Here is a 115,343-nt window from a genome sequence, read left to right on the forward strand (position 1 = left end):
TGCGTTGCCCGTCGGCATAGGAATTGACATTGTCGGCATTGCCCAGGTCGACCCGGAAGGCGCAGGCGCGGGTCACCGGTACATTCAGGATTTTGTTGTCACCATTGCGCCAGATGGTCATCGCCAGCGTGGCGCGGCTGGCCACCAGCGGGCCGAACACGGCGGCGGCCTGGGTTTCGGCGTTGGCGCCGGTCGGTAATGGCTTGCCTTCGGCTGCGATCAGACTGTCGCCCTTGCGCAAGCCGGCGCGCGCGGCGCCGCTGCCGGCCAGCACGCCCGACACTTCCAGCGGATCGCCATAACCGAGCACGGCTTGCGCCGCGTCGGCGTATTCGCCCGGGTAGGAATATTTGTTCTTGGCGGTAAAGCCGAGCAGGTTGCGCGCCTGGGTCTTGCACAGGTCGGCGTTGTTGATCAGCAGCGGCGCGGCCACCTTGTACAGGCGGTCTTGCAGCATCACCATTTTGCCCAGCGTCTCTTGCGCCGCCACCATTTGCGGCGTCGGCGAGGCAGGCGCCGCTTCCGGCGCGGCTCGTTCCGGCAGGCCGGCCACGGTGCGCTGGCGCGGCGTCGAGCAGCCGGCCAGCAGCAGGGCCAGCAGCAGCGGCGACAAGAGGGTGCGTGTTGTGGCGTGGGTCAAGACAGTGATGCGGGACATGCGGTTTCCTTAATGTTTGCCGGTGCTGCCAAATCCGCCAGCACCGCGTTCGCTTCCATCGAATTCTTCGACGACGTTAAATCCCACTTGCAAGACCGGCACAATGATCAATTGCGCCAGCCGCTCCATGGGGTTGAGCGTAAAGGCGCTCTGGCCACGGTTCCAGGTCGAGACCATCAGCTGGCCCTGGTAATCCGAGTCGATCAAGCCTACCAGATTCCCCAGGACAATGCCGTTCTTGTGACCCATGCCGCTGCGCGGCAAGATCATCGCGGCGTACGACGGGTCGCCGATATGGATCGCCAGGCCGGTCGGGATCAGCACGGTCTGGCCGGCTTCGATGGTGATGGCCGCATCGATGCAGGCGCGCAGGTCGAGCCCGGCGCTGCCTGGCGTGGCGTAGGCCGGCAATTGGTCCTGCATGCGCGGGTCGAGGATTTTGATGTCGATTGTTTTCATTGATGCTTGCTTCACGTTACATTAAAAATTATTTGAACAGCGAACCCTTGGCCAGGCGTTTCGAGATTTCCGAAATCAGCTGGCGCGCCAGCGTCAGTTTGCTGGCGCGCGGCAGCACGGTGTGGCCGTCTTCGTCGAACAGGATGATGGTATTGTCATCGTGCCCGAAGGTTTGGTGGCCGATATTGCCCACCAGCAAAGGGATGCCTTTTTTCTCGCGCTTGGCGGCGCCGAACTGCACCAGGTTTTCCGATTCGGCGGCAAAGCCGACGCAATACGGATGGCCGCCCAGGCTGGTGCGCGCGGCCACGCTGGCCAGGATGTCGGGATTTTGCGCGAACTGCAATTCAGGCACCGAACCGTCGGCCTGTTTTTTCAGCTTCTGGTCGCTGGTATTGGCGACGCGCCAGTCGGCCACCGCCGCCACCGCGATGAAAATATGCTGGCCGTCGAAATCGGCCATCACCGCGTCATGCATTTGCTGTGCGCTTTGCACGTCGATGCGGCGCACGCCGAACGGCGCGTCGAGCGCGGTCGGGCCGGACACCAGCGTCACTTCGGCGCCCGCCTCACGCGCCGCACGCGCCACCGCGTAACCCATCTTGCCTGACGACAAATTAGTGATGCCGCGCACCGGATCGATCGCTTCGAAGGTCGGGCCGGCCGTGACCAGCACGCGCTTGCCGGTCAACACTTTCGGCTGGAACGCGGCGATCAATTCTTCCAGCAGCTGGGCCGGTTCCAGCATGCGTCCCAGGCCCGTTTCGCCGCACGCCTGTTCGCCGGCGGCCGGACCGAACAGCTTGATGCCGTCGTCGCGGATGTGCTGCACATTGCGCTGGGTGGCCGGATTCAGCCACATTTCGACGTTCATCGCCGGCGCCACCAGCAGCGGCAACTGGCGCGGCCGCGCCAGGCACAGCGTCGACAATAAATCGTCGCAGACGCCGTGCGCCAGCTTGCGGATGAAGTCGGCCGAACAGGGCGCGACCAGGATCGCGTCGGCATTGCGGGTCAGGTCGATATGCGCCATATTGTTGCCGATACGCGCATCCCACTGGCTGCCGTAGACCGGCTGGCCGGACAGCGCCTGCATTGTCACTTCGGTGATGAAGTGGGTGGCGGCGTCGGTCATCACCACTTGCACCGTGGCGCCGGCCTTGGTCAGCGCGCGGCACAGTTCCGCCGCCTTGTAGCAGGCCACGCCGCCGGACAGGCCGAGGACGATTTTTTTACCGGACAGTTCCATCTGCTGCTCCCGAGATGACTTGTTGTTTTACTTGTTTACTCGGCGCAATTCATCGATGATGAACAGCACCGCGCCGATGAAGATGGCGGAATCGGCAATATTAAACGCCGGGAAATGGCCCCAGCCGCTCCAGTGGAAATCGAGGAAATCGACCACGTGGCCATACAGCAGGCGGTCGATCACGTTGCCGATCGCGCCCCCCATGATCAGCGACAGCGCCCAGCAAAACAGGCGTTGTCCGCGGTGCTTGTTGAGCAGGTAGATGATGTAGGCCGCCGCGCCCAGGCCGATGGCGGTAAACAGATAGCGCTGCCAGCCGCCCTGGTTGGACAGGAAACTGAAGGCCGCACCCTTGTTATAGACCAGCGTCAGGTTGAAAAACGACGTCACCACCAATTCTTCGGCATACGAAAACAGCTTGGTGATGGTGATCTTGCTGACCTGGTCGATCAGGATCACGATGGCGGCGATGCCCAGCCATGGCACCAGGGACGATTGTGGTTTCGACGAAAAGCGGTTTTTAGTGGCCATAGTGTTCTAGTGGAATGGAAGAAAAGACCACCGCCGGGCAGGCGGTGGCGCGTTTCATTGTCGCGTTTCAGCGCAACGACGTCGCGATTTTACGCAAAGCGGCGTTTTTCGCCCGCACCGAACAGATTGCTGACGCAGCGGCCGCACAAGGTTGCATGCTCGGCATGGCTGCCGACGTCGCTGCGGTAATGCCAGCAGCGTTCGCACTTGGCGGCGCCCGACGCCGTCACGGTCACGGTTTCAGCGGCCTCATCGGCCACTTCGACGGCGTTCGCCTGCGACGTGATGAAGACGAATTTCAAGTCGTCGGCCAGGCTGGACAGCAACTTGTACTTGGCCGGCGCCGCCTTGATCGTCAATTCCGCCTGCAGCGACGAACCGATCGCGCCCGAGGTGCGCAAGTCTTCCAGCTGCTTGGTGACGTCGGTGCGCACCGCCCGCAAGGCCGTGTATTTTTCCAGCAGCGCGGCGCCGTCCTGTACCGCTGGCAATTCCCAATACGTTTGCGTGAAGATGGTTTCGTCGCTGGCCGCGTACGCTTGCGGACCGGCGAAGATCGCCCACGCCTCTTCGGCGGTGAACGACAGCATCGGCGCCATCAGGCGCAGCAGGCTTTGCGTCAGATGCCACAGCGCGGTCTGCGCCGAACGGCGCGCCGGCGAATTCAGGCCGGAGGTGTACAGACGGTCTTTCAAGATGTCGAGGTAAAAACCGCCCAAGTCTTCGGAGCAATAGTTTTGCAGCTTGGACACCACCGGATGGAATTCATAGGCGTCGAAATGCTTGCCGATGTCGGCTTGCAGCGCGGCCATGTTGACCAGCGCGTAACGGTCGATTTCCAGCAAGTCGGCGACCGGCAGCGCATCCTTGTTCGGATCGAAGTCGGAAGTATTGGCCAGCAAGAAACGCAGCGTGTTGCGGATGCGGCGGTACGATTCGGTCACGCGTTTCAGGATTTCGTCGGAAATCGACAATTCGCCGGTGTAGTCGGTCGAGGCGATCCACAGGCGCAGGATATCGGCGCCGAGGGTGTCGGAAATTTTTTGCGGCGCCAGCGTGTTACCCAGCGACTTGGACATTTTCTTGCCTTCGCCATCGACCGTGAAGCCGTGCGTCAACAGCGCCTTGTACGGCGGACGGCCATTCAGCATGGCCGAGGTCAGCAGCGACGAGTGGAACCAGCCGCGGTGCTGGTCCGAACCTTCCAGGTACAGGTCGGCCGGGAATTGCGACTGGGCCGCATGCGAGCCCTTGCCGGCCGGGCCGCCGAGCACGGTCTGGTGGGTGCTGCCGGAATCGAACCACACATCCAGCGTATCCTTGTTCTTTTGATACATGGCCGCTTCATCGCCCAGCAACTCCTGCAAGTCCAGCGTCAGCCACGCCTCGATGCCGCTTTTCTCGATCAGCGAGGCGACTTGTTCCAGCAATTCCGGGGTGCGCGGATGCAGCTCGCCGGTTTCCTTGTGGACGATGAAGGCCATCGGCACGCCCCACTGGCGCTGGCGCGACAGGGTCCAGTCGGGACGGTTGGCGATCATGCCGTGCAGGCGGGCCTGGCCCCAGTCCGGGAAGAACCGGGTGTCGGCGATGCCTTGCAGCGCCGTTTGACGCAGCGTCGGGCCGCCGTCCTTCGGCGTCACATCCATGCCGGCGAACCATTGCGAGGTGGCGCGGTAGATGATCGGGGTTTTATGGCGCCAGCAATGCATATAGCTGTGCGAGAACATTTTCAGTTCAAACAAGCTGCCGGCGGCTGTCAAGGCGTCGCAAATCGGTTTCGATGCTTCCCAGATCGTCAAACCGCCGAACAATGGCAGCGTCGACACAAATTTGCCGTCGCCCATCACCGGGGTCAGGATGGCGTCATCCTTCATGCCGTGCGCCTTGCACGAAACAAAGTCTTCCTGGCCATACGCTGGCGCCGAGTGGACCACGCCGGTGCCGCTGTCGGTGGTCACATAATCGGCCAGGTAGACCGGCGACACGCGGTCGAACGCCGCATGCTGGCTCGCCAGCGGGTGCTTGAAGGTGATGCCTTCCAGCTGGGCGCCGCTGGTGGTGGCGATGACCTTGCCATCCAGCTTGTAGCGTTCCAGGCAGGCGGCAACCAGGTCGGCCGCCAGGATCAGCAGCAGCGGCGCGCCGTCGCGCACGGTTTCCACCAGCGCATAACTCACTTCCGGATGCACGTTCAGCGCCTGGTTCGACGGGATGGTCCATGGCGTGGTGGTCCAGATGACGATCTGGCCATTCTCGGTTGGTAACGATGGCAAGCCGAACGCGGCCGCCACTTTGGCTGGCTCGGCGAACGGGAAACCGACGTCGATGGCCGGATCGCGCTTGTCGGCGTATTCGACTTCCGCCTCGGCCAGTGCCGAGCCGCAATCGAAGCACCAGTTGACCGGTTTCAGGCCGCGGTACACATAGCCTTTTTCCAGCATCGTGCCGAGTGCGCGCAATTCATCGGCTTCATTGCCGTACGACATGGTCAGGTAGGGGTTTTCCCATTCGGCCAACACACCGAGGCGGATAAAGTCTTTCTTTTGACGCTCGACCTGTTCGGTGGCGTAGGCGCGCGCCTTGGCCAGCACCTCGGCGGTCGGCAAGTTCTTGCCGTACAGTTTTTCGATCTGGATTTCGATCGGCATGCCGTGACAATCCCAGCCCGGCACATACGGCGCGTCGAAACCGGCCATGGTGCGCGACTTGATGACGATGTCCTTCAGAATCTTGTTGACCGCGTGGCCCAGGTGGATGTCGCCATTGGCGTACGGCGGACCGTCATGCAGGATGAATTTCGGACGGCCGGCGGCCGCCTTGCGGACGCGGTGGTAGATTTTCTTGTCTTGCCATTCCTTGACCCATTGCGGCTCGCGCTTGGCCATGTCGCCGCGCATCGGGAATGGGGTTTCGGTCATGTTGACCGGGTATTTGCTGTCGGCCTTGGCGGGTTTTTGCTGCTTGGGCGTGGCTGGTTTGTTGTTATCGGACATATTCTTCTTTAAAAAACTGGATCACTATGGTGTGCTCGCCGATCTGGCGGGCAGGCGAAGCTGAAAGGGGCGCGCTGCGACGGTCGGGCGTCAAATTCGGTCGGTGGCGGTAATCGCGCCGCTGCGCCGCTCGAAAAATTCCCGGGCTTGATTGGAATCGCGGGTAATCGCCGCGGTCAGGGTCGGCAAGTCGTGGTATTTTTCTTCGTCGCGCAGTTTTTGCAAAAACTCCACCCGTACCAGCTTGCCGTAACAGGATTGCGCAAAATCGAACAGATGCACTTCCAATAATACCCGGCCGCTATCGTCGACGGTCGGGCGCACGCCCAGGCTGGCGACTGCCGGCAACGGATGCGCGGCCAGGCCGTGCACTTGCACCACGAAAATACCGGACAGCGCCGGACGGTGCGCGACGCGCAAGTTCAGCGTCGGGAAACCCAGCGTGCGGCCCAGTTTCTGGCCATGGATCACGTGGCCGGACATCGCATATGGGTGGCCCAGCAATTGCCGCGCATGGCTAAAATCGCCGTCGGCCAGCGCACTGCGTACTGCCGACGACGAAATCCGCTGGCTGCCATTCATTACGGTTGGCAAGGTTTCAACATGAAAACCATATTTCTTGCCGGCCTCTTGCAGCAATTCGACATTGCCGGCCCGCTTGGCGCCATAGCAAAAATCGTCGCCGACCATCAGCCATTTGACGTGCAAGCCGTCGACCAGCACCTTTTCCGTGAATTCCTGCGGGCTCAGGGCGGCGAACTGGGCGCTGAAATGCTCGACGATGACACGGTCGATGCCGGCTTCGGACAGCGATTGCAATTTGTCGCGCAAGTTGGCGATGCGCGGTGGCGCCTTGGACAAGTCGCCGGTCCGTTGCGCGAAAAACTCGCGCGGATGCGGTTCGAACGTCATCACTGCCGCTTCCAGGCCGAGCTGGCTGGCGGCGCCGCGCACGCGGGATAACAAGGCTTGATGGCCAAGGTGGACACCGTCAAAGTTGCCGATCGTCAGAGCGCAGGGCGCTCGGGCTTCGGCATTGGGAAGTCCGCGGAATACCTTCATAAGAATCGTAACGAAACACTGTCGCTCAGGTTGAATATAGGGAGGATTATACGGATTGTTTCAGGTATTCACACCCGCAACGGCCACGGCAGGCCAATTGAGGGGCTAAAAATGACAAAAAGCGCTGCTTGCGGGTGGCAAGCAACGCTTTTTGGCGTTCCGGCGCCACCAGCGGCGCCGAACAAGCAAGGATTATTTCAATTGCAAGATCCAGTAGCGGGCCAGGTCGGCTGCGCCATCGCTGCCTTTGACGGCCTTGAGGGCGGTCACGGCATTGGATTTCTTGCCAGCCTGGGCATAAGCGATGCCCAGGTGCAATTGCAATTCCTCTGGATACTTCGATGTGCCCAGCTTGATCGCCTGGTTCATCAAGTCCAGGCCCTTGTCGGCCTGGCCGGCGCTGACCAGCGCAAAACCGAGTGCGCTCAAGCCATCCGCATCCTTGTTTTTCAGGTACTCGGCTTCCGACTTGGCGGCGTCGGCATTGCTGTCGGCCAGGCGCTTGGTGGCCAGGTCTTTCAGGCGCTGGTGACGCGCGGCGTCGGTGCCGGTGCCCAGTGCGCCTTTTTTGTAACCCTGGTCGATCACTTTCAGTGCTTCCGATGGATTGCCTGCTTGCAAGACCAGCTGGCTCAATTCCATGTATTCAGGCGCTTTGGTCAGCAGGCCGTTGGCCAGGCGCAGACGCTGCACGTCCAGGCTCAGGCGGCTGGAAAAGCCCGGTTTGCCCGACACGCGGTTCAGCAAGTCGGCCCAGTAGCTTGGTTTTGGATAGCTGGCGGCCAGTTTTTCCAGCGTGGCCACATAACCGGCCTTGTCGTTTTGCTTCAACTGGATGTTGGCCAGCATTTGCAGGCTGCCTTCCGAGTTGCCGCCGCGCGATTGCAATTCCTTGGCCGCGGCTGCGTAGTTGCCGCTGACGTAGTAGGTCTGGATCAGCAGCTCGCGCATTTGCGGATCTTCCTTGTCTTTCAAGGAACGGTTGATCCAGGTGATGGCGTTCGGCCAATCCTTGGCGCGGTAGTACATGCCGGCCAGGCCCTGGGTGAATTTCGGTGCTTCGGCGGCGCTCAGGCGGCCGGAGTTGATGACGGCTTCGAAAGCCTTGATCGCGGTGGTGTTGTCGCCGGCGCCTGCGGCGGCCGAGGCGCGTACCCGTTCGATCTGGTAAGACTCGAAGGCGGTTTTGTTGCCGACGCTGTCTGCTTCGCGCAGTTTGGCCAGCGCTTCTTTATTCTTGCCCGACGACGCCAGTTTCTGCGCTTCTTGCAGTGGTTTGCCCACTTCCGCACGGACGGTGTCGGCAGCGTGTGCCAGCGAAACCAGGCCTATGATTGGTGTTGCAGCGGTAAAACCGATGGCGGCCATTACCAGGCCGAGATGAGCGAGACGAAACTTGGACATGGGAAAGTCTTTCAGTAAAAAGCGAAATAGGCAGGATCATCCTGCCTATTCGGAAATAAAGAGAACCTGAAACAACAGCTTACTGGAATTGTTCGTTGCCGACCAGACCGATTTTGGTCACGCCCAGACGCTGCGCTGCCGCCATTACGCCAGCCACGACTTTGTACTCGACCAGTTTGTTCGGACGCAGATGAACTTCTGGCTGCTCCGCTTGCGCGGCAACGTTATTCAGTTTGGTTTCCAGTGCTGCGCGATCTGGTACCACCTGGTTGTCCCACAAGATCGTGCCGTCGAAGTCGACGTCGATCGTCACCACCACTGGTTCGGTTGTCGGTGGCGGCGGGGTGCCGACCGGCATGTTCAAGTTCACCGAGTGGTTTTGCTTAGGAATCGTAATGATCAACATGATAATGAGCACCAACATCACATCGATGAGGGGGGTCATGTTCAGTTCCATCATTGGTTCTGGATCCGCGTTAGGAGCGCTACCCGAACCGACATTCATACTCATAGTGTTTCCTTTTAAGAAGTCCCATGCAGCGCCGGACCGATGTTGCCAGTCCGGCGTCCGCTTGCGTCATCAGGATTTTTCAGGCGGTTCGGTGATGAAGCCGACCTTCTGGATCCCGGCGCGCTGGGTCGTGTAAATGACCTTGCCGATGAATTCGTAGCGTGTTTCCTGGTCGCCGCGAACATGTACTTCCGGCTGCGGTAATTTCACAGCTTCAACTTTCAGATAGTCAAACAAAGCATTCGTGTCCTTCAAGTGGGTTTGACCCAGATAGATTTCTCCATCCTTGTTGACCACGATATTGACATTCTCTGGCTTGGTTTGAAGAGCCTGGTTAGCTTCAATCGGCAAGTTGATCTTTTGCAGCTTGAGCACTACCGGGCTGGTAATCAAGAAGATGATCAGCAAAACCAACATGATGTCGACCAGCGGCGTCGTGTTGATTTCGGACATCACTTGATCTTCTCCGCTATCGGAGCCGACGGACATCGACATGATTTTTATCCGATCTTTTTAGCGCCGGCGGCACGGCCAGCTTCGCTGGTGGACATTGCGCCGGAGATCAGGACCGAGTGCACGTCGGCGCTGAAGGAGCGAACATCTTCCATTGCGGTTTTGTTACGACGAACCAGCCAGTTATAACCCAGAACGGCAGGAACAGCGACCAGCAGACCGAAGGCGGTCATGATCAGCGCTTCACCAACTGGACCGGCGACTTTGTCGATCGAGGCGTTACCGGTCATGCCGATTGCGGTCAGCGCGCCGTAAATACCCCAGACGGTACCGAACAGACCGATAAACGGTGCGGTCGAACCGACGGTTGCCAGGAACGACAGGCCATCTTGCAGACGCGATTGAACCTTTTCAACCGAACGTTGAATAGACATGGTAACCCAGGTCGACAGGTCGATTTGTTCCAGCAGGGCGCCATCGTGGTGGGCGGTTGCCTTGGTGCCGGATTCGGCGATGAAGCGGAATGGGCTGCCGTCTTGCAGGGTAGCCGAACCAGCAGCGATCGAAGGCGCTTTCCAGAATTTGGCAGCGGTTTCTTTAGCTTGCTTGAAGATCTTCATTTGATCCAGCAGCTTGGTGATGATGATGTACCAGCTGCCGATCGACATCAGGGCCAGGATGATCAGGGTGGCACGTGGCACGAAGCCGCCTTCCCACACCGCCGACAGGCCGAACGGGTTGTGCACTTCTTCGGTTTTTGCCGGAGCGGCTGCGCCTTCGGCGGCTGGCGCCGGAGCTGCTGCTGCGTCAGCTGCAGGGGCCGGAGCTGCGGCAGCGTCTGTCGCTGGTGCCGAAGCGGCTGCCGATGCTGGAGCGTCAGCGAATGCTGGGGCTGCCACCAGAGCGGTAGCGGCGGTTACGGACAACAAAACCGCGGCAAACGTAGCGGACAAACGGGTATTCTTAAACATGCTTCCTCCAAATTAAAAAATAATCAGATCGCTGAAAGTAATTGACAACGAAATATCGAGTGAGACCGTATTGCGCCTCGGTTAATCCAGCGTCCAAACATATTGTACGGGCGCCCAGCTTGGTTCTGGCTTGCCATCAACTGTGCCTGGCTTGAAGGTACATTTGCTGAGTGCCGCGATTGCTGCTCTGTCCAGATCCCGGAAGCCGCTCGACTTCGTGATTTTGGACTCGGCAACACGACCGTCGACCCCGATCAGGAACGACATGGTCGAGGTACCCGTTTCTTCATTGCGCAGCGAAGACTTCGGATATTCAGGCTTGGCGCAATTGGCGAAACTGACCACTGCTGCAACCTTGACGCCGGTGGCAGCTGGGGCTGGTGGCGCTGGCGGCGCGGCCGGTGCGGTCTTTTGCAACTCGGTGGTGGCCGGTTTGGCAGTCGTTGTATTCGCGATCACGTTTTGCTGTGGCGGCGGCTGCTGTACGTTCACCTCGACCGGCGGAATGAATGGCGGCGGTGGCGCTTTCATTTCAGGCGGTGGCGGTGGCGGTGGAAGATCCTTCGGTGGAGGCGGTTTGACTTCCTCGATAATCTTGGTTTCGACCGGCTCCATCATTTTGGTGACCAGGCGCTTACCCAAGCCCGTCGCGATCCCGTAAGCCGCCAGAACGTGCAACAGGACAACAATGGTAATGCCTGTGTAGTTCTTGGGACTTTTCTCGTTCGAAAAATTCATGCCTGCTTTCTCCAAATACCATCTCTGTCTTGCAACTGAACCCCAAAATGTCGACACAATGCTCCAGCCGCATCCGGGACGTCGCCGAATTATACATACGAATTCTTTATTTTACATAGATTTTTAGCGCCTAAAACCGGTTAAATTTTTGCTGATTTTTTACGCAGCAGCCATGTTTGCTTATGCATTCTTTGCATGCTTTCCGGGCAAAAAAAAGGCGGTTCCATGTCGTTTTTGCATGGTCTGGCCGGTACTGTGCCGAAGTTCTTCGATGTTCCAAAAACACAAAATAATATTCTGTCATTGAGTCAATGGAATTGGCGAAATTTGGCCTGAAATATTGCCGAACAGCAATTTCTTCTGTCGGCACAAGACCACTTATGCCTCTGCTTGCGACTATACCCCCAAGCCGGCTGCGCTGCATGGCTATCGTGCGCGGCGCGCAGGCGATAGCTGGAGCCTATATATATATGAGTGGAGCTTATGGGGAGGGGAAAAACTGCCCCGTGGACGCGGGGCAGCAGGAGCAAAAGACGGGAATGACAGACTCAGGCGGGACGGTTACGCTTTTCTCGGCGGCAAGCCATGCTGGCCAATACCTTGCCATCCGGGTCGACCGTGTCGAGGTGCACGTCGAAGCCCCACAACCTGGCGACATGGCGCAGCACTTCCTCGGCTTGCTGGTTCAGCGGACGCCGCTGGAACTGCGTGTGGCGCAAGGTCAAGGCCCGGTCGTCGCGGGTATTCACGGCCCACACCTGGATATTCGGTTCGCGGTTGCCCAGGTTGTATTGTTCCGCCAATTGCTGGCGCACATAACGGTAGCCCGCTTCATCGTGGATCGCCGACACCGCCAGCTTGTCGTTCTTGTCATCATCGAGCACGGCAAAGAAATGGAATTCGCGGATCAGCCGGGGCGACAGGTATTGGGCGATGAAACTTTCGTCCTTGAAATTGCGCATCGCAAAGTCCAGGCTCTTGCGCCAGTCGCTGCCGGCGATGTTCGGGAACCAGGCCCGGTCTTCATCGGTCGGGTTTTCGCAAATGCGCCGGATATCGCTCATCATCGCAAAGCCCAGTGCATACGGATTGATGCCGCTGTAATATTTGCTGTCGACCGGCGGTTGATATACCACGTTGGTATGGCTCTTCAAAAATTCCATCATGAAGCCGTCGCCGACCACGCCTTCGTCATACAGCTGGTTCAAGATCGTGTAATGCCAGAAGGTGGCCCAGCCCTCGTTCATCACCTGGGTCTGGCGCTGCGGATAAAAGTACTGCGAAATTTTACGCACGATGCGCACCATTTCGCGCTGCCAGGGTTCCAGCAGCGGCGCGTATTTTTCGATGAAGTACAGCAGGTTTTCTTCCGGCTCCGGCGGAAAGCGCTGGACGTTGCGTTTTTCCTGTTCAGCTTCCTCGTCTTCCTCGCGCCGGGGCAGCGTGCGCCACAGCTGGTTGATTTGCGATTGCACGTATTCTTCGCGTTCTTTCTGGCGCGCATATTCTTGCGCCAGCGACAGCTTGGCCGGACGCTTGTAGCGGTCGACGCCGTAATTCTGGATCGCATGGCAAGAATCGAGCAGCAATTCGACCGCGTCGACGCCGTGGCGCTGTTCGCATTCATTGATGTAATTCTTGGCAAACACCATGTAATCGATGATGGCGTCGGCGTCGGTCCAGGTACGGAACAGATAATTGCCTTTGAAGAAAGAATTATGGCCATACGCCGCGTGTGCGATCACCAGCGACTGCATGGTCAGGCTGTTTTCTTCCATTAAATAGGCGATGCAGGGATTGGAATTGATGACGATTTCATACGCCAATCCCATTTGCCCGCGCTTGTAGCTTTTTTCGGTGGACAGGAAATGTTTGCCGAACGACCAATGGTTATATGATACCGGCATGCCGACCGAGGTATAGGCGTCCATCATTTGTTCGGCGGTGATGATTTCCAACTGGTTCGGATAGGTGTCGAGGCCGAATTGTTCGGCCACCCGGCGGATCTCGGCGTGGATTTGCTCGATCAATTCAAAAGTCCATTCCGATTGCTCGGGCAGGGCGTTCGGGTGCACGGGACGCTGGCTCATCATGTTCATCATTTCACCTGCTTCTTGAACAATTCGCGGAACACGGGATAAATATCGGCCGGGGTGACGATCTTTTGCATCGCGAAGTGGCTATGGTGGTCCAGCACGCCGGCGTATTGTTCCCACAAGTTTTGCTGCGGGCCATCGGTAATTTCGACATAGGTGTAATACTGCACCTTCGGCATGATGGTATTGATCAGCAGTTGGCGGCACAGCACCGAATCGTTGTCCCAGTTGTCGCCATCCGAGGCCTGCGCCACGTAGCTGTTCCACTGGCCGCCGCCGTAACGCTCCTCCAATATGGTATTGAGCAGATTGAGCGCCGACGACACCACCGTGCCGCCCGACTCGCGCGAATTGAAAAATTCGTTTTCATCGACCTCGGCCGCCGCCGTATGATGGCGGATGAACACCACGTCGATCTTGTCGTAAACCCGTTTCAGGAACAGGTACAGCAAGATGAAAAAGCGCTTGGCGGTATCCTTGCGCGTTTCATCCATCGAGCCGGATACGTCCATGATGCAAAACATCACCGCCTGCGTCATCGGTTTCGGCACCTTGATGCGGTTGCTGTAACGCAGGTCGAACGGGTCGATGAAGGGAATCGCCAGCAAGCGGGTGTGCAGGTGATGGATCAGCGCGCGCAATTCGATGACGCGGTGGTCGTGTTCCGGCGCGCCGAGCAGCAAGATATCGTCCAGCTCGGACTCGGCTTCGGCCAGCCGCTTGCGCGAACCGCCGCCGACCGCGATGCGCCGTCCCAGCGCGCCGCGCAGCGAGCGCAGCACGTGGATATTCGACGGCGTGCCCGACATATTGTAGCCGGCGCGCTGGTTCTTGAATTCGGTGGTCGCGGTCAGCTGGGTCTTGACCATGTGCGGCAATTCCAAATCCTCGAAGAAATAATTCATGAATTCTTCGCGCGACAATTCGAAGATGAAATCGTCTTCGGTAATTTCATCGCTATTGCCGGCCTTGCCGCGGCCAGCCCCGCCGCCGCCCTTGGGCCGGTTGATCTGGTCGCCTTTCTGGTATTCCCGGTTGCCGGGATTGATGGTTTCCCACACGCCGCCATGGGCGTGGCCGAACGCTGGTTCGCCCACATCCTTGACCGGTATGGTGACCTTTTCGCCATTCTCGACGTCGGTAATCGAGCGGCCCTTGATGGCGCGCCCGACCGCATCCTTGATCTGGCTCTTGTAACGCCGCAAAAACCGTTCGCGGTTGACCGCGGACTTGTTTTTGCTCTGTAAGCGACGGTCTATGAGGTAAGTCAACGTGCCTCCCGTATTGTTGCTGAACCGGGCGGCGCGCATGGGGTCAAACAGCGCGCCGCACCCGGCCAGCTTACTCCATATTTACGACGATTTCCTGACGCGCAAATACCATTCGCACAGCAGCCGCACTTGCTTCGCGGTATAGCCCTTTTCGACCATGCGCGCCACGAAGTCGGCGTGCTTGTTGGCGTCGTCGGCGCTGGCCTTGGCATTGAAGGATATGACCGGCAGCAATTCCTCGGTGTTTGAAAACATTTTCTTTTCAATCACGGTGCGGAATTTCTCGTAGCTGGTCCAGGCCGGATTCTTGCCGCCGTTGGAGGCCCGCGCGCGCAAACCGAAATTGACGATCTCGTTGCGGAAATCCTTGGGATTCGAAATGCCGGCCGGCTTTTCGATTTTTTCCAGCTCGTTATTCAGCGATTCGCGGTCGAAACTCTCGCCGGTATCCGGATCGCGGTATTCCTGGTCCTGTATCCAGAAGTCGGCGAAGGTCACATAGCGGTCGAAGATATTCTGGCCATACTCGGAATAGCTTTCCAGGTAAGCGGTCTGGATTTCCTTGCCGATGAATTCGACGTAGCGCTGCGCCAGGTGTTCCTTGATATACGAGAAATAGCGCTGTTCCAGTTCAGGCGGGAATTGCTCGCGCTCGACTTGCTGCTCCAGTACATATAACAGGTGCACCGGATTGGCCGCCACTTCGGTATTGTCGAAATTGAATACCTTGGACAGGATCTTGAACGCGAAACGGGTCGACAAGCCATTCATGCCTTCATCGACGCCGGCGTAATCGACATATTCATGCATCGACTTGGCCTTCGGATCGGTATCCTTCAGGTTTTCACCGTCGTAGACCAGCATTTTGCTGAAGATGCTGGAGTTTTCAGGATCTTTCAGCCGCGACAGGATCGCGAACTGGGCCATCATGCGCAAGGTGCCGGGCGCGCACGGCGCTTTCAGCAGCGAGGAATTGGCGATCAGCTTGTCGTAGATCTTGATTTCATCCGACACGCGCAGGCAATACGGCACCTTGACGATATAAATACGGTCGAGGAACGCTTCGTTATTGCGGTTGTTCTTGAAGGTTTTCCATTCCGATTCATTCGAGTGGGCCAGGATGATGCCGTCGAACGGAATCGCGCCGAAGCCCTCGGTGCCCTTGTAATTGCCTTCCTGGGTGGCGGTCAGCAACGGGTGCAGGACCTTGATCGGCGCCTTGAACATTTCGACGAATTCCATCAAGCCCTGGTTGGCCAGGCACAGGCCGCCGGAATAGCTGTAGGCGTCCGGATCGTCCTGGGCATAATCTTCAAGCTTGCGGATATCGACCTTGCCGACCAGCGAAGAAATATCCTGGTTGTTTTCATCGCCGGGCTCGGTCTTCGAAATGGCGATCTGTTTCAGCACCGACGGGTAGCGCTTGACGACCCGGAACTGATTGATGTCGCCATTAAATTCATGCAGGCGCTTGACCGCCCATGGGCTGGGAATATTGCGCAGATAACGGCGCGGGATGCCGTAATCCTCTTCCATGATGACGCCGTCCTCTTCTTCATTGAACAGGCCGAGCGGCGATTCATTGACCGGCGAACCTTTCAGGCAATAGAAGGGGATATGCTCCATCAGCGACTTGAGTTTTTCGGCGATCGACGATTTGCCGCCGCCCACCGGTCCCAGCAGATACAGGATTTGCTTGCGCTCTTCCAGTCCCTGCGCCGCGTGGCGGAAGTAGGACACCACTTGCTCGATCACTTCCTCGGTGCCGTAAAATTCGCGGAAGGCCGGATAGATCTTGATGACCTTGTTGGCGAAGATGCGCGACAGCCGGGTGTCGTTGCGGGTGTCGACCAGGCTGGGTTCGCCGATCGCGGCGAGCATGCGTTCCGGTGCGCTGGCATACGTCAGCCGGTCCTTTTTGCACAGCGCCAGATAGTCGGAAAGCGACATTTCCTCTTCCCGGGTGCGTTCATATCGTGCTGCGTAGTTGTCAAAAATGGTCATTTGGATGTCCTTTAATGATGTAAACCTGCTAGTCACTGTGATCGGTTCTGGCGTACGTCCGCTGACCGGCACTTACCTTGAAAACTCCTTTGATTTTTTATTGTTTCTTGTTGTTGTCAACGTCAACCGGCGGTGTTCCGCAAGCCCGGTTTGCCCGGGCCAAAAGCTGACGTTTATCGCCATGCGCTGGATGATCCAGGCGGGCTTTGTATTTGTGATGAAATTCTTCTTACGTCTATGAAATTTATTATTGCTCTATTAGTTCAGGAAGTCAAAAGATATGTCGTAATATCCTTAATACTTGCTTGTAAATCGCTGATTTAATTGGAAAAAATTAATTCATTTGATTAAGTTTTGATGCGTTTTTCAACATTCAATGTCGTAAAAATGTCGTGCTGTCCGGATTGCACCGTCATGACCCGTCGCGGCGCGATGCCGATGGCCAGTCCGATCTTGCGCTAAGATGCCTGGATTGCATGCCGGACCCGGTCCGGCGTTGAATTATTGGCCGCGCTGCCAGCCTTTTTTAAAGCGGTATTGTCAGCTGCATTGCGCGCCTATTACTGAAAGAAAAAAACATGATGAACGATCAATTGCGAGCCGTCGTACAACAGATGCCGAAGGCGGAGTTGCATATCCATATAGAAGGTTCGCTGGAGCCCGAATTGATTTTCGCATTGGCTGAACGCAATGGCGTCAAGCTGGCCTATGAATCGGTGGAAGATTTGCGCCGGGCTTATGCTTTTGAAGATTTGCAATCTTTTCTCGATATTTATTACGCTGGCGCAAGCGTGCTGTTAAAAGAGCAGGATTTCTACGATATGACCAGCGCCTACCTGGCCCGCGCCGCGGCCGATCAGGTGCGCCATGCGGAAATCTTTTTCGATCCGCAAACCCATACCGAGCGCGGCGTCGACATCCAGACCGTTATCGACGGCATTGACCGCGCTTGCCAGGATAGCCCGGTCAGCGCCAGCCTGATCCTGTGTTTCTTGCGCCACCTGCCGGAAGACGACGCATTCAAGACGCTGGAAGCGGCCTTGCCTTATCGCGACAAATTCATCGGTATCGGGCTCGATTCGTCGGAAGTCGGCCATCCGCCGGAAAAATTCGCGCGCGTATTCGCCCGCTGCCGCGAACTGGGTTTTCATGTGGTCGCCCATGCCGGCGAAGAAGGGCCGCCGGCGTATATCTGGTCGGCGCTCGATGTGTTGCAGGTCGAGCGCATCGACCATGGCGTGCGTTGCCTGGAAGATGCCGAACTGACGCAGCGGCTGGCGCGGGAACAGATCGCGTTGACGGTGTGTCCATTGTCGAATACCAAGCTGAAAGTGTTCGATGAAATGCGGCAGCATAATTTGCTGCAATTGCTGGACGCCGGTTTGCTGGCCACCGTCAATTCCGACGATCCGGCCTATTTCGGCGGCTATATGAATGCCAATTTCATCGCCGTGTTCGACGCCTTGCCGCTCGGCCTGGCGCATGCGCAGCGGCTGGCGCGCAATAGTTTTAGCGCCGCGTTCTTGCCGGAAGAAAGTAAACAACGCTATCTGGCCGAAGTCGACGCCTTCTTTGCCGCAGTTTAACTGCCTCTGACCGGAATTCGCCATGCTGAGCCTTGCCCTGAAAATGACCCGGCGCGACTGGCGCGCCGGTCAATTGCGTTTCTTGCTGGTGGCGCTGATCGTCGCCGTGGCCGCCTTGTCGGCGGTCGGTTTCTTTGTCGACCGGCTGCGCTCCGGCCTGAACCGCGACGCCCATCAATTGCTGGGCGCCGACCTGGTGGTCAGCGCCGACCAGCCGGTCAATCCGGCCTGGCGCGCCGAAGCGCGGCGGCGCGGCCTGGCGATGGCGGAAACGGTGACCTTTCCCAGCATGGCGCAGGCGGGAGAGGGCGAGCAATCGGTGTCGCAACTGGCGTCGATCAAGGCGGTGTCGGGCGGCTACCCGCTGCGCGGCAAGCTGAAAATCAGCACCGATGCCGCACAGGCGAACGATAGTGTCGGTACGCCGACCAGCCAGGTGCCGGCGCCGGGCACCGCATGGGTCGATGCCGGCATCTTGCCGGGCTTGAAAACCAGGGTCGGCGATACCATCAGGCTGGGCGACAAGAGTTTTACGGTTACCCAGTTAATTGCCAGCGAACCGGATCGCGGCGCGTCGTTCCTGAATTTTGCGCCCCGGGTGATGTTGCCGCTGTCCGACCTGGCGGCGACGGCGCTGGTGCAAAACGGTTCGCGCGTGACGTATCGCTTGCTGCTGGCGGCGCCGGGCAACGACAATGCCGGCATCGCCGCGTTCCAGACCTGGCTGCAGGCGCAGATCAAGGATGGCGTAGTCAAAGGCGTGCGGCTGGAGTCGCTGGAATCGGGCCGTCCCGAAATGCAGTCGACGCTGGACCGGGCCGACCGCTTCCTGTCGCTGGTCGGCTTGCTGTCGGCGATGCTGGCGGCGGTGGCCGTGGCGATGGCGGCGCGCCGTTTCATGCTGCGCCACCTCGATGCGTGCGCGATGCTGCGCTGCCTCGGCTTGACGCAAAATCAGGTCACGGCCATGTATTTGATCGAATTCCTGCTGGTCGGCCTGGTTGGCAGCCTGCTCGGCGTGATGGTCGGCTTCGGCGGCCACCTGATCTTGCTGGAAGTGCTGGGCAAGCTGGTGCAAAACGACTTGCCGCCGGTGTCGATCTTGCCTGCGCTGCAAGGCGTGGCCACCGGCATGCTGTTGCTGCTGGGCTTTGCGTTGCCGCCGATCTTGCAGTTGCGCAATGTGCCGCATAACCGCGTGATCCGGCGCGAAGCGGCGGGGCCGAAACCGCTGGCCTTGCTGACGTATGGGCTGGGCATCGCCACCTTTATGATCTTGTTGCTGTGGCAAGCCGGCGATGTGCCACTGGCGCTGCTGACCGCGCTCGGCTTCCTCGGCGGGTTTGCGCTGTTCGCGCTGGCCGGCTGGCTGGGCTTGAAGGCGCTCAAGAAGCTGCGCGGTCTCGTCAATCACCAGGGCTGGCGTTTTGCCGTCACGTCCTTGCAGCGGCGTCCCGGCGCGACCATCATCCAGGTGGTGTCGCTGGCGCTCGGCTTGATGGCGCTGCTGTTGCTGACCGTGGTGCGCGGCGACTTGATGAGCGCGTGGCGCAACGCCACGCCGGCCGATGCGCCGAACCGTTTTATTATCAATATCATGCCGGAGCAAAAGGCCGAGATCGCTGCGCGGCTGGCCGCCGCCGAGGTCGTCAATGCGCCGCTGTACCCGATGATACGGGGCCGGCTGACGGCCGTGAACGGTGAGGCCATCACTGAAACAAGCTATACCGAAGACCGCGCCAGGGGCTTGGCCGACCGCGAATTCAATTTGTCGACGATGCCGGACATGCAGACCGAAAACCGCATCGTGGCCGGCCAGTGGTTCAGCGGCAAGCCGGGCGCGGCGCCGGAAGCATCGGTCGAGGAAGGGCTGGCCAAGACCTTGCGCCTGAAACTGGGCGACCAGTTGCGCTTCGATATCGCCGGGCAAACCGTGGAAGCGTCCATCACCAGTTTGCGCAAGCTGGAGTGGGGGTCGATGAAGGTCAATTTCTTTGTCATCATCAATCCGGCGGCGATGGCCGACACGCCGCAAACCTGGATCACCGCGTTTCACTTGCCGCCGCAACACGCCGAGCTGGGCAATGCACTGACGCGCGACTTCCCGAACTTGACGGTGGTCGATGTCGGCGGCGTGCTGAAACAGATACAGGGCGTGCTCGACCAGGTGGTGACGGCGGTCGAATTCCTGTTCGCCTTTACCTTGCTGTCCGGCGTGCTGGTGCTGTATGCGGCGTTGATGGGCTCGCAGGATGAACGCACCCGCGAAGCCGGCTTGCTGCGCGCCTTGGGCGCGACCCGCCAGCAATTGGCACAGGCGCAGCTGATCGAGTTTTCACTGGTCGGCGCGCTGGCCGGCTTGCTGGCCGCGTCCGGCGCGGCGGGCATGGGCTGGGCGCTGGCGACGTACCAGTTCAAGTTCGCGTGGAGTTTTGCGCCCGGCGTATGGCTGGCCGGCCTGGTCGCCGGCGCGGTGTGCGCCATCGCCGGCGGCTGGCTGGGCTTGCGCAATGTGCTGCGCCAGCCGCCGCTGCAAACCCTGCGCGAGGCATAAACGCCTGAGCTGCCGGTATCAGGCGAGTACGGCTTGCTGCTCCTTCAGGTATTGGGCGTAGGAAAACACCGGCATGTCGTCGCGCGGCGGGAAGTCGAACAGCGCCCAGAAGTAAATTTCATTGCCTTGGCAAATGGTCGGCGCCGCGCAATAGCGGTACCAGTTGTCGCCGATCGCCGCCGAATACATGCCGTCGCTGGCCGGATCGGAAAAGTACGGGATCACGCGGCGTTCTTCCAGCGCCGCCAGCAGCGATGGCGGCGCGTCGCTGTCGCGGGCGATCTCATATTGCGAGCGCATGTCTTTTTCGGTTTCGATGATCATCAGGCTCCCTTTGCCATGCTTGTCGAAAAACAGGATGCCGCTCGGATTCGGGAAGATGTAGTGTTCGACAAAGCCATGCTGCCGGCTCAATTGCTGCACCACGGCGGCCAGCGCCGGATCTTCGAGGAAGGGATAGTGGTGCAGGACCAGCAAGTCGCGCAGGGTTTCCGATTGCTCGGAAAAAAACTGTTTTTGCAGCGCGACGATTTCCTGTTCCAGCATGTCCAGCGCATCGTCGTCGCTTTTTTTGATGTAGCGGTCGATCAAGCCGCGGTTGAACGCGGTCACGGCAATCTTTTCATCGGCCGCGCCGGTGAACAGGATTTTTTTGCATGGCAAGTGGCGCACCGCCTGGCAAAATTCCAGGCCATTCATTTGCGGCATCGAATAATCGACCACCAGCACCGATGGCGTCGCAAAGCGCCGCGGCTGGCCGCTGATGCGGTAAATTCTTTCGATATCGACGGCTACGTTGCAATGATCGGGCGGCAAGTTTTGGGTGTCGAAATTGACTTGCAGCGGACTGATCCCGTCGCGCTGCCCATCCTGTTGCAGCCACGACAGCGCGCTATGGGTGTCGTGAAAGGTCTTCTTGGCCAGCATCGGGTCGAGCTGGAACGACATGCTTCTCAAAAAGGAATCGCTGTCGTCGATCAGCACGGTCAGCGTCGGATGGGTATAGATCGGCAATTGCATGCTGCACCTTAGTGAGTAGGGGGCACGGGGAATTCAAGGACAAAGATCGCATACGCCGTCTCGCGCGAAATGCAGCGGATGCGTGCTTGCCATGCTTCGACGATTTCTTTGCATAAAGCCAAGCCTATGCCGGTGCCATTATGCGCTGGATACGAATAAAAACGCTGGAATATCAGCGGCAGCCGTTGTTCGGCGACGCCGCAGCCGGTATCGATGAACAGCAGGCGCGGCATGCGCCGGATGCCGTCGTCGCGCGGGGCGCCGTCGATGACGATGCGCACGCGGCCCTTGCCGGCGCGCTGGATCGCCTTCAGCGCATTGCGCAGCAAGTTCAGCAACACCACCACGCACAGTTCGCTTTGTCCTGCGAAGGTGAAGTCGCCGCGCAATTCCACCACCACCGATTGTTTTTGCGCCGGGCCGATAAACGGATAGCGCCGCATCATCGCGTCGACCACGCTGCTCATGGCGACCGCCTCGCTCGGCTGCAAGTTGCGGTTGACCACGCTGGCGCTGAGCAGGAACAAGTCGATCATGTGATTCATATGGCGTACTTCGAACTGGATGCGCGTCAATGCTTCTTGCGCACTGGTACGGTCCAGTTCGCGTTCCGGCGCGGCTGGCGGCGATTCGCGCACTTGCTGCAGCATGCGCTGCAAGCCGCGCGCATTGGCGTCGACGCTAGACAGCGGCGTGCGCAATTCGTGCGCCACCGTGGCCAGCCCTGCGCTCAGGCCGGCCAGCCGCTCCTGCGCCAGCGCATTGCGGCCGATCTTGAGCGCCGACAATACCGCGATGGCGAACCAATGCACCGGCACTTGCTGCAGCACGGCGTCATTGAGCATGAAGGCGGCGTCGCCGGAGAAGGCAAACAGCGCGCAGGCGAGTGCGGTGCCGCTGACATAGGCGAGGGCGGCGATGCGTACATCGAAATGGAACAGCACGATCAAGGCCAGCAGTAATGAGTGGCACCAGACCAGCGACGCCTGGTTCATCAAGAACAAATAAGTGAAAAAGAACGGCAATTCGTACGTCAGTCCGACGATCAGATAGATGTTGAACCATTTCGTGCCCAGGCGCCGCGCCCACAGCGCAGGCAGGAATAGCAGCGCGCCGATGCTGCGCAATAGCAGCGATTCGTAGTGTTGCGGAAAACAGTAGTGCCACAGCACGTAATACAGCGGCATGCCGATGCAACCGATCAAGCCGAGGATGGCGATACGGCGCATCAGCGAGGGGGTCCGGTCGATGCCATGCTGGAAACGCAACAGCGGCCGGACCAGGTCGCGTTGCCATTGCCAGCCTTGGCGCTGTTGCATTTGCATCATGAGTTTAATTGTTCCCTATCAATACAACATCATCCGCTTGTTTATTCGATGCAAGTAAAGGATATTTTCATTAATTGATGTAGATCAATCTCCTGGCTTTTGCGGGGCCTCATGTTGCACGGGTAGCACTCTCATAACCCCCGCTCAGGAGAACTCCCCATGACTGTTATTTCCCCATCGCAACACTCAACCACGTTTGCCGCCGAACACGCGTTGCCGGACTTTGTTTGCCGGCGCATGGATGAACACTATGTGACGCGCATCGCCAACTTGCTGGGAGGGGAGCATTTGCATGTATGGCAAACGGCCAGCGGTCCCGCCGTATTCCTTGCCGGGAACGATTATCTGGCGATTGCGCGCGAGCCGGCCTTGCTGGCGGCCCAGGTCGCGGCATTGCGGCACAGCGCGGGCGGCTTGTTGATGTCGTCGGTTTTCTTGCAGGAAGGCAGCAGCCAGCAGCGGCTGGAAAAAAAGTTCGCGGACTTCCTGGTCGCCGAGGACAGCTTGCTGGCGCAATCGGGTTGGGCCGCCAATGTCGGCTTGCTGCAAAGCCTGGCTGAACCGGGCATTCCAGTGTATCTGGACATGCAGGCCCACGCTTCCTTGTGGGAAGGCGTATTGTCGGCGCAGGCGCTGCCGGTGCCTTTCCTGCACAATGACAGTGAGCACCTGCGGCGCCAATTGGCCAGGCACGGGCGCGGCATCGTCGTCGTCGATGCGCTGTACAGCACCAATGGCAGCGTTGCGCCATTGCTGGACGTGCTGGAATTGGCCGAACGCAGCGGCAGCATCCTGATCGTCGACGAATCGCATTCGCTGGGTACCCACGGACCGTCGGGCGCAGGGCTGGTTGCCGCGCTGGGGCTGCAAGCCAGGGTGCATTTCCGTACCGCATCGCTGGCCAAGGCTTTTGCCGGGCGCGCCGGACTGATCACTTGCTCCAGCAAATTCAAGGGTTATTTTTTGTCGGCCGCGCGCCAGGCGATTTTCAGCTCTTGCCTGCTGGAGCACGAACTGGCCTGGTTCGACGCCGCGCTCGACTTTATCCGTGGCGCCGACGACAGGCGCGCCACCTTGCGCAATCACACGCGGCGCATCCGTGACGGCTTATCCGGGCTGGGCTACAACGTCAGCGATGGCAGCGAACAAATCATCGCACTGGAAGCGGGACCGGAACCGAAAACCCTGCAATTACGCAAGGCACTGGAACGGCACGGCATTTATGGCGCCGTGTTTTGCGCGCCGGCCACGCCGAAGAACCGCTCGCTGGTGCGCCTGACGCTGAACGCGGGCCTGGATGAGCGGCAAATCGGCCAATTGCTCGACGCCTGCGCGGCGATCCGCGATGAGATCGGGCTGGAAAGCTGGTCGTCGACGCGCCGTTTACGGCGCCTGTCGCTGGTGTAGCATCCGGCATCCGGGAACGTAAATCATGCGGGACGGCAGCTTGGCGGCTGTCCTTCAGTTATCATACCGGGCATGACTGAACCTATCTCCCTTTATGAAACAATCGGCGGCGCAACCACCCTGCGTGCGATGGTGGACCGCTTTTACGACTTGATGGAACTGGAGCCGGAATTCGCCGGCATCCGGACCATGCATCCGCCGTCGACGCAAGGCTCGCGCGACAAGCTGTTCTGGTTCCTGACCGGCTGGATGGGCGGCCCCGACCTGTATATCGAAAAATTCGGCCATCCGCGCTTGCGCGCCCGCCACTTGCCGTACGCGATAGGCACCAGCGAGCGCGACCAGTGGCTGCGGGCGATGGCCTGGGCGATGGAAGACACCGGCATCGAGGAATCACTGCGTGTGCGGCTGATGGAGTCGTTTTACCAGACCGCCGACTGGATGCGCAACAAGGCTGACTGATACCATGGGCCAAAGCGAATTTTTCATCTTGCTGGCCGGCGTCGCCGTGGCCATCGTGCTGCAAATCGTCAGTTTGCTGCGCGGCCGCAGTTCCGGTGCCGGCGGCACGGATGGCGCCGCCAATCTGGCTTTGCTGCAGCAACATCAGCAGCAAAGCCTGGAGCGCATCGACCGGGTCGAACGCGAGGTGCGGCTGCAATTGCAGGCGTCGGCCCAGTCGACCCGCCAGGAATTGAGCGCCGGCCTGGCGCAATTCCACGCCGCCACGGTGCAGCAGCTCGACAGCATGCGCGCGCAAATCCATCGCCAGGGCCAAAGCGGACGCGAAGAACAGGCGCAAAGCCTGGCGCGGTTTGCCGACAGCACCAACCAGAGCCTGGCCAAGCTGACCGAATCGAACGCCCAGCGGTTATTGGAAGTGCGCGCGACGCTGGAAAGCAAGATCCGCGATTTACAGGCCGACAATGGCATGCGGCTGGAAGAAATGCGCAAGACGGTCGATGAAAAATTGCACGCCACGCTGGAAACGCGCTTGAGCGAATCTTTCAAGCAAGTCTCGGAACGCCTGGAACGGGTCCACCAGGGCTTGGGCGAAATGCAGCAGCTGGCGCTGGGCGTCGGCGATCTCAAGCGAGTGCTCACCAACGTCAAGACGCGCGGCACCTGGGGCGAGGTACAGCTGGAGATGCTGCTTGAGCAAGTGCTTACTGTCGATCAATACGCCAAGAACGTCGAAACCATCGCCGGCAGCGGCGCGCGGGTCGAATTCGCGCTGAAGCTGCCGGGCCTGGTCGATGGCGGGCCGCCGGTATGGATGCCGATCGATGCGAAATTCCCGAAAGAACAATATGAACGGCTGGTCGACGCGGCCGAGCGGGCCGATGCCGAAGGCGTGGCCAGCGCCGGGCGCGAGCTGGAGCGGGCGGTGCGCGGCGAAGCAAAAACCATCGCCGAGAAATACCTGGCGCCGCCGCACACCACCGATTTTGCGATCCTGTTCCTGCCGACCGAAGGCTTGTACGCCGAAGTCATGCGCCGTGCCGGCCTGGCCGATGACTTGCAGCGCGTGCACCGCATCAGCATTGCCGGTCCATCGACGTTGTCGGCCTTGCTGAACAGCTTGCAAATGGGCTTCCGCACCTTGGCGCTGGAAAAACGTTCGTCCGAAGTGTGGCAGGTATTGGGCGCGGTCAAGACCGAGTTCGGCAAATTCGGCGAAGTGCTGTCGCAAACCAAGCTGGCGCTGGAACGCGCCGCCAAGAATATCGAAAGCGCCGAAGTACGCAGCCGCCAGATGGCGCGCAAGCTGAAATCGGTGGAAGCATTGCCCGGCGAAGCAGCGCAATTGCTGCTCGGCGCCGACAGCGACGACAGCCAGCTGTAGCGCATTTAAATCAGGCCCTCGAACATCAGGACGTCGACGCTATCGCCGGCGGCGACATCGCCTTGCCGTTCGCCGAGGATCACCATGCAATTGGCTTCCGACATGGAGCGCAGGATGCCCGAGCCTTGTGATCCGGTAATGCGCACGTGGTGACGGCCATCGGCATCCGACGACAGGATGCCGCGCTGGTATTCGGTGCGTCCCGGTTTTTTGCGGATGGCGCACGACGATACCACGCGCAGCAGCGGCAGCGGGGTGTCGTCGGCGCCCATCATGCGCAGCAGCGCGCTGCGCGCAAAGAAGTAAAAGCTCACCATCACCGCGACCGGATTGCCGGGCAAGCCGAACAGCACCGCGCTGTGGCCATGCGAGTTGATCTTGCCGAAAGCCATAGGCCGGCCCGGACGCATGCCGATTTTCCAGAACGCCACCTCGCCCAGCGCCGCCAGGATGTCGCGCGTGTAATCGGCGGCACCGGTGGAGACGCCGCCGGACGTGATGACGGCATCGGCATTTTCGCAGGCGCAGCGCAGCGCTTCTTCCAGCGCCGCCGGTTCATCGCGGACGATGCCCATGTCGACCATGTCGCAACCGAGCCGGTTCAGCATGCCGAACAGGGTGTAGCGATTGCTGTCGTAGACCGAACCGGCGTCGAGCGCTTCGCCGATCGAACGCAATTCGTCGCCGGTCGAGAAAAACGCCACCCGCAAGCGCCGTTTGACGGCCACTTCGGCGATGCCCAGCGATGCCAGCAAGCCGAGGTCGGCCGGCCGCATGACCTTGCCTTGTTTCAAGGCGGCCTGGCCTTGCATCAAGTCTTCGCCCTTGAAGCGGCGGTTGTCGCCCGGCTTGATGGTTCCCGGGCGCAAGGTAATCGCGCTGCCAGTGGCCTCGGCCACGCATTCCTGCGGCACCACGCTATCGCAGCCGTCCGGCATCACGGCGCCGGTCATGATGCGGATGCATTGGCCGGTCTGGACCGGCGATGGGTACGGATGGCCGGCGTAGGCGGTGCCGGTGATCGACAAGATGCTGGTTTGGCCGGCCAGCAAGTCGCTGCCGCGCAGCGCATAACCATCCATCGCCGAATTATCATGCGACGGCACGCTGATCGGCGAAATCACGTCGGCCGCCAATACCCTGCCCAGAGCGCTGCGCAATGCCACTTTTTCGACCGCCCGCAGCGGCGTCACCAGGGTGCGGATGATGTGCTGCGCATAGTCCACCGGCAAGGCGTCGGCACGGTAGCCCGGCAACTGGGCCGCGGCTTGCTCCAGCGTGATGCCGGCCGCATCAATACGCTGCAATTCCTCCAGCGTATTGATGTTGCGGAACGCGCTGGCGTCGTCGAATAACACCTGGGCCACTGTCAAGCCGCCAAACCAGCCATCCATCTTGCGCCCGCCATTGCGCAGATAATCCTGCAATACTGGCGCAACCTCGCTCTTCATCAGGCAAAAAACTGGATGGGCTTGGCGCTGCACTTGCCCGGCCCGGTTCGCTTCCAGTGTCACCGCGATGGCCAGGTCAGCCTGTTGCGCAAGCAGCGCGGCAGACAGCCGCTCGGCCAGGTCGGCTGGCAGGAAGGGCGAATCGCAGGGCACGCACAGCAGGTATTCGGTATCGCAATGAGACAGGCCGGTGTGCAGTCCGGCCAACGGACCGGCATACCCGGATAACTCGTCGGACCAGACCGGCACGCCAAACGACTGGTAGCGTTCCAGGTTCTGGTTGGCGCTGATGGCGATGCCGGCCACCTGCGGTGTCAGTTGTTGCAGGACATGCGACACCATCGGCGTGCCGCGCAACGGCATCAGCCCTTTGTCGACCGTACCCATGCGCGTGCCGCGGCCGCCGGCCAGTACCAGCCCGGTGATGGAATTTTTATGGCTCATGAAAGGAATAGTGGCGGTGAATGCCCGTATCATAAGGCAATCGGCAGGCAAATCAAGCCGGATCGCCACCTGGTGCGTTGATCGGCCTTGCGGGCGCGTGTGGCTTAACCGCCGATGTAGGACATTTCGACCTTTTTGGGTTTCTTTTCAGACTGCTCAAGGCCATCGGTATTTTGTGTGCGCAGTTCGGAGTAGCGGTCGCCGCGCGCGCGCCACAGCTGGGCGATGCTGGTCGAGATTTCCGCGTCGCTGCGGCCGTCGCGCAACAGGCTGCGCAAGTCGTGGCCGCCGCTGGCGAACAGGCAGGTGTACAGCTTGCCTTCGGTCGACAGGCGGGCGCGGCTGCAGTCGCTGCAAAAAGCCTGGGTGACGCTGGAAATCAAGCCGATTTCACCGCCGCCGTCGCGGTAGGACCAGCGTGCGGCTGTTTCTCCAGTGTAATTCGGATCCAGCGCCCGCAATGGCATTTCTTGATCGATCCTGCGTACCACTTCCGATGAGGGAATGACTTCCGACAAATTCCAGCCATTCGATGCGCCCACGTCCATGTATTCGATGAAGCGCAAGATGTACGGCGTATGGCGGAAATGGCGCGCCATCGGCACGATTTCCTGGTCGTTCAAGCCAGCCTTGACGACCATATTGATCTTGATCGGCCCCAGGCCGACCTGGTGCGCGATATCGATGCCGTGCAACACTTCGCTGACCGCAAAGTCGACGTCATTCATGCGCCGGAACACGGTTTCATCGAGCGAATCGAGCGACACCGTCACCCTTTGCAGGCCGGCATCCTTCAGCGATTGCGCCTTTCTGGCCAGCAGCGAGCCGTTGGTGGTCAGCGTCAGGTCGAGTGGCTTGCCGGACGGCGTTTTCAATGCGCTGAGCATGCCGATCAGTTTTTCGATGTTTTTACGCAGCAAGGGTTCGCCACCGGTCAGGCGGATTTTCTCGACGCCGTGGGCGATGAACAATTTGGCGATGCGGGTGATTTCCTCAAACGACAGCAGCGCCGATTGCGACAGGAACAAATGGTTCTTGTCGAACACTTCCTTCGGCATGCAATAGACGCAGCGGAAATTGCAGCGGTCGGTGATCGAAATGCGCAAGTCGTGCAAGGGACGGGCAAGTTTATCCGCGACACGTCCGTTCGGCGTTTCGAGGATGGAGGGTAGCGCCGGCGCCTGCTTACGCGCGTCGGCGAGAAAGATTATCTTTTCAGCCATGAATGATTCGCTGCCAAATTACAAGGGTTGCGTCTAAGACCAATACGATAGCACGCGGCCGCGAAAGCCACAGGCGGCGGTGTATTCCGGGCTGGCCGGAGTGCTCATTCCGGAGGGGAGGATGAAAAAAGGGGAAGCACTCGGCTTCCCCCTTGATATTCCAGTGACATGCCACGCGAGCGGGCCAAAGCCCGGGTGGCTTACTGGCGTTGAGTGTTAACCTGGATTAACGGCTCATCGTTTTGCGGCGGCAAAGGCTTGCGTTCGCGCGGTTTGCGCACTGGCGCCACCGATTTCGCTGCCGCTTCGCGTGCCGCGCGCAGTTTTTCCGGATCGGTTGCCGCCAGCGTCAGGCCGGCCGAACCCAGTACCGCGTTCAAGTCGACCGGCAGCGCTGGCGCTGCAGCGGCTGGCGCAGGGATAACTTCGGGCACTGCAGCCGCTATCGGGGCCGCGGCCGGCGCCGCCGCCACAGCAGCTTCAACCACCGGCTCGGCTACGGCAGCAGGAGCAACGATTGGCGCCGCGGCGACTACTGGAGCAGGAGCGACTTCAAGCGTGACTGGCGCTGCTTCGGCAACCACTGGCGCCGAGGCTGGAGCTGGCGCCGCGAGCGGAGCCGTCACGACGTCGGCTGCCGCTTCAACTGGCGTTGCCGGGGCAACTTCAAGCGCGGCTGGCTCAACCGGAGCAACTGCGGCCGGCTGTTCTTCTTTCGCGGCAAAGCTGTATTCCGCGACAGGCGCCGATTCCGGCGTGGCTGGCACGGCAACAACAGGCTCTGCAACGACAGCAGCAACGGTTTCAGCAAGCGGCGCGACTTCGGCCAACACTGGCGCGGCCACTTCGGCCACCGCAGGACTGACTTCAGTCACGGCAGCGGCGGCAGGCGCGGCAACTTCGGCGATTGCGGCGCTAATAACAGCGTCAACAACTACCGCAGCGGCGACTTGCGCCACTGGCGCAGCAGCAACTTCAGCGACGGCAACGGCGCTGGCTTCCGCCGCCACAACCGCTGCCGCTTCGCTAGCCGGGGCCACCGTGAAGCTGATTGCCGGTGCATGTTCCTGGCCTTCGCCTTCTGCTGCGGAACCTTCGATCAACTCGCCGGTTTCACGGTCGCGGCGATTGCGGTTGCGGCCGCCACGGCGGCGGCGGCGGCGCGGTTCTTCGCCTTCCACTTCCGCTTCTTCACCTTCAGGGCCGGCATTCGGCGCGGCTTTCAGCAAGCTGGTGGCCGGCGCTTCAGCATCGGCGGCTGGGTGGCTGACTGGTGCGGCAACAGCTGCCGTTACCAGGCTGGCCACTGCCAATTCTTCCACTTTGCTTTCCAGCGCAGGGGCTTTGTCGGCACGCGGTTCGCGTGGCGGACGTGGCGGACGCTCGCCGCGTTCCGCGCGTTCTGGACGTTCACCACGCTCGCGTGGCGCCTGGCCTTCGACCGGCTCGCGCACTTCACGCGCTTCGCGTGGCGGACGCGGCGGACGTGGCGGACGGGCTGCCTTGTCGCTGGTCTCGTTTTCCTTGCCTGCTTCTTCAGCCGCGGCCGGCCGGCCCTGGCCAGGTTCGCGTTCTTCGCGGCCCGGTTTGCCGTTGCGGTTGTTGCGGCCGCGTGGGCCACGGCTGTTGCGGTCGCCGCCACGGTCGTTGCCGGCCGGTTTGACTGGCGCCGCCGGCACGACAGGCGCTGCCACCGGTTCAGGTTTGCCGGTGAAGAAGCTGATGATTTTGGCGAGCAAGCCTTGCGGTGCTGGCGCGGCGGCTGGCGCCGGCTTGGCCGCTTCAGCCGGTTTGCGTTCCACCAGAGGCGCAGGCTGGTCAGGGGTGATGGTCTTGACCATGGCTTCCTGGCGCGGCTTGGTTTCTTCTTTTTGACGCTTGCTGTACGCCATGTCGGTTTCGGCGTGCTCGGCCAGGTTGTAGCTGGCCTGGCTTTCTTCGAGGCGCGGATCGTCGTGCTTGATGCGTTCCAGCTTGTAATGCGGGGTTTCCAGATGCTTGTTCGGGATCAGGATCACGGCGATGCGGTGGCGGTTCTCGATCTTCAGCACTTCGCCGCGCTTTTCGTTGAGCAGGAAGGCGCCGACATCGACCGGCACCTGCACATGGATGGTGGCCGAATTTTCCTTCATCGCCTCTTCCTGGATGATGCGCAGCACTTGCAGGGCGGACGATTCGGTATCGCGGATATGGCCGGTGCCGGAGCAGCGCGGGCACGTCACGTGGCTGCCTTCGGACAGCGACGGACGCAGGCGCTGGCGCGACAATTCCATCAGGCCGAAGCGCGAAATCTTGCCCATCTGGACGCGGGCGCGGTCATGGTGCAGCGCGTCTTTCAGGCGCTGTTCGACTTCGCGCTGGTTCTTCGCCACTTCCATGTCGATGAAGTCGATCACGATCAAGCCGCCCAGGTCGCGCAAGCGCAATTGGCGGGCAACTTCTTCGGCGGCTTCGCAGTTGGTGTTGAAGGCGGTGGTTTCGATGTCCGAACCGCGGGTGGCGCGGGCCGAGTTGACGTCGACCGACACCAGCGCTTCGGTGTGGTCGATGACGATCGCGCCGCCGGAAGGCAATGGCACGGTGCGCGAATACGCGGTTTCGATCTGGTGTTCGATCTGGAAGCGCGAAAACAGCGGCACGTCGTCGCTGTAGCGTTTTACGCGGTGCACCATGTCGGGCATCACGTGGCTCATGAACTGGTGCGCCTGTTCGTAGATATCGTCGGTATCGATCAGGATTTCGCCGATGTCAGGCTGGAAGTAATCGCGGATCGCGCGTATCACCAGCGACGATTCCTGATAGATCAGGAAGGCGCCCGATGCCGATTTGCCGGCGCCTTCGATGGCGCGCCACAGTTGCATCAGGTAATTCAAGTCCCACTGCAATTCATCGACGTTGCGGCCGATGCCGGCGGTGCGGGCAATCACGGACATGCCAGCAGGCAAGTCCAGTTTATCCATGGTTTCGCGCAATTCCTGGCGTTCTTCGCCTTCGACGCGGCGCGATACGCCGCCGCCGCGCGGATTGTTCGGCATCAGGACCAGGTAGCGGCCGGCCAGCGAAACAAACGAGGTCAGCGCCGCACCCTTGTTGCCGCGTTCTTCCTTCTCGACCTGGACCATGATTTCCTGGCCTTCGCGCAGCGCTTCCTTGACGGACGCATTGCGCACATCGACGCCTTCGCGGAAGTAAGTACGGGCGACTTCCTTGAACGGCAGGAAACCGTGGCGGTCTTCGCCGTAGCTGACGAAGCAGGCTTCCAGCGACGGTTCGATGCGGGTGATCACGCCTTTGTAGATGTTGGACTTGCGCTGTTCGCGCCCGGCGGTCTCGATATCGATGTCGATCAGTTTCTGACCGTCGACAATGGCTACGCGCAGCTCTTCTTGCTGTGTAGCATTAAACAACATGCGTTTCATTTTTATTAACTCCGCGGCCTAGGGCCATCTCTATGCCGTTCCCGTGGAAACGGCGAAGTACAGGGACATACGCGAGAACTGGAATGGTTGGGGTGGGTATGCCGGGGCGTGCGGAGCAACAACGCGGGGCGCTGCGGCCGCAACAGGGCGCAAATGATGCCGATCGTCATGCCGAGTGCAGACAGCGCCTGCAACTCATCTGATGCAGCCCGACGTTGTCGGGGGCAGAGAATGCAGGCGGCGCGCAAAAATTCAGAGCCAAATCGTAGCCAGGCTCACATACCGGGGTAGCGATGCCGAGACCTTTGACTGTGCCGCGCCTGGTGGAATTATTATTTCCAGGTCTGGAAGAGTCACTGCCTCGGCCTTTCATCGGCAACCCTCAATATATAGGCTTACTACATGGGGTTTGGCGAAAACGGCAAGCGTTATCAACTTCATCAACCCGCAAGCATGCTTTTATAAAACCTGCTGACGGGTACTTATCCTTACAATCCAAAACATTCTAATTCAACATCCTCACGCCTTATCCGATTACAACAACGGTGCAACCTTGATAAGCGCAGGGGTGCTGCGTACACATTTTTCCACCGAATTTGCAATTTGGCGAGGCCGGTGGACACGCCCCTGTGTAAAATGTGCTTTTATTGTTACACCAGCAGCAGCCAGGGCCGCAGCAAAAACAATTATATATTCAAAATGAAGGACTTAGAGAGATTTTCTGGGAAGACAGAGTAAATGAAGATGCAAAATGATGTTGTTCCCCCTTCAACACCCCCGGATAGCCGGCTGGTTCAACCGCAAGCCCAATTCCTTACCATCGCTGAAGAGGAAGCTGGCCAGCGTATCGACAACTACTTGTTGCGTATCTGTAAAGGAGTGCCGAAAAGCCACATTTACCGCATTTTGCGGTCTGGCGAGGTGCGCGTTAACAAGGGCCGCATCGACCAGTTGTACCGGCTGGCCGAAGGCGATGTGGTGCGGATTCCGCCGGTGCGGGTGGCCGAAAAGACCGGCCCTTCGGCGCCGGCCGCCGAGTTCAAGGTGATTTTCGAAGACGCCCACTTGCTGGTCATCGACAAGCCGGCCGGTGTCGCCGTGCATGGCGGGTCCGGCGTATCGTTCGGCGTGATCGAGCAATTGCGCGCGTCGCGGCCGGACGCCAAGTTCCTGGAGCTGGTGCACCGGCTCGACCGCGATACGTCCGGCCTCTTGTTATTGGCCAAGAAGCGCTCCGCGCTGACCAGCCTGCACGAGCAAATGCGCGACGGCGTGACCGACAAGCGCTATCTGGTACTGGTGGCGGGCGACTGGAAAAACGCGCGCCAGCATATCAAGCTGCCGCTGCATAAATATACGACGGCCGATGGCGAACGGCGGGTGGCGGTGCAAGCCGATGGCTTGCCGTCGCACACGGTATTCAGCTTGTTGCGTAAATATAATAATTTTGCCTTGCTGGAAGCCGAGCTGAAAACCGGACGCACCCATCAAATTCGCGTGCATCTGTCTTCGTCCGGCTTCGCGATCGCAGGTGACGATAAATACGGCGATTTTGCGTTAAATCGCGCCTTGTTGAAAGCCGACGAGACGCGTGGCGCGCTCAAACGCATGTTCTTGCATGCCCATCAAATTACGTTCAGCCACCCTGAAACAGGCAAAAATGTGACCTTGAACGCGCCATTGGCCGCCGAATGCGAGCGTTTCTTGGTAAGCTTGGGCAAACCGCTGGCTGTTGCGCCACGCTAAAAACATCACTCAAGGAGCCGGTGCCTGGACGCCGGGATACATGGCAAGAAAGCAATTTGATCTGATCGTTTTCGATTGGGATGGAACGTTGATGGATAGCACCTCAACGATCGTGAAATGTATCCAGGCGTCGGCCAGGGACCTGGGTCTGGCGATTCCAGCCGATCATGCGGCGGCCCATGTGATCGGACTGGGTTTGCAAGAAGCGATGCAACGCGTGCTGCCGGGCGCCGACCAGAAAACCGTGCTGCGCATGGCGGAGCGCTATCGCCATCATTATTTGTCGCGCGACCACGAGTTGACCTTGTTCCCCGGCGTGACGGACATGCTGCAGGAATTGTCGCACAATGGTTATTTCCTGGCGGTGGCGACCGGCAAGAGCCGGGTCGGCTTGAACCGTTCGCTGAATGCGCTCAAACTATTGTCGATGTTCGATGCCACCCGCTGTGCCGATGAAACCTTTTCCAAGCCGCATCCCGCGATGTTGCAGGAATTGACACGCGAGCTGGGGCAAGACATGAAGCGTACCGTGATGATAGGCGATACCAGCCACGATTTGATGATGGCCAATAATGCCGGCGCGTCCGGCATCGCGGTACAGTACGGCGCCCATCCGGTTGAGCAGCTGGACGTTTGCCAGCCGATCTTTTCGGCGGCTTCGGTGGCTGAACTGCACCAATGGCTCAACGATCACGCATGATGCCGGACGAAGTGATGGACAACGAAGAAATCCTGATTTGCGCCGCCGATGCGCTATTGGACGGCGGCAAGGGTGTGCGCTTCCCGGTGTCGGCCGGCGGCGAAAATACCACCGGCTTCGTGGTGCGCTACGATGGCAAGGTGTACGGCTATTTGAACCGATGCGCCCATATTCCGATCGAACTGGATTGGGCCGAGGGCGAGTTTTTCGAGTCGAGCGGCCTGTACCTGATGTGTTCCACCCATGGCGCGGTCTATGTGCCGGACAGCGGTTTGTGTGCCGGCGGTCCTTGCAAGGGCGGCCGCTTGTTGCCGATCGTCCTGGTCGAGCGCGAACAGTCCGTATATTGGCAACCGGATGAATATGTCAGGCCGGCGCACGCCTGATTTGGCTGTCAGTGACTACATCGTGCGGCAAATTGATCTTAACTGAAGCGAAATATGAGCGATAACACGAATAACGACGCTACCGGCGGCTTGAGCACCGAGCAGATTTCCGCCGCCGCAGGGACTGCTGCGGGCGGCAACTGGGAGCGTGAAGTACTGGAAAAGCTGGTATTTGCGACTTTGCAAGAACAGCGCGCGCATCGCCGCTGGGGCATCTTCTTCAAGGTGATCAGCTTGCTGATCGTGTTGTTTGCGCTGTGGGTATATTACGACTATAACAATTCGGACGATAGCGAAACGCTGGGCCGGCACACGGCGCTGATCGATATCGACGGGGCTATCGAATCGGAAGGCAGTGGTTCGGCGGCGGTGGTGATTCCGGCGCTGGACAAGGCGTTTTCCGATAGCGGTTCGGTGGCGGTGGTGTTGCACATCAATAGCCCGGGCGGCAGTCCGGTGCAAGCCGGCATGATCGTCGATGAAATGCTGCGTTTGCGTAAAGGCTATCCCGACAAGCCGCTGTATGTGGTGGTCGATGAAATGTGCGCTTCCGGCGGCTATTACATCGCCGCCGCGGCCGACAAGATTTATGTTAACAAGGCCAGCGTGGTCGGTTCGATCGGCGTGTTGATGGATGGTTTCGGTTTTACCGGCATCATGGAAAAGGTCGGCGTCGAGCGCCGCTTGCTGACGGCCGGCGAAAACAAGGGCTTCATGGACCCGTTCAGCCCGTTGACCGAAAAACACAAGGCGTATGCGCAAGGCATGCTCAACGAAATCCACCAGCAATTTATCGACGTGGTGCGGGCAGGGCGCGGCAAGCGCTTGAAAGAAACCCCGGACACCTTTTCGGGCCTGTTCTGGACCGGCGCCAAGGCGGTCGAAATGGGCCTGGCCGACGATTTCGGCACGGTCGACAGCGTGGCGCGCGATGTCGTCAAGGCGGAAGATATCGTCGATTACACCCAGCATGAAGGTTTGCCGGAGCGGGTGCTGAAGAAATTCGGTGCGGCGATGGGAGCGGGCGCGATGAAGGCGGCGCTGCAAAACGTCAGCAAGCCGAGCTTGCGTTAAGGTCTGTGCTGGCCGCGAGGTGCTGAAAAAGTTCGATTTTTCTTGAAAAACCGGCCTCGTGGTCTATATTGGTCTTGTAGTTCTTTTCAAGGGGGCCGATATAAATCATTATTTAGTTGTCAGCATAAACTTGATGTATCAGCATGGAACTACTCCCCGCATCGCTGATGCGGATTAGAGTGAATTTCGATTCCTCACACGGGCCTCGAACGAGGCTTGAAAACGGCGGCCTCGTGCCGTCGTTTTCATGTGGCGCACCGTTTGCATCCGTAAACGCACCCTTGGGACGCACCCCTGCTAAGAACCTATCCCAGTAGATGAATACGCCCTCTTCTGGCGCTCCTCAGGAACGGGGACTGCGTTGATCGTCGTCGCGTGGCCCGCCACGCTTGCTCCTCACGCGTGCTCCGCGCTCCCGATGCGCTGCCAGCAGACGACGCTCACTACTGGGATAGGCTCTTAGTCAAGCGGTACAGGTATGGCCTTTAACGAGCGCTTTGCCGGCGGCATGACCCGTCTTGCCGTGTTTCTTGACGCCAGGCGGCTGTTGGGCCGCGCTGCCGCGTTCCGGCTGGCCCGCTTGCTGGGCTTGTTTCAGTGGCGCTTGGGAAAAACCACCGTTCGACAGCCATTCGATGAAGCTGTTCTGGACATGTTCATGCCAGCAAGCCTGCGCCGAAGAGGGCGGGCTATCCATCTTGCAAGCTCCGGCACTCCAGCGGGCGACCGCTAAATTAACGCTGTGCATGGCTGCCTGCTCTTTTGCCATCTGCACGCGTATTTCTTGTCTGGTCTTGTCCAACTGGTTTTTTTTGAATTGTTTCATGGGGTATCCTTGTGAAACTCCAACATGACATGCCTGCTGACTACCTTAACTATTCCTAAGCCCGTTAGGCCGATTCCTAACGAAGTTTCAGTGTATCAACACGAAAATTTTGAACGCTTGATTTATCTCAAATTAAATAGCTGCATATGCTTAAAATATTTTGATGTTTTGATGTAGATATAGGCTGCGAATCGCGCGACGGCCAGCGCTGGCCGCCCGGCCTGCCTTCACGCTGCCGGTTGCTTCTGTTAAAGTCTCGCCATGAGTAAATTATCCTTAGACCGCATCCTGCAATCGCAGGGTTTTGGCACCCGCAAGTATTGCCGATCCCTCATCGACGACGGCGAAGTGAGCATCGCCGGCGTGACCCAGACCAATTACCGTACCACTGTCGACACCGATGGCCTGGTGCTGCATATCTTCGACGAAGAGTGGGTGTACCGCGAACATGTGTATATCGCGCTGTACAAACCGGCCAATTTTGAATGCTCGCGCAAGCCCAGCCACCACCCGGGCGTGCTGACTTTGCTGCCTGAGCAATTCACGTGGCGCGAAGTGCAGCCGGTCGGCCGGCTCGACCATGACACCACCGGCATGTTGCTCATTTCCGACGACGGCCCGTTCATCCACGCCCAGTCGTCGCCGAAGCGCCATGTGCCGAAGATTTACCAGGCCACCACGCAAGAACCGGTGAGCGAGGAATTGATCGCGCAATTGCTGGCTGGCGTGCAATTGCATGACGAACCGGCGCCGCTGGCGGCGCTGGTGTGCGAAAAGCGCGGCGAGCATCAACTGGAAATCGTGCTGGAACAAGGCAAATACCACCAGGTCAAGCGCATGCTGGCCGCCGCCGGCAACCATTGCAGCGCCTTGCACCGCTCGGCGATCGGGACTCTGACGCTGGAATCGCTGGGCCTGGCCGAAGGCGAGTGGTGTTACCTGGATGCGGCGCAGCTGGCCTTGCTGGCGCCGGCCTGAGCGGCCGTCATGCACTATTCGTGATTTACTATCAAGAGGAAACCCGGTGGCGCGCGAGGTGCGGCCGGGTTTCCCGTTCTTTCCCGATTTGGCTCTTTCCTGATCCTGCTTCCCGATGAAACTCGCAACACTGAAAGACGGCACCCGCGACGGCCAGTTGGCCGTGGTCGCGCGCGACTTGAAAACCGCCCATCTGGCCGACGGCATCGCGCCGACGCTGCAAGCGGCGTTGAACGATTGGGCGTTTATCGCGCCGCAACTCGATTTGCTGTACCAGGCCTTGAATAGCGGGCGCGGCCACCGCAGCTTCGACTTCGACCCGGCCAATTGCATGGCGCCGTTGCCGCGCACGTATTTGCGCGCCGCCGGCGCCGCGTATCCCAGCCTGGCCGAGCGGCTGCATAAAGCCGACCGGAGCGCGGCGCCGGACAACTGGCGCGACGAGCCGCGCATCTATCAGGGCGCCGGCGATGATTTGCAGGGGCCGCGCGACGATATCCTGCTCGCTTACGAGCAATGGGGCATCGACTTCGACGCCGGCCTGGCCGTCATCACCGACGACGTCGCCATGGGGGCGACGCCGGACCAGGCGCACCAGCAAATCAGGCTGGTGATGCTGGTCAATGACGTGGCGCTGCGCAACCTGGCGCCGGACGAACTGGCCAAGGGCTACGGTTTTATCCAGTCGCGCCCGGCAGCCAGCTATGCGCCGGTGGCCATCACGCCGGACGAGCTGGGTGACGCCTGGAAGGGCGGCAAAGTGCATTTGCCGCTGCGCTCCACCTTGAACGGCAAGCTGGCCGGCCAGCCGCAGGCCGGCGCCGACATGGCCTTCAATTTTCCGCAATTGCTGGCCCACCTGTGCCAGACCCGCAATCTGCGCGCCGGCAGCATCGTCGGCGCCGGGCCGGTGTCGAACAAGGAAATCAAGCGCGGCCATGCGTGCATCCTTGAAAAACGCGCCCTGGAACTGGCCGCCGACGGTATTGCCGGCACCCCCTACATGTTGTTTGGCGACACCATTCGCATCGAGATGCTGGATGAAAACGGCAAATCGCTGTTTGGCGCGATCGAACAAACGGTGAAGCAGAGCGAAGCGCGTAAATCCCGTTGAGATTTCTTGTAGGCAAAATGGAACACATGCGGAATTCCGCGCCTGTTCCGGCGATGGCGATGGCCGGCCATCGTTAATAATGCCCCATCAGTACTGCGCCCATGCCGGCGCGGTGATCAGTCAACCGGAGTAATCGATGGCGCAAGACAGCGACGCAGAAAAGACCGAACCCGCGTCAGCCAAGCGTATTGAGCAGGCGCGCGAGGAAGGCGACGTTCCGCGGTCGCGCGAGGTCGCCACTTTTACCGTGTTGATGGCGGCCGGTTGCGTGCTGTGGTTTGCCGGCGGCAGCGTGGTGCGCCGGCTGACGGCCGTGATGGTGTCCGGCTTGACGCTGGACCATGAACAGGTGTTTAACAGCAGTGTGATGATAGCCCGCATCGCACGCGATATCACGTCGGTGTTGCTGACCTGCTTGCCGTACGCGGTGGTCATCATGGTGGTGGCGCTGGCGTCGCCGCTGCTGGTCGGCGGCTGGCTGTTCAGCTCGAAAGCATTCACGCCGAAGTTCGGCAAGCTCAATCCGATCCGCGGCCTGGGCAATATGGTGTCCAGCAATGCCTTGGTGGAGTTGCTGAAAGCGGTCGCCAAGGCCACCGTGGTCGGCCTGGTGGCGTGGCTGGTGATGCGCCATCAAAAAGACGCGGTGATGGCCTTGTCGGTCGAATCCTTGCGCTCCGGCAGCGGCCATTTGCTGAGCTTGCTGGCCACGACGTTCCTGGTGATCGTCGGCGCGCTGGGCTTGATCGCGGCGATCGACGGCCCGTACCAGATGTGGCATTACGCCAACAAGATGAAGATGACCTTGCAGGAAGTGAAGCAGGAAGCCAAGGAATCGGACGGCAATCCGCAAATCAAGGCCAAGATCCGCCAGTTGCAACATGAAATGTCGCGCCGCCGCATGATGGCCGCGGTGCCGACCGCCGACGTGGTGGTGACCAACCCGACCCACTATGCGGTGGCGCTGAAATATGGCGAGAACAGCCGCGGCGCGCCGCAAGTGGTGGCCAAGGGCTCCGACGAAGTCGCGGCGCGCATCCGCGAACTGGCCAAGGAGCACAAGGTGGCGATCCTGGAAGCGCCGGCACTGGCCCGCGCGCTGCACAAGCATACCGAAATCGGCGATGAAATCCCGGAAGCGCTGTACGCGGCGGTGGCCGAGGTGCTGGCCTATGTGTTCCAGCTGCGCTCGTTCAGCAAGGGCGACGGCGAGCGTCCGGAACGGCCGACCAGGCTCGAAGTGCCGCCGGAACTCGACCCGCATCACCCGGCGTCGCAGATTAATTTGCAAGCTAAACCAGATACGAATAACGGAGCAACACCATGAACAGCCTGAGAATGCCGGCCTGGCTGAGCGGCATGAGCGGCACCGCCAGCAAGGGCGTGGCCGCGCCTATCCTGATCGTCATGCTGCTGTCGATGATGGTGTTGCCGTTGCCGGCGTTTGTGCTGGATATTTTCTTCAGCTTCAATATCGCGCTGTCGATCATCGTGCTGCTGACCAGCCTGTACACCGTCAAGCCGCTCGACTTCATGGCGTTCCCGACGATCTTGCTGGTGTCGACCATGTTGCGCCTGTCGCTGAACGTGGCGTCGACCCGGGTGGTGCTGACCGAGGGCCATACCGGCGCCGACGCGGCCGGTAAAGTGATTGAAGCGTTCGGCCACTTCTTGATCGGCGGTAACTACACGGTCGGTATCGTGGTGTTCATTATTTTGACCATCATTAACTTTACCGTCGTCACCAAGGGCGCCGGCCGTATCGCCGAAGTGGGCGCCCGTTTTGCGCTCGATGCGATGCCGGGCAAGCAGATGGCGATCGACGCCGACTTGAACGCCGGCCTGATCGTCGAAGACGAAGCGCGCCGGCGCCGTACCGAAGTGGCGCAGGAAGCCGAATTCTACGGCGCGATGGACGGCGCCAGCAAATACGTGCGCGGCGACGCGGTGGCCGGCATCATGGTGACCGTCATCAATATCGTCGGCGGCCTCGTCGTCGGCCTGGTGCAGCACGACATGGGGTTTGCCGATGCGCTGAAAAACTACACCTTGCTGGCCATCGGCGATGGCCTGGTGGCGCAAATTCCCTCGCTGATCATTTCGACCGCCGCCGGTATCGTCGTGTCGCGCGTCGCCAGCGAACAAGACATCGGCACCCAGCTGGTGCGCCAGTTGTTTGCCAAGCCGCAAGTGCTGTACATTACCGGCGCCATCATCGGCGGCATGGGCTTGATACCAGGCATGCCGAACCTGGTGTTCCTGTTGCTGGCCGGCTTGCTGATCGGCTCGGCTTACCTGATCACCCAGCGTGCCGCCCAGAAAGCCGAGGTCGCGGCCAGCGAGCCGGAAGTGCCGCAAGCGCTGGCCGCGCCGGAGCAGGAAGAAGCCAGTTGGCAAGATATCTTGCCGGTCGATACCTTGGGCCTGGAAGTCGGCTACCGTTTGATCCCGCTGGTCGACAAGACCCAGGGCGGCGAATTGTTGAAACGTATCAAGGGCATCCGCAAGAAATTCGCCCAGGAAGTCGGCTTCCTGGCGCCGCCGGTGCATATCCGCGACAACCTGGAATTAAAACCGTCGGCCTACCGCATCACGCTCAAGGGCGTCGAAGTGGGTACCGGCGAAGCGTTCAACGGTCAGTTCCTGGCCATCAATCCGGGCATGGCCAGCGGTACCTTGCCGGGCATGGCGACCAGCGATCCGGCGTTCGGCCTGCCGGCGACCTGGATCGAATCGAGCTTGCGCGACCAGGCCCAGTCGATGGGCTACACGGTGGTCGACGCCGGCACCGTGGTGGCGACCCATTTGAACCACTTGATCACTTCGCACGCCTCGGAATTGCTGGGGCGCGCAGAAGTGCAGTCGCTGCTGGATCACCTGGGCAAGGATGCGCCGAAACTGGTGGAAGACCTGGTGCCGAAAATGGTGTCGCTGTCGACGCTGCAAAAAGTATTGCAAAACCTGTTGATCGAAGGCGTGCACATCCGCGATATGCGCACCATCATCGAAACCCTGGCCGAATATACCCCCCACACCCAGGACCCGAACGAATTGACGGGGCTGGTGCGGATTGCACTGGGCCGCGCGATCGTCCAGCAATTGTTCCCGGGTTCGTCCGAATTGTCGGTGATGACGCTGGACAACCGCCTGGAACGTTTGCTGATGCAAGCGCTGGGGTCGACCGGACCGGATGGCGCCGGCATCGAGCCGGGCCTGGCCGACACCATCGCCCAGCAAGCTGGCCAGGCGGCGCAGCAACAGGAAGCGCTGGGCTTGACGCCGGTGCTGCTGGTGCCCGGCCCGCTGCGCGCGCTGCTGTCGCGCTTCCTGCGCCGCGCGTTGCCGCAATTGAAGGTGCTGTCGCATGCCGAAATTCCTGAAACCAAGACCATCCGCGTGACCAGCCTGGTCGGGGCGCAATGATTGTTGCCTGACGCTTGATTGCTGCACCAAGGGCGCCGGCTGTACCGCGGCGCCTTTTGTTATTTTGCGTTGCTCCAGACCGGTTAATCCGTAATAAAACGCCATTCTCCGTGGCAAAACTGAAATACGGGGACTTTCCCGGCCTGTTCCTTCGATCGTTTCCCCTATGCATCGTCAATAATTGAACTGTTGGAGTGATCAGTATCTCATTTGTCAGATGCGACGCTCAAGTAACAGGAGTTGACGATGGCCACACCTATCCATGCCGTAATTACGCAAGCGCGCGCCACCCCAGTAGCGGGAGGCCGGCCATGAATGTGAAAAAATTTACCGCGCCGACTTCGCGCGAAGCGCTGCGCAAGGTGCGCGAGGCATTGGGGCCGGATGCGGTGATCCTGTCCAACCGCCAGGCCGATGGCGTGGTCGAAATCCTGGCGCTGGCCAATGAAGACGCGGCGTCGCTGGCGTCGCCGGCGGCTGCTTCCGAGCTGGCCCAGCCGCGTGCGCAATTACACGCCCAGTACGCCGCGCCGCGCTCCCCCGCGGCGCCGGCCCGTACCGATAGCATCGACATGGCGCGCATGCAGCAAATGATGGCCAGCGCGATCGCCCAGGCCAAGGAAAGCGCGGCCGTTGAAATGAGCGGCATGATGAGCGAAATCCGCGCCATGCGCGGCATGATGGAAACCCAGCTGGCCGAAATTTCGTGGGGGTCGACGCAGCAGCGCGAACCGCAAAAAGCCGTGGTGCTGCGCGAAATGCTGGCGGCCGGTTTTTCGGCCAGCCTGGCGCGCTACCTGATCGATAAATTGCCGGCCGGCTTGGACGCCGCGCACAGCATGCGCTGGGTCAAAACCGTACTCAGCCGTAACCTGGCGACCATGGCCGATGAAGACGCCATGCTGCAGCAGGGCGGTGTGTTTGCGCTGGTCGGTCCGACCGGCGTCGGCAAGACCACCAGCACCGCCAAGCTGGCGGCGCGCTGCGTGATGCGCCACGGTCCGGAAAAGCTGGCCCTGATCACCACCGACGCCTACCGTATCGGCGCGCATGAACAATTGCGCATCTACGGCAAGATCCTCGGCGTGATGGTGCATGCGGTCAAGGACGAGGCCGACTTGCGCATCGCGCTGAAGGAATTAAAGAACAAGCATACCGTGCTGATCGATACGGTCGGCGTCAGCCAGCGCGACCAGATGGTCACCGAACAGGTGGCGATGCTGTCCGGCGCCGGCGCTGACGTCAAGCGCCTGCTGTGCCTGAACGCCACCTCGACCCAGGAAACCCTGAACGAAGTGGTGCGCGCCTACCAGGGCAGCGGGCTGGCCGGCTGCATCATGACCAAGCTCGATGAGGCGGCGTCGATCGGCAATGTACTGGACGTGATCATCCGCCAGAAACTGAATTTGTTTTATGTGTCGAACGGCCAGCGCGTGCCGGAAGACCTGCACCTGGCCGACCGTGGCTACCTGATCGACCGCGCCTTCAAGCTCAAGCGCGACAGCGCCGCCAGCCAATTCTCGGACGCCGAACTGCCGCTGCTGATGGCCGCCGCACAAGCGTCGCGCAACGACTTCGGCCAGCGCGAGGTGCACCTTGGCTAATTTCGATTTCGACCAGGCAGAAGGCTTGCGCCGCATGCTGGCGGGGCCGCAGCCGCGCATCGTCACTTTTTTATCGGCCACGCCGCAAGACGACAAGGGCGCCATGCTGGTCAACCTGAGCGCGTCGCTGGCCCGTTCCGGCAACGACGTGCTGCTGGTCGACGCCGCCACCGGCCAGGATGGCATCGCGACCCGGCTCGGCCTGTGCGACGCGGCCAGCCTGCGCGACGTGGCGCGCCAGGAATGCGCGCTGAACCAGGTGATCCACCAGGTGCCGCAGGGTTTCGGATTGGTGTCGATGGGGGCGCAACAGGGTTTGCCGCTGCGCGCCGGCAGCGATGAAGTGCGGCGCCTGGCCAAGGCGTTCGACGTGCTGGCCAAGCAGACCGGCATCGTCATCGTCGACGGTCAATTCGATGGCGACAGCTTTCCGGTGCCGGTCATGGCCAGCTCCGAAATCGTGGTGCAGGTGTCGAACAGCGCCACCTCGATCAAGGCGGCCTACTGCCTGATCAAGCGATTGAACCAGGAATTGGGACGGCGTCCTTTTGGAATTCTTGTCACCGGGGCTTCCGAAACCGAGGCAAAGGTGGTATACGATAACATGGCGCAAGCGGCAAGCCGTTACCTGGCGGTAAAATTGACGTCGATGGGCTCGGTGCCGGCCGATGAATACCTGCACCGGGCGGCGCGGCTGGGCCGCGCGGTGGTCGATGCGTTTCCGCTGGCAGGGGCATCGGTGGCGTTTCGGGAATTGGCGGGGCGTTTTGCCCGCTCGGCGGCGCCGTCGCTCGGCGCATCTCTGTACAGCACAGGGGGCGGCAACCATTTTAGTGCATAACAAATCATAAGTAGCCTATGTATACGGTTAAAGGGAAAGCGGACAAGGATCATTTGCTGACGGAGCACATCCCGTTGGTCAAGCGTCTCGCGCACCATATGAAGGCGAAATTGCCACCCTCGGTGGAGGTCGACGACCTGGTGCAGGCCGGCATGATCGGTTTGCTCGACGCGATCAACCGCTACGAGGAAACCCACGGCGCGCAGTTTGAAACCTATGCGGTGCTGCGCATCCGCGGCGCGATGCTGGACGAATTGCGCACCAGCGACTGGCTGCCGCGCAGCATGCGCCAGAACATGCGCAAGATCGAAGAAGCGATGAGCACCTTGCAGCAGCGTCTCGGCCATCCGCCGACCGAGTCGGAAGTGGCCAGGCTGCTCAAGATGCCGCTGGCCGATTACCAGGAAATGCTGGGCGAGGGCGGCGGCCACCAACTGGTCTACTACGAGGATTTCCACGACCCGGACGGCAATGACAGTTTCCTGGACCGCCATTGCGTCGACGAGGACAGCGATCCGCTGCGCTCGCTGCTCGACACAGACTTCCGGCAATCCGTGATCGACGCGATCGACGCGCTGCCGCCGCGAGAAAAGATACTCATGGGCTTGTACTACGAAGAAGAATTGAACTTGAAGGAAATCGGGGCGGTGATGGGCGTGTCCGAATCGCGCGTGTCGCAACTCCATACCCAGGCCGTGGCGCGCCTGCGCGCATCGTTAAGGGAGCAGGCGTGGACTGGGCGAGTGTAGTCGGGCTGCTGCTGGCGCTGGCCGGGCTGCTGGTCGGCCAGGCGCTCGAGGGCGGCAAGATGGCGTCGCTGCTGCAGCCGGCCGCGTTCGCCATCGTGGTGATCGGCACCTTCGGCGCGGTACTGCTGCAAACCCGCTTGCCGACCTTCCTGCGCGGCTTCCAGATGCTGCGCTGGGTATTCGCGCCGCCGGCCGACGGCCGCGCCAACCTGGCGCGCCAGATCGGCCTGTGGAGCCTGACCGCGCGGCGCGACGGCCCGCTGGCGCTGGAGCTCCACATGGAGGCGACCAAGGACCGTTTTAACGCCAAGGGCTTGCGCATGATCGTCGACGGCATCGCGCCGGACAAGCTGCGCCAGCTGCTCGACGTCGAAATCACCGCCTATGAACTGGCCGAGCGCCAGGCCGTCAAGATCTGGGAGTCGGCGGCCGGTTATTCGCCGACCATCGGCATTCTCGGCGCCGTGCTGGGCCTGATCCATGTGATGGAGAACCTGACCGACCCGTCCAAGCTGGGCGGCGGCATCGCGGTGGCCTTCGTGTCGACGATTTACGGCGTCGGCCTGGCCAACCTGCTGTTCCTGCCGATCGCCAACAAGCTCAAGGCGATCGTCTCGCGCTCGGTCCACGAGTATGAAATCACCGCCGCCGTGATGTACGACATCGCCAGCGGCGACCACACGCGCATCATCGAAGAGCGCGTTTCCAGCCTGCTGCACGAGCACTGACCATGATGCGGCGCGCGCGCAGGAAGTACGACGAAGACCCGGACAACCATGACCGCTGGCTGATTTCGTATGCCGACTTCATCACGCTGCTGTTCGCCTTCTTTGTCGTCATGTATGCGATTTCATCCGTCAACGAAGGCAAATACCAGGTCTTTTCAAACGCCATCGGCGACGCCTTCGGCCTGGAAAAGGGGGCGCCGCCGGTGATGATGCAGGCGCCGCAGGCGATCCCGCTGCCGAATCCGGCGCTCAAGCGGCGCGCCGAGGCGCTGCGCCGCGAACGCGAACACATGACCCGGCTGGCGCAGGATTTGCTGTCGACGCTGGCTCCGCTGGTGAAGGAGGGCAAGGTGCGGGTGACCCAGAACAGCCGTGGCGTCAGCGTCGAAATCAATGCCAGCGTGCTGTTCGATCCGGGCGATGCGCGCCTGACGGCCGAATCCGACCAGGCCTTGCGCGCCGTGGCGGTGCTGCTGAAGGACGACCCGCACGCGGTGCAGGTGGAAGGGCATACCGACAACCAGCCGATCAGCAATGCGCTGTTCCCGTCGAACTGGGAATTGTCGGCGGTGCGCGCCAGCGCCGTGGTGCGGCTGTTCATCGACAGCGGCGTCGACGCGTCGCGTCTGACGGCGGTCGGCCATGGCGCCAATGTGCCGGTGGCGCCGAACGATAGCCCCGAAGGCCGCGCGCGCAACCGGCGCGTCGCCGTGACCATCCTGTCCGCGTTGCCGGATACCGTGACCGAAGTGCCGACTGCGGCGCCGGCGCCATTGCCGAAGTAAGCGCAACAACGCCAACAGCGCCCCATCACGGGCGCTGACGATGTCAATCGAGATGACGCAGCTGGATCAGCCGATCACGACGCGGCGGCTGGTATTGTTGGTGGTGGTCTGGCCGCTGGGGCCGTAGAAATTGCCGCTCTGCGCGGCCGGGTGCATGGTGTTCAGCGCGCCCTGGGTGTGGACCAGGTGTTTGTTGACCAGCATGCCGTTCAGGCGGTTGGTTTCCTTGGCGCTGCGGGTCAGTTCCAGCAGCGCCGACCAGGCGGCTTGCGCGTCGCTGTCGCCGTGGGCGACCAGCCAGGCATCCATGCTGTCTTCCTGGGCCGGATAACCGGCGCCCGCCAGGGCCGCGTGGCGGCGGCTGGCCAGCACCGATAATTGCCCGACCAGGCTGCTCTTGCGGGCGGTTACTTCCGTCAATTCCTCGATCGCCGCAGCCAGCAAAAATTGCTGTTCCTGCTGCATCAGTTCGAGCAGGGAACTCATCAACTGCTGTTCTTCGTGCAAACTGGTGATCGGGGTGATGGATTGCATGATTGTCCTATCTATCTATTTCGTGAGTGCAGCAAGTCTTTGACTGTATCCAGCAGACCGTCCGCAACTTTTTCGGAATTGACCTGGAATTGACCGTCAGCGATGGCGAGCTTGATGCGCTCCACCTTTTTCGTGTCGAACACGGCGCTGCCGTTCACTCCACTGGCCGCTAATGCCTGTCCTTGCTGGGACAGGCGGACGCTATCGGACGAACTCGGATTAACGCTGGCCTTGTCGGCGCCGCGCGCGCCCGAAGTCGAGGGTTGCGCCACCGGCAAGCCGGGATTGCTCTTAATGGTATCGGTAATTTTCACAGCATCATCCTCGTTTGGTCGGAGTCAGAAACTCCGGGACATGTGTCTTTATCGGCGGGTTTCGGGCAAACTTTAGCCAAATCTCACGCAACACGATATCCTTTTACCATTTTCTAGAATGCCACTTCGACCAGGCCGCCGGCCCGCGCGACGCCGCTGATTTGCTGGCCGGCCTGGGTCCGCACCTGCACCACCTGGCCTTCGCCGGCGTTGCCGATGGCGCGCGCTTCGGCCGATACGCTGAAGCCGTTGCCGCTCGATACCATGCGGATTAATTGTCCCTGCAACACCACCGGCTTGCTGCGCAACGCGTCCAGCCGCATCGGCGTGCCGGGCGGCAGCGAGATGGTGCTGCTGCGGCCGACCACCTGCGAGATATCGGTGGCTATGCCAGCCGGCAATGCCGCCAGGTCGCCCTGCAGGCTGACCAGCTGGCTCGCCTCGATGACCTGGCCCTGGGCCAGCGGCGCGGCGCTGGCGATGTAGTCGCCGACCACCGCCACCGTCGCTTGCAGATAGATAGTCCAGTTCGTTGGCGCGGTGCAACGCACGCCCACCGTGGTCTTGCCCCAGGCCCGGCCGCCCGGCGCCATGAACGCTTGCGGCGCCGGACAGGCGGCCAGGTTCAGGCGCGGGTCGACGGCGCCGACCGTCACCGTCACCTTGCCCGGCAAACCGGCGGTTTGCACCTGCAGGAATTCGCTGACGGTATTGCGCACGGATTCCGGCGTCTGGCGTTGCGGCGTCTGTGCCGATGCCGCTTGGGCAAGCATTCCAAAGAGCAAGATTGTCAGCAGTTTACAGGTGCCGGGTCGCGAATTTGTCATCGAATATCTCATGTTGATGGGCCTTTCGAATGGTGCCATGATAAAGGCGCCGGGCTGGCTTGAAGCGTGGATAAGCGGCATAAAGTACGCTCTTCTCGCTTGATGGTTTGTCATCAGGCAACCGTATCATCGATGCTGTCACCACCATATCGCCCACGCCCGCCGGATGTGGCCGATCTCTTCCGGAGCCTGCAATGATAGGTAAACTTGACGATTACATGCGTTTTAACGAAACGGCGCTGAGCCTGCGTTCGACGCGCCAGCAAGTATTGGCATCCAATATCGCCAATGCCGACACGCCCAACTACAAGGCGCGCGACATCGATTTCGCCAGCGCGCTGAAAGGCGCGCTGGCCAGGAGCGGCGCCGACAACAGCGCCATGGCGGCCGCCGCGCCGGCATTGCGCACCACCTCGCCGCTGCACCTGTCCGCCAGTTTGCCGGGCGGCGCCACGGCGCAAGCGCTGGCCGACGGCACGCCGCTGCTGTACCGCACGCCGGCGCAAGGTTCGGTCGACGCCAATACGGTCGACATGGATGTCGAGCGCAACCAGTTTGCCGACAATGCGCTGCGTTATGAAACCGCGGTCACCTTGCTCAACGGCCAGATCAAGGGCATGTTGACGGCCATCCAGGGAGCGCAATAATCATGTCGCTATTTAATATCTTCAATGTGTCCGGCTCGGCCATGAGCGCCCAGGCGCAGCGCCTGAACGCCACTGCCAGCAACCTGGCCAACGCCGACAGCGCCACCAGCGCCAGCGGTCAGGCTTACCGCGCCAAGCAAGTGGTGTTCGAGGCGGTGCCGATGGCCAATGGCGGCACCGGCGTCAAGGTGCGCGAAGTGATCGAGGATCCGTCGCCGCCCAAAATGATGTACGACCCGAAAAGTCCGCTGGCCGACGACAAGGGGTATGTGGCCATGCCGAATGTCAATACGGTCGATGAAATGGTCAACATGCTGTCCGCTTCGCGCGCTTACCAGACCAATGTTGAAACGATGAATGCAGCCAAGTCGCTGTTGTTGAAAACCCTTACTCTAGGCCAATAAGGCTGGAAAGTTATCATGGCAACCGTCAATACTAATAACGTCATCAGCAATGACTTGATGTCCACGATGAATCCGAAGGCGCCCACCGTCGATCCGGATAGCGTGGAAGGGCAAACCAATAAATTCCTGACCTTGCTGGTGACCCAGCTGAAAAACCAGGATCCGATGAACCCGCTCGACAATGCGCAATTGACCAGCCAGCTGGCGCAATTGTCGACCGTGACCGGGATCAACAAGCTCAACACCACGGTGAATGCGCTGACGGCCAGCTACCAGAAAGCCGAATCGATGCAGGCGGCCAATTTGATCGGCCATGGCGTATTGACTGCAGGTAATGCGATTGCCTTGAGCAAAAATCCCGACACCAAAAAGAGCGCCGCCCTGTTCGGCGTCGACCTGGGGACGGCGGCCGACAACGTCAAGGTGGTGATACGCGACAGCAGCGGCAAGGAAGTGCACAGCATCGACCTGGGCGCGCAGCCGGCCGGCACCTTGCCATTGGGCTGGGACGGCACCATCGACCAGAAGGACGCCGACGGCAAGCCCATCCTCCTGGAGCCAGGCAACTATACCTTCGATGTCGTGGCCACCCGTGGCGGCGCCAAGCTGAAAGACGCCACCGCGCTGACCTTCGGTTCGGTGGCCAGCGTGTCGACCAATGCCGACGGCGTCAAATTGAACGTGCCTGGCGTGGGCAAGATCACGATGGCCGACGTCAAGCAAATTTTGTAACCAGGCTGTCATCGTTCGCTCATCCTTCATTCGTCACCGCACCTTTCATCGCGTTACCAGGAGAATAAAATGTCATTCCAACAAGGACTCAGCGGCCTGAACGGCGCAGCCAAATCGCTCGACGTCATCGGCAACAATATCGCCAACTCCAGCACCGTCGGTTTTAAACAGTCGCAGGCCCAGTTCGCCGATATTTATGCCAATTCGCTCAATGGCCTCGGCGGCAACCAGCCCGGCATCGGCGTATCGGTGTCGCAAATCGCCCAGCAATTTACGCAAGGTAACTTCGAAAATTCGGCCAACCCGCTCGACGTGGCGATCAACGGCGGCGGTTTTTTCCGCACCTCGGTCAATGGCACGATCCAGTATTCGCGCAATGGCCAGTTCCAGGTCGACAAGCAGGGCTTCATCGTCAACGCCCAACTGGCCCAGCTGACCGGCTACAAGGCCGATTCCACCGGCAAGATCTCGACCGGTGCGCCGCAGCCGATCCAGATCGATTCGTCCGACATGAAGCCGCAGGCGACCACCAAGGTCGATACCTTTCATAACCTGAATTCGAATACGGCGATGCCGACGGTCACGCCATTCAATCCCAACGATCCGAATTCCTTCAGCAAGGAATTTCCGGCCGAAGTATTCGATTCGCTCGGCAATTCGCACGTCATGTCGACTTATTACGTCAAGACCGGCACCAACACCTGGGATATCTACACCGGCGTCGACAAGGTTGAAGTCAACAGCATGAAAGCGGCCGCCGCGGCGCAAACCGACCCGGCGGCGATCGCCGCGCGCGCCGCCTACCAGGCCGCCGTCACGGCGGTGCCGGCCAACGCCGGCGCCGTGATCGCCGCCGCGGTCGCGTACGCCCACGCGGCCGGCGCCGCCGTCACTACCGCCGCCACCGCCGCCGGCGCCAATGCCGCGCAATTGGCGGCGATCGCGGCAACCTATACCGGCGCGGTGGCCGATGGCCAGAACGGCGGCCTGACGCCGGACCAGATCGACAAGGCGATCGCCGGCGCGACCAATGTGCCGGCCACCAAATCCGGTTCGCTGATCTTTACCACGCTGGGCACGCTGGACAAGACGGCGATGCTGGCGCTGACGCCGCCGCAAACCTTGCCGCTGACCGTCAACCTGCCGATTTTCCCGGCCACCGGCGCCAATCCGAGCCTGGCGGTGAAAGTCGACTTCAGCAATACCACCCAGCTCGGCACGCCGACCAGCGAGAAGGCAAAACCGACCGTCGACGGTTTTACCGGCGGCCAGCTGACCCGCTTCTCGGTCGGTCCGGACGGCATCATCACTGGCCAGTACAGCAACGGCAAGACGCGCGCGCTGGCGCAAGTGGTGCTGGCTAATTTTGCCAATCCGAATGGACTGCAACCTCTGGGCAATAATGCCTGGGCCGAGACGTCGAGCTCCGGCGGTCCGCTGGTCGGCGAACCGGGTACCAGCAGCCTCGGTAATCTGCGCTCGCAATCGGTGGAAGTGTCGAACGTCGACCTGACCGCCGAACTGGTCAACATGATCACCGCGCAGCGCGCGTATCAAGCCAATGCGCAAACCATCAAGACCCAGGACTCGGTATTGCAAACCCTGGTCAACCTGCGCTGATTACTAAAGCGCATCGTCAAGCGGCGGCAAACGGCATGGTCCGTTTGCCGCCGCCGCAAGGAGAACCCCATGGACCGTCTGATTTATACCGCGCTGAGCGGCGCCAAGCATGTGCTGGAACAGCAAGCCACCACCGCCAACAACCTGGCCAACGCCTCGAGCACCGGTTTCCGCGCCCAGCTCGATTCGTTTCGCGCCGTACCGGTGGTGTACGACGGCTTGCCGACCCGCGCTTTTGTGTCCGATACCACGGTCGGCAGCAATTTCGCCCAGGGGCCGATCCAGCAAACCGGCCGCCCGCTCGACGTGGCGCTGCAAAACCAGGGCTGGATCGTGGTGCAGGCGCCGGACGGCACCGAAGCCTATACCCGCAATGGCAGCTTGAAGATCAATGAAAACGGCGTGCTGCAAACCCAGAACGGCTTGACGGTGCAGGGCGATACCGGGCCGCTGTCGGTGCCGCCCGACGTGACCGTGGCGATCGCCACCGACGGTACCATCGGCACCTTGTCGACCGACCCGCAACCGGGCCCGGCCATCGTGCTGGGACGCATCAAGCTGGTCAATCCGCCGGAACAGTCGCTGGTGCGCGGCGACGACGGTCTGTTCCGCCTGAAGGATGGCAGCGCGGCGCCGGCCGACCCGAACGTCAAGCTCGCTTCCGGCGCGCTGGAAGGCAGCAACGTCAATCCGGTCGATGCGATGGTCAGCATGATCAGCCTCGGCCGCCAGTTCGAGACGCAAATGAGTTTATTGAAGAATGCCGAGAATAACGCGGCGAAAGCGACCCAGATCCTCGCTTTGAATTAATGGCATGGAGCGCATAATCACTGCATAGAATTTCGTCGCGCGCCGCTGGCCGCTGTTATTGGAGAAAGAAATGATACGTTCACTATGGATAGCCAAGACTGGCCTGGAAGCGCAGCAGACGCAGATGGATGTGATTTCCAATAACCTGGCCAACGTCAGTACCACCGGCTTCAAGAAGTCGCGCGCCGTGTTCGAGGATTTGCTGTACCAAAACGTGCGCCAGCCTGGCGCGCAGTCGTCGCAGCAAACCCAGTTGCCATCCGGCTTGCAGATCGGTACCGGCGCGCGCGTGGTGGCCACCGAACGCATCCATACCCAGGGCAATCCCCAGGCGACCGGCAATTCGCGCGACCTGATGATCAACGGATCGGGCTTTTTCCAGGTGTTGCTGCCGGACGGCTCCACCGCCTACACCCGCGACGGCTCGTTCCAGACCGACAGCACTGGCCAGATGGTCACCTCGGAAGGATTCGTGATCCAGCCGGCGATCACCATTCCGACCAATGCGCTGAAGCTGACCGTCGCGCGCGACGGCACCGTGTCGGCCACGTTGCCGCCGAATAATACCGAGACCCAGCTCGGCACGCTGCAAGTGACCACCTTCGTCAATCCGGCCGGGCTGGAATCGAAGGGCGAGAACCTGTACATGGAAACCGGCGCTTCCGGCACGCCCCAGACCAATACCGCGGGCACCAATGGCGCCGGGTACGTGCTGCAGGGGTATATCGAGGCGTCGAACGTCAACGTGGCCGAGGAAATGGTCAACATGATCCAGACCCAGCGCGCCTATGAAATCAACAGCAAGGCGATCAGCACCTCGGATCAGATGCTGCAAAAGCTGACCCAGCTGTAATACGGTTCGCCGCGCTGCTTCATCGGTTTATTTTTTTGAGTAGTAATGCCGTCCGCACCAGGGCGGCCCGGAGGTTCCATGAAATATCCTGTCCCTGTCATGACGATCGTTGGCGTCGCGCTGGTCTTGTCCGGCTGTGCCGTGACGCCGACCTCGATCGTGCAATTGCCGACCACCTCGCGCGCGCCGGTCACCGATCCGGTGCTGCCGGCCAATGGCGCGATTTTCCAGGCCAGCGCCTACCGGCCGGCGTTTGAAGACCGCCGCGCGCGCCTGGTCGGCGATACGCTGACCATCGCCATCACCGAACGCACCAACGCGGTCAAGGCCGGCGCCAGTTCCGGCAACAAGAGCGGCAGCGTTGGCTTCACCACGCCCGGCCTGGCGCAGGGCCGCTTCGGCGGCACGGTCAGCGCCAATGGCAGCAGCAAGTTCGCCGACGGCGACAACCAGTCGGCCAGCAACACCTTTAATGGCACGATCGGCGTCACGGTGGTCGAAGTGCTGCCTAACGGCAACTTGATCGTCGCGGGCGAAAAACAGATCGCGATGAACAAGGGCATCGAATTCATTCGTTTTTCCGGCATGGTCAATCCTGATACCATCGGCAGCGGCAACGTGGTGCCGTCGACCCAGGTGGCCGATGCGCGCGTCGAATACCGCACCAACAGCCAGATCGACCGCGCCGAAATGGCGTCGATGGCGTCGCGTTTCTTCCTCAGCCTGCTGCCGTTCTGATCATGGCCATTTTCACTTCCCCCCTGTTGCGCGGCGCCAAGGCCCTTGGCCTGGCCCTGCTGATGCTGGCCTCGGCCGCCCCTTCGGCCCAGGCCGAGCGCCTGAAAGACCTGGCCAGCATCGGCGGCGTGCGGCAAAACCAATTGATGGGTTACGGCCTGGTGGTCGGCCTCGACGGCAGCGGCGACCAGACCACGCAAACCCCGTTCACCGTGCAAAGCGTGGTGTCGATGCTGCAGCAAATGGGCGTCAACCTGCCGCAAGGCATCAGTTTACAACTGAAAAACGTCGCCGCCGTGATGGTGACCACGTCGCTGCCGGCGTTCGCCCAGCCGGGCCAGTTGCTGGACGTGACCGTATCGTCGATGGGCAACGCCAAGAGCTTGCGCGGCGGTACCCTGGTGATGACCCCGCTGAAAGGCGCCGATGGTCAGATTTACGGCATGGCGCAGGGCAACGTGCTGGTCGGCGGCGTCGGCGCGCAGGCGGCCGGCAGTTCGGTGCAAGTGAATCACCTGAGCGTCGGCCGGATTTCCGGCGGCGCCACGGTGGAGCGCGCGGTATTGTCCGCGCTGGGCGCCGACAATACCATCCGTCTCGAATTGAACGCCACCGACTTTTCGACCGCCAGCCGGGTGGTCGACGCGGTCAACAGCCGTTTCGGCCCCGGCACCGCGGCGGCGCTGGATGGCCGCGTGATCCAGGTGCGCTCGCCCGGCGGCAGCGACCAGCGGGTGGCCTTCCTCGGCGCGCTGGAAAGCATCGACGTCAATCCGGCGCAGCTGGCGGCCAAGGTGATCTTGAACGCCCGCACCGGCTCGGTGGTGATGAACCAGGCGGTGACGCTGGAAACTTGCGCGATTTCGCATGGCAACTTGTCGGTCAGCATTAATGTCGAGCCACAAGTGAGCCAGCCGAATCCGCTGTCGCGCGGCCAGACCGTGGTGACCCAGACGGCCCAGATCGATATCAAGAAAGAGCCCGGCAAAGTCATGCTGGTCAAGGGCGGCGCGTCGCTGGCCGACGTGGTCAAGGCGCTTAATGCGATCGGCGCGTCGCCGCAAGACTTGCTGGCGATCCTGCAAGCGATGAAGGCCGCCGGTTCGCTGCGCGCCGAACTCGAAATCATTTAAGGGAAGGGGCGCGCCATGATCAGTCAACCGCAGAGCGGCAATCTCACCGACCTGAGCAACAAGGCCGCCTACGATATCAAGGGCCTGAACGGACTGCGCCAGTCGGCCAAGGCGAACGACCCGGAAGCGATCAAGGGCGCGGCGACCCAGTTCGAAGCCATGTTCCTCAACATGATGATGAAAAGCATGCGCGACGCCACGCCGCAAGACGGCATCATGGATAACCAGCAAACCAAGATGTACACCTCGATGCTGGACCAGCAAACCAGCCAGAGCATGGCCAAGCGCGGCACCGGCCTGGCCGATATGCTGGTGCGGCAATTGTCGGCCAATCAGCAGACGCTGGCGCTGGACGGCGCCAGCGAATTGCCGTCGCCCCGTTCGTCGAGCATGGCGGCGGCGCTGGAAGCGTTCCGCCAGCAACAAAGCCAGGGCCGGGGACAAGGCGAGGGCCAGGGCGTGGTCGGCGGCAGCGCCGTGCCGGCCGGCGACAAGGGCGCCTCGACCCAGGCGCCCCATGTGCGCGCGTTCCAGGAAAAACTGGGCGCCCACGCCGACGAGGCCAGCCGCGCCACCGGCATCCCGGCCAAGTTCATGCTGGGCCAGGCGGCGCTGGAAACCGGCTGGGGCAAGCGTGAAATCAAGGGCCGCGACGGCAGCAGCAGCCACAATTTGTTCGGCATCAAGGCGAGCGCGGACTGGAAAGGCAAGACCACCGACGCCGTCACCACCGAATATGTGAATGGCAAGCCGCAAACCCGGGTCGAGAAATTCCGCGCCTACGATAGCTACGCCGACAGTTTCAAGGATTACGCACAATTGATTACCGGCAACAAACGCTATGAAAAAGTATTGGCCAGCGCCGGCGACGCCAGCAGTTTTGCGCAAGGCTTGCAGCGCGCCGGTTATGCTACCGACCCGAATTACGCCACCAAGCTGACCCGCATCATCAAGCATTCGCTGGTGGGATAAGCGGCGAATACATGGGCGATTTACTAATTTTGCAAAGCGCCGCCAGCCGTCAATTTCAAGTTTTCGCCGCATCTGCCGTAAATCAACAAGACAGGACATAAAGAGCACATCATGACATCTAGTCTCCTCAATATCGGCAAGAGCGGCTTGCTTGCGGCGCAAGTGGGCCTGGCGACGACCGGCCATAACATCACCAACGCCAATGTGGACGGTTATAACCGCCAGGTGGTGCTGCAGCAAAATTCCCCGGCCAATAACCTGGGATATGGCTTCGTCGGCAACGGTACCGAGGTGTCCCAGGTCAAGCGCATGTACGACAGTTTCATGGCGAGCCAGGTCAATAGCGCCCAGGCGACCACCAGTTCGCTCGATGCGTATTACAAGCAAATCAGCCAGATCGATAATTTCATGGCCGATCCGGACGCCGGCCTGTCGCCGGCGCTGCAGGATTTCTTCAAGGGCGTGCAGGATTTCAGCGCCAATCCGGGCTCGGTGGCGTCGCGCCAGGCGCTGCTGTCGAGCGCCAATTCGCTGGCGTCGCGTTTCCAGGGCATGAGCGCCCGTTTGCAGGATATTTACGATGGCGTCAATTCGCAAATCACGTCGAATGTGGCGGTCATCAATTCCTACGCCAAGCAAATCGCCGAACTGAACAATACTATCGCCGGGTTGGCTGTCAATCAAAGCAATATGCCGAATGACTTGCTGGACCAGCGCGATCAACTGGTGACCGAGCTGAACAAGTACGTCAAGGCCACGGTTACCCCGGGCGAAAACAATACCGTGACCGTGTCGATCGGTTCCGGCCAGCCGATGGTGGTCGGCAACCGCGCTTTCGAACTGGGCACCACCGCCTCGCTGACCGATCCGAACCGGATCGAGGTCGGCTACAAGGTTGGCGACACCACCACTGTCTTGCCGAGCAATGCGCTGACCGGCGGTTCGCTGGGCGGCTTGCTGGACTTCCGCAGCGGCACGCTGGACCGGGTCCAGAATTCGCTGGGCAAGGTGGCGATCGCCCTGGCCAGCACGTTTAACGCCCAGCACAAGCTGGGACAAGACTTGAATGGCGACATGGGCGGCGATTTTTTCAAGATCGCCCCGTCGGTGATCGGCGCCAGCCGCCTGAACAGCCCCAGCAACAGCAATGTGCTGTCGGCGGTGGTCAGCGATCCGAGCAAGCTGACCGGCAGCGATTACGCGTTGAAGTTCGACGGCACCAACTATACCGTCACGCGCCAGTCCGACGGCCAGAAGACCGTCATCAACCCGTATCCGCAAACCAAGCCGCAAACCATCGACGGCGTCGATTTTTCGATTTCCGGCACCGCCGCCGAGGGCGATAATTTTACTATCCGGCCGACCGCCAACGGCGCTTCCGGCCTGAGCGTGCTGATCACCGACCGCAACAAGCTGGCCGCCGCCGCGCCGATCAGCACCGGCAGCCCAACGACCAATACCGGCAATGGCAAGATCAGCGCCGGCAGCGTCGACAAGGCTTACTTGACCCCGGGCAATGCCTTGACCGGTCAAGTCACGCTGACCTATGACAAGGCCAGCAATTCGCTGTCGGGTTTTCCGGCCGGGCAGGCGGTGGTGGTCACCAACAGCGCCGGCGTGTCGACCACCTATCCGGCCGGCACCGCCAGCATTCCGTATCACGAGGGCGACAACCTCAATTTTGGCGGCGTCAACGTGGCCATTAGCGGCACCCCGGGCAACCAGGATAAATTTACCATCGGCCCGAATAGCAACGGTTCGGGCGATAACCGCAACGCCGCCTTGCTGGGCGCCTTGCAAACTAAAAATACCATGGATGGCGGCCATACCACCTTCCAGGGTTCGTATGCGGAAACGGTGAGTTTCGTCGGCAATAAAACCCGCGAAGTGCAAATCAATGGTCTGGCCAGCGCGGCCTTGCTGGACCAGAACACTAAATCGCAGCAATCGGTGTCGGGCGTCAACCTCGATGAAGAAGCGGCCAATTTGCTGCGCTACCAGCAGGCTTACCAGGCTTGCGGCAAAGTCATGCAAATCGCCAGCACCCTGTTCGATGTGGTCATCGGACTGGGGCGTTAATCAGCCGGGCATTTAGCGGCTTAGCATCCAGCTTAGGACAGATCATGCGCATCAGCACCAAATCAATTTATGATACCGGCAGCAACCAGCTGAACAATTTGCAGTCGGCCCTGAATCGCACCCAGATGCAAATGTCGACCAACCGCCGCAACCTGACGCCGGCCGACGATCCGATCGCCAGTGCGCGCGCGCTGGAAGTGTCGCAATCGCAATCGATCAATAACCAGCTGGTGACCAACCGTTCGAACGCCAAGAATTTTCTGTCGCAAGAAGATATCGCGCTGGGCAACACCACCAATTTGTTGTCCGACGTCAAGGATTTGATCGTCAAGGCCGGTAACGGTTCGATGAAAGACGTCGACCGCGGCAGCCTGGCGACCGAACTGGAAGGGCGTTTGAACGATTTGCTGGGCATCGCCAATACCGCCGACGGCGCCGGCGGCTACCTGTTTTCCGGCTACAAGTCGACCACCCAGCCTTACACATTGAGTCCGACCGGCGCCGTCTACCAGGGCGACCAGGGCCAACGCACGCTGCAAGTCGGTTCGACCCGCACGCTGGCCACCAGCGATACCGGCAGCAATATATTCGACAACAATATGACCGGCAACGGCAAGTTCACCACGTCGGCCGCCGCCGCCAACTATACCAACGGCGGCTCGGGCATTATTTCCGGCGGTACGGTGACCAATGCGTCGGCCTTGACCGGCCACAAATATTCGATCGATTTCACGGTGACGCCGACCGGCATCGGCACCGAAACCAAGACCACCTACATCGTCACCGACACCACGCTGGGCGTGACGGTGCCGAATCCGGCCACGCCGACCGATTACGTGGCCGGCCAGGCGATCAGTTTTGATGGACAGCAAGTCGATGTCAAGGGCAAGCCGGCCAACGGCGACAAGTTCAATACCGAACCCAGCGCCAAGGAATCGATCTTTACCACGATCAAGAACCTGATCGGCGTGCTGCGCTCGCCGAGCGAGGGCGAGGCGGGCCAGGCCAAGCTGACCAACGGCTTGAACGCGGCCCACGACATTATCGACACCGCGTACGACAATGTGCTGTCGGTGCGTTCGGAAGTCGGGTCGCGCCTGAAGGAACTCGATTACCTGGACAGTTCCGGCGACGACCTGAACATCCAGTATGAAAGCACGCTGAACGATTTGCAGGGCTTGGACGTGGTCAAAACCATTTCCCTGTTCACCCAGCAGCAAACCACCTTGCAGGCGGCGCAAAAATCATTCACGGCCGTCTCGGGATTGTCGCTGTTCAATTACATCAACTGACGAGCGGGCAGGCGTTTCACGAACGGGCCGGTGCTGGTGCGCCGGCCCGTTTTGTTTGAGCATGCCCAAAAAATAGTGTTAATTTGCAACATTTCCTTTGGTTCCCTTTAGTTTCTTTTTATTATTTGTTTTAGAATAAGAAAATACTGAGGCTTGAACTGGGGGAAATCATGTTGTCAACTATCGGCGTCTCGTCCTTGGGCCGGGCCGGCTTGAGTGTCGATACGCAACAGCGTATCGAAGTGTTGATGCTGCAATTGAAGGACTTGAGCAAGAAGTCCATGCAAACGCGCAAGCAAATGATGGAGACCGCCGACCCGGCCACGCGCGAGGTGTTGATGAAGGCCCTGAGCGAATTGCAGGATGTCGAACGGATGGTGCAAGCGCAGATCGCGCAATTGCAGCAAAGCGACCAGCGCCGCCAGGAGATGCGCGAACAGGCGCAGCAGCAAGAAGCGGCCCAAAGAACAAACAAATAAGCGCTGTGCTGGCGGACGCCGGCGGATTCACTGGCCAGCCAGCAAATCGTGCGCATTCAACAGCGCATAAATGATCTCGGGATGGTTGTCGAGGCAGCGCCGGATCGCCGCCGGCACGGCTTGCCGGGTCTTGCGGCACAAGCCCGCTTGCGCGCCGAGTGCGATCGTCAAGCCGCGCGCGCTGCGCACTTCGTGTGGGCCGGGTTCGATGTGCAGCTCGATGCCGAGTAGTTGCTTCATCCGCATGCCCAGCGCCAGCAAGTCTTGATAACTGCCGATCGCCTCGATGCGGTCGATCAGTTTTTTCTCTTCTTCCCGTGTCAGCCGCAAGATGCGCAGGTCGCCGTCCGGCGTTTGCAGCAAGACGTCGCGCTGGCACACGCACAGCGGCGGCGGGCATTCGGTGCGGATCGGGAAGGGCAAGGTCGCTGGCATCGGCTCGCTATCATAGCGCTGTATCGTCGCCACAGTATCCCGCGCCCGGAGCTGCCTGTCAAACGTGCATCGCCAGCCAAGTCACGGCGGTATCGGCGGCGCCGGCGGCAGCACCTTCGGCACTGGCGGCGGCGCGGTTTTTTGCTGCGCGCTGAAACTGCGCGGCAACAGGCGGGCGTTTTCTATGCCTTGCAAAAATAGCGTCTGGAACGGTCCGGCCAGGTAGGGCAGCGTCATGCCGACCATGGCCAGGCCGATCCCCAGCGTGATCGGGAAGCCGATGCCGAACAAATTCAGTTGCGGCGCGGTGCGCGTCAGGATACCGAGCGCGACGTTGGTGATCAGCAGCGCGGCGACGATCGGCATCGCAATTTGCAGGCCGGTGCCGAAGATGACGCCGCCCAGGTCGGCCAGGTGCTTGAAGCCGCCGGCGCTGATCGGCGTGGCCGAGATCGGCAAGCTGACAAAACTTTCCGCCAGCGCCGCCAGCAATACCAGGTGCGCGTTCACCGCCAGGAACACCATGGTGCCCATCAGCGCCAGGAATTGGCTGATCGCCGACGAACGGCCCTTGGTCATCGGGTCGAAAAAGCTGGCAAAACCGAGGCCCATCGTCAGGCTGGCGATTTCACCGGCCATTTCAACCGCGGCGAACACTACCCGGATCGAAAAACCCATCGCCAGTCCGACCAGCATTTCCTGGGTAATGATCAGCAAGCCGGCCAGCGACAGCGGATTGGCGGCCGGCAGCGCCGGCACGGTCGGCGCGATGATCATCGCCAGCAAGACGCCGAAGCCGATCTTGGTGGTGGTGGGCACTGCCGAATTGCCCAGCAGCGGCGCGGCGGCGATCAGGCCGAGGATGCGGCTGAGCGGCCACAGCAGCGCAGCGATCCAGGTATTCAGTTCGACGCTCGACAGCGTCAGCATGGTACGGCCCGCATCCGTTGACGGTCAGCCGACCAGGCCGGGAATGCCGGTAAATACCTGGCGCATATAGTCGAGCATTACCGACAGCATCCACGGCCCGGCCACCACCAGCGCGACAAAAATGCCGACCAGCTTCGGTATGAAGGACAGTGTCGCCTCATTGATCTGGGTCGCTGCCTGGAAGATGCTGACGATCAAGCCGATGATCAGCGCCACCAGCAGCATCGGCGCGGCCACCATCAGGGTGACTTCCATCGCCGTGCGGCCCAGTGTCATGACGCTTTCAGGAGTCATCGTTGCACCTTAATAAAAACTTTGCGACAGGGAGCCGAGCAGCAATTGCCAGCCGTCGACCAGCACGAACAGCATCAGCTTGAACGGCAGCGAAATCACCGCCGGCGACATCATCATCATCCCCATCGACATCAGCACCGACGCCACCACCATGTCGATGATCAGGAACGGGATGAAAATGGCGAAACCGATCTGGAACGCGGTCTTCAATTCGCTGGTGATGAAGGCCGGCACCAGGATCCGCAGCGGCACGTCTTCCGGCCCCTGCAGCGCCGGCGAGCGCGACATCTTGGCGAACAGCGCCAGGTCGGCCTGGCGGGTTTGCTTGAGCATGAATGCCTTCAGCGGCTCGACGCCCTTGTCCATCGCCTGCGTCATGTTGATCTTGTTTTCCTGCAAGGGCAGGTAAGCGTCGGTATAAATCTTGTCGAACACCGGCCCCATGACGAACAACGTCAAAAACAGCGCCAGCCCGACCATCACCTGGTTCGGCGGCGCCGACTGGGTGCCGAGCGCCTGGCGCAGCAGCGACAGGACGATGATGATGCGGGTAAAACAGGTCATCATCAGCAAGGCCGCCGGCAAGAATGACAACGAGGTCATCAGGATCAGCGTTTGCACCGGCAGCGAATAATTCTGGCCGCCGCCCGGCGCAGGCGTGCTGGTGAAGGCCGGAATGCCCGGCTCGGCCAGGGCCCACACCGGCAAGGCCAGCGCGGCCGCGGCCAGCAGCCACTTCAACGGCGTGCGCAAGTTGGTCGGGATGGTTGACGATAGGGCAGAATACATGCGCCGCTTACTTCCCATTGCGTTTTTCGATGGTCTGTTTCAGCCACTCGGAAAAATTGCTCGCAGCCAAGCCATTTTGCGGCGCAGGCGGCAAGGCCAGTTCCGCTTCCTGGCGCGGCAGCGTGGCCAGCGCATTGACCCGTCCCGGCGACGCGCCGACGACGATCCACTGGTCCGCCACTTCGATCAGCATGATGCGTTCGCGTCCGCCCAGGCTCAGCGAACTGAGCAGGCGCAGCCGGCTATTGCCGCCGGCCGGTTTCGGGCCGTAGCGTTTCATGAACCAGGCCAGGCCGATCAGCAAGGCCAGCACGAATACCAGCGCCAGGATGGTTTGCAGCAGGCTGCCGGCCGACGGCGAATTGCTGGACAGCTGCACCGGCGCCGGCGCCGCGGCGGCTGGCGTAGCCGCCGGCGTGTCCGTTGGCGGGGCCGCAACAGGCGCCGCAGCGGCGGCATCAGTGGCCGCCGATGCCGCGGAGACGGCCGCGGCGGAAACCGTTTCGGGCGCGGCCGCATAGGCCAGGCCGCCCAGCGCCAGCGACAGGGCCAGCAGAGACTTTAATAAAACAGGCTTCATTTATTCAATTTTCTAATGCGTTCGGATGGCGTGATGATATCGGTCAGGCGGATGCCGAACTTGTCGTTGACCACCACCACTTCGCCCTGGGCGATCAGGCAGCCGTTGACCAGCACGTCCATCGGTTCGCCGGCCAGGCCGTCGAGCTCGACCACCGAACCTTGCGCCAGCTGCAGCAAGTTCTTGATGGCGATCTTGGTGCGGCCCAGTTCGACCGTCAATTGCACCGGGATATCGAGAATAAAATCGATATCGTTATGGGTCTCGGTTTTCGACGCCTGCTTCGAAAAATCCTTGAACACGGCCGCACTGGCCGCGCTGGCGGTACTGTTGGCCTGGTTTTGCAGCGCTTCGGCTTCCGCCTTGGCTTGCTCGGCGATGGCGGCGCCCCAATCGTCTTCCGCGCTTTGATCGTCTTGGTTATCGGACATGACACTCTCCTGTGATACGGACTCCGGCCGCGATGCGGCCGCTATTATTTGATGTTATCGGCATTGGCAAGCAGTTTCTCCACCTTTAATGCATATTGTCCATTCAATACCCCGTAAGTGCAATCCATCACCGGCACCCCATCGACGGTGGCGGCAATCAATTCGGGTATATTCAGCGGAATGATGTCGCCGACCTTCATGTTCAGGATTTCATCGAACGACACGCGTGCGGTGCCCAGCGACGCCACCAGCTCGACTTCGGCGATCTGGATTTGCTGCGTCATCAGGCGTATCCAGCGCTTGTCCACTTCCAGCGCCTCGCCTTGCAGGCTGGACGTCAGCGCGTCGCGGATCGGCTCGATCATCGAATACGGCATGCAAAAGTGGATCTGGCCCGATACCGAACCGAGTTCCACCGTGAAGGTCGACGCCACCACCACCTCGTTCGGCGTGGCGATGTTGGCGAACTGGGTATTCATTTCCGAGCGGATATACTCGAATTCGACCGGAAATACCGGTTCCCATGACTTGGTGTACGCCTCGAACACGATATCGAGGATGCGCAAGATGATGCGCTGCTCGGTCTGGGTAAAGTCGCGGCCTTCGACGCGGGTATGGAAACGGCCGTCGCCACCGAACAGATTATCGACCAGCAAGAACACCAGGCCCGGATCGAACACCATCAGCGCGGTGCCGCGCAACGGTTTCATGTGCACCAGGTTCAAATTGGTCGGCACCACCAGGTTGCGGATGAATTCGCTGTATTTCGAGACCCGCACCGAGCCGACCGAGACTTCGGCGCTGCGGCGCAGGAAGTTGAACAAGCCGACCCGCAACAGGCGCGCGAAGCGCTCGTTGATGATTTCCAGCGTCGGCATGCGGCCGCGCACGATCCGTTCCTGGGTGGCCAGGTTGTAGGTGCGCACGCCCGTGACTTCTTCCGGCGCCTGCGCGTCGTCCTGATCTCCGTTGACGCCCTTGAGCAGGGCATCGACTTCTTCCTGGGAAAGGAAATTATCGGCCATGACTGCTTATTGAATAATGAATGCGGTAAATAACACTTCAGACACGTCTTGCGGCGCGCCTTTCTCTTCAAACGGTTGTTTCACTTGCGCGATGATTTCCTGCGCCAATTGATGCTTGCCTTCGACGGTATTCAAGTCGGAGGCTTTTTTGCCGGATAACAGCAGCAGCAAACGGCTGCGCACTTTCGGCATGTTTTCCTTGATCAATTCCACCTGTTCCGCGCCGTTGACTTGCAAAGTGAATGCCACTTGCAAATATTGCTCGCCATTTTCAGGCTGCAAATTGACCGTGAACGGCTCGATCGGCACGAATACCGGCGGACCGGATTTGGCCGCCACTTTCTTGTGCGGCTCGCCTTCCGGTTTGCCATGCAAGAAAAACCAGGCGGCGCCGCCGCCACCGCCGCCGGCCACCAGCACCGCGGCAAGCACGATCATCAAAAGCTTTTTCTTCGACCCGCCGGCTGGCGGCGGAGCCAGGTCTGCTTTGGCATCTGCTTTCATTTTGGGATTTGCTTTCAATGGAACCTTGCTGCATGGAAGTGGATCACGACGCCATTATGTCATTATCGGCAAATCCCGTGATAAAGGATGTGCCGAAAAGACACTCTAACCGCCATCATCTCGACATTTCCACCCGAAAATAACCATTTAGCCGGGCGCCTACCTGGGCTCATCGTACCCGGCAGTGCATCAGGCGAAGGTATCGACCATGCCCTGCGACGCGCTGCGGCTGACCGAACCGGCCGTGCGCGCCGTGCCATCGGCGCCGTCGCCATCGCCGCCAGTGCCGTTACCCCGGCCATTGCCGCCGTTATTGCCGGCAAAGCGGGCCTGGGTATTGGCCTGGTTTTGCTGTTCCTGGGTGCCGGCCGACACGGTGGCGCTGCCGAACTGGATGCCGGCGTCGCTCATGATTTCGCGCAATCGCGGCAATGCCGCTTCCAGCGCCTGGCGCACTTCCGGCTGCGACGACGTAAAGGCGGCGTCGGTTTGCTCGTTAGTCACTTTCAGCACGACTTGCAGCGGGCCCAGATCGGGCGGATTCAGCGTCAGCGTGGCGCTGTGATCGCCGCCGCCAACCATCCAGACGATTTTCTGGCCCAGTTGCTGGTCCCAGGCCGGCGTGCCGACCCGGCCATTCAATTTATCGGCTGGAATCGCGGCGGCCGCTTCGGCGATGTGCAGCGCGGCCTGTTGCACCGGCGCCGCGATTTTGCTGGCGTCGGGCAAGGCGTCCTTGATCAGCGCTGTCGCGTCGGCCTGGCCTTCCTTGGTTTTGAGGGCGCTCAACTGGGCCTGGTCGAGCTGCAATTTACCGGCCTCGGCCTTGCCTTGGGTGGCGTCGGCGGCTGCCTGGGCCGTGCCGGCCTTGGCTTGCGCCGCTTCCAGCCCTGCCGCGAAGTCGCCGCTGTCGGCTGCGCCGTCCGTCTTGCCAGCGTCGCCGCTGACCACCAGGCCTGGCCTGGCCTTGCCGGCCGCCGCCGTATCGACGATGGCCGCTCCGGATTTGGCAAGTTTCAAGCCGGCCGCCGCACTGTCTTGCTTAGTTTGTATTATTTCTTGCGCCGTGGCGGCATCGGCCGCATCGGCCGGCTTGGCCAAAGGAGCGATCGCCTGTTTCATGCTGGCCACCAGGGCCAGCAAGTCGCTTGCCGGATCGGCGACCGCCACTTGCTTGTCGCTGTCATCCTGTTTGTCGCTATCGCCGCTCTTGGCGGCGGTGGTTTGATCGCCGGCGGCAGGCTTGGTTTCGGCGGGCTGCGCCGCTTGCGGCTGGCCAGCCTGCGGCGGCGCTTCGGCCGCTTTGCTGTCGCTGGCCTGGACCGGCTTGCCGTTGGCCGGCGGCGCTGGCGGCGCCGGTGCTTTAGGCGCCTGCGCGGTATTGCTGGCCTGGGTCTGCTTATTCAGCGCCTGGCGCTGCTCCATCTGACGCGCCAGCGTGCGCTGGAAATCAGCGTCGGCGCTGCCCATGGCGCTGCTGTTCTTCGGCTGCGGAGTCGGGGCCGGGCTGCTCGGCTGAACTTGAGAAATCGGGGTTTGCATGGATGCGCCGCTAATAAAGAGTGTTGAACCGATCGGTTTGCTGGCCTGGTGCGCTGTCAGCGTTTGTAATACGCTTGCCGCGCCGCATGTTCGTCCATCGCTTTCTGGTCACGCTTGTTTTCCAGCTTTAACGCATGTTCCTGCGCCCGGGTATCGAGCGTGGTGTACGACATGCGCTTGCGTTCGGCGGCTTGCCAGGCGGTTTTTTCCTGGTCGCTGCGCACGCGCGCAAAATTCACGACTTCCTGTTGCCCGAGAATAGCGCTGTCGAGCTTGCCCATGAAGGCCTGGAAATTACGATAGGCCATAGGCGTCATGCCATCCGCCATCGTCGCCTGGAAACGCTGCGCGTAATCCTCGCGGTAGTTGGCCAGCATGTCGAGCTTTTGCTGGCTGTCATCGACCGCTTTTAATGCCGCGCCAAGGCGCTTCGCAGCGTCGTCCGTTTCGCGCTGTGCCAGATCGATCAGTGTTTCTAGTTGGGAACGTGAAGCCATGATGAATTATAGGCCGCTTAGATTGCCGGTGATCACTCGAATAGAGCGGTAAGTTGCTCCAAGCTCTCGGTCATGCCCACTCTTTCCGTGATTTGCTGTTGCAAAAACGCCTCAATCTTTTCATGCAGCGCAATCGCCTGGTCCAATACCGGATCGGTGCCGGGGCTGTAGGCGCCGACGCTGATCAAGTCGCGGCTGCGCTCATAGCGCGAATACAATTGTTTCAGGCGGCGGGCTTTTTGCTGGTGTTCATGGCTGGTGATCGAGTGGGCCGCCCGCGAAATCGATTGTTCGATATCGATCGCCGGGTAATGGCCGGCTTCGGCCAGGCGCCGGTTCAGCACGATATGGCCATCCAGGATCGCCCGGGCCGAATCGGCGATCGGATCTTGCTGGTCGTCGCCCTCGGTCAGCACGGTATAAAACGCGGTGATCGAACCGCCGCCTTCCTCGCCATTGCCGGCCCGCTCGACCAGCACCGGCAATTTGGCGAACACCGATGGCGGATAGCCCTTGGTGGCCGGCGGTTCGCCGATCGCCAGCGCGATTTCGCGCTGCGCCATCGCGTAGCGGGTCAGCGAATCCATGATCAGCAACACGTTTTGGCCCTGGTCGCGGAAATATTCGGCGATCGCGGTGGCGTAGGCCGCGCCTTGCAGGCGCATCAGCGGCGGCGTGTCGGCCGGCGCCGCCACCACCACCGAGCGGGCCAGGCCGTCGGCGCCGAGGATTTGCTCGATGAATTCCTTCACTTCGCGGCCCCGTTCGCCGATCAGGCCGACCACGATCACGTCGGCTTCGGTGTAGCGCGCCATCATGCCCAGCAGCACGCTCTTGCCGACGCCGGAACCGGCGAACAAGCCCATGCGCTGGCCGCGTCCGACGGTCAGCATGCTGTTGATCGAGCGCACCCCGACATCGAGCGTATCGACAATCGGCGCGCGCCCCAGCGGATTGGCGGGGCGCACATTGATCGGCGCGCTGTCGGCGGTGTGCAGCGGACCGAGCTGGTCCAGCGGGCGGCCGGCGCCATCGAGCACGCGGCCCAGCAATTGCGGGCCGACCGGCAAGTGGCGGGCCCGGTCGCTGGGGCGGCGGCGTGGATGGGCCACGCTGCCGGGACGCGGAATCGCCGGTTCGACCGGAAACACCCGGGTGCCGGGGATAATCCCTTCGACATCGCTTTGCGGCATCAGGAACAAGCGGTCGCCGTCAAACCCGACCACTTCGGCCTCGACCCGGCCGCCATTCGGCAGCGGCACGGTGCACGCGGCGCCGACCGCCAGCCGCAGGCCGACCGCTTCCATCACCAGGCCGGCGACCCGGGTCACCCGGCCGGAAATTTGCATCGGTTCGACGAAACCGGCCACCGCATCGCAATCGTGCAGGAAAGCGGCCCAGCGCGCCACGTGCGGATTGCCGCTCACGGCGCCAGCCAATCGAGATCCTTGCCCAGCGCGTGGGTCAGGCGCTGCCAGCGGGCCGACGTCTGGGCGTCGATCTGGTTGCTGGCGGTATCGATCTTGCAGCCGCCGCGTTCGACGGCTGGATCTTCGATGACGCGCCAGCCGGCCTTGTCGAGTTCTTCGGCGATGCCGTCGCGTACCACTTGCGCATCGTCGGGATGAAGCATCAGCAAGGCCGGCTGTTGCAGCACCGGCAAATATTCGATCGCTTCGCGCACCACCGGCAACACCAGTTCCGGGCGCACCGGCAACGCGGTTTTCAGCATGATCTTGGCCATGTGCAAGGACAAGTCCAGCACTTCATTGGCGATCAACTGGTCGGCCCCGGCCAGCGCGGCGCCGAATTCCCGGGCCAGTGTTTGCAGGTGCAGCAATTCGGCTTGCGCCGCGGCTTTCCCTTCGGCATACGATTGCGCATGGCCGGCGGCATGGCCATCGGCGTGTCCGGCGGCCCGGCCGGCATCGTAACCTTCGGCGCGGGCCTGCTCGCGGATCGCATCGAGTTCTTGCTGGGTCGGATGTTCCAGCGGCGGCGCCGCGTCGGCGTATTGCTCTTGCTGTATGACTTCCTGCAAGGCCGCGCGTTCCTGTTCCTGCGCCTTGCGTGCCTCGACGACGCTGGGACGGTCGTCGCCAAAGGACGTCATCTCCCAGCGCTGGTAAGCGGTTTGCTGCTCTTTTGGTAAATTAGACAAACGAATCCTCGCCTTTGCCGCCTAATACGATCTGCCCCTCGTCCGCCAGGCGGCGCACGATTTGCAGGATTTGCTTTTGCTGCGCCTCGACTTCGGACAGGCGCACCGGTCCTTTCGATTCCAGGTCTTCGCGCATCATTTCGCCGGCGCGCTGCGACATATTCTTGAAGATCTTGTCGCGCAACTCTTGCGACGCGCCCTTCAAGGCGATGATCAGCATTTCCGACTGGACTTCGCGCAACAGCAGCTGGATGCCGCGGTCGTCGATATCGATGACGTTGTCGAACACGAACATTTCGTCCATGATCTTTTGCGCCATATCGTTATCGTAATTCTTGATATTGTCCATCACCGAGCCTTCTTGCTCGCCGCTCATGAAGTTCAGGATCTCGGCCGCGGCGCGCACCCCGCCCAGCGACGATTTCTTGATATTTTCATTGCCGGACAACAGTTTCGTCAACACGTCGTTCAGTTCGCGCAGCGCGGCCGGCTGCACCCCGTCCAGCGTGGCGATGCGCAACACCACGTCGTTGCGCAGCCGGTCGGTGAAGTGGCCGAGGATTTCGCAGGCCTGGTCGCGTTCCAGGTGGACCAGGATGGTGGCGATGATTTGCGGATGTTCGTTGCGGATCAGCTCGGATACCGATTGCGAATCCATCCATTTCAGCGATTCGATGCCGGAGGCGTCCTTGCCGCCCAATATGCGCGACAGCAACACCGACGCCTTGTCGTCGCCCAGCGCCTTGGTCAGCACCTGGCGGATGTATTCGTCGGAATCGAGGCCGACGGTGGAATTGAGTTGGGTTTGCGAGCGGAAGTCGTCCAGCACCTCGACCACCTGGTCGTGCGCGATGCCCTTCATGGTCGCCATCGCGGCGCCCAGTTTCAGCACTTCGCGCGGGCCGAGGAATTTCATCACTTCGGCCGCTTCGCTTTCGCCCATCGCCAGCATCAGGATGGCGGCTTTTTGCAGCCCTGTCGTTTCAGTCATTATTGCCTACCCATGCTTTGATCACGTTGGCCACCACCCGTGGATCTTCCTGCGCCAGCTTCTTGGCCATCGCCAGGTTGTCGCGGTAGCCGCGGGCGGTGTCTTCTTCCATTCTTTCCAGCTCTTTTTCGGTCAGCAAGACTTCGTTTTCTTCGCCATCCTTGCTCAGCACCGGTTCTTCCGGCGGCGGCGCGGCGGCGAAATCGTCGATCTTGCGGAATACCGGGCGCATCATCGGACGCACGATCTTGATGAATAAATACAGCAAAATCAAGGCGGTGATCAGGAATTTCGCCAATTCCTTGGCCAGCGGCAAGTTTGCCGCATCGCGCCACCAGTCCACGGCCGCCTCCGGCGCACGGTCGATGCCGTCGAACGGCGAATTGGCGACGCTGAAACTGTCGCCCCGTTCCTTGTTGTAGCCCATGGCTTCCTTGACCAGGTTATTGATCTGCGCCATTTCCGCATCCGGGATCGGCTTGACCGTGACCTTGCCATTCTGGTCGACGCTGCGGCGGTAATTGACCACCACCGCGACCGACAGCCGGCGCAAGCCGCCCATCGATTTCTGTTCGTAGCGGACGGTTTTATCGACCTCGTAATTGGTGGTCGCATCCTTGTGCGTCGGCAAGGCCGGCGCCGGGGCAGGGGCGCCGGTCGGCGCGGCGGCCGTCAGCGGCGCGGTAGCCACGCCCGGCGGCTGGTTCGACAGCGCGCCCGGCACGCCGGACGGGTTGGCATTGCCGCCGCCGCTGGTTTCACTGGTTTGCTGGCTGCGGATCGCCGACGCTTCCGGCGGCGAATTCGGCTTGTAGGTTTCTGCCGCTTGCTCGGTTTGCGAAAAATCGACATCGGCGGTCGCTTCGGCGCGTACATTGCCTTGCCCCACGATCGGCAGCAGGATCGATTCGATCTGCTTGTTCACGCTTTGCTGCAACTGCTGCACATACTTCAGCTGGTTCGGATCGAGATTCTTGCCGTTCAGCTTATCCTTGTCGCGGTTCTGGTCGGACAGCAAATTGCCGGCCTGGTCGACAATCGTCACATTGGCTGGCAGCAATTCCGGCACGCTGGAGGCGACCAGGTGCACGATGGCGCTCACTTGCAATTGATCGAGCGCGCGGCCGGGACGCAGGTTCAGCAGCACCGACGCGGTCGGTTTTTGCTGGTCGCGCACGAATACCGACGGCTTCGGCAGCGCCAGGTGGACCCGCGCCGTATCGACCGCCGATACGGATTCGATCGATTTGGCCAGTTCGCCTTCCAGCGCGCGCTGGAAATTGACTTGCTCCAGGAATTGCGACACGCCCAGTTTCTGGTTTTCCATCAGCTCGAAACCGACATTGCCGCCCTTCGGCAAGCCTTGCGCCGCCAGTTTCAGGCGCGCATCGTGGACTTGCTCGGCCGGCACCAGGATCGCGCCGCCGCCTTCGGAAAACTTGTGCTTGATGCCGAGCTGGTCGAGCGAGGCGGTGATGGCGCCGCCGTCGCGGTCGGTGAAATTGGAAAACAGCACGCGGTATTCCGGCGGCTGGTTCCACATATACAGCGCCACGCCGACGGCGATCAGTGCCGCGACGCCCAATCCGCGCAAGAAATTCTTGCCCATCGGACTTTGCGCAAAATTCTGCATCGATTGCATAGGCGTCGGTGCGGGCAAGGCCGGCGCCGGCGGGGTGTTCAATTGAAGGTCTTCGGCTACAGCCATGGTCGGTTTCCGAACGCGTCGTTTTAAGTGGTCAGGGAGCCAAGCCACGCTGGAGGCTTGGATGAATAAACACAATTATCCGGTAACGTCACGGCCTTTCATCGTTAAAACAGAGCGGCATTTTGCCCACTGCTCGGCCTAGCAGCTTGCCGCCCGGCTGATATTGTGGAAGCCTGGCAACGTGGGTATGCACCATTGTACCCGGCGTTGCCTGGACGGCCAGGGTTTTGTTCTCTGGCAGCAACAAATACAGGAAGCGGGAGGCGAGTGTGAAAACAGGCGGCATGGGCGGTATCGACAGTAGCCGGATCGAGGCAATGATTGCCCAATTGAAGGCAGCGGCGACGCGCCCTCAGGCGGCAGTGCCGTCTATCCAGACGGAAAGTCCGGCAAGCAAGGTCAATTTTTCAGATGCATTAAAGGGCGCGCTGGAGTCGGTCAGCGCATCGCAGAAGTCGTCAGCCGAACTGGGCAAGCGTTTCACGATGGGCGACGACAGCGTCAGCCTGTCGGACGTGATGATCGCCGGCCAGAAATCGAGCATCGAATTCCAGGCCAGCGTACAGGTGCGCAATAAACTGGTACAGGCTTACCACGAAATCATGAATATGCAAGTGTAGCGCCTCGCGCAAGGCGCCCAGGACTGCATTGCCTTGCCGACCATTCGTACTGTCTGCGGCAATGCGCCTTGTCCTGGGCGCCTTGCGCGACGCTCTTGTAAACCGTGGTGGTTCAGCCTAAACCGGTCAGGCGGGCGTTGCGTTCGCGTTCGAGGCGGGTGATGTAGCGCTGCACTTGCGCCAGCATGGCGCGCGGGATGTCGACGAATTGGCAGCCGAGACGCCGGTTCAGCTTGTTGTTCAGCAGGGTCATGTCCAGCGAGTTGCGGATCTGCAGGGTGGTCGTCACCAGGCCGATGTCCGGCAAGTCGATGCGGCAGCCGGGGTAGTCCTTGCCGATGGTGTCGCCCAGTATCAATTTATTGTCCAGTATCGCAATCCCGCCGCAACTGATGTCGGCCAGCGGGAACGGCGTGGCGGTGCCGCCCAGTTCCGGCGGCAGCGGGATGATGATGCGCACCGGGTTGCTGACCGGCGTGTTCATGCGGTAATACTCGCGCCGCTGCAAACGGATCAGGCTGGCCGGCAGCGCGATTTTCAGCGCCGCCGCATTGTCGTAGGTGCACTCCGATACCAATTGGCTGGAAAACAGGATGCGAATCTTGTCGAGCGTGGTTTCGAACGAGATGTCGCTGGCCGCCGCGATGCGCCGGTTTTGTTCCGGACTGACCGAGCGGTCGAGGATTACGGTATTGTTGTCCGCATCGACTTCCAGGATCGACGTCACGCACACATCGGCTTCGCCATGCACCAGCATGCGGATCAGCTGGTTTTTTTCGCCGATGCCGCGCAGCAGGGCGATAATTTCACGTCGTGATTCGACTTCAAAGTCATGCCAGTTTTCGAGGCCGGAATCCATAAAATGTGCTTGCATTGATGCCTGTCTCAGTACGATTGGAAGATGCGTTTATTATTCGGGGGCGGCAGGAAGCGAGGCGCGCGTGTCCGGCGCTTCCGGCAATACGTCGCCGCTCTTTTGCGCAGATTCAATATGATATAACCACGCCAACAGTTCCGCAATCGCCCGGTACAGCGCCGGTGGAATTTCGCGGTCCAGGTCGACATCCATCAACAAAGACACCAATTCCTTCGATTCATGGACGAACACGCCATGTTCGCGGGCCCGTTCGATGATGTTGTCGGCGATTAAGCCGCTGCCTTTGGCGACCACCTTGGGGGCGCCTTCGCCATTCTGGTAAGCCAGCGCGACGGCATTTTGCAGCAAGCGCTTATTGCCCTGGTTCGACATCGCCGGCCTCCGTCGCGGCGGCCTGGCCGCTGATGGTCAGCGACGACAGCGGCGCACCGGCCGCGTCGAGCGACTTTTCCAGCGCCGCGGCGTGCTGGCGCAGCGTGGCCGCGCTGTCCGGCGTAGCGGTCTGCATCTGGATGTGGACCCGGCCGCCGACCAGCGTCACCGAGGCCGACACTTCGCCCAGCATCGGGAAGCGGAAGCGCACGCCGCTGCGCCAGGCCGCTTGCTCGCCGTCATCGGACGCCTCTTGCTGGCCGCCATGCTGGCCATCCTGGTCGATTTCCCATTCCATGCGCTGGCCCGGCCACGCCTCGCCGTGCCACACCACGCGGCCCTGTTCATGGGTCAGCAATTGCAGGTTGATCAGTTGGGCCGAGGCGAGGTCGGTGCCTTGCATCGCCTTGGCCATTTCGCCCTGCAATGCTTTTTGCATTTGCGGCTCGGCCATCAGGCTTTGCAGGCTGCGTTTGCCTTCGGCCCATTCGGCGACGTGGGATTCGTAAAACAGGCCGCTGCGCTCGACCGTGTCGTGCAGGGTTTGCGCCAGTTGTGTGGTATTGACCGGCGGCACTACCAGCGGCGCCTTGCCGATGATCGCCAGCGGCGCGCCGGGCACGCTTTGGGCCTGGGTCAGCACGCTGGTGATGGCGCGGCCGGCCTTGCTCAATTCCGGCGCCGGCGCGTCGTTGTCGAAGCCGGCCAGTTGGCCGGATGGCGTCAGCGGGGCTTTGCCGAGCAGCGTGGCGGCCAGACTGGTGGCCCGTGCGCCGGTTTGCGCCGTGCCGGCCTGGGCCGTCTGGCCCGACTTGGCATCGGCGGGGGCCGCCTCGTTGTCATTTTGCGCCTCGGCATAGGTCAGCGTGACGCTGCTGCCGGGATCGCGGGTGCCGACTTGAAAGGTGGGGCGCGGATTGACGGCCACCAGCGTCAGCGGCACTTCCGAACCGACTTGCGCGCCGGATGGCAACAGCATGCGCGCCGGCGTGCCCGCCACCCGCACGATAAAACTGCCGTCGCCGAGGCGGGCCATCACCTGGCCCTGCATCAGCTTGCCGGTCAGCCCTTGCAGCGCGCGCTGGAAGTCGACCTGGCGCGTGTCGCCGACCGTGTCGGCCGCACGCGCGCCCTTGAGCGGGGTCAGCGGCTGCATGCCGATCGCGTCCATGGCGCGCGCCTGTTATGCGTCAGGCGGCGCCGTAAGCGTTGACGAGCCGCCTTTCGGTGCCGGTGCTGTTGATCAATTTCGACAAATGGGCCATCCACGGCAGGGTCAGGTCGCGGATTTTGCGGTCATCGTCGAGCAATTTCTTGATGATCTGTACTTTCTTCAGGCGCAACGCCGCTTCCAGCTGCGCCGGCGCTTCGTTTTCGCGCAAGGCGCGGGCGTGTCCGGCGACGCGTTTTTCCAGCGTCTCCAGCAATTCCCAGTCGGACTGGACGGCGGCCTGCACCATTTGTTCGGTGATTTCGACCATCGCTTCGTATTGCGACAGCACTTCTTGACTGGTCATCATGGATAGGCGCTCGTTAAGCTGGTTGGACGGGAGCCGGACTGGGCCGCTGGCGTGGCGCCGATGGCATTCCAGGTGTCGCGCAAGTCGATCAACAGGCGCTGTACTTCTTCGATGATTTCCGGCTGGTTTTTCAAGTTGGCCATCAACAGGCGGTCGCTCATGTATTCATACAGCGAGTCGAGACCTTCGGCGATGTCGCCGCCGACTTTTTTGTCGAGCGAGGCGCGCAAGCCGCTGTCGATGATCAACAGGGCTTTGGAAATCGCCTTGCCTTTTTCTGCGATATTGCCGGCGCGCATGTGCATCAATGCCATATTCAGCGCCGTCAGGGCGCCGTCATACAGCATGACGATCAATTTGTGCGGGCTGGCCGCGACGACGCCGGTTTCCATGCCCACTTTTTCATAGGCGCTGACGCCGTTTTGCCTGGTACCGAACATACTCTGTTCTCCTGTCTGATTAACGGTTTGCAGCGATCGCGGCAAGTTGCTGGGCGAGGAAGGTGCTGGTGGTGTTCATGCTGGCGATCATGGTATCGAGGCCGGTGTATTGCTTGCGGTAGCGCGCTTCGATATCGACCAGCCTTTTGCTGAAGGCATCTTTCTGATCGGCAATTGTTTTGATACTGTTGTTCAAACCGGTGACCCGGCCGGACAAGCTGCCCTTGGCGCCGATGAAGCTGGATGCCAGGTTGTTCATCTGGTAGGCGTAACCTTGCGAAAAGCTGATCGTGCCGCGCGAACCGGTGGTGGTGCCGGTCACTTCCAGTTGCATGCCGTCGATCGGCGCGCCCGGCGAGCCGGTCAGGATCTGTCCGTCGCCGGTGGCGGAATAGCCGCCGATGGTGCCGGCCACGTCGACCCCGTCGACCTTGGTCGGCGCGGTGCCGCCGAAAATGGTGGCAACGGTGGTGCCGCTGTCGTTGGCGATCGAGATATTCGATTTGGAACCATAGCGGTTCGACACGATTTCCAGGCCACCATCCTTGAAGGTGGCGCTGACGGCGGTGCCGGCGTCGGAAAACTTGCTGGTGCCGTTGATCGCCGATTGCACCAGCGTGGCCAGCTGTTCCGGTGTATAGCTGCCGGCTGGAATGATCACGCTGGCGCTGTTGGCCGGCGAGCTGACCTTGCCATCGTTCAATGTGACGACCCACTTGGTGTCGGCGTCGATCACGGTGGTGGCCGGCAGCGGCGGCGTCTTGCTGCCCTTCAGGCTGCCCTGGGTGGCCAGCGTGGTGATCGAGACCGGGTAATCGCCCGCCTTGGTATTCAAGGTGGAACTATTGAACTTGATCAAGCTGTCGCTACTATTGCCGACCACCGCGAACAGGCCGGCGATATCGTTGAAGTTATTGGTGATGGCTTTTTGCAGCTTGGCCGAATCGAGCGACAGCGTACCGTCCTTCTGAAAGGCGATACCGACCTGGCTCAGGTTGTTCAAATTTCCTTTCAAGCCGGGAATCGCCTGCGACAGTTGCGAACGCAACTGGGCCTGGATGCCTTGTGCGGTCGTGTCGCCGAGCAAGATGCCGCCGGTCTTGGTGTCGGCGTCGTAGCCGGTCAGTGTCTTCAACTGGCCGTTCAGATCGTTGAACGCCTTGACAAAGGCGGTGATCGAGGTGGTCACCGCGGTGGTGTCCTTGGCCACGACCAGGCTGGCGCTGCCGGTGCTGCCGACGGTCAGCGAGACTCCTTCGATCGCGCCGGCCACCGTGGTGGTGGTGCTGCTGACCGCGATGCCGTTGACGTCGGCCAGGGTGTTTTGCGCGGCGGTCTTCTGGCTCAGGTTCTGGACACCGGACGGATCGTAGCTGAGCAGGCTGACCAGCGCCGCGTCGGGCGGCTGGCCGTTCTTGCCGCTGAGCGAAATTTTCATGCTCGAACTGGCGCCGGTGGAGGTCGAGGTCAGCACCAGGTGCGATGGATTCTCGCTACCGTCGGAAACAATGCTGGCGGTGACGCCGAAATTGCCCTTGTTGATGGCGTCGGCGATGCCTTGCAGCGAATTGTTGGTGCCGTCGATGGTGACGCTGCCGCTCAACTGCTTGCCGTCCTGCGTAAACGTGGCGCCCTGGTAAGCGCCGCCATTGCCTTTGGTTAAGCCGACGGCGCCCGGATCGGTGCCGCCCACCGAGATTTGGCGGCCGTCGTTGGACACCAGCGAAATCGAGCTCATCGCGGTGGTGGTGGAGCCGGTGTTGGCGGCGCCGACGGCATGGTCGATACCGCCGCTGACGGCGCCGGTGACGCTTTCGCTGACGGCCACGTTGGAGCCGTCCTTGTTAGTAAATTGCAAGGTTCCATTGGCGGCCGAGCCGGTGAAACTCAGGTTGGCCTCGGCCAGCGCGTTTTGCACGCTGTCGCTGGCCAGCGCCGCGTCGATGCCGGCCGCACTCAGGCTGCCGGCGTCCGCCGAGCCGACGCCGGCGGCCTGGCCGGCGATGCGCACGCCGCCGACCATCAGGCTGTAGGTGCCGCCGCCGCTGGTGTCGATCTTGCCGAAGTTGGATGCGCCGCCCGAGCCGAACAGCGTGGCGCTGGTGGTCGTCGGCGCGGCCTTGGCCGACACGCCGGTGGTGGCGCTTTTCGAGTTGATCGCATCGGCCAGCAATTTGGCGCTCTTGATGCTGCTGTCGGTCGGGATCACGGTATTGTTGATCGACAGCGCGCCCGGCGTGACGCCGCCGGTGCGCATGCCGGCGCCCAGCGCGGTGCCGTTCAGGCCGAAGCTGCCGCCGGTGGTGTTACCGAGCTGAAATGATACGGTGGTGGTGGCGCCCAGGCCGATCGCCGAGGTCGAGTTCTTGTGGCCGGTGGACGCCAGCGATTGCGATTGCGCCACCTGGCTGATGTTGACCCGGTAGGTGCCGGCCTTGGCCTTGCCGGTGGCGGAGCCGACCATCACCGAGGTATCGGACGAGGTACTGGTCAGCGACTGGAAACTGGACAGCGAACTGAGGCTGGTCAATGACGACTGGAAGGTGCTGATGGCGCCCGACAGCTTGCCATAGGCCGATATCTTGTTGCTGATATTGGCGCTCTTTTTATCCATTGAAGTCAAAGGAGCCGACTCGACCGCCATCAATTTGGAAATCAAGTCGTTCACAGGAAGATTGGAACCGATACCCGGCGAAGAAATGCCCACGATGAACTCCTAACTAAAACGATAATATAAGTTATTAACGGCAAATTCAATCAAGACTTGAGAAGGGGATTTACCCGTCTTTTTTCAGGCAGCGCGAATGGGGCCGCGCTTTCAGCGGGAGGGCAGGGAGGGAAATACGTCAAACAGCCCGCGCCGGCGGGCGGCGCGGGGTGCGGGTGCTGCCTGGGCCGATCTTCAGGCGGTCTGTTTGATCAGGAAACCGCTTTGCGCACCTTGCGCCGATTCCAGCGATTTAGCGATCTGCAACGCTTCCACGGTTGGAATCTGGCGCAGTACTTCCTTGGTCGACTGGTCGATGACCTTGACCACCGTGCGTTTGCTGTCTTCGTCGATCGAAAAAACCAGGCCTTGCGCGGTCGCCTGGGGCGACTTGTTCAGGTCCGAGACTGCCTGCTTGAGTTCGACCGGCGTCGGTTCGGCAGCGGCGCGTGGATCCCTGCCGACCGGCGCCGCGGTGCGTTGCGTGGCCTCCGCTGCGATGGCGCTCCTGTCAAACGTTCTGGCCGCTGGGGCCGAGACTATCGAATCGATTGTCATGATGCTTCCTTATGAAAAATCCCCGGCTGACGGAATCAGCCGGGGAAACCGGTCAGTATCAATGCTAATCCATTACTTTACATGGAATTAGCCACGCAGCAGCGACAACACGCCGTTTGGCAGCGAGTTGGCTTGCGCCAGCATCGCGGTACCGGCTTGTTGCAAGATCTGGCCGCGGGTCATGTTGGCGGTTTCTGCCGCAAAGTCGGTATCCTGGATACGGCTGCGCGATGCCGACAGGTTTTCCGAGGTGGTTTGCAAGTTGGAAATAGTCGATGCAAAACGGTTCTGGATCGCACCCAGCGACGCGCGGCTGCTGTTGATCTGGTTCAGCGCCGAGTCGATGGTCAACAAAGCGGCGTTGGAACCGGCCACGGTGCTGACGTCCAGTTTGGCGACCGATTTCAAATCGCTGCCGACCGATGGGGCGTTCAGCAAGGTGGTGCCGGCGCTGGTTTTCAACGAAAAACCGCTATCGCTCGAGAAATCCAGTTTGCCGCCGACCACTGCCGTGCTGGTTGCCACGCCGGCCGCGCTGGCGGCTGCGAAGGTCACGCCGGCGCCTGGCGTGGCGGCGGTGTTGCCGACTGCCGGTACGGTATCGGCGCCGCGCATCGAGGCGCCGACCAGGCCGCCGGTGGCGCCCAGGTTGGCGATCTTGATATCGTTACCGGCGCTTTCATTGAGGCTCAGTTCCTTGGTGCCGTCGGCGTTTTTCTTGACGCTGGCGGTGACGTTGGTGTTGCCGGTCTGGGCATTGATCGCTTGCGCCAGCGCGGCCAGGTCGCCGCCGACCACACGCGCCGAAATGGTGACGGCTTGCGAGGTCGAATCGTTTTCCAGCGAGTTTGAGCCGCGCAGCGTGAATTGCACGGCGCCATCGGCGATGCCGCTGATGCTGGCCGTGGTGCTTGCTTGCGCCGTCACGCCGGTGCTGCCGCTCAAGCCATTCAGGTTGCTGGCGACTTTCTTGGCACTATCGCCGGCCGCGACGGTCAGCGCGGTGGTCTTGCCGCCGGCCGAACCGATGGTCAAGGTTTGTGCGGCAACGTTGTTCAGCGGGCTGGTGCCCACGCCGTCGACCGAGGCTTGCAACACGGCTTGCGAAATCGATGCGGCTGCATCCGACGTCTTGGCGGTATTGTTGCCGATGTCGGTGGCGCGCGCGCTGGCGACGCCGACATTGATGACCTGGTTGGAATTGGCGCCGACCTGGAACTGGGCGCTGGTCAGGCTGCCGTCGAGTACGTTCTGGCCGTTGAACTGGGTCGTATTGGCAACCCGGTCCAATTCCTGCGACAGCGACGACACCTCGTTCTGGATCGACTTGCGGTCCGAATCGGAGTTGGTGCCGTTGGCCGATTGCACCGCCAGTTCGCGGATACGTTGCAGCAGGTCGCCGGCGGTGCTCAAGCCGCCCTCGGCGGTTTGTGCCAGCGAGATGCCGTCATTGGCGTTGCGTGCGGCCTGGGTGTTGCCGCGGATTTGGGACGTGAAGCGCTCGGAAATCGCCAACCCCGCCGCATCGTCCTTGGCGCTATTGATGCGCAAGCCGGAAGACAGGCGTTGCAGCGACGTTGCCAGCGATGCTTGGGAAGTGTTCAGGTTACGCTGTGCGTTGAGCGAAGCGACGTTGGTATTGATGACTTGTGCCATGGTATTGCTCCAGACTGGATAGTTCTAAGTTTGCCTTGTGCGTTTACGTTGGCCTGCCACGCTGTTCCGTGACAATCAAGCCGCTGTTGCAATGTGTAACGGCGGCCATCATTAAAAGTTGATGGGAGAAAACACTAATTATTTTCATATCGCAGCCCTCCAGTCTGTTCCGCCGCGCCCGCTTAAACGGCTGCCGTGGCGTAAACTTGAGGGTAAATTATTTTATTTTTTGCCGGCAGCGCTTGATTGAAATAACTATATTATGAATTTAAATGAAATAAAATTCCCGGCCCGCGGTATCCGGGCCGGGAATGCCAGCTTGATATCAACTTGATACTGGCTAACTGATACTGGCTAACGGACGCTTAGCCGCGCAGCAGCGACAGCACGCCGTTCGGCAGCGAATTGGCTTGCGCCAGCATCGCGGTACCGGCTTGTTGCAAGATCTGGCCACGGGTCATGTTGGCGGTTTCCGCCGCGAAGTCGGTATCCTGGATGCGGCTGCGCGATGCCGACAGGTTTTCCGAGGTGGTTTGCAAGTTGGAAATGGTCGACGCAAAACGGTTCTGGATCGCACCCAGCGACGCGCGGCTGCTGTTGATCTGGTTCAGCGCCGAGTCGATGGTCAACAAAGCGGCGTTGGAACCGGCCACGGTGCTGACGTCCAGTTTGGCGACCGATTTCAAATCGCTGCCGACCGATGGTCCGTTCAGCAAGGTGGTGCCGGTATCGGTTTTCATCGAAAAGCCGCTATCGCTCGAAAAATCCACTTTGCCGCCGACCACTGCCGTGCTGGTCGCCACGCCGGCCGCGGTGGCGGCCGCGAAGTCGACCGTTGCGCCTGCTACCGCGGGAGTGTTGCCGACCGCCGGCTTCAAGTCCGCGCCGCGCATCTTGGCGGCGACCAGGCCGCCGGTGGCGCCCAGGTTGGCGATCTTGATATCGTTGCCGGCGCTTTCATTGAGGCTCAACTCCTTGGTGCCGTCGGCGTTTTTCTTGACGCTGGCGGTGACGTTGGTATTGCCGGTCTGGGCATTGATCGCTTGCGCCAGCGCGGCCAGGTCGCCGCCGACCACGCGCGCCGAAATGGTGACGGCTTGCGAGGTCGCGTCATTTTCCAGCGAATTCGAGCCGCGCAGCGTGAATTGCACGGCGCCGTCGCTGATGCCGCTGATGGTGGCCGTGGTGCTTGCTTGCGCCGTCACGCCGGTGCTGCCGCTCAAGCCATTGATATTGCCAGCAATCTTTTTCGCGCTATCGCCGACACCGATGGTGACGTCGGTATTTTTACCGCCTGCCGAACCGATGGTCAGCTTTTGGGCAACGATGTTGTTCAGCGGGCTGGTGCCCACGCCATCGACCGAGGCTTGCAGCACGGCTTGCGAAATCGATGCGGCCGCATCCGACGTCTTGGCGGTATTGTTGCCGATGTCGGTGGCGCGCGCGCTGGCGACGCCGACATTGATGACCTGGTTGGAATTGGCGCCGACCTGGAATTGCGAATTGGTCAGGCTGCCGTCGAGCACGTTCTGGCCGTTGAACTGGGTGGTGGTGGCGACCCGGTCCAATTCCTGCGACAGCGACGACACCTCGTTCTGGATCGACTTGCGGTCCGAATCGGAGTTGGTGCCGTTGGCCGATTGCACCGCCAGTTCGCGGATACGTTGCAGCAGGTCGCCGGCGGTACTCAAGCCGCCCTCGGCGGTTTGCGCCAGCGAGATGCCGTCATTGGCGTTGCGCGCGGCCTGGGTGTTGCCGCGGATTTGCGACGTAAAACGCTCGGAAATCGCCAAACCCGCCGCATCGTCCTTGGCGCTGTTGATGCGCAAGCCTGACGACAGGCGCTGCAAGGAGGTCGCCAGCGATGCTTGCGAAGTGTTCAGGTTGCGCTGCGCATTGAGCGAGGCAACGTTGGTATTAATGACTTGTGCCATGGATATTGCTCCGAAGTGGTTGTTGCATGCTGTGCGCGCGGAGTTGCTTGTTCGCGCCTGCCTTGGACGGGGCTATTCACAGTCCATCAAAAAACAGCCATTCCCGGTCCCGCGGTCAAGCCGGACCGGGTAGTGCCGCATTTGCGTTGATCATTGAGCGTCGACGATTGAACGTTGACTACTCAGGCTAGCCGTGCTTAGCCGCGCAGCAGCGACAGCACGCCGTTCGGCAGCGAATTGGCTTGCGCCAGCATCGCGGTACCGGCTTGTTGCAAGATCTGGCCACGGGTCATGTTGGCGGTTTCCGCCGCGAAGTCGGTATCCTGGATGCGGCTGCGCGATGCCGACAGGTTTTCCGAGGTGGTTTGCAAGTTGGAAATGGTCGACGCAAAACGGTTCTGGATCGCACCCAGCGACGCGCGGCTGCTGTTGATCTGGTTCAGCGCCGAATCGATGGTCAGCAGCGCCGCGTTGGAGCCGGCCACGGTGCTGACGTCCAGTTTGGCGACCGATTTCAGGTCGCTGCCGATACTGTCGGCGCCGAGGATGGACTGGTCGCCGGCGAGGCTGGTCTTGATCGAAAAGCCGTTATCGCTGGAGAAATCCAGCTTGCCGCCGATGACTGCCGTGCTTGGCGCGCCGGTGGCGGGGTCCGCTGTCGCAAAGTTGACCGCGACGCCAGCCTGGGCCGGCGTGTTGCCGACCGCCGCCTTGACGTCGGCGCCGCGGATGCTTGCGCCGCTCAGGCCGGTGGCCGCCGTGGTGCCCAGGTTGGCGATCTTGATATCGTTGCCGGAGCTTTCATTGAGGCTCAGTTCCTTGGTGCCGTCGGCGTTTTTCTTGACGCTGGCGGTGACGTTGGTATTGCCGGTCTGGGCATTGATCGCCTGCGCCAGCGCGGCCAGGTCGCCGCCGACCACTTTGGCCGAAATGGTGACGGCTTGCGAAGTCGAATCGTTTTCCAGCGAGTTCGAACCGCGCAGCGTAAATTGCACCGCGCCATCCTTGATACCGGTGATGGTGGCGTTGGTGCTCGCTTGCGCCGTCACGCCGGTGCTGCCGCCGACGCCATTGATATTGGCGGCGATTTTCTTGGCGCTGTCGCCGGCCGTGACGTTCAGTGCGGTGGTCTTGCCGCCGGCCGAACCGATGGTCAGTACTTGCGTGGTCACCCGGTTCAGCGGCGTGGTCGGTGGCGAGGCGCCAGGCGCATCGGCGACGGTGGACAGCACCGATTGCGAAATCGAGGTGGCCGCATCGGACGTCTTGGCGGTATTGTTGCCGATGTCGGTGGCGCGCGCGCTGGCGACGCCGACATTGATGACCTGGTTGGAATTGGCGCCGACCTGGAATTGCGAATGGGTCAGGCTGCCGTCGAGCACGTTCTGGCCGTTGAACTGGGTGGTGTTGGCGACCCGGTCCAATTCCTGCGACAGCGACGATACCTCGTTCTGGATCGACTTGCGGTCCGAATCGGAGTTGGTGCCGTTGGCCGATTGCACCGCCAGTTCGCGGATACGTTGCAGCAGGTCGCCGGCGGTGCTCAAGCCGCCCTCGGCGGTTTGCGCCAGCGAGATGCCGTCATTGGCGTTGCGCGCGGCCTGGGTGTTGCCGCGGATTTGCGACGTAAAACGCTCGGAAATCGCCAAACCCGCCGCGTCGTCCTTGGCGCTGTTGATGCGCAAGCCTGACGACAGGCGCTGCAAGGAGGTCGCCAGCGACGCTTGCGAAGTGTTCAGGTTGCGCTGCGCATTGAGCGAGGCAACGTTAGTATTAATGACTTGAGCCATGGATCTTTCTCCAAACTGGGTGTTTCATTGTTTGCTATGTGCGTGTACGTTGGCCTGTCACGCTGGGTTGTGACAATCAAGCCGCCGTTACTTTTTATAACGGTTGCCAAAAGGAAAAATTGATACAAAATAAAATTTTACTTTTGGCTTTTTACCCTACAGTTCGGCGCACGGCGCACGTCTATCGACATCAACATGCCAAACTTGATAGTCAAGATTTTTTTATTTTCCGGGAACTTTTTTCCCTACTGCCGCAAAGCTTGGCGCTAGCTGGCGCGCGCCCATAAAAAAATCCCCGCTTGAGCAAACTCAAGCGGGGATTGCGGCGGCGCCGTCGCGCCGTTCATTCATCGTGCGACTGGCGGTGCGGTGCTTAGCCGCGCAGCAGCGACAGTACGCCGTTCGGCAGCGAGTTGGCTTGCGCCAGCATCGCGGTACCGGCTTGTTGCAAGATCTGGCCGCGGGTCAGGCTGGCGGTTTCCGCGGCGAAGTCGGTATCCTGGATACGGCTGCGCGATGCCGACAGGTTTTCCGACGTGGTTTGCAAGTTCGAGATGGTCGAGGCGAAACGGTTTTGCACGGCGCCCAGCGAAGCGCGGTTGCTGTTGATCTGGTTCAGCGCCGAGTCGATGGTCAGCAATGCGGCGTTGGAGCCGGCCACGGTGCTGACGTCCAGCTTGGCGACCGATTTCAAGTCGCTGCCGACCGATGGGCCGTTCAGCAAGGTGGTGCCGGCGCTGGTTTTCAACGAGAAGCCGCTATCGCTGGAAAAATCCAGTTTGCCGCCGACCACCGCAGTGCTGGCCGGTACGCCGGCCGCGCTGGCCGCCACGAAGGTCACGCCGACGCCAGGCGTGGCGGGCGTGTTGCCGACTGCCGGCACGGTGTCGGCGCCGCGCATCGAGGCGCCGACCAGGCCGCCGGTGGCGCCCATATTGGCGATTTTGATATCGTTGCCGGAATTCTCGTTCAACGTCAGTTCGCGGGTGCCGTCGGCGTTTTTCTTGACGCTGGCGGTGACGTTGGTATTACCGGTCTGGGCATTGATCGCTTGCGCCAGCGCGGCCAGGTCGCCGCCGACCACGCGCGCCGAAATGGTGACCGATTGCGAGGTCGAGTCATTTTCCAGCGAGTTCGAACCGCGCAGCGTGAATTGCACGGCGCCGTCGCTGATGCCGCTGATGCTGGCTGTGGTGCTCGCTTGCGCCGTCACGCCGGTGCTGCCGCTCAAGCCGTTCAGGCTGCTGGCGATTTTCTTGGCGCTGTCGCCGGCCGCGACGGTCAGCGCGGTGGTCTTGCCGCCGGCCGAGCCGATGGTCAGGGTCTGTGCGGCGACATTGTTGGCCGGGCTGGTGTTGGTGGTGTCGATCGAACCTTGCAGCACGGCTTGCGAAATCGACGCGGCCGCATCCGAGGTCTTGGCGGTATTGTTGCCGATATCGGTGGCGCGGGCGCTGCCGACGCCGACATTGATGACCTGGTTGGAATTGGCGCCGACCTGGAACTGGGCGCTGGTCAAGCTGCCGTCGAGCACGTTCTGGCCGTTGAATTGGGTGGTGGTGGCGACCCGGTCCAATTCCTGCGACAGCGATGCCACTTCGTTCTGGATCGATTTGCGGTCCGAATCGGAGTTGGTGCCGTTGGCCGATTGCACCGCCAGTTCACGTATACGCTGCAGCAAGTCGCCGGCGGTACTCAAGCCGCCCTCAGCGGTTTGCGCCAGGGAAATGCCGTCATTGGCGTTGCGTGCGGCCTGGGTGTTGCCGCGGATTTGGGAAGTGAAACGTTCGGAGATTGCCAGGCCGGCGGCGTCATCCTTGGCGCTATTGATGCGCAAACCGGAAGACAGGCGTTGCAGCGAAGTTGCCAGCGATGCTTGGGAAGTGTTCAGGTTGCGCTGTGCGTTGAGCGAAGCGACGTTGGTATTGATGACTTGGGCCATGGTAATTCTCCAGACAGGAATGCGGTGTTAGCTCTGTGCTGTTTACTTTGGCCTGCCACGCTGTTCCGTGACAATCAAGCCGCTGTTGTAATCGGTAACGGAGCGGCCTGGAAAAAATGAAGTGTAAAAAAGAGATATTTTTTTTGTATCTCACCCTCAAGTTGCCGATGAGCGCCCGCTTAATCGGTTGCGGAAGATCAAACTTTAGGGCAAAAATAAATTTATTTTTGACTGTTTTTAGCTGCTGAATGAAGATGTCGAGATGTTAATCGCTCTTTTTGGGCGTAAAAAAACCCGCCTTGAAGCGCGGCGGGCGAGATCAGGGGGCAGGGGCGAGCTGGCGTATCAGTCGGCCACCACCACCCGGTTCTTGCCGGTTTGCTTGGCCTGGTACATGGCGCGGTCGGCCCGTTTGACGAGAGCGGCCTGGTCTTCATGCGCATGGCGCAGCGCGACGCCGGCCGAGAAGGTGATCAGGACTTTTTCATTGTCGTGCAAGAAAAAGTGCTTGGTCAATTCGCGTTGCAGCCGCGTCATCGTCGCCGATGCCGCGTCGACCGTGGTTTCCGGCAGCAGGATCAGGAATTCCTCGCCGCCGAAGCGGGCGATCACATCCATCGAGCGCAAGGTTTCCTTGACGATCTTGACCAGGTGCTTCAGCGCCGCGTCGCCGGCCAGGTGGCCGTATTTATCGTTCAGGCGCTTGAAGTCGTCGAGGTCCAGCATGGCGATGCACAGCGGCGTGCCGCGCCGGTCGGAGCGCGCGGTTTCGCGCTCGAACACATCGTCGAGGCCGCGCCGGTTCAGGCTGCCGGTCAGCTGGTCTTCTCGCACCAGCTCGCTCATATGCTGCAGCTTCGCTTCCAGCGTGTGGATGCGCTGCTCGGCGTCTTGCACTTCCTGGCGCGCCAGCATCATCTTGTCGCGCGCGCGCAACGCCTCGGTTTGCACCAGCCGGGTTTCGCGCAACACATCGTCGAGCACCTGGTTCAACTCGCTGATATTTTCAGCCTGGCTGATCTTTTCCGAATAACCGCCGATCTTTTCATGAAAGTCGCCGGTGCTGGTCGCCACTTGGCCGAGCCGGTCGATGAAGGTCATCATCATGTTCTTGACCGTCAGCTTGACGTCGGACAGGCTGTGCTTCAACTGGCTTTGCTTATAGATGACTTCCTTCAGGCTGCGGGTGGCGTCTTCCAGCGCGCGCTGGTCGAGCGGACCGGCGATCAGGTTTTGCACCGCGTCGATCTGGCCGCGCAGCCAGCTATCGTCGTCGAGCAATTCACTGACGTTTTCCAGTAACAGTTTAAACAGGCGCAGCAGCAATTCCTGCTGTTCGGCCGTATCGCCGCTCTTCAATTCGATCTGGTAGCACAGCTGTTTCAAACGCAGCGCCGCGTCGTTCAGCGCTTCCTCGGTGTGGGCCAGCTTGATCGCGGCGCCCAGCGACTCGGATTCGGCCATCAGCGCCGGAGTGCCGGTCAGCAAGGTGGCGACGGCAAAACTGAGGGTACGACTGAGCAAGTCGCGCAGCGTGCGGGTTTGTTCGCCATCGGGCAGCGGCGCGATATCGATGCCGCCTTTCTTGCCCTGGCGTTCGGATAATTGCACCAGGTTGCGCACATAGGCGTCCCAGTCGCGCGCCTTCAATGCACTCTGGAAACGCCGGCCGTATTCGCCCAGTTCGCCCTTCGATTCGCTCATCTTGGCGGCAAACCTGGTCAGCACGTTTTCGGCGCCGCTGTCGACCGGTGCGCTGGCGGCGATCAGCGCGCCGGGCTGGCTGTCCGGCTCGGCGGGCAGGCCGGCGATTTCATTGTAGATGTCGCGGTAGGCGTTCGGCGTCGGCGCGATGCGCCGCGTCGCCAGCTGGCGAAACGCTTCGCGCGCGATATCGGCCGGGTTTTGCTGGGCGCTGGCGCCGGCCGCAACAGGCGCTGGCGAAGGGGGCGATTTACTGGACATGTACGCGGCTGCCTTTTATAAGTATTTGCTAATTATCCCCATGATATGCGAATCGGGCCAGACTTTATTCTTGAATTAGCAGCACTAAGATGTCTTACTTTGATGCATGGCCGATGCTTTCCAAGAAAACCAGTATGTTGTCTAAAGAGTTATTATCTAACTGTTATCGGGTGTTTTTACTCGATCAACTGGTTTCTGATCGCATAATGGGTCAGTTCGGCACTGTTCTTCAGTTTCATTTTTGCCAGCAGGCGAGCCCGGTATTCGCTGACGGTCTTGACCGACAGCGACAATTCCTGGGCAATCGCACCGACCGTCTTGCCCGACGCGATCATCATCAGCGTTTGGTATTCACGGTCGGACAGCGTATCGTGCGGCGGTGTCTCATGGTCCTCGCCGACCGTATTCGCCAATTCCTGAGCCAGCGCCGGGCTGATATATTTTAACCCGCTGGCGACCTGGCGGATCGCCGTGACCAATTCACGCGGCGCGCTTTGCTTGGTCAGGTAACCGGCCGCGCCGGCCTTCAGCGAACGGATCGCATACTGGTCTTCGCGGTGCATCGACAGCATCAGCACCGCCAGCTCGGGTTTCTCCTTCTTGATTTGCTTCAAGACATCGATGCCGCTGCGGTCCGGCATCGAAATGTCGAGCAACATCACCTGGCATTCCGACTTGCGGAACAGCTTAACCGCGTCGACGCCGTTTTCCGCTTCACCGGCAACCACGATATCGCGCGTATCGGCCAGGATTTGCTTCAAGCCTTCGCGCACGATGGCGTGATCGTCGGCGATAAAAACCCTGATGGTGTTTTTTTGTTTCATGTCATGCGTATCTTTAGCTAAAACCCGAGTGGCTGGTATTGTTATTGGTCAATCAACGGCCGTAGCGGCGAGGCCAGCTTGATCTTGAGCGCCACCACCGTGCCGCCGCCGGCCGCATGGCTCAGGCTCAGCGTGCCGCCCAGTGCGTTGGCGCGCTCGGCCATGCCGCGGATGCCGAACGATTGCGGCTTGGCTTTGTCCGCCTGGCGCATGCCGACGCCATTGTCGGTGATTTTCAGGCTGATGTGGTGACGCAAACGGGCCAGCCGCACCGTCACCCTGCTGGCGCGCGCATGTTTGGCGATATTGGTCAGCGCTTCCTGGAAGATGCGGAACAGCGTGGTGGCCTGGTCCAGGCCGAGGTCGATGTCGCGCTGGTTCGATACAAAGCTGCAAGTCACGCCGGCCTGTTTCTCGAATTCCCTGATTTGCCACTGCAGCGCGGCGACGATGCCCAGGTCCAGCATCGGCGGGCGCAAGTCGAGCGAAATGCGGTGCACCGAATCGATGGTGCGGTCGACCAGCCCATCCAGATAGGCGGCTTTCTGTTGCAATAGTTCGCTGCCTTCCGGCAAGCGCCGCACCAGCATCGCCAGCGCCATCTTGATCGCCGTCAGGTTGCCGCCCAGGTCGTCATGGATTTCGCGCGCGATGCGGGTGCGTTCCTGTTCCTTGATCTTTTCTATATGTGCCGTCAACTCGGCCAGCCGGGCCCGCGACTGTTGCACTTCCAGCTGTTCCAGCTTGCTTTCCGTGATATTCGTCATGATGCCCTCCCACTGGACTGCGCCATCGGCCAGCGCGCGCGGGGTCGAGCGCAAGTTGATCCACTTGACGTCTTTCCACGCATCGACCCAGATCCGGCCTTCCCAGTTCCAGCTCCACAGCGCGCTGGCCGAAGCCTGCATCGAATCGAGGTAGGACCGACGGTCGTCGGCCAGGATCAGCGCCAGGAACAAGCTGGGCTGCTGTTGCAATTGCTGCGCCGTCAAACCGAGCAGCGCCTGGCAGCCGTCGCTCAGGTAATCGAACCAGACCGCGCCGCTGGCCTCCTGGCGGAACTGGTACACCAGTCCGGGCGTGTTCGAGACGATGGCGTTGAAGTGCGACTGCACCTGGGCCAGCGCGGCGGCCGACGCTTGCGGCAGGCTCTGGTCTTCGCCGACCGCCAGGATCAGGGCGCGGCCGTCGCGGCTGGTGCGCATCAGCCGCAGTTGCAGCGGATAACTGCTGCCGTCGGCGCGGCGCTGTTCCAGCTGCAGGTCGGCCTGGGCGCCGATATCCTGGCCCAGGCCCGCCAGCACGCTGTCGAAGTGTGTCCGCGTCAATTGCGGCGCCAGCATCAACGGCGTCATGGCGGCCAGGCTGGCCATGTCGTATTGCAAGTTGCGGCAGGCGGCCTGATTGACGTCGACAAAGTGCAGCGTGGCCGCGTCGAGCAGGTAAATTTCCGACGGCGACGCTTGCATCACGGCGGCCAAGCAGGGCAGGGTGGGTGTGCTCATCATTTGGCGTGCTCAGCGGCGGCGCGCGCGCCACAGCGCGGCGAAACGGCGCAATACCCGCGCCGGGCGTGCCGCCAGCCGGCCTGCGCCCGGTTGCTTGCGGCTAGTGCTCCACCAGTCGCGGCGCGCCTTGCCGAGCGCGCGTCCCAGTGCGCTGACGCGGCGCCATGCGCGGGTGGCGCGCAGCCGCGCGATCCAGGAGTCCTTGAGTTCGATAAACTTGCCGTGCCAGCGCGCGAACCATGGCAGGCTCAGCAAGGTAGGCCGGGTCAGCGTGTACAGCCGCGCCACCGCGGCCGCGCCGCCGAGCTTGGCGATCACGATCACGCTGACGCCGGACAGCGCGTGACCGTTGGCGATCGCCAGCAGCGCCATCACCTTGACGGGGAACAGCAAGATGGCCGGCAGTACGAACACGGCCAGCGCGACATAGGGCGGCAAGCCCTTGATCCAGCTTTCCAGCGCATGCAGCGGCGGGAATAAGGCGACCCAGCCGAGCAGGCGCGCGCCGGTGGCCCACAGCCATTCCTCGACCAGCAGGAAAATCGCGGCCAGGTAGACCAGCGGCGCGAACAGCCAGCGCCTGAGTGTCGTCAATCGTTTGATACGCATTGAGTATAGGATTTGCCAATCTTGAGCATGATGTAGGGATGATACGTTAAAAAAACAGCCTGGTCGCCCAAACCATCCCCGGCGGCCCGCACTGCCGCTACAATAGCGTGATGAATAAAGCATTTGTAAAAGAGTCGGACCACGACGATGACGAAGAAGCCGCGGCGCTGGCCCTGGCGATCCCGGCTGGCGCCAAGAATTACATCACGCCGGCCGGTTATCAGCGCATCAAGGATGAATTGCTGCAACTGATCGACATCGACCGGCCGGAAGTGGTCAAGATCGTGCACTGGGCGGCATCGAATGGCGACCGCTCGGAAAATGGCGATTACATCTACGGCAAGCGGCGCCTGCGTGAAATCGACCGGCGCATCCGTTTCCTGACCAAGCGGATGGACCTGGCGGCGATTGTCGACCCCAGCGTGCACCATGGAAGCGACCAGGTATTTTTCGGCGCCACCGTCACCTACCGCAACCAGGCTGGCGCAACGCATACCATCACCATCGTCGGCATCGACGAACTCGATCCATTGAACGGCAAGATCAGCTGGGTCTCGCCGGTGGCGCGCGCCATCACCAAATCGCGTGAAGGCGACCTGGTCACCCTGAACACCCCGCACGGCGCGGAAGAGCTGGAATTGCTGGAAGTGAGCTACCCGGCACCGTCTGAATAAAACGGGGACAGGCCACGCATGAAGCAGTATATTGCCCGATAAGCGTGCCCTGTCCCCGGTTTCAGCGCTTGAAGTGCTAGCTGCGTTCGCGCAGGATGCGGTTGACGCCGGCTACTTTACGCACGTTGCGCAGCAAGCCGGCCAGGTGGACCCGGTCCTTGACCTGGATGGTGAAGCGCAACTGGTCGAGTACATGGTCCTTGTCTTCATCCATGCCGACATAGATGATGTTGGCGTCGGATTCGCCGATCTCGGCCGCGACCCGCGCCAGGATGCCTTTTTCATTGTTGATCAGCAGCTTGATGCGGCTGTCGAAGCGGCGGTTCAGCTCGGTTCCCCAGCGCACCGCGATCCAGCGGTCCGGTTCCTTGATGCGCTGGCGCTTGGCCACCGAGCAATCGCTGGTGTGCACCAGCAAGCCCTGGTCGCGCCGCAACTGGCCGATGATCTGGTCGCCGGGAATCGGCAGGCAGCACGCCGCCAATTGCACCGACACGCCTTCGCTGCCGCAAATGGTGACCGGGTCGAGTTCGTTGGCGCTGTTGTGGTCGATCGGCACGCTGGCCGATTCGCCGCCCATCAGGCCGAAGATGTGGCGCGCCACCAGCGCCGCCATGCGTTTGCCGATGCCTATGTCGGCGTGCAATTCGTCCATCGACTTGGCGCTCGATTCGTTCAGCAGGCGTTCGACCAATGGCGCCGGCAAGTCCGGCGTGATGTTCAGCGTGATCAGCGCCTGGGTCAGCAATTGCTGGCCCAATATGATCGATTCCGGCAGGTTGATGGTGCGCAAGTGGTGGCGGATCGCCGAGCGCGCCTTGCCGGTGCGCACGAACGACAGCCAGGTCGGACTCGGCCGCGACAAGGAATCGGTGACGATTTCAACGATGTCGCCATTGCGCAGCTCGGTACGCAGCGGCGCCGTTTCATTGTTGATCTTGACCGCCACGGTATGGTCGCCGATGCCGGTGTGGATCGAATAGGCGAAATCGATCGCCGTCGCGCCGCGCGGCAGCGCGATGATTTTCGACTTCGGCGTGAACACATACACCGAATCGGGGAACAGGTCGACCTTGACGTGTTCCAGGAATTCGGCCGAATCGCCGGTTTGCTGCTGGATGTCGAGCAGCGATTGCAGCCATGCATGGGTGCGTTGCTGCAAATCGGTCATATTCGATTCGCCGCTCTTGTACAGCCAGTGCGCCGCGACGCCGGACTCGGCGGTGCGGTGCATTTCCTGGGTACGGATCTGGAATTCAACCGGCGTGCCGTACGGGCCGATCAGCGTGGTATGCAGCGATTGATAGCCGTTCAGCTTGCGGATGGCGATGTAATCCTTGAACTTGCCCGGCATCGGCTTGTATAGCGAGTGCAGCGTGCCCAGCGCCACGTAGCAATTTTCAAAACTGTCGACCACCACGCGGAAGCCGTACACATCCAGAACTTGCGAAAAAGACAAATGTTTGTTGCGCATCTTTTTATAGATGCCGTACAGCGTTTTTTCGCGGCCATAGACTTCGGCGCCGATTTCCGCCATCGCCAGCGTGCTCTTGACCGATTCGAGTATCTTGTTGACCACTTCGCGCCGGTTGCCGCGCGCCGCCTTGACCGCTTTCGCCAGCGTGCGGTAGCGCATCGGGTACAAATGCGAAAACGACAGGTCTTGTAATTCGCGGTAGATATTGTTCAAGCCGAGGCGGTGTGCGATCGGCACGTACACTTCCATGGTTTCGCCGGCGATGCGGCGTTTCTTGACTGGCGACATCGCATCGAGCGTGCGCATATTGTGCAGCCGGTCGGCCAGCTTGATCAGGATCACGCGCACGTCGGACGCCATGGCCAGCAGCATCTTGCGGAAATTTTCCGCCTGCGCTTCGATCTGGCTCTGGAATTCGATTTTTTCCAGCTTCGACAGGCCGTCGACCAGGTTGGCCACCGGCGCGCCGAAGCGCTCGATCAATTCGTCTTTCTTGACATCCTGGTCTTCCATCACGTCATGCAGCAGCGCCGCCATGATCGCCTGGGCGTCCAGCTTCCAATCGGCGCAAATTTCGGCGACCGCGATCGGGTGGGAAATATAGGGTTCGCCTGAGCGTCGCATCTGGCCCAGGTGCATCTCGTCGGAAAAGCGATAGGCTTCCTTGACCTTTTTCAGGTCGGCCGGGCCGAGATATTCACTGAGTTTGTCAGCCAGGTGGCTGACCGAAGCGACGCCGGCAGTGGGCGACGGTGGCATGGAGGGCGCTATTGGTGCAAAGGGCATGGATGTGGCGGCGCCGGACGCAGCAGCGTCCGGCGTTTTTGCCGCCTGGCGCGGGGCCAGGGCAGGCGATCCTGCAGAAGTCGTGTCGGCTGGGGTCAGACTCATAAAGCGTTGCGTTCCGTTGCAGTGCGAAAATAGGGGGACTGGGAAACCTGGGTCAGCACTGTCCGGTACGCAGGTTCCCTGATTACATAGGGACCTTTTTCAACATTTCGATACCGACCTTGCCAGCGGCGATTTCACGCAGGGCAACTACCGTCGGTTTATCCTTGGCTTCAACCTTTGGGGTATGGCCTTGCAACAGTTGACGGGCGCGATAGGTCGCGGCCAGGGTCAGCTGGAAACGATTCGGGATTTGTTTCAGGCAATCTTCAATTGTGATACGGGCCATCTGTAACTCCTAAAAATTCTACTATCTGATCGGTGCGGACTGCTTATTCAGCGTGGATGCCCAATTGGGCGAACAGCGAGGCGCTGCGGGCCGCTTGTTGCGCAAACCTGCAACGGGCCGCTTTGACGATCGCGCTCAACTCCAGCAAGGCGACCGTAAACTCTTCATTGATAATAACATATTCGAACTCTGGCGCGTGTGCGATTTCTCCGCCGGCGGCCAGCAGGCGCCGCGTGATGACGTGCGGTTCATCCTGGCCGCGCTTGTTCAGGCGCTCTTCCAGCGCAGCGATCGACGGCGGCAAAATGAAAATTCCGGCTGCGCGCGGAAACTGTTTACGCACCTGGCGCGCGCCTTGCCAATCGATTTCCAGCAAAATATCGGTGCCGGCCTGCATCTGTTGCTCGACCTGGATGCGCGAGGTGCCGTAATAATTGCCGTGCACTTCGGCCCATTCCAGGAATTCGCCCTGGTCGGCGCGCGCGACAAAGTCGTCGGCGGTAGTGAAATAATACTCGCGGCCATGCTCTTCGCCCGGACGCGGCGCCCGCGTGGTGGTCGAAATCGACAGTTTGATCGCTGGTTCCTGTTTCAGCAGCGCGTTGACCAGAGTCGATTTGCCGGCGCCGGAAGGCGCAACGACCATAAACAGGCTGCCGGAGAAGGCGGTGGGATGGCTCATGCTGATCTTTCAATAACGGATAAAGTTGGCGGATACGCCATACAGCGTCGCCCAAGGCAGTATTTTACCAAGAGCGGCTGTTGTCAGTCATCAATAGTTGCATAGTTGCTATAAGAACAGTTGTAGAGCAGTTGTTATAGCGGACTATGTATCGCGGGTTTATTCCAGGTTTTGCACCTGTTCGCGCATTTGTTCGATCAGCAGTTTCAAGTCCATCGAGGCGTCGGCCAATTCCTTGACGGACGCCTTGGCGCCCAGCGTATTGGCTTCGCGGTTGAGTTCCTGCATCATGAAATCGAGGCGTTTGCCGACCTGGCCGCCTTTTTTCAGGATGTGGCGGGTTTCGGTCAAGTGGGCCGACAGGCGCGCCAGCTCTTCGGAAACGTCGATGCGGATGCCGTACAAAATCACTTCCTGGCGGATGCGTTCCATCGCATCCTGGCGCGACAGCGCCGAATTCGAACCCTGGCTGGCCAGTCCCAGCGCATCCTGCATGCGTTCGACGGCTTTTTGCTGGAACGCGGCGACCACTTGCGGGATCAGCGGCGTGATGCGCTTGACGATCGCTTCCATCGCTTCGATGCGCGACACCAGCACCGTTTCCAGCGCCGCGCCTTCGCGCTTGCGGCTGTCGACAAAGGCGGCGACGGTGCGCACGGTCAGGGCCGCGACGTCCGCCTGCAGCGATTCCTGGCCGACTTGGGCTTCTTCGATGACGCCTGGCCAGCGCAGCAATTCCGCCACGCTCATCACCGGCGCCGATACAAAATGCTGGCCGATTTCGTTTTGCAGCCGCGCCAGTTCGGCCAGCAGCGTCAGGTTCAGCGCCTGGGTGCCGGCGGTGGCGGCCTTGCGGCCGAAGCTCAGGCGCACCTCGACTTTGCCGCGCGTGATGGCGGCCATGACGGCGACGCGCAAATCCGGTTCCAGCGCCCGCAAATCGTCGTTGATACGGAATTGCAGATCGAGAAAGCGCGAATTGACGCTCTTGATTTCAATAGTCAGTGTGCCTGCAGCGCTTTCGCTGGTGGCAACCGCGTAGCCTGTCATGCTTGAAATACTCAATGGATTCCCCGATTTTGTCTTATGTTCAGTTTTTACGCATATTTCAGGCGCTGGCAGCTGGCGGCCTGTAATTTGCTGAATATTGCATTGTAAAGAAAATTGCCTGTTGTGGGTCAGTATTGTATGCAAGGCGAACGCTGCGGCGGCAACAGTGTGGCGTGGTTGAAAATCCAGCGGCGTCCGGGTGGTAGAATCCGCGCTGAAAATCGTCCCACACTTATTCGGAAAACCACCATGACATTCGAGAACCGCCCGAGCGGCCGCGCCGTTGACGCGCTGCGCGCCATCCGCATCACCCGCCAATACACCAAGCACGCCGAAGGTTCGGTCCTGATCGAGTGCGGCGACACCAAGGTGATTTGCACCGCCAGCATCGAAGACAAGGTGCCGGGTTTTCTGAAAGGCAAGGGGCAGGGCTGGCTGACGGCCGAGTACGGCATGTTGCCGCGCTCGACCCACACGCGCATGGACCGTGAAGCGGCGCGCGGCAAGCAATCCGGCCGCACCCAGGAAATTCAGCGCCTGATCGGCCGCTCGCTGCGCGCCGCTTTCGACTTGCAAGCGTTCGGCGAACGCACCTTGCACCTCGATTGCGACGTGATCCAGGCCGACGGCGGCACCCGCACCGCATCAATCACCGGCGCGATGGTCGCCGCCTACGACGCCTTCGCCCAGCTGGCGGCGCGCGGCGCGATCGACACCATCCCGGTGAAAAGCTTTGTCGCGGCGATTTCGGTCGGCGTCTACCAGGGCGAGCCGGTGCTGGACCTCGATTACGTCGAGGATTCCGGTTGCGACACGGATATGAACGTGGTGATGACCGAAGCCGGTCATTTCATCGAAGTGCAGGGTACGGCCGAAGGCGCGGCATTCGACCGGGCCGGCATGAACCGCTTGCTGGACCTGGCGCAAGCGGGCATCGCCGACCTGATCAAGCTGCAAAAAGACGCGCTGGGCCTGACCGGATAAAATAGCGCTTATTCTTTAATACCGGGGACAGACCACGTTTTCCAGGCAATCTTTCTTGGAAAACCTGGCCTGTCCCCGATTTCTTTGTTGCCTGATAATCGTGGTCTGACCCCGGTTCTGATTGATCTATTCCATGACCCAACAACTGATACTCGCTTCAAACAATGCCGGCAAGCTCAAGGAATTCAACGAGCTGCTGTCGACGCTCGGCTTTTCGGTCCATGCGCAGGGCGAATTCAACGTCCCGGAAGCGGACGAGCCGTTTCATACTTTCGTTGAGAACGCGCTGCAAAAAGCCCGCCACGCTTCGCGCCTGACCGGCTTGCCGGCGCTGGCCGACGATTCCGGCGTGTGCGTCAATGCGCTGGGCGGCGCGCCGGGCGTGTATTCGGCGCGCTATGCCGGCGCGCCGAAATCGGATGCCGCCAACAGCGCCAGGCTGATCGCCGATTTGCAGGCGCATGCCGATAAATCGGCCTATTATTACTGTGTGCTGGTGTTCGTGCGCCATGCCGACGATCCGCAGCCGGTGATCGCCGATGGCCGCTGGAACGGCGAAATGATCGCCACGCCGCGCGGTAACGGCGGCTTCGGCTACGATCCGCATTTTTATATCCCGGCGCTGGGCAAGTGCGCCGCCGAATTGACGGCCGATGAAAAAAACGCCTGCTCGCACCGCGGCCAGGCTTTGCGTGCACTGGTAGAAAAACTGCGATGATACCGATCAAATTGGCCGGCTCGGCCAAACCAGCCGGCGCCAGCAAGCCGGGCGCCCAGTCCGACCTCGGCGGCGTGGCCGGCGTGGCCTTGCAATATCTGCAGCCGGGCGCGCTGAACCTGGCGGCGCTGCCGCCGCTGTCGCTGTACATCCACTTTCCGTGGTGCGTCAAGAAATGCCCGTATTGCGACTTCAATTCGCACGAGGTGCGCGGCGGTTTCCCGGAAGAGGAATACCTGGCCGCCTTGCGACAAGACCTGGAAATGGCGCTGCCGCTGATCTGGGGCCGCAAGATTTATACGATTTTCATCGGCGGCGGCACGCCCAGCCTGATGTCGGCGGCCGGCCTGGACCGCTTGATGTCGGACTTGCGCACCCTGCTGCCGCTGGACGGCGCGGCCGAGATCACGATGGAAGCCAATCCCGGCACCTTCGAAGCCGAGAAATTCAAGTCGTACCGGGCCAGCGGCATCAACCGTCTGTCGATCGGCATCCAGAGTTTCAACAGCCGCCATTTGCAGGCGCTGGGCCGCATCCACGATGACAACGAAGCGCGCCGCGCGGTCGAGATCGCGCAGCGGACTTTCGACAATTTCAACCTCGACCTGATGTATGCGCTGCCGTCGCAAACGCTGGCCGAGGCCGAGCAAGACCTGGCGACCGCGCTGTCGTTCGCACCGCCGCACTTGTCGCTGTACCACCTGACGCTGGAACCGAATACGCTGTTCGCCAAGTATCCGCCGACGCTGCCGGACGACGACGCCAGCGCAGACATCCAGGACATGATTGCCGAGCGCAGCGCGGCGGCCGGCTTCGAACAGTATGAAGTGTCGGCCTACGCCCGGCCGGGACGGCGCGCGCGGCATAACCTCAATTACTGGGAGTTCGGCGACTACCTCGGCATCGGCGCCGGCGCGCATTCGAAGATTTCATTCCCGCACCGGGTGCTGCGCCAAGCCCGCTACAAGCAGCCGAAGGCGTATCTGGATGCGGTCAGGAACGGCAATCCGGTACAGGACGAATTTGAAATCGGCCGCGACGACATGGGCTTCGAATTCATGCTGAACGCCTTGCGCCTGAACGGCGGTTTTACGCCGAATTTGTTCAGCGAGCGCACCGGCCTGGCGATCAATGCGATCGAAAAAACCATGAATGCGGCCGAAGCCAAGGGTTTGTTATACCGCGACCATCAAATCATCCGGCCGACCGAACTGGGCCAGCGTTTCTTGAACGACTTGCAGCAAATGTTTTTGCAGGCCTAGCCGTTCGCTGCTCACTGAGCGCGCACCTGGGCTTGCTGGGCGCGGATGCGCTGCAGCTTGGCCGCATACAACTGATGATCGTTGCGGGTGGTGCTGTTTTCCAGCGCCAGGATCAGTTCGCGGTCGGCCAGCCGCAACTCGCCGAGCTTGAAGTAGGCCTGCGCCAGGCCGAAGTGGAATTCGTGATAGTAGGGATCGCGCGCCACTTCCCTGGCGAACAGCGTCACGGCGGCCCGGTAATCGCCGGCCAGCATGGCTTTTTGTGCCAGGTTGAAAAAGTGAAACGGCGGTTCCGGTTGCAGCCGTGCCAGCCGTTCGCGCAGCACTCGCGCTTCGGGTTCGCGGCCCAGCGCTTCCAGGCTTTGCGCCAGGTTGGACAGGATGAAAGTATCCGATGGCGAACGTTCCAGCGCAAACGCGAAGCTGCGCCGCGCGTCGTCGAGATTGCCGTGGCGGCGGAAAATCACGCCCAGCGTGTTGTAGGCGGCGCCGAAAGCGGGGTCTTGCAGGATTGCCGCGCGGGCCCACCAATACGCCTGTTCGATGTGCCGCGCCGCCAGCGTTTCGGCGGCGCGGTTATTCATGTACATGGCGAGAATAGTCTGTTCCGGGATCGGCAGGCTGCGGTAGCCGGCGCCGTCCTGCGGCGGCAGGAAATCGATGGTCAGCAGCCCCCTGGCGTCATAACCGGTGTTTTCATTGGTCTTTTTGCCGAGCGTCAGGTTGACGTGGCCGCTGACGAAATACAGGTCGCCGCTGCGGCTCCAGCTTTCTTCGGTCATCACCGTCTGGTATTGCACCGCAAGATTCAATTCCTTGGCCAGCGCGGCCGTCATCAGCACCAGCGACAGGCAATTGCCGGCGCGCGCATCGAAGGCCTCGGTCGCGTTGCGCGTCATTTCCGCATCGTACTCCAGCCGCAACTGGCCCTTCTTGTAGAGCGCGTCGAACAGCGCCTGGCGTGGATTGTCGTTGCGCGCGCGGTAGCTGATGTGGTCTTGCAGATAAGCTTTCATCGCATCGCTGACGGCAAAAATTTCTGCCGGGCTGGCGGTCTTCAGCGGCGTGCCGAAGGCGGCGTCGTTGAACAACAATGGCGGCGGCGCGCTTGGTACGCTGGCGCAGGCGCTCAATGCCGCACACAACATCAATATGGTGGCCCAGGGTTTCATCTGGTGTCTCCCCACTCATTTTCCACTCCAGCGCAGATCGTCTGGTGGCGCGCTTTTTCCACTGACTTTTATTCTTTAAAGTATCCGCGCCTGCATGGGCATTGTCAAACCATGTTATTCAGGGTTGCCGGTCGACACGTAAGTTGTTGGTGAACCAGAAATTCATCAGAAACACCGGATAGTTGACCCGCTTCGCATCGACGTAATTGCGGTTCTGGCCGCCGCTGCCGGCCGGCCACGCGTGGCCCATGCCGCTGACCGTGATTTCCGAGGTGCGCAGCTTGCCGTTGCTGTCGTTGTAGCCGATATTGTTGCCGCCGCCGGGCACCGTGAGCGGCGCATTTTTTGTGTAGTCGCCGCCATAGACCAGGCGCATCGCGGCCGCGTCGAGCGGGCCGTAGGCCTGCGACACGATATAGTCGGCACTGCCCCAGATGACGCTGCTGATCTGGCTGTCGAAGCTGGGACTGTTGCTCCCGGCCAGTGCGCGGCAACGTTCGGCGGCGGTCGCCGCGCCATAGTTCGGCGGCACCCGGCCGATGTCGCCGGTGCCGGTGCCGGGCGGCGGACCGGCGTTGATGCCGGCGCCGGCGAAAATGTCCGGCGCCAGGCAAGCCAGCACCATGGTTTCGCCGCCGCCAGACGACAGGCCGGTGACATACACCTGCCGCGGGTCGATCGCATATTGCGGATTGCCGGTGAAGCGCCGGACCAGGTCGAGCAGGATGGCGTCGTGGCCGCTATTGTCGGTGCGGCCATGGCTGGCGCTGGCATAGTCCCAGCAGTGATTGCCGTACACATTGCCGGTCGCATTCGGCGCCAGGATCACGGCGCCGTAGCGGTCGGCCATGGCTTTCCAGTTAAAACCCTGGTCGCTGCTGGAATTGATCACATCGTTGGCGGCGGTCTGGTTGCAACCGTGCAAGACCAGCACCAGTGCGCGCTTGCCGGCCAGCGTGGGCTGGCTGGCGGGCCAATAAAAATAGCCGCTCAAATTACCGCCGTTGACGCTGTCGGCGGCCCAGGTCTGGTTGGCGCTCCAGGCGCCGGGACCGGCAGCCAGGCCGGCAATCCCCCGGGCCTGGCAGGCGCCGCTGGCGGCGAGGGACAATACGATGGCTGTGATCGAACAATGCAAACGATGCATAACTATCTCCTGGAAGCACGATGTTGCGTGCGCATGGCAGGCCAGCGGGATAGCTGGCCGTTCTGAAAGGAAATTAATTAAAACAAAGTTCGACGGGAAAGGATAGCAAGGACTGGCGCTCTATTGATCTGTTCGACATTGCCGGCGCTGTTTGTTCATGCTGGCTAGCCCAGCTTGAAGCCGCCCGCCACGCTGGCCAGGTGGCTGGCCTGGTCTTCCAGGCTGGCGGCGGCGGCCGCCGCTTCTTCGACCAGCGCGGCGTTTTGCTGGGTCACCTGGTCCATCTGCGACATCGCTTCATTGATATGTTCGATGCCCACGCGCTGTTCCTGGCTGGCCGAGGTCAGCTCGGCCATGATCTCGGTGACGCGGCGCACGCTGGAGACCACGTCGTTCATGGTCGAGCCGGCTTGCTGCACCAGTTGCGCGCCATGCTCCACCTGCTGTACCGAGTCGTCGATCAGTCCCTTGATTTCCTTCGCGGCGGCGGCCGAGCGCTGCGCCAGGCTGCGCACCTCGGTGGCCACCACGGCGAAGCCACGCCCCTGTTCGCCGGCGCGCGCCGCTTCGACGGCCGCGTTCAGCGCCAGGATGTTGGTCTGGAAGGCAATGCCGTCGATGACGCCGATGATGTCGACGATTTTCTTCGACGCGTTATTGATGTTGCCCATGGTATCGACCACCTGGCCGACGATGTCGCCGCCGCTGGCTGCCACGCCGGACGCGGCCAGCGCCAGTTGATTGGCCTGCTGCGCATGGTCGGCATTCTGGCGCACGGCGGCCGTCAGTTGTTCCATCGACGATGCGGTTTCTTCCAGCGAGCCCGCTTGCTGCTCGGTGCGCGACGACAAGTCCTGGTTGCCGGCCGCAATCTGGCCCGACGCAGTGGCGATCGTCTGGGCGCCGCCCTGTACTTCCGACACCACCCGCGCCAGCGCCTGGTTCATGCGCTGCAAGGCCCTCATCAAGTCGCCGATTTCATCGCCGGACGGTGTCCGGAACACGCTGCGCAAATCGCCGGTGGCGACGGTTTCGGCGACCTTGATCGCGGCCCGCAGCGGCCGCACGATGCTGCGCGTGATCAGCCAGGCGCCCAGGCTGGCCAGCACTACCAGCAAGATACTCAGTGTCACCAGCAGGCTGAAGCTATGTGCATTGGCCGCCTCGATGCCGTGCGCGGTATCGTCGATGGCCTTGCGCTGCTGTGCCAGCAACGCTTGCACCTGGACCTGGTAAGCCTTGGCCGCCGGCATGTAGCGCTCCGTGTAAATACGCTCCCCCTGCGCCGCATCGCCGGACTTCTTGGCGTTCATGACCTGGTTCTTGGCTTCCTGGTAGGTGGCCCGCACGCGCATGGTGGCCTCGAACGTGGCTTTTTCCTGCGCCGTATCGAGCATGCCTTGCAATTGTTTCAGGAAGCCGCCGCCTTTTTTGGTGCCGGCGGCGATTTCATCGGCAAACACCACCGACAGCGTTTGATCGCTGCTCTTGGCGATCAGCGAGGTGCGCTCGATCGCCGAATAGATCAGCAGATACAGGTCGGATGCCAGGCGTTCCTTGGCCAGCGGCCGCTCCATCATTTGCCGGGTGGCTTCGGCATTGCTGTGGGCATTGATCAGGGCAAACGAAATGGCGGCGATGGACAGGATCAGCACCAGCGCAAAACCGAGCGCCAGGCGGGCGCCGATACGGATATTCGACAGCGTTTTCATAGATATATTCAATTCCAATTGGACAGCATATTTGTCTTTAGGGAAAGATTATACGTGAATGCCGATTTAACTTTCTGTATCTTTTTTCAGTATTTTAGTAAATTTAATGTAAATGTCGATGTGCAATTATGCCTGTTCAGCCCGCATGACGCCTGGTATTTTTCCTAATAAATGCACTGTCGATGACGTAGTGTCAATCTTGATGGTAAGTGAAAATACATATTGCACTATATTGTTTATTTACTTTTAGTATTGAAAAAGTCAGGTATTCAGGCGCCGCGGACGGTCGCGCGGTGCATGGCTGAGAGAGAGACCGTTTTATTTCCAGCCTCCGCCCAGCGCCCGGTACAGGTCGATGGCGCTGTTGGTGCGCAGCAGCCGCGCCTGCACCAGGTCCTGCTGGGCGCTGAACAGTTCGCGCTGCGCGTCGAGCACGTCGAGCGTGCTGGAGACGCCGTTGGCAAAACGCAGTTGCAGCAGCGACAGCCGTTCGGCTTGCGCATCCTGCACCGCGCGTTGCGCGTTGACCTGATCGCCCAGGTAAGTGCGCGCCGCCAGCGCGTCGGCTACTTCGCGGAATGCGACCTGGATGGTTTTTTCATAGGCGGCGACGGCCAGGTTGTTACGGGCTTCGGCCAGGCTCAGGTTGGCGCGGTTGCGGCCGGCGTCGAAGATCGGCAGCAGCAGTTGCGGCGAGTAAGACCAAGTGCCGGAGCCGCTGTCGAACAGGCCGGAAAAGGCGCTGCTGGTACTGCCCAGCGCCGCGGTCAGGCTGATGCGCGGGAAAAAGGCGGCGCGCGCCGCGCCGATGTTGGCGTTGGCTGCTTGTAATTGCAGCTCGGCGGCGCGGATGTCGGGCCGGCGCACCAGCAAATCCGATGGCAAGCCGGCCGGCAGCGCGCTCATCGCATCGATGGTGTCGTCGCCGGCCATGCCTCCCGGGTTTGCGCCGGCGGCCAGCGGCTGGCCGACCAGCAGCGTCAACGCATTTTCCGCCTGCGCCCGTTGCCGCGCCAGGGTTAGCGCCGCGACCCGCGCGCTTTGGTACAGCGTTTCACTGAGGCGCCAATCGAGCCGCGACGAGGCGCCCACTTCCAGGCGCTGGCGGGTCAGGTCGAAGGTGCGCGCGCGGCCCTGCAGGGTTTGTTGCGCCAGCGCGGTTTGTTCGGCATAGGCGCGCTCGGTGTAATACGCTTGCGCCACCGCCGCCACCAGGCTGATTTGCGCCGCCTGCCGGGCTTCGGCGGTGGCCAGGTACAGCGACAGCGCCGCCTCGCTCAGATTGCGCACGCGGCCGAAAAAATCCAGTTCGAACGAGGGCATGCCGAGGCCCGCGCTGTAGCTGTCGCTGACATACGGCTGGCCGGTGACGCTGGCCGGCGCCGGCGTGCGGGCGCGGCTGGCGGCCAGGCTGGCGTTCAGGTTCGGCAGCCGGTCGGCGCGCTGGATGTGGTACTGGGCGCGCGCCTCTTCGATGCGCAGCGCGGCGCTGCGCAGGTCGCGGTTGTGTTCCAGCGCCAGTGCGATCAGTTGGCGCAGGCGCGGGTCGGCGCCGAAATACTCGATCCAGCCGGTGTCGGCGGCGGCAATGCCGGCCGCGTCGGGACCGTTCGGCGGATAGCTGGCCGCCACCGGCGCGGCCGGGCGCTGATAAGCGGGCGCCAGCGAACAGCCGGCCAGCAGGCATACGATAATCACGCAGAGTCTGTTAATCATGGAGCCCTCCCGCCGGCGGGTTCGGCGCCGGATTCCGGGCGGCTTCCATTTCGTGCGCGGCCAGCCGGCGCTGGCGCTCGCTGCCCTTGAAGATCTTGCGCACCACCACGAAGAATACCGGCACCAGGAATACCGCCAGCAGCGTGGCGGTGATCATGCCGCCCATCACGCCGGTGCCGATGGCGCGCTGGCTGGCCGAACCGGCGCCGCGCGCGATCACCAGCGGCAGCACGCCGAGGATGAAGGCCAGCGACGTCATGATGATGGGCCGGAAGCGCAGGTGCACCGCTTCCAGCGTCGCTTCGGTCAAGCCCTTGCCCTGCGCCTGCAAATCCTTGGCGAATTCGATGATCAGGATCGCGTTCTTGGCCGACAGGCCGATGATGGCGATCAGGCCGACCTTGAAATACACATCATCCGGCAAGCCGCGCAGCGTGGCGCCGAGCAGCGCGCCGAGCACGCCCAGCGGCACCACCAGCAGCACCGCGACCGGTATCGTGGCGCTTTCGTACAGCGCGGCCAGCACCAGGAAGGCCGCCAGCAGCGACAGCGCGAACAGCGCCGGCGCCTGCGAACCGGAGGTCTTTTCTTCCAGCGACTGGCCGGTCCATTCGATGCCGAAACCGGGCGGCAATTGCGCCGCCAGCCGCTCCAGTTCATCCATCGCCTCGCCGCTGCTGCGTCCCGGCGCGGCGTCGCCCGACAGCTTGATCGCCGGATAGCCGTTGTAGCGCACCAGTTGCACCGGCCCGACGATCCAGTGCGATTGCGCGAAGGACGAAAACGGCACCATCATGCCGCTGGCGCTGCGCACATTCAGTTTTAAAATATCTTCCGGCTGCAAGCGCTGCGGCGCATCGGCCTGGATGATGACGCGCTGCTGGCGGCCGGCGCTGGCGAAGTCGTTGACATAAGCGGAACCAAGCGCGTTCGACAGCATGCTGTTGATATCGTCGAACGCCACGCCGAGCGCATTGGCCTTGTCGCGGTCGATGTCGAGCGACAGTTGCGGCGCGTCTTCCAGTCCTTCCGGCCGCAAGCCGCTGATGATGCCGCCCTTGCCGGCCATGCCGAGCAACTGGTTGCGCGCCGCGATCAGCGCGTCGTGTCCCAGGCTGGCGCGGTCTTGCAGCCGGACCGTGATGCCGGTGGCGTTGCCCAGCTCGCGGATCGGCGGTGGACTGAGCGGATAGATGATGGCGTCCGGGATGCCGGACAGCGCGCCGAAAGCCCTGCCGGCGATCGCTACGGCCGACTGGTCGGCGCCGCGCTCGCTCCAGTCCTTCAGCGGCACGAATACCAGGCCGGCATTCTGGCCGTTGCCCGAAAAACTGAAGCCGGCCACGGCGATGGTGCGCGCCACGCCCGGCTGCTTGCTGAAATAATCTTCTACTTTGTTCAGCACTTCCATGGTGCGGCTGGCCGATGCGCCGGCCGGCAATTGCACATTGGTGACGATGTAGCCCTGGTCTTCGTTCGGCAGGAACGACGAGGGCAGGCGCTGGTACAGCCAGCCGACGCATAGCAGGATCAGGCCGTAGATCAGCAGGTAGCGTCCGCTGCGCGCCAGGATGCGCCCGACCCAGCCCTGGTAGCCGTTGGCGGTGCGCTTGAAGCGCCGGTTGAACCAGCCGAAAAAGCCTTTTTTCTCGACGTGCCGGCCGGCTTCGACCGGCTTTAACATGGTGGCGCACAAGGCCGGCGTCAGGCTCAGCGCCATCAGCGCCGAAAACACCATCGCCGCCACCATCGACAGTGAAAACTGGCGGTAGATCGCGCCGACCGCGCCGCCGAAAAACGCCATCGGGATGAATACCGCGATCAGCACCAGTGTGATGCCGATGATCGCGCCGGTGATTTGCGACATCGCCTTGCGGGTCGCCTCGCGCGGCGACAAGCCTTCCTCGCTCATGATGCGCTCGACGTTTTCCACCACTACGATGGCGTCGTCGACCAGGATGCCGATCGCCAGCACCATGCCGAACATGGTCAGCACATTGATGGAAAAACCGAAGATCTGCATCGCCGCGAAGGTACCCATCAGCGCCACCGGCACCACGATGGTGGGGATCAGCGTATAGCGGAAATTTTGCAGGAACAGATACATCACCAGGAACACCAGCAGCACCGCTTCGAGCAGCGTCTTGACCACTTCCTCGATAGAAATCCTGACGAAGGTCGAGGTATCGTAGGGGATGGTGTACTTGACGCCGGCCGGGAAATATTTGGCCAGCTCTTCCATCTTGGCCTTGACCGCGTTGGCGGTTTGCAGCGCATTGCCGGTCAGGTTCAATTGCACGCCGATCGCTGAAAACGGCGCGCCGTTCAGCCGTGCGCTGATGCCGTAGCTTTGGCCGCCCAGTTCGATGCGCGCCACGTCCGACAGCCGCACCACCGAGCCGTCCGGATTGGCCCGCAATACGATCTTGCCGAATTCCTCGGGCGAACTCAATTGACCGCGCACCACCACCGGCGCCGAATAGGTTTGCCGGCCGGGACTGGGCAAGTCGCCCAGCGTGCCGGACGTGACTTGCGCGTTTTGCGCGCGGATCGCCGCCGCCACGTCGCCGATTACCAGTTTCAGGCCGACCAGCCTGGCCGGATCGATCCAGATGCGCATGGCCCGTTCGGTGCCGAACAATTGCGCCTGGCCGACGCCGGGCACGCGCTTGATGTCGTTGACCACGTTGCGCGCCAGGTAATCGCCCAGTGCGGTCGGATCGAGCTTGCCGTCGGTCGACGACAGGCCGACAAACATCAGGATATTGCTGCGCGCCTTGTTGACCTGCACGCCTTGCTGCGTTACCGCCTGCGGCAGGCGCGCCTCGACGCGCTTGATGCGGTTTTGCACGTCGACCGAGGCCAGGTCGGGATTGATGTCGGGCCGGAACGTGACGGTGATGGTGACTTGCCCATTGGCCTCGCTTTGCGACTCGACATAGTCAAGGCCGTCGGCGCCGTTCATTTCCTGTTCGATCACGCTGGTCACGCTGTCGTCGAGGATTTGCGCGGTGGCGCCGGGGTAGGTGGCGGTGATGACGATCGATGGCGGCGCGATGGTCGGGTATTGCGCCACCGGCAACTGGGTGATCGACAGCGCGCCGCCCAGCAAAATGAATAAGGCGATCACCCACGCGAACACGGGGCGGTCGATGAAGAACTTGGCCATGGCGGCTCCCGGTCGATGCTGACGGTGATGAGGATTATGGTGTTGCGGACGGCTTGCCGGCTGGCGGACCGGCCCAGGCCACCGGCGTCACCGGCGCGCCCGGCCTGACCTTCTGGAACCCTTCGACGATGACCTTTTCGCCGCCCTTCAAGCCGCTGCCGATGACCCAGCGGTCGCCCTGCGCGGTAGTGGCCGTGACTGGCTGCACCAGCACCTTGTTATCGGTCCCGACCAGCATCACCGACGCGCCTTCCGGATTGCGTAACACCGCCTGCTGCGGCACCGTGATGGCGGTTTCATCGACCGCCTGTTCCAGTCTGGCGCGCACATACATGCCCGGCAACAGTACCCGCTGCGGATTCGGGAATGCGGCGCGCATCGATACCGAGCCGGAACTTTCATCGACGCTGATATCGGCAAACAGCAGCTTGCCGTCATGCGGATAGGTTTGTCCATCTTCGGTGACCAGCGTCACCCTGGCCTGGCCGGCGCCAGCGCTTTTCAACTTGCCGGCTTCCAGCGCGCGCTGCAGGCGCAGCAGTTCGGTCGACGATTGCGTGATGGTGACGTAGATCGGATCGAGTTGCTGGATAGTGGCCATCGGCGTCGCTTCGCCCTGGCCGACCAGCGCGCCCTCGGTGACCAGCGCGCGGCCGATGCGTCCGGCGATCGGCGCCGTCACGGTGGCGTAGCCCAGCGTCAGGCCGGCGTTCTGGCGCGCCGCCCTGGCGGTGGCGAGGTCGGCGTTGGCCTGCTTCTGCGCCGTCACGGCGTCGTCGTATTCCTGGGTGCTGACGGCGCCGGCGCCGGCCAGCTGCTGGTAGCGTCTGGCTTTCAGGTCGGCTTGCGCCAGGTTGGCGTCCGCTTTCAGTACCGCCGCCTGGGCGCTGTTGTAACTGGCCTGGAAACTGGCCGGGTCGATGCGGAACAGCACTTCGCCAGCCTTGACGTCGCCGCCTTCGCGAAACACCCGCTGCAGCACGATGCCGGGCGTGCGCGCGCGCACCTGGGCGATGCGCGACGCTTCTATACGACCGGGCAATTCGCTGCTGATGGCCAGCGCGCCGCGCGTCGCGCTGGCCACGGCCACGGTCGGCGGCGGTGGCGCGCCTGCGGCGGGATCAGTCGCGGTCTTGTCGCGGCAGGCGGATAGCATGCACAACAGCAAAGTAAGCACCATAAACATATAACGAGTCACTGTTTTCATGGAGTCGTCTCGTAAAAGGAGGGTGTTTATTGACCGGCTGAATTATTTTTTTATTGCAATAATGATCACATTTCGACCTATTCTAATACACTGGGAAAATCGCGTATGGATGTTTTTGCGCGCTTTTCAGCAGCATGATTCCTGCTGAAAAGGGTTGTGATTGCTGGGCAAGTTCAGGGAACGTTTTATGACGAAAAAAAAGCCGGCGGGCGCCGGCTTCTTGACTGCGCGAATCGACTGCTCGAATCGCTATCGGCTTGCTTAGAGCCTATCCCAGTAGATGAATACGCCCTGTTCTGGCGCTCCTCAGGAACGGGGACTGCGTTGCTCGTCGTCGCGTGGCCCGCCACGCGTCCTCCTCACGCCTGGTCCGCGCTCCCGATGCGCGGCCAGAACAAGACGCTCACTACTGGGATAGGCTCTTAGCGCAGCGCCGCGATCATCTGTTTCAGCTTGCCGGAATCGACGCAGAATGCGCGGATGCCTTCGGCCAGTTTTTCAGTCGCCATCGCATCTTCATTGAGCATGAAGCGGAAGGCTTTTTCGTCGAGCGAGATTTGCACCACGTTCGAGGCTGGCGCCGCTTCGGCGGTCAGCTTGCGCTCCAGTGGCGCGTCGCTGTCGGCCAGTTGCTGCAGCAGGTCGGGGCTGATGGTCAGCAAGTCGCAGCCGGCCAGTTCGATGATTTGCGAAGTGTTGCGGAAGCTCGCGCCCATCACTTCGGTGTCGTAGCCGAACTTGCGGTAGTAGTTGTAGATGCGCTTGACCGATTGCACGCCCGGATCTTCGGCGCCGGCATACTCGATGCCGGTCGATTTCTTGTACCAGTCGTAGATGCGGCCGACGAAGGGCGAAATCAGCTTGGCGCCCGCTTCGGCGCAGGCGATTGCCTGGGCCAGCGAGAACAGCAAGGTCATATTGCAATGGATGCCTTCGCGTTCCAGGATTTCGGCGGCGCGGATGCTTTCCCAGGTCGACGCCATCTTGATCAGCACGCGTTCGCGGGCGATGCCGGCCTTTTCATACAGCGCGATCAGTTCGCGGCCCTTGGCCACCGAACCTTCGGTGTCGAATGACAGGCGGGCGTCGATTTCGGTCGAGACGCGGCCCGGGATGGTTTTCAGGATTTCGGTACCGAAAGCGATCAGCAAATGATCGATGATGTCGCTGTTCGACGCTTCCGGATGGTCGCGCACGGCTTTTTCCAGCAGCGGCTTGTACTCTGCTTTTTGCACGGCCTTCAAGATCAGCGATGGATTGGTGGTCGCATCGCGCGGGGTGTAGGCCTGGATCGATTGGAAGTCGCCGGTGTCGGCCACCACGGTGGTGAATTGCTTGAGCTGTTCGAGTTGGTTCATGGCTGCGCTAAAAAAAGTGGTGATGGGAAGTGCCGCAAGTATTGTACCGAAATTGTCGCCGCTCGACGCCGCTCGGCGCCCAATTCTGCGCGCGGGCGTGGTTTTATGTCACTGCGGGCGTGGTTTTGTTTCACCCGATAAAGGAATCGAATTGCATATCGAATTCCTGCAACGCTTTTTGGGCATTTTGCATCTTCTTGCGGAATTCCGGACCGCGCTGCAAGGCCAGCCCGACCGCCAGTACGTCGATCACCACCAGGTAGGCCAGGCGCGCCGAAATCGGCGTGTACGGATCGGTGTTGAACACCAGGTCGATCGGGATCAGCACCGTCGCCAGGTCCGCCAGCGGCGTGCCGGACGGCGCCAGCACGATCACGTCGGCGCCGCCGCGGCGCGCCAGCTTGACCGAGCGCACCAGCGCCGGGCTGTTGCCGCGCTGCGAAATCGCGACCACCGCATCGCCGCTGCGCAACAGGGCCGCGGCGATGCTGTGGATGTTCGGGTCGGCGTAGGCCACCGTCGGCACGCCGGAGCGGAAGAATTTATGCTGCGCGTCGGCGGCCACGATGCCGGACGTGCCCTGGCCGTAAAACTCGATCTTGCTGGCGCGCGACAGGATGTCGAGCGCGCGCTGGATCGCGTCCGGGTTCAGGTTGTTGCGCAAGTCGAGCAGGGTGTTGATCGAGCGGCTGCAAATCTTGTTGATCAAGTCCGCCGCCAGGTCGTCCTGCGCCGGTTGCTCGTTGGCGCCCGGCATCGCCAGCGCCAGGCCCTGCGCCAGTTTCAGCTTGAATTCATGCCAGCCGTCGTAGCCGAGGGTGCGGCAAAAGCGCACCACGGTCGGCTCCGACACTTGCGCGCTCCTGGCCAGCGCGGTGATGTTCTGGCTGACCGTCAAGCCCGGCTGTTCCAGTACCGCCAGCGCGACTTTTTTTTCCGATTTGGATAAGGAGTCGAGCTGGGTCCGGATCGAATCGAGCAGCATTAATCTTCCGGCAGCGCTTCTTCGCGCCATTGCAAGCCGTCGCGGCCGATCAGCGCGCTGGCCGCGGCCGGGCCCCAGGTGCCGGCGCTGTACGGCAGCGGCGCGCTGTCGTTCTGTTCCCAGCTGTCGAGGATCGGTTCGACCCATTCCCAGGCCGCTTCCAGTTCGTCGCCGCGCATGAACAGCGTCAGTTGGCCGCGCAGCACGTCCAGCAGCAAGCGCTCGTAGGCGTCCATGCGCGGCGTCTTGAACGATTCGCGGAAATCGAGTTCCAGTTCGGCCGGTTTCAGGCGCATGCCGTCGCCCGGGGTTTTCGCCATCAGGTTCATGCGCAAGCCTTCGTCCGGCTGCAAGCGGATCACCAGGCAGTTCGGCTGGAAGCTGGAGGTCGGCTGGTTGAAGATCGAATGCGGGATTTGCTTGAAGCGCACCACGATCTCGGCCAGGCTGTCGGACATGCGCTTGCCGGTGCGCAGGTAAAACGGCACGCCGGCCCAGCGCCAGGTGTCGATTTCCGCTTTCAGCGCGACAAAGGTTTCGGTGCGTGAATGTTCCGGCGCATCCGGTTCGTCGCGGTAGCTCGGCACGGCTTTGCCATCGACATGGCCGGCGCGGTATTGGCCGCGCACGATGTTTTGCGCCAGCGTGGTCGGCGTGAATTTTTTCAGCGAGCGCAGCACTTGCAATTTTTCATCGCGCACCGCGTCCGACGAAATCGACGTCGGCGGTTCCATCGCGACGATGCACAGCAATTGCAGCAAATGGTTTTGCAGCATGTCGCGCAGCGCGCCGGACGTGTCGTAATAGCCCATGCGGTTGCCGACGCCGAGTTTTTCGGCGATCGTGATTTGTACGTCGGAAATCCATTCGCGGCGCCACAGCGGTTCGAACAGGATGTTACCGAAACGCAGCGCCATCAAGTTCTGGACGGTTTCCTTGCCCAGGTAATGGTCGATGCGGTAGATCTGCGATTCGGCGAACACCTGGCCGACTTCGGCGTTGATCTGCTTGGCGCTGGCCAGGTCGCGGCCCAGCGGTTTTTCCAGCACCACGCGCGAATTCGGCGTGACCAGCTGATTGCTGTCGAGGTTGTCGCAAATTTGCGCAAACAGGTGCGGCGGCGTGGCCAGGTAATACACGCGGGTCAGCGCCGGGTCGGCGCGCAGCGCTTCGATCAGCGGCGCATAGCTGGTGGCGTCGGTCGCGTTCAGCGATACGTAGACGATGCGCTCGCAAAACTTGGCCCATGCCTGCGCGGTCAGCGTGCTGGCCTTGATATGCGGTTTGGAATTGGTTTCGACGATTTTCAGGAACGCATCCTGGCCGCTGTCCTGACGGCCGACGCAAATAATGCGTGCAGTCGGCGGCAAGTCGTTCGCCACGTCGCGTGCGTACATTGCAGGCAGCAGCTTGCGCATCGCTAAATCGCCGCTGCCGCCAAACAGAACCAGGTCAAAATCGGTAAGAGCCATAATATGAGAGTCGTCGCAAAAGTAAAGGAGCAGGAATGGGTGCTGATCGAGGTGCCGCGTGCTTGCTGACGCCGCATCGCAGGCGCCTGCTTATGGCGCGCTTGGTCTGCAACGCCAGTTCAATCAATTGTGTAAATTTACTACGCAGATACGTCAAATGCAAGAAATTTTACTACATTACGTGACTGGACAGGTGATCCAGACGTGAATTCATTATATGCCGATCCACGGCAACAGGTTGCCGGGGTGGCTGGGGCTGTTTTGCGGTGGCGTAACGGCATGAGCAAGTTGTGATTTTCCTTAAGCCCCCACGTTTTTGCGCAACAGCAACAAGCTGTCGATTAATGCATGTCTCTGGGCAAGTTAAGATGATTGTCAGAATTAAAATACGTATAATCAAAGTACGTTATCGCTATCCATCCGGCGCCGCGCCATGCCCCGAACTTGCCTGTGCGTCGCCTTGCATGCAATCTGATCGCGCCGTTTTGCCGGCGCCATTTATACACGGTAGACAGGGGAAAACATGAGCACAATGCAACAAGACGTCGACGAACGCACCAGTCTGACCGGCAATAATAAATTCGAACTCTTCCTTTTCAAGCTGGGCACCAGCGACAACTCCAGCAGCCGCGAATTATTCGGCATCAATGTGTTCAAAGTCCGCGAGATCATGGAAATGCCGCAGATTACCTCGGTGGCCGGTTCGCATCCGCACATGCTGGGGGTGGTCAATATCCGCGGCCAGATCGTGCCGGTGATCGACTTGCCGATGGCGGTCGGCTGCAAGAGCAATGGCCTGCGCATCTTGATGGTGACCGAATTCGCCCGCTCGACGCAGGCGTTCGCGGTGGAGGAAGTCGATGAAATCGTGCGTCTCGAATGGAACCAGGTGTTGTCGGCCGAATCGACGGTCGGCGGCGGCTTGATCACCAGCATTGCGCGGCTCGACGGCGACACCGACAAGACCCGCCTGGCGCAAGTGCTGGATGTCGAACAGATCTTGCGCAATGTATTGCCGTCGAGCGAGCCCGACGTCGACAAGAGCAGTATCGGTCCGCAAGTCAGGCTGGCGGCCGGCGCGGTCATCCTGGCGGCCGACGATT

General features: G+C 61.1%; 101 protein-coding genes and 1 pseudogene (2 of these 102 cut by a window edge). 37 read left to right on the plus strand and 65 right to left on the minus strand.

The annotated features are described in order from the left end of the window. From GJA_RS05535 to GJA_RS05600, 14 genes are all read right to left on the minus strand, one after another. A protein-coding gene (locus tag GJA_RS05535; RefSeq protein WP_051780349.1) for a M48 family metallopeptidase crosses the window boundary here: on the minus strand, positions 1–658 show its 5' portion. It extends 440 nt beyond the left edge of the window; the window shows 658 of its 1,098 coding nt (coding positions 1–658); it begins with the start codon at positions 656–658; the stop codon falls past the left edge of the window. Between the two features lie 9 nt (positions 659–667). Continuing rightward, positions 668–1,117 carry a dUTP diphosphatase gene (dut, locus tag GJA_RS05540; protein ID WP_038489652.1) on the minus strand — a complete coding sequence of 150 codons (450 nt, stop codon included), beginning with the start codon at positions 1,115–1,117 and terminating at the stop codon, positions 668–670. A gap of 28 nt (positions 1,118–1,145) precedes the next feature. Next, positions 1,146–2,366: a bifunctional phosphopantothenoylcysteine decarboxylase/phosphopantothenate--cysteine ligase CoaBC gene (gene coaBC / locus GJA_RS05545; RefSeq protein ID WP_038489655.1), complete on the minus strand. Its 1,221-nt coding sequence runs from the start codon at positions 2,364–2,366 to the stop codon at positions 1,146–1,148. A gap of 27 nt (positions 2,367–2,393) precedes the next feature. After that, the gene (gene lspA, locus GJA_RS05550) at positions 2,394–2,897 is read right to left on the minus strand and encodes a signal peptidase II (RefSeq protein ID WP_038489659.1); all 504 of its coding nucleotides are present in this window, start codon (positions 2,895–2,897) and stop codon (positions 2,394–2,396) included. A gap of 89 nt (positions 2,898–2,986) precedes the next feature. After that, positions 2,987–5,893 carry an isoleucine--tRNA ligase gene (gene ileS, locus GJA_RS05555; protein WP_038489663.1) on the minus strand — a complete coding sequence of 969 codons (2,907 nt, stop codon included), beginning with the start codon at positions 5,891–5,893 and terminating at the stop codon, positions 2,987–2,989. Positions 5,894–5,983: 90 nt separating this feature from the next. Next, the gene (locus GJA_RS05560) at positions 5,984–6,955 is read right to left on the minus strand and encodes a bifunctional riboflavin kinase/FAD synthetase (protein ID WP_038489665.1); all 972 of its coding nucleotides are present in this window, start codon (positions 6,953–6,955) and stop codon (positions 5,984–5,986) included. Between the two features lie 192 nt (positions 6,956–7,147). Then, positions 7,148–8,359 (minus strand): tetratricopeptide repeat protein, encoded by a 1,212-nt coding sequence (locus GJA_RS05565; RefSeq protein ID WP_038489668.1) that lies wholly within the window; start codon positions 8,357–8,359, stop codon positions 7,148–7,150. Between the two features lie 79 nt (positions 8,360–8,438). Beyond that, the gene (locus GJA_RS05570; protein ID WP_197539783.1) at positions 8,439–8,870 is read right to left on the minus strand and encodes an ExbD/TolR family protein; all 432 of its coding nucleotides are present in this window, start codon (positions 8,868–8,870) and stop codon (positions 8,439–8,441) included. A 69-nt stretch (positions 8,871–8,939) separates the two neighbouring features. Beyond that, entirely contained in the window at positions 8,940–9,365 is a 426-nt protein-coding gene (locus GJA_RS05575; RefSeq protein ID WP_038489674.1) for an ExbD/TolR family protein, read from the minus strand. Positions 9,366–9,370: 5 nt separating this feature from the next. After that, positions 9,371–10,294, minus strand: coding sequence for a MotA/TolQ/ExbB proton channel family protein (locus GJA_RS05580; protein ID WP_081905264.1), 924 nt, complete (start codon positions 10,292–10,294; stop codon positions 9,371–9,373). 81 nt (positions 10,295–10,375) lie between these two features. Further along, on the minus strand, positions 10,376–11,032 hold the full coding sequence (locus GJA_RS05585; protein ID WP_038489681.1) for an energy transducer TonB: 657 nt from the start codon (positions 11,030–11,032) through the stop codon (positions 10,376–10,378). A gap of 548 nt (positions 11,033–11,580) precedes the next feature. Beyond that, the gene (locus GJA_RS05590; protein ID WP_038498830.1) at positions 11,581–13,122 is read right to left on the minus strand and encodes a SpoVR family protein; all 1,542 of its coding nucleotides are present in this window, start codon (positions 13,120–13,122) and stop codon (positions 11,581–11,583) included. A gap of 8 nt (positions 13,123–13,130) precedes the next feature. Continuing rightward, a complete protein-coding gene (locus GJA_RS05595) occupies positions 13,131–14,399 on the minus strand; it encodes a YeaH/YhbH family protein (protein WP_038498833.1) in 1,269 nt (422 codons plus the stop codon). A gap of 81 nt (positions 14,400–14,480) precedes the next feature. Continuing rightward, positions 14,481–16,403: a PrkA family serine protein kinase gene (locus GJA_RS05600; RefSeq protein WP_038489683.1), complete on the minus strand. Its 1,923-nt coding sequence runs from the start codon at positions 16,401–16,403 to the stop codon at positions 14,481–14,483. A gap of 4 nt (positions 16,404–16,407) precedes the next feature. On the opposite strand from GJA_RS05600, the gene GJA_RS27125 reads away from it, so the two are divergent. The 3 genes from GJA_RS27125 to GJA_RS05610 all read left to right on the plus strand — a co-directional run bounded on the left by GJA_RS27125 (position 16,408) and on the right by GJA_RS05610 (position 20,543). Then, complete coding sequence (locus GJA_RS27125) at positions 16,408–16,644, plus strand: hypothetical protein (protein WP_144241430.1); 237 nt, start codon at positions 16,408–16,410, stop codon at positions 16,642–16,644. A gap of 337 nt (positions 16,645–16,981) precedes the next feature. Beyond that, entirely contained in the window at positions 16,982–17,989 is a 1,008-nt protein-coding gene (locus tag GJA_RS05605; RefSeq protein ID WP_038489686.1) for an adenosine deaminase, read from the plus strand. Positions 17,990–18,011: 22 nt separating this feature from the next. Then, positions 18,012–20,543, plus strand: a complete 2,532-nt coding sequence (locus GJA_RS05610) for an ABC transporter permease (protein WP_038489689.1) — start codon at positions 18,012–18,014, stop codon at positions 20,541–20,543. A gap of 18 nt (positions 20,544–20,561) precedes the next feature. Here the strand turns inward: GJA_RS05610 and GJA_RS05615 are convergent, their stop codons facing one another. Both GJA_RS05615 and GJA_RS05620 read right to left on the minus strand, forming a co-directional pair. After that, positions 20,562–21,563, minus strand: coding sequence for a response regulator (locus GJA_RS05615; protein WP_038489692.1), 1,002 nt, complete (start codon positions 21,561–21,563; stop codon positions 20,562–20,564). 8 nt (positions 21,564–21,571) lie between these two features. Continuing rightward, the gene (locus tag GJA_RS05620) at positions 21,572–22,891 is read right to left on the minus strand and encodes a sensor histidine kinase (RefSeq protein WP_339325650.1); all 1,320 of its coding nucleotides are present in this window, start codon (positions 22,889–22,891) and stop codon (positions 21,572–21,574) included. Positions 22,892–23,050: 159 nt separating this feature from the next. Here GJA_RS05620 and cqsA point away from each other — a divergent pair, with 159 nt between their 5' ends. The 3 genes from cqsA (at position 23,051) to GJA_RS05635 (ending at position 26,144) form a co-directional block, all read left to right on the plus strand. After that, positions 23,051–24,298 (plus strand): alpha-hydroxyketone-type quorum-sensing autoinducer synthase, encoded by a 1,248-nt coding sequence (cqsA, locus tag GJA_RS05625; RefSeq protein WP_038489695.1) that lies wholly within the window; start codon positions 23,051–23,053, stop codon positions 24,296–24,298. A 72-nt stretch (positions 24,299–24,370) separates the two neighbouring features. Next, entirely contained in the window at positions 24,371–24,760 is a 390-nt protein-coding gene (locus tag GJA_RS05630; RefSeq protein ID WP_038489698.1) for a group II truncated hemoglobin, read from the plus strand. A gap of 4 nt (positions 24,761–24,764) precedes the next feature. Beyond that, positions 24,765–26,144 (plus strand): DNA recombination protein RmuC, encoded by a 1,380-nt coding sequence (locus GJA_RS05635; protein ID WP_038489700.1) that lies wholly within the window; start codon positions 24,765–24,767, stop codon positions 26,142–26,144. A gap of 5 nt (positions 26,145–26,149) precedes the next feature. Here the strand turns inward: GJA_RS05635 and moeA are convergent, their stop codons facing one another. From moeA to GJA_RS05650, 3 genes are all read right to left on the minus strand, one after another. Then, positions 26,150–28,039 (minus strand): molybdopterin molybdotransferase MoeA, encoded by a 1,890-nt coding sequence (gene moeA / locus GJA_RS05640; RefSeq protein ID WP_038489703.1) that lies wholly within the window; start codon positions 28,037–28,039, stop codon positions 26,150–26,152. 104 nt (positions 28,040–28,143) lie between these two features. Next, positions 28,144–29,262, minus strand: coding sequence for a GTP 3',8-cyclase MoaA (moaA, locus tag GJA_RS05645; RefSeq protein WP_038489705.1), 1,119 nt, complete (start codon positions 29,260–29,262; stop codon positions 28,144–28,146). Positions 29,263–29,462: 200 nt separating this feature from the next. Continuing rightward, the gene (locus GJA_RS05650) at positions 29,463–32,681 is read right to left on the minus strand and encodes an Rne/Rng family ribonuclease (RefSeq protein ID WP_038489708.1); all 3,219 of its coding nucleotides are present in this window, start codon (positions 32,679–32,681) and stop codon (positions 29,463–29,465) included. Positions 32,682–33,419: 738 nt separating this feature from the next. Here GJA_RS05650 and GJA_RS05655 point away from each other — a divergent pair. The 4 genes from GJA_RS05655 to GJA_RS05670 are packed head-to-tail and all read left to right on the plus strand — an operon-like array spanning position 33,420 to position 36,587. Then, positions 33,420–34,427 carry an RluA family pseudouridine synthase gene (locus GJA_RS05655; RefSeq protein ID WP_038489710.1) on the plus strand — a complete coding sequence of 336 codons (1,008 nt, stop codon included), beginning with the start codon at positions 33,420–33,422 and terminating at the stop codon, positions 34,425–34,427. A gap of 40 nt (positions 34,428–34,467) precedes the next feature. Then, the gene (locus GJA_RS05660; protein ID WP_038489713.1) at positions 34,468–35,127 is read left to right on the plus strand and encodes an HAD-IIIA family hydrolase; all 660 of its coding nucleotides are present in this window, start codon (positions 34,468–34,470) and stop codon (positions 35,125–35,127) included. Then, complete coding sequence (locus tag GJA_RS05665; protein WP_422567904.1) at positions 35,124–35,513, plus strand: Rieske (2Fe-2S) protein; 390 nt, start codon at positions 35,124–35,126, stop codon at positions 35,511–35,513. The genes GJA_RS05660 and GJA_RS05665 overlap by 4 nt, the downstream gene beginning before the upstream one ends. A gap of 54 nt (positions 35,514–35,567) precedes the next feature. Beyond that, the gene (locus GJA_RS05670) at positions 35,568–36,587 is read left to right on the plus strand and encodes a S49 family peptidase (protein ID WP_038489717.1); all 1,020 of its coding nucleotides are present in this window, start codon (positions 35,568–35,570) and stop codon (positions 36,585–36,587) included. 463 nt (positions 36,588–37,050) lie between these two features. On the opposite strand, the gene GJA_RS05675 is transcribed toward GJA_RS05670, so the two are convergent. Next, positions 37,051–37,413, minus strand: coding sequence for a hypothetical protein (locus GJA_RS05675; RefSeq protein ID WP_038489720.1), 363 nt, complete (start codon positions 37,411–37,413; stop codon positions 37,051–37,053). A 261-nt stretch (positions 37,414–37,674) separates the two neighbouring features. Here GJA_RS05675 and GJA_RS05680 point away from each other — a divergent pair, with 261 nt between their 5' ends. The 9 genes from GJA_RS05680 to motD all read left to right on the plus strand — a co-directional run bounded on the left by GJA_RS05680 (position 37,675) and on the right by motD (position 47,635). After that, positions 37,675–38,391, plus strand: coding sequence for a pseudouridine synthase (locus GJA_RS05680; protein WP_038489724.1), 717 nt, complete (start codon positions 37,675–37,677; stop codon positions 38,389–38,391). A 115-nt stretch (positions 38,392–38,506) separates the two neighbouring features. Next, a complete protein-coding gene (locus tag GJA_RS05685) occupies positions 38,507–39,505 on the plus strand; it encodes a fumarylacetoacetate hydrolase family protein (RefSeq protein ID WP_038489727.1) in 999 nt (332 codons plus the stop codon). A gap of 136 nt (positions 39,506–39,641) precedes the next feature. Further along, positions 39,642–40,832: a flagellar biosynthesis protein FlhB gene (gene flhB, locus GJA_RS05690; protein WP_038489730.1), complete on the plus strand. Its 1,191-nt coding sequence runs from the start codon at positions 39,642–39,644 to the stop codon at positions 40,830–40,832. Further along, complete coding sequence (gene flhA / locus GJA_RS05695) at positions 40,829–42,928, plus strand: flagellar biosynthesis protein FlhA (RefSeq protein WP_038489732.1); 2,100 nt, start codon at positions 40,829–40,831, stop codon at positions 42,926–42,928. Before flhB ends, flhA begins: the two co-directional genes overlap by 4 nt. A gap of 311 nt (positions 42,929–43,239) precedes the next feature. Further along, on the plus strand, positions 43,240–44,532 hold the full coding sequence (gene flhF, locus GJA_RS05700; RefSeq protein ID WP_038489736.1) for a flagellar biosynthesis GTPase FlhF: 1,293 nt from the start codon (positions 43,240–43,242) through the stop codon (positions 44,530–44,532). Next, the gene (locus GJA_RS05705) at positions 44,525–45,373 is read left to right on the plus strand and encodes a MinD/ParA family ATP-binding protein (protein WP_038489737.1); all 849 of its coding nucleotides are present in this window, start codon (positions 44,525–44,527) and stop codon (positions 45,371–45,373) included. The genes flhF and GJA_RS05705 overlap by 8 nt, the downstream gene beginning before the upstream one ends. A 17-nt stretch (positions 45,374–45,390) precedes the next feature. Beyond that, a complete protein-coding gene (locus tag GJA_RS05710; RefSeq protein WP_038489740.1) occupies positions 45,391–46,122 on the plus strand; it encodes an RNA polymerase sigma factor FliA in 732 nt (243 codons plus the stop codon). Further along, positions 46,104–46,850 (plus strand): flagellar motor protein, encoded by a 747-nt coding sequence (locus GJA_RS05715; protein WP_038489743.1) that lies wholly within the window; start codon positions 46,104–46,106, stop codon positions 46,848–46,850. The genes GJA_RS05710 and GJA_RS05715 overlap by 19 nt, the downstream gene beginning before the upstream one ends. 5 nt (positions 46,851–46,855) lie before the next feature. After that, complete coding sequence (gene motD / locus GJA_RS05720) at positions 46,856–47,635, plus strand: flagellar motor protein MotD (protein WP_038498842.1); 780 nt, start codon at positions 46,856–46,858, stop codon at positions 47,633–47,635. A gap of 66 nt (positions 47,636–47,701) precedes the next feature. On the opposite strand, the gene GJA_RS05725 is transcribed toward motD, so the two are convergent. The 3 genes from GJA_RS05725 to flgA form a co-directional block, all read right to left on the minus strand. Then, the gene (locus GJA_RS05725; RefSeq protein WP_038489746.1) at positions 47,702–48,169 is read right to left on the minus strand and encodes a flagella synthesis protein FlgN; all 468 of its coding nucleotides are present in this window, start codon (positions 48,167–48,169) and stop codon (positions 47,702–47,704) included. Between the two features lie 11 nt (positions 48,170–48,180). Then, positions 48,181–48,483 carry a flagellar biosynthesis anti-sigma factor FlgM gene (gene flgM / locus GJA_RS05730; protein ID WP_038489748.1) on the minus strand — a complete coding sequence of 101 codons (303 nt, stop codon included), beginning with the start codon at positions 48,481–48,483 and terminating at the stop codon, positions 48,181–48,183. 113 nt (positions 48,484–48,596) lie between these two features. After that, a complete protein-coding gene (gene flgA / locus GJA_RS05735; protein ID WP_242404454.1) occupies positions 48,597–49,256 on the minus strand; it encodes a flagellar basal body P-ring formation chaperone FlgA in 660 nt (219 codons plus the stop codon). A 248-nt stretch (positions 49,257–49,504) separates the two neighbouring features. Between flgA and flgB the strand changes: the two genes are divergently transcribed. The 12 genes from flgB to GJA_RS05795 all read left to right on the plus strand — a co-directional run bounded on the left by flgB (position 49,505) and on the right by GJA_RS05795 (position 61,069). Then, entirely contained in the window at positions 49,505–49,957 is a 453-nt protein-coding gene (flgB, locus tag GJA_RS05740) for a flagellar basal body rod protein FlgB (RefSeq protein ID WP_038489754.1), read from the plus strand. 2 nt (positions 49,958–49,959) lie between these two features. Then, positions 49,960–50,361: a flagellar basal body rod protein FlgC gene (gene flgC, locus GJA_RS05745; RefSeq protein ID WP_038489757.1), complete on the plus strand. Its 402-nt coding sequence runs from the start codon at positions 49,960–49,962 to the stop codon at positions 50,359–50,361. A 15-nt stretch (positions 50,362–50,376) separates the two neighbouring features. Further along, complete coding sequence (locus tag GJA_RS05750) at positions 50,377–51,093, plus strand: flagellar hook assembly protein FlgD (protein ID WP_038489760.1); 717 nt, start codon at positions 50,377–50,379, stop codon at positions 51,091–51,093. A gap of 69 nt (positions 51,094–51,162) precedes the next feature. Beyond that, the gene (locus GJA_RS05755) at positions 51,163–52,713 is read left to right on the plus strand and encodes a flagellar hook protein FlgE (protein ID WP_038489763.1); all 1,551 of its coding nucleotides are present in this window, start codon (positions 51,163–51,165) and stop codon (positions 52,711–52,713) included. A gap of 69 nt (positions 52,714–52,782) precedes the next feature. After that, a complete protein-coding gene (gene flgF, locus GJA_RS05760; RefSeq protein ID WP_038489766.1) occupies positions 52,783–53,523 on the plus strand; it encodes a flagellar basal-body rod protein FlgF in 741 nt (246 codons plus the stop codon). Positions 53,524–53,593: 70 nt separating this feature from the next. After that, a complete protein-coding gene (gene flgG, locus GJA_RS05765; RefSeq protein ID WP_038489769.1) occupies positions 53,594–54,376 on the plus strand; it encodes a flagellar basal-body rod protein FlgG in 783 nt (260 codons plus the stop codon). Positions 54,377–54,454: 78 nt separating this feature from the next. Continuing rightward, on the plus strand, positions 54,455–55,114 hold the full coding sequence (locus GJA_RS05770; RefSeq protein WP_038489772.1) for a flagellar basal body L-ring protein FlgH: 660 nt from the start codon (positions 54,455–54,457) through the stop codon (positions 55,112–55,114). A gap of 2 nt (positions 55,115–55,116) precedes the next feature. After that, entirely contained in the window at positions 55,117–56,247 is a 1,131-nt protein-coding gene (locus tag GJA_RS05775) for a flagellar basal body P-ring protein FlgI (RefSeq protein ID WP_038489776.1), read from the plus strand. A gap of 15 nt (positions 56,248–56,262) precedes the next feature. Further along, on the plus strand, positions 56,263–57,219 hold the full coding sequence (gene flgJ, locus GJA_RS05780; RefSeq protein WP_038489780.1) for a flagellar assembly peptidoglycan hydrolase FlgJ: 957 nt from the start codon (positions 56,263–56,265) through the stop codon (positions 57,217–57,219). A gap of 111 nt (positions 57,220–57,330) precedes the next feature. Continuing rightward, a complete protein-coding gene (flgK, locus tag GJA_RS05785) occupies positions 57,331–59,298 on the plus strand; it encodes a flagellar hook-associated protein FlgK (protein WP_038489782.1) in 1,968 nt (655 codons plus the stop codon). A 44-nt stretch (positions 59,299–59,342) separates the two neighbouring features. Further along, positions 59,343–60,590, plus strand: a complete 1,248-nt coding sequence (gene flgL / locus GJA_RS05790; RefSeq protein ID WP_038489785.1) for a flagellar hook-associated protein FlgL — start codon at positions 59,343–59,345, stop codon at positions 60,588–60,590. A gap of 170 nt (positions 60,591–60,760) precedes the next feature. After that, positions 60,761–61,069, plus strand: a complete 309-nt coding sequence (locus GJA_RS05795; protein ID WP_038489788.1) for a hypothetical protein — start codon at positions 60,761–60,763, stop codon at positions 61,067–61,069. Positions 61,070–61,096: 27 nt separating this feature from the next. Here the strand turns inward: GJA_RS05795 and GJA_RS05800 are convergent, their stop codons facing one another. The 14 genes from GJA_RS05800 to fliF form a co-directional block, all read right to left on the minus strand. Continuing rightward, complete coding sequence (locus GJA_RS05800; protein WP_038498846.1) at positions 61,097–61,504, minus strand: hypothetical protein; 408 nt, start codon at positions 61,502–61,504, stop codon at positions 61,097–61,099. An 81-nt stretch (positions 61,505–61,585) separates the two neighbouring features. Beyond that, positions 61,586–62,434 carry a flagellar biosynthetic protein FliR gene (gene fliR / locus GJA_RS05805; RefSeq protein WP_038489791.1) on the minus strand — a complete coding sequence of 283 codons (849 nt, stop codon included), beginning with the start codon at positions 62,432–62,434 and terminating at the stop codon, positions 61,586–61,588. 24 nt (positions 62,435–62,458) lie between these two features. Further along, the gene (gene fliQ, locus GJA_RS05810; protein ID WP_038489795.1) at positions 62,459–62,728 is read right to left on the minus strand and encodes a flagellar biosynthesis protein FliQ; all 270 of its coding nucleotides are present in this window, start codon (positions 62,726–62,728) and stop codon (positions 62,459–62,461) included. A 9-nt stretch (positions 62,729–62,737) separates the two neighbouring features. After that, complete coding sequence (fliP, locus tag GJA_RS05815) at positions 62,738–63,517, minus strand: flagellar type III secretion system pore protein FliP (RefSeq protein ID WP_038489798.1); 780 nt, start codon at positions 63,515–63,517, stop codon at positions 62,738–62,740. Positions 63,518–63,524: 7 nt separating this feature from the next. After that, entirely contained in the window at positions 63,525–64,097 is a 573-nt protein-coding gene (gene fliO / locus GJA_RS05820; RefSeq protein ID WP_038489801.1) for a flagellar biosynthetic protein FliO, read from the minus strand. After that, entirely contained in the window at positions 64,094–64,528 is a 435-nt protein-coding gene (fliN, locus tag GJA_RS05825) for a flagellar motor switch protein FliN (RefSeq protein WP_038489803.1), read from the minus strand. Before fliN ends, fliO begins: the two co-directional genes overlap by 4 nt. Positions 64,529–64,572: 44 nt before the next feature. After that, complete coding sequence (gene fliM / locus GJA_RS05830) at positions 64,573–65,553, minus strand: flagellar motor switch protein FliM (RefSeq protein WP_038489806.1); 981 nt, start codon at positions 65,551–65,553, stop codon at positions 64,573–64,575. Between the two features lie 6 nt (positions 65,554–65,559). Next, positions 65,560–66,057: a flagellar basal body-associated protein FliL gene (gene fliL, locus GJA_RS05835; RefSeq protein WP_038489809.1), complete on the minus strand. Its 498-nt coding sequence runs from the start codon at positions 66,055–66,057 to the stop codon at positions 65,560–65,562. A gap of 189 nt (positions 66,058–66,246) precedes the next feature. Then, complete coding sequence (locus GJA_RS26000; RefSeq protein ID WP_081905265.1) at positions 66,247–67,599, minus strand: flagellar hook-length control protein FliK; 1,353 nt, start codon at positions 67,597–67,599, stop codon at positions 66,247–66,249. Positions 67,600–67,655: 56 nt separating this feature from the next. Continuing rightward, entirely contained in the window at positions 67,656–68,096 is a 441-nt protein-coding gene (gene fliJ, locus GJA_RS05845; RefSeq protein WP_038489812.1) for a flagellar export protein FliJ, read from the minus strand. Positions 68,097–68,128: 32 nt separating this feature from the next. Continuing rightward, on the minus strand, positions 68,129–69,445 hold the full coding sequence (gene fliI / locus GJA_RS05850) for a flagellar protein export ATPase FliI (protein ID WP_242404644.1): 1,317 nt from the start codon (positions 69,443–69,445) through the stop codon (positions 68,129–68,131). Positions 69,446–69,519: 74 nt separating this feature from the next. Then, the gene (gene fliH, locus GJA_RS05855) at positions 69,520–70,257 is read right to left on the minus strand and encodes a flagellar assembly protein FliH (protein WP_038489816.1); all 738 of its coding nucleotides are present in this window, start codon (positions 70,255–70,257) and stop codon (positions 69,520–69,522) included. Then, entirely contained in the window at positions 70,250–71,248 is a 999-nt protein-coding gene (fliG, locus tag GJA_RS05860) for a flagellar motor switch protein FliG (protein WP_038489819.1), read from the minus strand. Before fliG ends, fliH begins: the two co-directional genes overlap by 8 nt. Next, complete coding sequence (gene fliF / locus GJA_RS05865) at positions 71,241–72,956, minus strand: flagellar basal-body MS-ring/collar protein FliF (protein ID WP_038489822.1); 1,716 nt, start codon at positions 72,954–72,956, stop codon at positions 71,241–71,243. Before fliF ends, fliG begins: the two co-directional genes overlap by 8 nt. Positions 72,957–73,225: 269 nt before the next feature. On the opposite strand from fliF, the gene fliE reads away from it, so the two are divergent. Continuing rightward, a complete protein-coding gene (fliE, locus tag GJA_RS05870; RefSeq protein ID WP_038489824.1) occupies positions 73,226–73,576 on the plus strand; it encodes a flagellar hook-basal body complex protein FliE in 351 nt (116 codons plus the stop codon). A gap of 112 nt (positions 73,577–73,688) precedes the next feature. On the opposite strand, the gene GJA_RS05875 is transcribed toward fliE, so the two are convergent. The 15 genes from GJA_RS05875 to GJA_RS05945 form a co-directional block, all read right to left on the minus strand. Further along, positions 73,689–74,435, minus strand: coding sequence for a flagellar brake protein (locus tag GJA_RS05875; protein ID WP_242404455.1), 747 nt, complete (start codon positions 74,433–74,435; stop codon positions 73,689–73,691). A 51-nt stretch (positions 74,436–74,486) separates the two neighbouring features. Next, positions 74,487–74,825, minus strand: coding sequence for an EscU/YscU/HrcU family type III secretion system export apparatus switch protein (locus GJA_RS05880; protein ID WP_038489828.1), 339 nt, complete (start codon positions 74,823–74,825; stop codon positions 74,487–74,489). After that, positions 74,806–75,996, minus strand: coding sequence for a flagellar hook-length control protein FliK (gene fliK / locus GJA_RS05885; RefSeq protein WP_051780357.1), 1,191 nt, complete (start codon positions 75,994–75,996; stop codon positions 74,806–74,808). Before fliK ends, GJA_RS05880 begins: the two co-directional genes overlap by 20 nt. A gap of 19 nt (positions 75,997–76,015) precedes the next feature. After that, complete coding sequence (locus GJA_RS05890; RefSeq protein ID WP_038489831.1) at positions 76,016–76,345, minus strand: flagellar protein FliT; 330 nt, start codon at positions 76,343–76,345, stop codon at positions 76,016–76,018. After that, positions 76,342–76,785 (minus strand): flagellar export chaperone FliS, encoded by a 444-nt coding sequence (gene fliS, locus GJA_RS05895; RefSeq protein ID WP_038489834.1) that lies wholly within the window; start codon positions 76,783–76,785, stop codon positions 76,342–76,344. The genes GJA_RS05890 and fliS overlap by 4 nt, the downstream gene beginning before the upstream one ends. Positions 76,786–76,804: 19 nt before the next feature. Then, positions 76,805–79,492 (minus strand): flagellar filament capping protein FliD, encoded by a 2,688-nt coding sequence (fliD, locus tag GJA_RS05900; protein ID WP_038489836.1) that lies wholly within the window; start codon positions 79,490–79,492, stop codon positions 76,805–76,807. A gap of 195 nt (positions 79,493–79,687) precedes the next feature. Beyond that, complete coding sequence (locus GJA_RS05905) at positions 79,688–80,050, minus strand: flagellar protein FlaG (protein ID WP_038489837.1); 363 nt, start codon at positions 80,048–80,050, stop codon at positions 79,688–79,690. 87 nt (positions 80,051–80,137) lie between these two features. Continuing rightward, positions 80,138–81,706, minus strand: coding sequence for a flagellin N-terminal helical domain-containing protein (locus tag GJA_RS05910; RefSeq protein WP_038489840.1), 1,569 nt, complete (start codon positions 81,704–81,706; stop codon positions 80,138–80,140). 365 nt (positions 81,707–82,071) lie between these two features. Then, the gene (locus tag GJA_RS05915; RefSeq protein ID WP_038489843.1) at positions 82,072–83,640 is read right to left on the minus strand and encodes a flagellin N-terminal helical domain-containing protein; all 1,569 of its coding nucleotides are present in this window, start codon (positions 83,638–83,640) and stop codon (positions 82,072–82,074) included. Between the two features lie 197 nt (positions 83,641–83,837). Beyond that, the gene (locus GJA_RS05920) at positions 83,838–85,430 is read right to left on the minus strand and encodes a flagellin N-terminal helical domain-containing protein (protein WP_038489845.1); all 1,593 of its coding nucleotides are present in this window, start codon (positions 85,428–85,430) and stop codon (positions 83,838–83,840) included. A 373-nt stretch (positions 85,431–85,803) separates the two neighbouring features. Next, positions 85,804–87,372: a flagellin N-terminal helical domain-containing protein gene (locus tag GJA_RS05925; RefSeq protein ID WP_038489848.1), complete on the minus strand. Its 1,569-nt coding sequence runs from the start codon at positions 87,370–87,372 to the stop codon at positions 85,804–85,806. 345 nt (positions 87,373–87,717) lie between these two features. After that, positions 87,718–89,337, minus strand: coding sequence for a GGDEF domain-containing protein (locus tag GJA_RS05930; RefSeq protein ID WP_038489851.1), 1,620 nt, complete (start codon positions 89,335–89,337; stop codon positions 87,718–87,720). Between the two features lie 176 nt (positions 89,338–89,513). Continuing rightward, on the minus strand, positions 89,514–90,161 hold the full coding sequence (locus GJA_RS05935; protein ID WP_038489854.1) for a response regulator: 648 nt from the start codon (positions 90,159–90,161) through the stop codon (positions 89,514–89,516). A gap of 41 nt (positions 90,162–90,202) precedes the next feature. Beyond that, positions 90,203–91,669 (minus strand): PAS domain-containing sensor histidine kinase, encoded by a 1,467-nt coding sequence (locus GJA_RS05940; RefSeq protein WP_081905266.1) that lies wholly within the window; start codon positions 91,667–91,669, stop codon positions 90,203–90,205. A gap of 9 nt (positions 91,670–91,678) precedes the next feature. Further along, positions 91,679–92,263 carry a hypothetical protein gene (locus tag GJA_RS05945; protein WP_242404456.1) on the minus strand — a complete coding sequence of 195 codons (585 nt, stop codon included), beginning with the start codon at positions 92,261–92,263 and terminating at the stop codon, positions 91,679–91,681. A gap of 125 nt (positions 92,264–92,388) precedes the next feature. Here GJA_RS05945 and greB point away from each other — a divergent pair, with 125 nt between their 5' ends. Further along, on the plus strand, positions 92,389–92,952 hold the full coding sequence (gene greB, locus GJA_RS05950; protein ID WP_038489860.1) for a transcription elongation factor GreB: 564 nt from the start codon (positions 92,389–92,391) through the stop codon (positions 92,950–92,952). Between the two features lie 76 nt (positions 92,953–93,028). Here greB and GJA_RS05955 read toward each other — a convergent pair whose 3' ends face one another. The 4 genes from GJA_RS05955 to GJA_RS05970 all read right to left on the minus strand — a co-directional run bounded on the left by GJA_RS05955 (position 93,029) and on the right by GJA_RS05970 (position 97,338). After that, positions 93,029–95,320, minus strand: coding sequence for a RelA/SpoT family protein (locus tag GJA_RS05955; RefSeq protein ID WP_038489863.1), 2,292 nt, complete (start codon positions 95,318–95,320; stop codon positions 93,029–93,031). Between the two features lie 82 nt (positions 95,321–95,402). Continuing rightward, positions 95,403–95,606 carry a DNA-directed RNA polymerase subunit omega gene (rpoZ, locus tag GJA_RS05960; protein ID WP_010400723.1) on the minus strand — a complete coding sequence of 68 codons (204 nt, stop codon included), beginning with the start codon at positions 95,604–95,606 and terminating at the stop codon, positions 95,403–95,405. A gap of 43 nt (positions 95,607–95,649) precedes the next feature. Further along, entirely contained in the window at positions 95,650–96,288 is a 639-nt protein-coding gene (gene gmk / locus GJA_RS05965) for a guanylate kinase (RefSeq protein WP_174526002.1), read from the minus strand. 159 nt (positions 96,289–96,447) lie between these two features. After that, entirely contained in the window at positions 96,448–97,338 is an 891-nt protein-coding gene (locus tag GJA_RS05970) for a YicC/YloC family endoribonuclease (protein ID WP_038489872.1), read from the minus strand. Positions 97,339–97,587: 249 nt separating this feature from the next. Here GJA_RS05970 and rph point away from each other — a divergent pair, with 249 nt between their 5' ends. The 3 genes from rph (at position 97,588) to hemW (ending at position 100,302) form a co-directional block, all read left to right on the plus strand. Continuing rightward, positions 97,588–98,322 carry a ribonuclease PH gene (gene rph / locus GJA_RS05975; protein ID WP_038489875.1) on the plus strand — a complete coding sequence of 245 codons (735 nt, stop codon included), beginning with the start codon at positions 97,588–97,590 and terminating at the stop codon, positions 98,320–98,322. Positions 98,323–98,455: 133 nt separating this feature from the next. Then, positions 98,456–99,040: an RdgB/HAM1 family non-canonical purine NTP pyrophosphatase gene (gene rdgB / locus GJA_RS05980; RefSeq protein ID WP_038489879.1), complete on the plus strand. Its 585-nt coding sequence runs from the start codon at positions 98,456–98,458 to the stop codon at positions 99,038–99,040. Continuing rightward, positions 99,037–100,302 (plus strand): radical SAM family heme chaperone HemW, encoded by a 1,266-nt coding sequence (hemW, locus tag GJA_RS05985; RefSeq protein ID WP_038489883.1) that lies wholly within the window; start codon positions 99,037–99,039, stop codon positions 100,300–100,302. Before rdgB ends, hemW begins: the two co-directional genes overlap by 4 nt. A gap of 11 nt (positions 100,303–100,313) precedes the next feature. Here the strand turns inward: hemW and GJA_RS05990 are convergent, their stop codons facing one another. The 9 genes and pseudogenes from GJA_RS05990 to zwf all read right to left on the minus strand — a co-directional run bounded on the left by GJA_RS05990 (position 100,314) and on the right by zwf (position 114,240). Beyond that, on the minus strand, positions 100,314–101,474 hold the full coding sequence (locus GJA_RS05990) for a tetratricopeptide repeat protein (RefSeq protein WP_038489886.1): 1,161 nt from the start codon (positions 101,472–101,474) through the stop codon (positions 100,314–100,316). A gap of 136 nt (positions 101,475–101,610) precedes the next feature. Next, a pseudogene (locus tag GJA_RS05995) lies at positions 101,611–102,621 on the minus strand (extracellular catalytic domain type 1 short-chain-length polyhydroxyalkanoate depolymerase); the annotation flags it as partial. A 164-nt stretch (positions 102,622–102,785) separates the two neighbouring features. Beyond that, positions 102,786–104,333, minus strand: a complete 1,548-nt coding sequence (locus GJA_RS06000) for a methyl-accepting chemotaxis protein (RefSeq protein ID WP_038489889.1) — start codon at positions 104,331–104,333, stop codon at positions 102,786–102,788. Positions 104,334–104,651: 318 nt separating this feature from the next. Further along, a complete protein-coding gene (locus GJA_RS06005; protein WP_038489892.1) occupies positions 104,652–106,049 on the minus strand; it encodes an efflux transporter outer membrane subunit in 1,398 nt (465 codons plus the stop codon). After that, positions 106,042–109,218 (minus strand): efflux RND transporter permease subunit, encoded by a 3,177-nt coding sequence (locus GJA_RS06010; protein ID WP_051780360.1) that lies wholly within the window; start codon positions 109,216–109,218, stop codon positions 106,042–106,044. The genes GJA_RS06005 and GJA_RS06010 overlap by 8 nt, the downstream gene beginning before the upstream one ends. A 34-nt stretch (positions 109,219–109,252) precedes the next feature. Continuing rightward, positions 109,253–110,425: an efflux RND transporter periplasmic adaptor subunit gene (locus GJA_RS06015; protein ID WP_038489895.1), complete on the minus strand. Its 1,173-nt coding sequence runs from the start codon at positions 110,423–110,425 to the stop codon at positions 109,253–109,255. 422 nt (positions 110,426–110,847) lie between these two features. After that, positions 110,848–111,783, minus strand: coding sequence for a transaldolase (tal, locus tag GJA_RS06020; RefSeq protein WP_038489898.1), 936 nt, complete (start codon positions 111,781–111,783; stop codon positions 110,848–110,850). A 130-nt stretch (positions 111,784–111,913) separates the two neighbouring features. Beyond that, complete coding sequence (locus tag GJA_RS06025) at positions 111,914–112,768, minus strand: SIS domain-containing protein (protein WP_038489901.1); 855 nt, start codon at positions 112,766–112,768, stop codon at positions 111,914–111,916. Next, on the minus strand, positions 112,768–114,240 hold the full coding sequence (gene zwf / locus GJA_RS06030) for a glucose-6-phosphate dehydrogenase (RefSeq protein WP_038489903.1): 1,473 nt from the start codon (positions 114,238–114,240) through the stop codon (positions 112,768–112,770). Before zwf ends, GJA_RS06025 begins: the two co-directional genes overlap by 1 nt. Positions 114,241–114,763: 523 nt before the next feature. Here zwf and GJA_RS06035 point away from each other — a divergent pair. Further along, positions 114,764–115,343 carry the 5' portion of a chemotaxis protein gene (locus GJA_RS06035; protein WP_038489907.1) on the plus strand. It continues 374 nt past the right edge of the window, so only the first 580 of its 954 coding nucleotides appear in the window; the start codon lies at positions 114,764–114,766; the stop codon falls past the right edge of the window.

Origin of the sequence: Janthinobacterium agaricidamnosum NBRC 102515 = DSM 9628, from assembly GCF_000723165.1 — a bacterium.
GTDB lineage: Bacteria > Pseudomonadota > Gammaproteobacteria > Burkholderiales > Burkholderiaceae_D > Janthinobacterium > Janthinobacterium agaricidamnosum.

Excerpts from the sequence above, each read along its gene's own strand:
- dut (WP_038489652.1), bottom strand. The coding sequence starts at position 1,117 with ATGAAAACAATCGACATCAAAATCCTCGACCCGCGCATGCAGGACCAA.
- coaBC (WP_038489655.1), bottom strand. The coding sequence starts at position 2,366 with ATGGAACTGTCCGGTAAAAAAATCGTCCTCGGCCTGTCCGGCGGCGTG.
- lspA (WP_038489659.1), bottom strand. The coding sequence starts at position 2,897 with ATGGCCACTAAAAACCGCTTTTCGTCGAAACCACAATCGTCCCTGGTG.
- ileS (WP_038489663.1), bottom strand. The coding sequence starts at position 5,893 with ATGTCCGATAACAACAAACCAGCCACGCCCAAGCAGCAAAAACCCGCC.
- GJA_RS05560 (WP_038489665.1), bottom strand. The coding sequence starts at position 6,955 with ATGAAGGTATTCCGCGGACTTCCCAATGCCGAAGCCCGAGCGCCCTGC.
- GJA_RS05565 (WP_038489668.1), bottom strand. The coding sequence starts at position 8,359 with ATGTCCAAGTTTCGTCTCGCTCATCTCGGCCTGGTAATGGCCGCCATC.
- GJA_RS05570 (WP_197539783.1), bottom strand. The coding sequence starts at position 8,870 with ATGAGTATGAATGTCGGTTCGGGTAGCGCTCCTAACGCGGATCCAGAA.
- GJA_RS05575 (WP_038489674.1), bottom strand. The coding sequence starts at position 9,365 with ATGTCGATGTCCGTCGGCTCCGATAGCGGAGAAGATCAAGTGATGTCC.
- GJA_RS05580 (WP_081905264.1), bottom strand. The coding sequence starts at position 10,294 with ATGTTTAAGAATACCCGTTTGTCCGCTACGTTTGCCGCGGTTTTGTTG.
- GJA_RS05585 (WP_038489681.1), bottom strand. The coding sequence starts at position 11,032 with ATGAATTTTTCGAACGAGAAAAGTCCCAAGAACTACACAGGCATTACC.
- GJA_RS05590 (WP_038498830.1), bottom strand. The coding sequence starts at position 13,122 with ATGAGCCAGCGTCCCGTGCACCCGAACGCCCTGCCCGAGCAATCGGAA.
- GJA_RS05600 (WP_038489683.1), bottom strand. The coding sequence starts at position 16,403 with ATGACCATTTTTGACAACTACGCAGCACGATATGAACGCACCCGGGAA.
- GJA_RS27125 (WP_144241430.1), top strand. The coding sequence starts at position 16,408 with ATGTCCTTTAATGATGTAAACCTGCTAGTCACTGTGATCGGTTCTGGC.
- GJA_RS05605 (WP_038489686.1), top strand. The coding sequence starts at position 16,982 with ATGATGAACGATCAATTGCGAGCCGTCGTACAACAGATGCCGAAGGCG.
- GJA_RS05610 (WP_038489689.1), top strand. The coding sequence starts at position 18,012 with ATGCTGAGCCTTGCCCTGAAAATGACCCGGCGCGACTGGCGCGCCGGT.
- GJA_RS05615 (WP_038489692.1), bottom strand. The coding sequence starts at position 21,563 with ATGCAATTGCCGATCTATACCCATCCGACGCTGACCGTGCTGATCGAC.
- GJA_RS05620 (WP_339325650.1), bottom strand. The coding sequence starts at position 22,891 with ATGATGCAAATGCAACAGCGCCAAGGCTGGCAATGGCAACGCGACCTG.
- cqsA (WP_038489695.1), top strand. The coding sequence starts at position 23,051 with ATGACTGTTATTTCCCCATCGCAACACTCAACCACGTTTGCCGCCGAA.
- GJA_RS05630 (WP_038489698.1), top strand. The coding sequence starts at position 24,371 with ATGACTGAACCTATCTCCCTTTATGAAACAATCGGCGGCGCAACCACC.
- GJA_RS05635 (WP_038489700.1), top strand. The coding sequence starts at position 24,765 with ATGGGCCAAAGCGAATTTTTCATCTTGCTGGCCGGCGTCGCCGTGGCC.
- moeA (WP_038489703.1), bottom strand. The coding sequence starts at position 28,039 with ATGAGCCATAAAAATTCCATCACCGGGCTGGTACTGGCCGGCGGCCGC.
- moaA (WP_038489705.1), bottom strand. The coding sequence starts at position 29,262 with ATGGCTGAAAAGATAATCTTTCTCGCCGACGCGCGTAAGCAGGCGCCG.
- GJA_RS05650 (WP_038489708.1), bottom strand. The coding sequence starts at position 32,681 with ATGAAACGCATGTTGTTTAATGCTACACAGCAAGAAGAGCTGCGCGTA.
- GJA_RS05655 (WP_038489710.1), top strand. The coding sequence starts at position 33,420 with ATGAAGATGCAAAATGATGTTGTTCCCCCTTCAACACCCCCGGATAGC.
- GJA_RS05660 (WP_038489713.1), top strand. The coding sequence starts at position 34,468 with ATGGCAAGAAAGCAATTTGATCTGATCGTTTTCGATTGGGATGGAACG.
- GJA_RS05665 (WP_422567904.1), top strand. The coding sequence starts at position 35,124 with ATGATGCCGGACGAAGTGATGGACAACGAAGAAATCCTGATTTGCGCC.
- GJA_RS05670 (WP_038489717.1), top strand. The coding sequence starts at position 35,568 with ATGAGCGATAACACGAATAACGACGCTACCGGCGGCTTGAGCACCGAG.
- GJA_RS05675 (WP_038489720.1), bottom strand. The coding sequence starts at position 37,413 with ATGAAACAATTCAAAAAAAACCAGTTGGACAAGACCAGACAAGAAATA.
- GJA_RS05680 (WP_038489724.1), top strand. The coding sequence starts at position 37,675 with ATGAGTAAATTATCCTTAGACCGCATCCTGCAATCGCAGGGTTTTGGC.
- GJA_RS05685 (WP_038489727.1), top strand. The coding sequence starts at position 38,507 with ATGAAACTCGCAACACTGAAAGACGGCACCCGCGACGGCCAGTTGGCC.
- flhB (WP_038489730.1), top strand. The coding sequence starts at position 39,642 with ATGGCGCAAGACAGCGACGCAGAAAAGACCGAACCCGCGTCAGCCAAG.
- flhA (WP_038489732.1), top strand. The coding sequence starts at position 40,829 with ATGAACAGCCTGAGAATGCCGGCCTGGCTGAGCGGCATGAGCGGCACC.
- flhF (WP_038489736.1), top strand. The coding sequence starts at position 43,240 with ATGAATGTGAAAAAATTTACCGCGCCGACTTCGCGCGAAGCGCTGCGC.
- GJA_RS05710 (WP_038489740.1), top strand. The coding sequence starts at position 45,391 with ATGTATACGGTTAAAGGGAAAGCGGACAAGGATCATTTGCTGACGGAG.
- motD (WP_038498842.1), top strand. The coding sequence starts at position 46,856 with ATGCGGCGCGCGCGCAGGAAGTACGACGAAGACCCGGACAACCATGAC.
- GJA_RS05725 (WP_038489746.1), bottom strand. The coding sequence starts at position 48,169 with ATGCAATCCATCACCCCGATCACCAGTTTGCACGAAGAACAGCAGTTG.
- flgA (WP_242404454.1), bottom strand. The coding sequence starts at position 49,256 with ATGCTTGCCCAAGCGGCATCGGCACAGACGCCGCAACGCCAGACGCCG.
- flgB (WP_038489754.1), top strand. The coding sequence starts at position 49,505 with ATGATAGGTAAACTTGACGATTACATGCGTTTTAACGAAACGGCGCTG.
- flgC (WP_038489757.1), top strand. The coding sequence starts at position 49,960 with ATGTCGCTATTTAATATCTTCAATGTGTCCGGCTCGGCCATGAGCGCC.
- GJA_RS05750 (WP_038489760.1), top strand. The coding sequence starts at position 50,377 with ATGGCAACCGTCAATACTAATAACGTCATCAGCAATGACTTGATGTCC.
- GJA_RS05755 (WP_038489763.1), top strand. The coding sequence starts at position 51,163 with ATGTCATTCCAACAAGGACTCAGCGGCCTGAACGGCGCAGCCAAATCG.
- flgF (WP_038489766.1), top strand. The coding sequence starts at position 52,783 with ATGGACCGTCTGATTTATACCGCGCTGAGCGGCGCCAAGCATGTGCTG.
- flgG (WP_038489769.1), top strand. The coding sequence starts at position 53,594 with ATGATACGTTCACTATGGATAGCCAAGACTGGCCTGGAAGCGCAGCAG.
- GJA_RS05770 (WP_038489772.1), top strand. The coding sequence starts at position 54,455 with ATGAAATATCCTGTCCCTGTCATGACGATCGTTGGCGTCGCGCTGGTC.
- GJA_RS05775 (WP_038489776.1), top strand. The coding sequence starts at position 55,117 with ATGGCCATTTTCACTTCCCCCCTGTTGCGCGGCGCCAAGGCCCTTGGC.
- flgJ (WP_038489780.1), top strand. The coding sequence starts at position 56,263 with ATGATCAGTCAACCGCAGAGCGGCAATCTCACCGACCTGAGCAACAAG.
- flgK (WP_038489782.1), top strand. The coding sequence starts at position 57,331 with ATGACATCTAGTCTCCTCAATATCGGCAAGAGCGGCTTGCTTGCGGCG.
- flgL (WP_038489785.1), top strand. The coding sequence starts at position 59,343 with ATGCGCATCAGCACCAAATCAATTTATGATACCGGCAGCAACCAGCTG.
- GJA_RS05795 (WP_038489788.1), top strand. The coding sequence starts at position 60,761 with ATGTTGTCAACTATCGGCGTCTCGTCCTTGGGCCGGGCCGGCTTGAGT.
- GJA_RS05800 (WP_038498846.1), bottom strand. The coding sequence starts at position 61,504 with ATGCCAGCGACCTTGCCCTTCCCGATCCGCACCGAATGCCCGCCGCCG.
- fliR (WP_038489791.1), bottom strand. The coding sequence starts at position 62,434 with ATGCTGACGCTGTCGAGCGTCGAACTGAATACCTGGATCGCTGCGCTG.
- fliQ (WP_038489795.1), bottom strand. The coding sequence starts at position 62,728 with ATGACTCCTGAAAGCGTCATGACACTGGGCCGCACGGCGATGGAAGTC.
- fliP (WP_038489798.1), bottom strand. The coding sequence starts at position 63,517 with ATGTATTCTGCCCTATCGTCAACCATCCCGACCAACTTGCGCACGCCG.
- fliO (WP_038489801.1), bottom strand. The coding sequence starts at position 64,097 with ATGAAGCCTGTTTTATTAAAGTCTCTGCTGGCCCTGTCGCTGGCGCTG.
- fliN (WP_038489803.1), bottom strand. The coding sequence starts at position 64,528 with ATGTCCGATAACCAAGACGATCAAAGCGCGGAAGACGATTGGGGCGCC.
- fliM (WP_038489806.1), bottom strand. The coding sequence starts at position 65,553 with ATGGCCGATAATTTCCTTTCCCAGGAAGAAGTCGATGCCCTGCTCAAG.
- fliL (WP_038489809.1), bottom strand. The coding sequence starts at position 66,057 with ATGAAAGCAGATGCCAAAGCAGACCTGGCTCCGCCGCCAGCCGGCGGG.
- GJA_RS26000 (WP_081905265.1), bottom strand. The coding sequence starts at position 67,599 with ATGCAAACCCCGATTTCTCAAGTTCAGCCGAGCAGCCCGGCCCCGACT.
- fliJ (WP_038489812.1), bottom strand. The coding sequence starts at position 68,096 with ATGGCTTCACGTTCCCAACTAGAAACACTGATCGATCTGGCACAGCGC.
- fliI (WP_242404644.1), bottom strand. The coding sequence starts at position 69,445 with ATGCAAATTTCCGGCCGGGTGACCCGGGTCGCCGGCCTGGTGATGGAA.
- fliG (WP_038489819.1), bottom strand. The coding sequence starts at position 71,248 with ATGACTGAAACGACAGGGCTGCAAAAAGCCGCCATCCTGATGCTGGCG.
- fliF (WP_038489822.1), bottom strand. The coding sequence starts at position 72,956 with ATGGCTGTAGCCGAAGACCTTCAATTGAACACCCCGCCGGCGCCGGCC.
- GJA_RS05875 (WP_242404455.1), bottom strand. The coding sequence starts at position 74,435 with ATGGATTCCGGCCTCGAAAACTGGCATGACTTTGAAGTCGAATCACGA.
- GJA_RS05880 (WP_038489828.1), bottom strand. The coding sequence starts at position 74,825 with ATGTCGAACCAGGGCAATAAGCGCTTGCTGCAAAATGCCGTCGCGCTG.
- fliK (WP_051780357.1), bottom strand. The coding sequence starts at position 75,996 with ATGGACGCGATCGGCATGCAGCCGCTGACCCCGCTCAAGGGCGCGCGT.
- GJA_RS05890 (WP_038489831.1), bottom strand. The coding sequence starts at position 76,345 with ATGATGACCAGTCAAGAAGTGCTGTCGCAATACGAAGCGATGGTCGAA.
- fliS (WP_038489834.1), bottom strand. The coding sequence starts at position 76,785 with ATGTTCGGTACCAGGCAAAACGGCGTCAGCGCCTATGAAAAAGTGGGC.
- GJA_RS05905 (WP_038489837.1), bottom strand. The coding sequence starts at position 80,050 with ATGACAATCGATTCGATAGTCTCGGCCCCAGCGGCCAGAACGTTTGAC.
- GJA_RS05910 (WP_038489840.1), bottom strand. The coding sequence starts at position 81,706 with ATGGCACAAGTCATCAATACCAACGTCGCTTCGCTCAACGCACAGCGT.
- GJA_RS05915 (WP_038489843.1), bottom strand. The coding sequence starts at position 83,640 with ATGGCACAAGTCATTAATACCAACGTTGCCTCGCTCAATGCGCAGCGC.
- GJA_RS05920 (WP_038489845.1), bottom strand. The coding sequence starts at position 85,430 with ATGGCTCAAGTCATTAATACTAACGTTGCCTCGCTCAATGCGCAGCGC.
- GJA_RS05925 (WP_038489848.1), bottom strand. The coding sequence starts at position 87,372 with ATGGCCCAAGTCATCAATACCAACGTCGCTTCGCTCAACGCACAGCGC.
- GJA_RS05930 (WP_038489851.1), bottom strand. The coding sequence starts at position 89,337 with ATGTCCAGTAAATCGCCCCCTTCGCCAGCGCCTGTTGCGGCCGGCGCC.
- GJA_RS05935 (WP_038489854.1), bottom strand. The coding sequence starts at position 90,161 with ATGAAACAAAAAAACACCATCAGGGTTTTTATCGCCGACGATCACGCC.
- GJA_RS05940 (WP_081905266.1), bottom strand. The coding sequence starts at position 91,669 with ATGATGAGCACACCCACCCTGCCCTGCTTGGCCGCCGTGATGCAAGCG.
- greB (WP_038489860.1), top strand. The coding sequence starts at position 92,389 with ATGAATAAAGCATTTGTAAAAGAGTCGGACCACGACGATGACGAAGAA.
- GJA_RS05955 (WP_038489863.1), bottom strand. The coding sequence starts at position 95,320 with ATGAGTCTGACCCCAGCCGACACGACTTCTGCAGGATCGCCTGCCCTG.
- rpoZ (WP_010400723.1), bottom strand. The coding sequence starts at position 95,606 with ATGGCCCGTATCACAATTGAAGATTGCCTGAAACAAATCCCGAATCGT.
- gmk (WP_174526002.1), bottom strand. The coding sequence starts at position 96,288 with ATGAGCCATCCCACCGCCTTCTCCGGCAGCCTGTTTATGGTCGTTGCG.
- GJA_RS05970 (WP_038489872.1), bottom strand. The coding sequence starts at position 97,338 with ATGACAGGCTACGCGGTTGCCACCAGCGAAAGCGCTGCAGGCACACTG.
- rph (WP_038489875.1), top strand. The coding sequence starts at position 97,588 with ATGACATTCGAGAACCGCCCGAGCGGCCGCGCCGTTGACGCGCTGCGC.
- rdgB (WP_038489879.1), top strand. The coding sequence starts at position 98,456 with ATGACCCAACAACTGATACTCGCTTCAAACAATGCCGGCAAGCTCAAG.
- hemW (WP_038489883.1), top strand. The coding sequence starts at position 99,037 with ATGATACCGATCAAATTGGCCGGCTCGGCCAAACCAGCCGGCGCCAGC.
- GJA_RS05990 (WP_038489886.1), bottom strand. The coding sequence starts at position 101,474 with ATGAAACCCTGGGCCACCATATTGATGTTGTGTGCGGCATTGAGCGCC.
- GJA_RS06000 (WP_038489889.1), bottom strand. The coding sequence starts at position 104,333 with ATGAAAACGCTGTCGAATATCCGTATCGGCGCCCGCCTGGCGCTCGGT.
- GJA_RS06005 (WP_038489892.1), bottom strand. The coding sequence starts at position 106,049 with ATGATTAACAGACTCTGCGTGATTATCGTATGCCTGCTGGCCGGCTGT.
- GJA_RS06010 (WP_051780360.1), bottom strand. The coding sequence starts at position 109,218 with ATGGCCAAGTTCTTCATCGACCGCCCCGTGTTCGCGTGGGTGATCGCC.
- GJA_RS06015 (WP_038489895.1), bottom strand. The coding sequence starts at position 110,425 with ATGAAAACAGTGACTCGTTATATGTTTATGGTGCTTACTTTGCTGTTG.
- tal (WP_038489898.1), bottom strand. The coding sequence starts at position 111,783 with ATGAACCAACTCGAACAGCTCAAGCAATTCACCACCGTGGTGGCCGAC.
- GJA_RS06025 (WP_038489901.1), bottom strand. The coding sequence starts at position 112,768 with ATGCTGCTCGATTCGATCCGGACCCAGCTCGACTCCTTATCCAAATCG.
- zwf (WP_038489903.1), bottom strand. The coding sequence starts at position 114,240 with ATGGCTCTTACCGATTTTGACCTGGTTCTGTTTGGCGGCAGCGGCGAT.